The organism is Nonomuraea rubra (assembly GCF_014207985.1).
In the GTDB taxonomy this organism is placed as follows: Bacteria; Actinomycetota; Actinomycetes; order Streptosporangiales; family Streptosporangiaceae; genus Nonomuraea; species Nonomuraea rubra.
In genome coordinates this window covers 12,575,926-12,689,043 of sequence record NZ_JACHMI010000001.1, presented here as the reverse complement: position 1 = coordinate 12,689,043, position 113,118 = coordinate 12,575,926, and the positions used below count along the sequence as shown (strand labels likewise).

Annotated in this window: 107 protein-coding genes and 2 pseudogenes (2 of these 109 cut by a window edge); 47 read left to right on the top strand and 62 right to left on the bottom strand. The window is 70.5% G+C overall.

Annotated elements, in window-relative coordinates; translation table 11 throughout:
- Together mobF and HD593_RS59000 are read right to left on the bottom strand one after the other, a co-directional pair.
- Window positions 1-1,393: the start of a MobF family relaxase gene (mobF, locus tag HD593_RS59005; protein ID WP_185111505.1), read on the bottom strand. Its footprint begins 2,540 nt before the window's first position; 1,393 of the gene's 3,933 nt are visible here — the first part of the coding sequence; it begins with the start codon at window positions 1,391-1,393; the stop codon falls past the left edge of the window.
- Window positions 1,394-1,601: 208 nt separating this feature from the next.
- Window positions 1,602-2,066: a DNA adenine methylase gene (locus HD593_RS59000; RefSeq protein WP_185111504.1), complete on the bottom strand. Its 465-nt coding sequence runs from the start codon at window positions 2,064-2,066 to the stop codon at window positions 1,602-1,604.
- 80 nt (window positions 2,067-2,146) lie between these two features.
- Between HD593_RS59000 and HD593_RS58995 the strand changes: the two genes are divergently transcribed.
- The 3 genes from HD593_RS58995 (at window position 2,147) to HD593_RS58985 (ending at window position 9,245) form a co-directional block, all read left to right on the top strand.
- Window positions 2,147-2,293: a hypothetical protein gene (locus HD593_RS58995; RefSeq protein WP_185111503.1), complete on the top strand. Its 147-nt coding sequence runs from the start codon at window positions 2,147-2,149 to the stop codon at window positions 2,291-2,293.
- Window positions 2,294-2,625: 332 nt separating this feature from the next.
- A complete protein-coding gene (locus HD593_RS58990; protein ID WP_185111502.1) occupies window positions 2,626-8,847 on the top strand; it encodes a DNRLRE domain-containing protein in 6,222 nt (2,073 codons plus the stop codon).
- A gap of 173 nt (window positions 8,848-9,020) precedes the next feature.
- Complete coding sequence (locus HD593_RS58985; RefSeq protein ID WP_185111501.1) at window positions 9,021-9,245, top strand: hypothetical protein; 225 nt, start codon at window positions 9,021-9,023, stop codon at window positions 9,243-9,245.
- 66 nt (window positions 9,246-9,311) lie between these two features.
- Here the strand turns inward: HD593_RS58985 and HD593_RS58980 are convergent.
- From HD593_RS58980 to HD593_RS58895, 19 genes and pseudogenes are all read right to left on the bottom strand, one after another.
- A pseudogene (locus HD593_RS58980) lies at window positions 9,312-10,359 on the bottom strand (IS630 family transposase); the annotation flags it as partial.
- A 57-nt stretch (window positions 10,360-10,416) separates the two neighbouring features.
- Window positions 10,417-10,518, bottom strand: a pseudogene (locus HD593_RS63110) (hypothetical protein); the annotation flags it as partial.
- 116 nt (window positions 10,519-10,634) lie between these two features.
- Window positions 10,635-11,777: a hypothetical protein gene (locus HD593_RS63105; RefSeq protein ID WP_185111500.1), complete on the bottom strand. Its 1,143-nt coding sequence runs from the start codon at window positions 11,775-11,777 to the stop codon at window positions 10,635-10,637.
- Window positions 11,774-12,721 carry a thiopeptide-type bacteriocin biosynthesis protein gene (locus HD593_RS58970; RefSeq protein ID WP_221525482.1) on the bottom strand — a complete coding sequence of 316 codons (948 nt, stop codon included), beginning with the start codon at window positions 12,719-12,721 and terminating at the stop codon, window positions 11,774-11,776. The genes HD593_RS63105 and HD593_RS58970 overlap by 4 nt, the downstream gene beginning before the upstream one ends.
- A gap of 29 nt (window positions 12,722-12,750) precedes the next feature.
- Window positions 12,751-13,884 carry a lanthionine synthetase C family protein gene (locus tag HD593_RS58965; protein WP_312904417.1) on the bottom strand — a complete coding sequence of 378 codons (1,134 nt, stop codon included), beginning with the start codon at window positions 13,882-13,884 and terminating at the stop codon, window positions 12,751-12,753.
- Window positions 13,881-16,931: a lantibiotic dehydratase gene (locus tag HD593_RS58960; protein WP_185111498.1), complete on the bottom strand. Its 3,051-nt coding sequence runs from the start codon at window positions 16,929-16,931 to the stop codon at window positions 13,881-13,883. The genes HD593_RS58965 and HD593_RS58960 overlap by 4 nt, the downstream gene beginning before the upstream one ends.
- A gap of 82 nt (window positions 16,932-17,013) precedes the next feature.
- Window positions 17,014-17,193 (bottom strand): FxLD family lanthipeptide, encoded by a 180-nt coding sequence (locus HD593_RS58955; protein WP_185111497.1) that lies wholly within the window; start codon window positions 17,191-17,193, stop codon window positions 17,014-17,016.
- A gap of 58 nt (window positions 17,194-17,251) precedes the next feature.
- Window positions 17,252-18,484, bottom strand: a complete 1,233-nt coding sequence (gene fxlM / locus HD593_RS58950) for a methyltransferase, FxLD system (RefSeq protein ID WP_221525481.1) — start codon at window positions 18,482-18,484, stop codon at window positions 17,252-17,254.
- Window positions 18,485-18,554: 70 nt separating this feature from the next.
- Entirely contained in the window at window positions 18,555-18,761 is a 207-nt protein-coding gene (locus tag HD593_RS58945) for a hypothetical protein (protein WP_185111495.1), read from the bottom strand.
- A 402-nt stretch (window positions 18,762-19,163) separates the two neighbouring features.
- The gene (locus HD593_RS58940; RefSeq protein ID WP_185111494.1) at window positions 19,164-20,405 is read right to left on the bottom strand and encodes an IS256 family transposase; all 1,242 of its coding nucleotides are present in this window, start codon (window positions 20,403-20,405) and stop codon (window positions 19,164-19,166) included.
- Window positions 20,406-20,580: 175 nt separating this feature from the next.
- A complete protein-coding gene (locus tag HD593_RS58935; RefSeq protein WP_185111493.1) occupies window positions 20,581-20,868 on the bottom strand; it encodes a hypothetical protein in 288 nt (95 codons plus the stop codon).
- Window positions 20,869-20,929: 61 nt separating this feature from the next.
- Window positions 20,930-21,772, bottom strand: a complete 843-nt coding sequence (locus HD593_RS58930; RefSeq protein ID WP_185111492.1) for an SAM-dependent methyltransferase — start codon at window positions 21,770-21,772, stop codon at window positions 20,930-20,932.
- Window positions 21,773-21,809: 37 nt separating this feature from the next.
- The gene (gene tmk / locus HD593_RS58925; protein WP_185111491.1) at window positions 21,810-22,475 is read right to left on the bottom strand and encodes a dTMP kinase; all 666 of its coding nucleotides are present in this window, start codon (window positions 22,473-22,475) and stop codon (window positions 21,810-21,812) included.
- Window positions 22,450-23,055 (bottom strand): 3'-5' exonuclease, encoded by a 606-nt coding sequence (locus HD593_RS58920; protein WP_185111490.1) that lies wholly within the window; start codon window positions 23,053-23,055, stop codon window positions 22,450-22,452. Before HD593_RS58920 ends, tmk begins: the two co-directional genes overlap by 26 nt.
- The gene (locus HD593_RS58915) at window positions 23,048-24,175 is read right to left on the bottom strand and encodes a hypothetical protein (RefSeq protein ID WP_221525480.1); all 1,128 of its coding nucleotides are present in this window, start codon (window positions 24,173-24,175) and stop codon (window positions 23,048-23,050) included. The genes HD593_RS58920 and HD593_RS58915 overlap by 8 nt, the downstream gene beginning before the upstream one ends.
- Window positions 24,176-24,342: 167 nt before the next feature.
- A complete protein-coding gene (locus tag HD593_RS58910; protein ID WP_221525479.1) occupies window positions 24,343-25,215 on the bottom strand; it encodes a helix-turn-helix domain-containing protein in 873 nt (290 codons plus the stop codon).
- Window positions 25,216-25,225: 10 nt separating this feature from the next.
- Window positions 25,226-25,762, bottom strand: coding sequence for a DUF6879 family protein (locus tag HD593_RS58905; protein ID WP_185111487.1), 537 nt, complete (start codon window positions 25,760-25,762; stop codon window positions 25,226-25,228).
- Window positions 25,759-26,019, bottom strand: a complete 261-nt coding sequence (locus HD593_RS58900) for a hypothetical protein (protein ID WP_185111486.1) — start codon at window positions 26,017-26,019, stop codon at window positions 25,759-25,761. The genes HD593_RS58905 and HD593_RS58900 overlap by 4 nt, the downstream gene beginning before the upstream one ends.
- Before the next feature lie 283 nt (window positions 26,020-26,302).
- Window positions 26,303-26,878, bottom strand: coding sequence for an NYN domain-containing protein (locus HD593_RS58895; protein WP_185111485.1), 576 nt, complete (start codon window positions 26,876-26,878; stop codon window positions 26,303-26,305).
- Between the two features lie 189 nt (window positions 26,879-27,067).
- Between HD593_RS58895 and HD593_RS58890 the strand changes: the two genes are divergently transcribed.
- Window positions 27,068-27,514 (top strand): hypothetical protein, encoded by a 447-nt coding sequence (locus HD593_RS58890; RefSeq protein ID WP_185111484.1) that lies wholly within the window; start codon window positions 27,068-27,070, stop codon window positions 27,512-27,514.
- Between the two features lie 320 nt (window positions 27,515-27,834).
- On the opposite strand, the gene HD593_RS58885 is transcribed toward HD593_RS58890, so the two are convergent.
- From HD593_RS58885 to HD593_RS58875, 3 genes are all read right to left on the bottom strand, one after another.
- Window positions 27,835-29,214, bottom strand: coding sequence for an FtsK/SpoIIIE domain-containing protein (locus tag HD593_RS58885; protein ID WP_185111483.1), 1,380 nt, complete (start codon window positions 29,212-29,214; stop codon window positions 27,835-27,837).
- Entirely contained in the window at window positions 29,163-29,993 is an 831-nt protein-coding gene (locus tag HD593_RS58880; protein WP_185111482.1) for a hypothetical protein, read from the bottom strand. The genes HD593_RS58885 and HD593_RS58880 overlap by 52 nt, the downstream gene beginning before the upstream one ends.
- Before the next feature lie 168 nt (window positions 29,994-30,161).
- Window positions 30,162-31,031 carry a DUF2637 domain-containing protein gene (locus HD593_RS58875; RefSeq protein WP_185111481.1) on the bottom strand — a complete coding sequence of 290 codons (870 nt, stop codon included), beginning with the start codon at window positions 31,029-31,031 and terminating at the stop codon, window positions 30,162-30,164.
- Between the two features lie 388 nt (window positions 31,032-31,419).
- Here HD593_RS58875 and HD593_RS58870 point away from each other — a divergent pair, with 388 nt between their 5' ends.
- From HD593_RS58870 to HD593_RS58850, 5 genes are all read left to right on the top strand, one after another.
- Window positions 31,420-31,740, top strand: a complete 321-nt coding sequence (locus tag HD593_RS58870) for a hypothetical protein (protein ID WP_185111480.1) — start codon at window positions 31,420-31,422, stop codon at window positions 31,738-31,740.
- Between the two features lie 327 nt (window positions 31,741-32,067).
- The gene (locus HD593_RS58865) at window positions 32,068-32,256 is read left to right on the top strand and encodes a hypothetical protein (RefSeq protein WP_185111479.1); all 189 of its coding nucleotides are present in this window, start codon (window positions 32,068-32,070) and stop codon (window positions 32,254-32,256) included.
- A gap of 92 nt (window positions 32,257-32,348) precedes the next feature.
- Window positions 32,349-33,482, top strand: a complete 1,134-nt coding sequence (locus tag HD593_RS58860; protein WP_185111478.1) for a hypothetical protein — start codon at window positions 32,349-32,351, stop codon at window positions 33,480-33,482.
- A gap of 249 nt (window positions 33,483-33,731) precedes the next feature.
- Window positions 33,732-34,352, top strand: coding sequence for a hypothetical protein (locus tag HD593_RS58855; protein ID WP_185111477.1), 621 nt, complete (start codon window positions 33,732-33,734; stop codon window positions 34,350-34,352).
- A gap of 107 nt (window positions 34,353-34,459) precedes the next feature.
- Window positions 34,460-36,541, top strand: coding sequence for a bifunctional polysaccharide deacetylase/glycosyltransferase family 2 protein (locus HD593_RS58850; RefSeq protein ID WP_312904416.1), 2,082 nt, complete (start codon window positions 34,460-34,462; stop codon window positions 36,539-36,541).
- Window positions 36,542-36,553: 12 nt separating this feature from the next.
- Here HD593_RS58850 and HD593_RS58845 read toward each other — a convergent pair whose 3' ends face one another.
- From HD593_RS58845 to HD593_RS58825, 5 genes are all read right to left on the bottom strand, one after another.
- Entirely contained in the window at window positions 36,554-36,775 is a 222-nt protein-coding gene (locus tag HD593_RS58845) for a DoxX family protein (protein WP_185111476.1), read from the bottom strand.
- Between the two features lie 8 nt (window positions 36,776-36,783).
- Window positions 36,784-37,644, bottom strand: coding sequence for an SDR family oxidoreductase (locus HD593_RS58840; RefSeq protein ID WP_185111475.1), 861 nt, complete (start codon window positions 37,642-37,644; stop codon window positions 36,784-36,786).
- A gap of 71 nt (window positions 37,645-37,715) precedes the next feature.
- Window positions 37,716-38,663: a haloalkane dehalogenase gene (locus HD593_RS58835; protein WP_185111474.1), complete on the bottom strand. Its 948-nt coding sequence runs from the start codon at window positions 38,661-38,663 to the stop codon at window positions 37,716-37,718.
- A gap of 92 nt (window positions 38,664-38,755) precedes the next feature.
- Window positions 38,756-39,934 (bottom strand): RCC1 domain-containing protein, encoded by a 1,179-nt coding sequence (locus HD593_RS58830; protein ID WP_185111473.1) that lies wholly within the window; start codon window positions 39,932-39,934, stop codon window positions 38,756-38,758.
- 45 nt (window positions 39,935-39,979) lie between these two features.
- Window positions 39,980-41,347, bottom strand: a complete 1,368-nt coding sequence (locus HD593_RS58825; protein WP_185111472.1) for a PP2C family protein-serine/threonine phosphatase — start codon at window positions 41,345-41,347, stop codon at window positions 39,980-39,982.
- 141 nt (window positions 41,348-41,488) lie between these two features.
- On the opposite strand from HD593_RS58825, the gene HD593_RS58820 reads away from it, so the two are divergent.
- Window positions 41,489-42,655, top strand: a complete 1,167-nt coding sequence (locus tag HD593_RS58820) for an acyl-CoA dehydrogenase family protein (protein WP_185111471.1) — start codon at window positions 41,489-41,491, stop codon at window positions 42,653-42,655.
- Window positions 42,656-42,717: 62 nt separating this feature from the next.
- Window positions 42,718-43,503, top strand: a complete 786-nt coding sequence (locus tag HD593_RS58815; RefSeq protein ID WP_185111470.1) for an alpha/beta fold hydrolase — start codon at window positions 42,718-42,720, stop codon at window positions 43,501-43,503.
- A 3-nt stretch (window positions 43,504-43,506) separates the two neighbouring features.
- Here HD593_RS58815 and HD593_RS60875 read toward each other — a convergent pair whose 3' ends face one another.
- Entirely contained in the window at window positions 43,507-43,833 is a 327-nt protein-coding gene (locus tag HD593_RS60875; protein ID WP_221525478.1) for a hypothetical protein, read from the bottom strand.
- 5 nt (window positions 43,834-43,838) lie between these two features.
- On the bottom strand, window positions 43,839-44,066 hold the full coding sequence (locus HD593_RS60870) for a PadR family transcriptional regulator (RefSeq protein WP_221525477.1): 228 nt from the start codon (window positions 44,064-44,066) through the stop codon (window positions 43,839-43,841).
- Window positions 44,067-44,172: 106 nt separating this feature from the next.
- Between HD593_RS60870 and HD593_RS58805 the strand changes: the two genes are divergently transcribed.
- Together HD593_RS58805 and HD593_RS58800 are read left to right on the top strand one after the other, a co-directional pair.
- Window positions 44,173-44,346 (top strand): hypothetical protein, encoded by a 174-nt coding sequence (locus HD593_RS58805; RefSeq protein ID WP_185111469.1) that lies wholly within the window; start codon window positions 44,173-44,175, stop codon window positions 44,344-44,346.
- Window positions 44,343-46,505, top strand: a complete 2,163-nt coding sequence (locus tag HD593_RS58800; RefSeq protein WP_185111468.1) for a peptidase domain-containing ABC transporter — start codon at window positions 44,343-44,345, stop codon at window positions 46,503-46,505. Before HD593_RS58805 ends, HD593_RS58800 begins: the two co-directional genes overlap by 4 nt.
- Here the strand turns inward: HD593_RS58800 and HD593_RS58795 are convergent.
- The 4 genes from HD593_RS58795 to HD593_RS58780 form a co-directional block, all read right to left on the bottom strand.
- Window positions 46,484-47,707, bottom strand: a complete 1,224-nt coding sequence (locus tag HD593_RS58795; protein ID WP_185111467.1) for a serine hydrolase domain-containing protein — start codon at window positions 47,705-47,707, stop codon at window positions 46,484-46,486. The genes HD593_RS58800 and HD593_RS58795 overlap by 22 nt on opposite strands.
- A 131-nt stretch (window positions 47,708-47,838) precedes the next feature.
- On the bottom strand, window positions 47,839-50,052 hold the full coding sequence (locus HD593_RS58790; RefSeq protein WP_185111466.1) for a polysaccharide lyase 8 family protein: 2,214 nt from the start codon (window positions 50,050-50,052) through the stop codon (window positions 47,839-47,841).
- 80 nt (window positions 50,053-50,132) lie between these two features.
- Window positions 50,133-51,359, bottom strand: a complete 1,227-nt coding sequence (locus tag HD593_RS58785; RefSeq protein ID WP_185111465.1) for a hypothetical protein — start codon at window positions 51,357-51,359, stop codon at window positions 50,133-50,135.
- A gap of 78 nt (window positions 51,360-51,437) precedes the next feature.
- Window positions 51,438-52,418, bottom strand: a complete 981-nt coding sequence (locus HD593_RS58780) for an Lrp/AsnC family transcriptional regulator (protein ID WP_221525476.1) — start codon at window positions 52,416-52,418, stop codon at window positions 51,438-51,440.
- Between the two features lie 84 nt (window positions 52,419-52,502).
- Between HD593_RS58780 and HD593_RS58775 the strand changes: the two genes are divergently transcribed.
- On the top strand, window positions 52,503-53,879 hold the full coding sequence (locus HD593_RS58775) for a DHA2 family efflux MFS transporter permease subunit (RefSeq protein ID WP_185111463.1): 1,377 nt from the start codon (window positions 52,503-52,505) through the stop codon (window positions 53,877-53,879).
- Here HD593_RS58775 and HD593_RS58770 read toward each other — a convergent pair.
- The 3 genes from HD593_RS58770 to HD593_RS58760 form a co-directional block, all read right to left on the bottom strand.
- Window positions 53,845-54,357 (bottom strand): alpha/beta hydrolase, encoded by a 513-nt coding sequence (locus tag HD593_RS58770; RefSeq protein ID WP_185111462.1) that lies wholly within the window; start codon window positions 54,355-54,357, stop codon window positions 53,845-53,847. The genes HD593_RS58775 and HD593_RS58770 overlap by 35 nt on opposite strands.
- 37 nt (window positions 54,358-54,394) lie before the next feature.
- On the bottom strand, window positions 54,395-55,819 hold the full coding sequence (locus HD593_RS58765) for a WGR domain-containing protein (protein WP_185111461.1): 1,425 nt from the start codon (window positions 55,817-55,819) through the stop codon (window positions 54,395-54,397).
- Window positions 55,820-55,887: 68 nt separating this feature from the next.
- On the bottom strand, window positions 55,888-56,355 hold the full coding sequence (locus HD593_RS58760) for an ATP-binding protein (RefSeq protein ID WP_185111460.1): 468 nt from the start codon (window positions 56,353-56,355) through the stop codon (window positions 55,888-55,890).
- A 184-nt stretch (window positions 56,356-56,539) separates the two neighbouring features.
- Between HD593_RS58760 and HD593_RS58755 the strand changes: the two genes are divergently transcribed.
- Window positions 56,540-56,845: a DUF2795 domain-containing protein gene (locus HD593_RS58755; protein ID WP_185111459.1), complete on the top strand. Its 306-nt coding sequence runs from the start codon at window positions 56,540-56,542 to the stop codon at window positions 56,843-56,845.
- Window positions 56,846-56,919: 74 nt separating this feature from the next.
- Here the strand turns inward: HD593_RS58755 and HD593_RS58750 are convergent, their stop codons facing one another.
- A complete protein-coding gene (locus HD593_RS58750) occupies window positions 56,920-57,624 on the bottom strand; it encodes a DUF2267 domain-containing protein (RefSeq protein WP_185111458.1) in 705 nt (234 codons plus the stop codon).
- A 20-nt stretch (window positions 57,625-57,644) separates the two neighbouring features.
- On the bottom strand, window positions 57,645-59,954 hold the full coding sequence (locus tag HD593_RS58745; RefSeq protein WP_185111457.1) for a xanthine dehydrogenase family protein molybdopterin-binding subunit: 2,310 nt from the start codon (window positions 59,952-59,954) through the stop codon (window positions 57,645-57,647).
- Window positions 59,955-60,028: 74 nt separating this feature from the next.
- Here HD593_RS58745 and HD593_RS58740 point away from each other — a divergent pair, with 74 nt between their 5' ends.
- A complete protein-coding gene (locus HD593_RS58740; RefSeq protein WP_185111456.1) occupies window positions 60,029-60,499 on the top strand; it encodes an MSMEG_6728 family protein in 471 nt (156 codons plus the stop codon).
- An 8-nt stretch (window positions 60,500-60,507) separates the two neighbouring features.
- Here the strand turns inward: HD593_RS58740 and HD593_RS58735 are convergent, their stop codons facing one another.
- Together HD593_RS58735 and HD593_RS58730 are read right to left on the bottom strand one after the other, a co-directional pair.
- The gene (locus tag HD593_RS58735) at window positions 60,508-61,968 is read right to left on the bottom strand and encodes a multicopper oxidase family protein (RefSeq protein ID WP_185111455.1); all 1,461 of its coding nucleotides are present in this window, start codon (window positions 61,966-61,968) and stop codon (window positions 60,508-60,510) included.
- The gene (locus HD593_RS58730) at window positions 61,965-62,363 is read right to left on the bottom strand and encodes a hypothetical protein (protein WP_185111454.1); all 399 of its coding nucleotides are present in this window, start codon (window positions 62,361-62,363) and stop codon (window positions 61,965-61,967) included. Before HD593_RS58730 ends, HD593_RS58735 begins: the two co-directional genes overlap by 4 nt.
- Before the next feature lie 195 nt (window positions 62,364-62,558).
- Between HD593_RS58730 and HD593_RS58725 the strand changes: the two genes are divergently transcribed.
- The 6 genes from HD593_RS58725 to HD593_RS58700 all read left to right on the top strand — a co-directional run bounded on the left by HD593_RS58725 (window position 62,559) and on the right by HD593_RS58700 (window position 67,527).
- Window positions 62,559-63,713, top strand: a complete 1,155-nt coding sequence (locus HD593_RS58725; RefSeq protein ID WP_185111453.1) for a sensor histidine kinase — start codon at window positions 62,559-62,561, stop codon at window positions 63,711-63,713.
- Entirely contained in the window at window positions 63,710-64,372 is a 663-nt protein-coding gene (locus tag HD593_RS58720) for a response regulator (RefSeq protein ID WP_185111452.1), read from the top strand. Before HD593_RS58725 ends, HD593_RS58720 begins: the two co-directional genes overlap by 4 nt.
- A gap of 45 nt (window positions 64,373-64,417) precedes the next feature.
- Complete coding sequence (locus HD593_RS58715; RefSeq protein WP_185111451.1) at window positions 64,418-65,017, top strand: sulfite oxidase-like oxidoreductase; 600 nt, start codon at window positions 64,418-64,420, stop codon at window positions 65,015-65,017.
- A 1-nt stretch (window position 65,018) separates the two neighbouring features.
- Window positions 65,019-65,744, top strand: a complete 726-nt coding sequence (locus HD593_RS58710; protein WP_185111450.1) for a ferredoxin reductase — start codon at window positions 65,019-65,021, stop codon at window positions 65,742-65,744.
- Window position 65,745: 1 nt separating this feature from the next.
- Window positions 65,746-66,009, top strand: coding sequence for a DUF6510 family protein (locus tag HD593_RS58705; protein WP_185111449.1), 264 nt, complete (start codon window positions 65,746-65,748; stop codon window positions 66,007-66,009).
- Window positions 66,010-66,123: 114 nt separating this feature from the next.
- Entirely contained in the window at window positions 66,124-67,527 is a 1,404-nt protein-coding gene (locus tag HD593_RS58700) for an LCP family protein (RefSeq protein WP_185111448.1), read from the top strand.
- On the opposite strand, the gene HD593_RS58695 is transcribed toward HD593_RS58700, so the two are convergent.
- Together HD593_RS58695 and HD593_RS58690 are read right to left on the bottom strand one after the other, a co-directional pair.
- Window positions 67,528-68,094, bottom strand: coding sequence for an NADPH-dependent F420 reductase (locus HD593_RS58695; RefSeq protein ID WP_185111447.1), 567 nt, complete (start codon window positions 68,092-68,094; stop codon window positions 67,528-67,530).
- A 94-nt stretch (window positions 68,095-68,188) separates the two neighbouring features.
- Window positions 68,189-68,785, bottom strand: a complete 597-nt coding sequence (locus HD593_RS58690; protein ID WP_185111446.1) for a TetR/AcrR family transcriptional regulator — start codon at window positions 68,783-68,785, stop codon at window positions 68,189-68,191.
- A gap of 32 nt (window positions 68,786-68,817) precedes the next feature.
- Here HD593_RS58690 and HD593_RS58685 point away from each other — a divergent pair, with 32 nt between their 5' ends.
- Entirely contained in the window at window positions 68,818-70,134 is a 1,317-nt protein-coding gene (locus HD593_RS58685) for a cytochrome P450 (protein WP_312904415.1), read from the top strand.
- Here HD593_RS58685 and HD593_RS64930 read toward each other — a convergent pair.
- Window positions 70,097-70,267, bottom strand: a complete 171-nt coding sequence (locus HD593_RS64930; RefSeq protein ID WP_185111444.1) for a DUF3073 domain-containing protein — start codon at window positions 70,265-70,267, stop codon at window positions 70,097-70,099. The genes HD593_RS58685 and HD593_RS64930 overlap by 38 nt on opposite strands.
- 86 nt (window positions 70,268-70,353) lie before the next feature.
- Here HD593_RS64930 and HD593_RS58675 point away from each other — a divergent pair, with 86 nt between their 5' ends.
- Window positions 70,354-70,686 (top strand): ArsR/SmtB family transcription factor, encoded by a 333-nt coding sequence (locus HD593_RS58675; protein WP_043615149.1) that lies wholly within the window; start codon window positions 70,354-70,356, stop codon window positions 70,684-70,686.
- Window positions 70,687-70,702: 16 nt separating this feature from the next.
- Here HD593_RS58675 and HD593_RS58670 read toward each other — a convergent pair whose 3' ends face one another.
- Window positions 70,703-71,263 carry a hypothetical protein gene (locus HD593_RS58670; RefSeq protein ID WP_185111443.1) on the bottom strand — a complete coding sequence of 187 codons (561 nt, stop codon included), beginning with the start codon at window positions 71,261-71,263 and terminating at the stop codon, window positions 70,703-70,705.
- Between the two features lie 73 nt (window positions 71,264-71,336).
- Here HD593_RS58670 and HD593_RS58665 point away from each other — a divergent pair, with 73 nt between their 5' ends.
- Together HD593_RS58665 and HD593_RS58660 are read left to right on the top strand one after the other, a co-directional pair.
- A complete protein-coding gene (locus HD593_RS58665; RefSeq protein WP_185111442.1) occupies window positions 71,337-71,849 on the top strand; it encodes a PadR family transcriptional regulator in 513 nt (170 codons plus the stop codon).
- A gap of 10 nt (window positions 71,850-71,859) precedes the next feature.
- Window positions 71,860-72,738 (top strand): 1,4-dihydroxy-2-naphthoyl-CoA synthase, encoded by an 879-nt coding sequence (locus HD593_RS58660; RefSeq protein WP_185111441.1) that lies wholly within the window; start codon window positions 71,860-71,862, stop codon window positions 72,736-72,738.
- A 15-nt stretch (window positions 72,739-72,753) separates the two neighbouring features.
- Here the strand turns inward: HD593_RS58660 and HD593_RS58655 are convergent, their stop codons facing one another.
- A complete protein-coding gene (locus tag HD593_RS58655) occupies window positions 72,754-73,599 on the bottom strand; it encodes a hypothetical protein (protein ID WP_185111440.1) in 846 nt (281 codons plus the stop codon).
- Window positions 73,600-73,709: 110 nt separating this feature from the next.
- Here HD593_RS58655 and HD593_RS58650 point away from each other — a divergent pair, with 110 nt between their 5' ends.
- A complete protein-coding gene (locus HD593_RS58650) occupies window positions 73,710-74,624 on the top strand; it encodes an aminoglycoside phosphotransferase family protein (protein ID WP_185111439.1) in 915 nt (304 codons plus the stop codon).
- Here HD593_RS58650 and HD593_RS58645 read toward each other — a convergent pair.
- Window positions 74,614-75,525, bottom strand: a complete 912-nt coding sequence (locus HD593_RS58645; protein ID WP_185112749.1) for an NADP-dependent oxidoreductase — start codon at window positions 75,523-75,525, stop codon at window positions 74,614-74,616. The two genes, HD593_RS58650 and HD593_RS58645, sit on opposite strands and share 11 nt — an antisense overlap.
- 145 nt (window positions 75,526-75,670) lie before the next feature.
- Between HD593_RS58645 and HD593_RS58640 the strand changes: the two genes are divergently transcribed.
- From HD593_RS58640 to HD593_RS58630, 3 genes are read left to right on the top strand one after another with little or no spacing between them, the layout of a single operon-like run.
- Complete coding sequence (locus tag HD593_RS58640; RefSeq protein ID WP_185111438.1) at window positions 75,671-76,222, top strand: OB-fold-containig protein; 552 nt, start codon at window positions 75,671-75,673, stop codon at window positions 76,220-76,222.
- Window positions 76,222-78,315 carry a flotillin family protein gene (locus HD593_RS58635; protein WP_185111437.1) on the top strand — a complete coding sequence of 698 codons (2,094 nt, stop codon included), beginning with the start codon at window positions 76,222-76,224 and terminating at the stop codon, window positions 78,313-78,315. The genes HD593_RS58640 and HD593_RS58635 overlap by 1 nt, the downstream gene beginning before the upstream one ends.
- The gene (locus tag HD593_RS58630; protein WP_185111436.1) at window positions 78,312-83,117 is read left to right on the top strand and encodes a DNA repair ATPase; all 4,806 of its coding nucleotides are present in this window, start codon (window positions 78,312-78,314) and stop codon (window positions 83,115-83,117) included. Before HD593_RS58635 ends, HD593_RS58630 begins: the two co-directional genes overlap by 4 nt.
- A gap of 127 nt (window positions 83,118-83,244) precedes the next feature.
- Here the strand turns inward: HD593_RS58630 and abc-f are convergent, their stop codons facing one another.
- Complete coding sequence (gene abc-f / locus HD593_RS58625; protein WP_185111435.1) at window positions 83,245-85,047, bottom strand: ribosomal protection-like ABC-F family protein; 1,803 nt, start codon at window positions 85,045-85,047, stop codon at window positions 83,245-83,247.
- A 145-nt stretch (window positions 85,048-85,192) separates the two neighbouring features.
- Window positions 85,193-86,068 (bottom strand): dihydrodipicolinate synthase family protein, encoded by an 876-nt coding sequence (locus HD593_RS58620; RefSeq protein ID WP_185111434.1) that lies wholly within the window; start codon window positions 86,066-86,068, stop codon window positions 85,193-85,195.
- A 71-nt stretch (window positions 86,069-86,139) separates the two neighbouring features.
- Between HD593_RS58620 and HD593_RS58615 the strand changes: the two genes are divergently transcribed.
- The gene (locus tag HD593_RS58615) at window positions 86,140-87,009 is read left to right on the top strand and encodes a LysR family transcriptional regulator (RefSeq protein ID WP_185111433.1); all 870 of its coding nucleotides are present in this window, start codon (window positions 86,140-86,142) and stop codon (window positions 87,007-87,009) included.
- A 34-nt stretch (window positions 87,010-87,043) separates the two neighbouring features.
- Here the strand turns inward: HD593_RS58615 and HD593_RS58610 are convergent, their stop codons facing one another.
- A complete protein-coding gene (locus tag HD593_RS58610) occupies window positions 87,044-87,640 on the bottom strand; it encodes a TetR/AcrR family transcriptional regulator (protein ID WP_185111432.1) in 597 nt (198 codons plus the stop codon).
- Between the two features lie 81 nt (window positions 87,641-87,721).
- Here HD593_RS58610 and HD593_RS58605 point away from each other — a divergent pair, with 81 nt between their 5' ends.
- On the top strand, window positions 87,722-88,675 hold the full coding sequence (locus HD593_RS58605; protein WP_185111431.1) for a quinone oxidoreductase family protein: 954 nt from the start codon (window positions 87,722-87,724) through the stop codon (window positions 88,673-88,675).
- 41 nt (window positions 88,676-88,716) lie between these two features.
- On the opposite strand, the gene HD593_RS58600 is transcribed toward HD593_RS58605, so the two are convergent.
- On the bottom strand, window positions 88,717-89,649 hold the full coding sequence (locus tag HD593_RS58600; protein ID WP_246549815.1) for a serine hydrolase domain-containing protein: 933 nt from the start codon (window positions 89,647-89,649) through the stop codon (window positions 88,717-88,719).
- A 249-nt stretch (window positions 89,650-89,898) separates the two neighbouring features.
- On the opposite strand from HD593_RS58600, the gene HD593_RS60865 reads away from it, so the two are divergent.
- Window positions 89,899-90,219 carry a hypothetical protein gene (locus tag HD593_RS60865; protein ID WP_221525473.1) on the top strand — a complete coding sequence of 107 codons (321 nt, stop codon included), beginning with the start codon at window positions 89,899-89,901 and terminating at the stop codon, window positions 90,217-90,219.
- Here the strand turns inward: HD593_RS60865 and HD593_RS58590 are convergent.
- A complete protein-coding gene (locus tag HD593_RS58590; protein WP_185111429.1) occupies window positions 90,197-90,706 on the bottom strand; it encodes a flavoprotein in 510 nt (169 codons plus the stop codon). The genes HD593_RS60865 and HD593_RS58590 overlap by 23 nt on opposite strands.
- A 202-nt stretch (window positions 90,707-90,908) precedes the next feature.
- Between HD593_RS58590 and HD593_RS58585 the strand changes: the two genes are divergently transcribed.
- The 5 genes from HD593_RS58585 to HD593_RS58565 all read left to right on the top strand — a co-directional run bounded on the left by HD593_RS58585 (window position 90,909) and on the right by HD593_RS58565 (window position 94,165).
- A complete protein-coding gene (locus HD593_RS58585) occupies window positions 90,909-91,463 on the top strand; it encodes an RNA polymerase sigma factor (protein ID WP_185111428.1) in 555 nt (184 codons plus the stop codon).
- On the top strand, window positions 91,456-91,761 hold the full coding sequence (locus HD593_RS58580) for a hypothetical protein (protein WP_185111427.1): 306 nt from the start codon (window positions 91,456-91,458) through the stop codon (window positions 91,759-91,761). The genes HD593_RS58585 and HD593_RS58580 overlap by 8 nt, the downstream gene beginning before the upstream one ends.
- A gap of 57 nt (window positions 91,762-91,818) precedes the next feature.
- Window positions 91,819-92,799, top strand: a complete 981-nt coding sequence (locus HD593_RS58575) for a polyprenyl synthetase family protein (protein ID WP_185111426.1) — start codon at window positions 91,819-91,821, stop codon at window positions 92,797-92,799.
- A gap of 85 nt (window positions 92,800-92,884) precedes the next feature.
- The gene (locus HD593_RS58570) at window positions 92,885-93,556 is read left to right on the top strand and encodes a hypothetical protein (RefSeq protein WP_185111425.1); all 672 of its coding nucleotides are present in this window, start codon (window positions 92,885-92,887) and stop codon (window positions 93,554-93,556) included.
- A 51-nt stretch (window positions 93,557-93,607) separates the two neighbouring features.
- Window positions 93,608-94,165, top strand: coding sequence for a thymidylate synthase family protein (locus tag HD593_RS58565; protein ID WP_185111424.1), 558 nt, complete (start codon window positions 93,608-93,610; stop codon window positions 94,163-94,165).
- On the opposite strand, the gene HD593_RS58560 is transcribed toward HD593_RS58565, so the two are convergent.
- On the bottom strand, window positions 94,160-95,596 hold the full coding sequence (locus HD593_RS58560) for an MFS transporter (RefSeq protein WP_185111423.1): 1,437 nt from the start codon (window positions 95,594-95,596) through the stop codon (window positions 94,160-94,162). The genes HD593_RS58565 and HD593_RS58560 overlap by 6 nt on opposite strands.
- A gap of 48 nt (window positions 95,597-95,644) precedes the next feature.
- Window positions 95,645-96,352, bottom strand: coding sequence for a class I SAM-dependent methyltransferase (locus HD593_RS58555; RefSeq protein WP_185111422.1), 708 nt, complete (start codon window positions 96,350-96,352; stop codon window positions 95,645-95,647).
- A gap of 127 nt (window positions 96,353-96,479) precedes the next feature.
- Here HD593_RS58555 and HD593_RS58550 point away from each other — a divergent pair, with 127 nt between their 5' ends.
- The 3 genes from HD593_RS58550 (at window position 96,480) to HD593_RS58540 (ending at window position 99,383) form a co-directional block, all read left to right on the top strand.
- Window positions 96,480-97,856 carry an LCP family protein gene (locus tag HD593_RS58550; protein WP_185111421.1) on the top strand — a complete coding sequence of 459 codons (1,377 nt, stop codon included), beginning with the start codon at window positions 96,480-96,482 and terminating at the stop codon, window positions 97,854-97,856.
- Between the two features lie 111 nt (window positions 97,857-97,967).
- A complete protein-coding gene (locus tag HD593_RS58545) occupies window positions 97,968-98,897 on the top strand; it encodes an ATP-binding protein (protein WP_185111420.1) in 930 nt (309 codons plus the stop codon).
- Window positions 98,898-98,996: 99 nt separating this feature from the next.
- Complete coding sequence (locus tag HD593_RS58540; protein ID WP_185111419.1) at window positions 98,997-99,383, top strand: SCO5389 family protein; 387 nt, start codon at window positions 98,997-98,999, stop codon at window positions 99,381-99,383.
- Between the two features lie 48 nt (window positions 99,384-99,431).
- Here HD593_RS58540 and HD593_RS58535 read toward each other — a convergent pair whose 3' ends face one another.
- The 3 genes from HD593_RS58535 to HD593_RS58525 all read right to left on the bottom strand — a co-directional run bounded on the left by HD593_RS58535 (window position 99,432) and on the right by HD593_RS58525 (window position 102,193).
- The gene (locus HD593_RS58535; protein WP_185111418.1) at window positions 99,432-100,403 is read right to left on the bottom strand and encodes an LLM class flavin-dependent oxidoreductase; all 972 of its coding nucleotides are present in this window, start codon (window positions 100,401-100,403) and stop codon (window positions 99,432-99,434) included.
- A gap of 61 nt (window positions 100,404-100,464) precedes the next feature.
- Window positions 100,465-101,136: a ribonuclease HII gene (locus HD593_RS58530; RefSeq protein ID WP_185111417.1), complete on the bottom strand. Its 672-nt coding sequence runs from the start codon at window positions 101,134-101,136 to the stop codon at window positions 100,465-100,467.
- 34 nt (window positions 101,137-101,170) lie between these two features.
- The gene (locus tag HD593_RS58525; protein ID WP_246547322.1) at window positions 101,171-102,193 is read right to left on the bottom strand and encodes a LysR family transcriptional regulator; all 1,023 of its coding nucleotides are present in this window, start codon (window positions 102,191-102,193) and stop codon (window positions 101,171-101,173) included.
- Window positions 102,194-102,272: 79 nt separating this feature from the next.
- Between HD593_RS58525 and HD593_RS58520 the strand changes: the two genes are divergently transcribed.
- The 3 genes from HD593_RS58520 (at window position 102,273) to HD593_RS58510 (ending at window position 107,635) form a co-directional block, all read left to right on the top strand.
- Window positions 102,273-103,559 (top strand): pyridoxal phosphate-dependent aminotransferase, encoded by a 1,287-nt coding sequence (locus tag HD593_RS58520; RefSeq protein ID WP_185111416.1) that lies wholly within the window; start codon window positions 102,273-102,275, stop codon window positions 103,557-103,559.
- A gap of 164 nt (window positions 103,560-103,723) precedes the next feature.
- Window positions 103,724-104,368: a GNAT family N-acetyltransferase gene (locus HD593_RS58515; protein ID WP_185111415.1), complete on the top strand. Its 645-nt coding sequence runs from the start codon at window positions 103,724-103,726 to the stop codon at window positions 104,366-104,368.
- Window positions 104,369-104,626: 258 nt separating this feature from the next.
- On the top strand, window positions 104,627-107,635 hold the full coding sequence (locus tag HD593_RS58510) for an AfsR/SARP family transcriptional regulator (protein WP_185111414.1): 3,009 nt from the start codon (window positions 104,627-104,629) through the stop codon (window positions 107,633-107,635).
- Between the two features lie 257 nt (window positions 107,636-107,892).
- Here the strand turns inward: HD593_RS58510 and HD593_RS58505 are convergent, their stop codons facing one another.
- Window positions 107,893-109,296: a DUF7059 domain-containing protein gene (locus HD593_RS58505; protein WP_185111413.1), complete on the bottom strand. Its 1,404-nt coding sequence runs from the start codon at window positions 109,294-109,296 to the stop codon at window positions 107,893-107,895.
- A gap of 154 nt (window positions 109,297-109,450) precedes the next feature.
- Between HD593_RS58505 and HD593_RS58500 the strand changes: the two genes are divergently transcribed.
- Window positions 109,451-109,753, top strand: coding sequence for a hypothetical protein (locus tag HD593_RS58500; RefSeq protein WP_185111412.1), 303 nt, complete (start codon window positions 109,451-109,453; stop codon window positions 109,751-109,753).
- A gap of 4 nt (window positions 109,754-109,757) precedes the next feature.
- On the opposite strand, the gene HD593_RS58495 is transcribed toward HD593_RS58500, so the two are convergent.
- Genes HD593_RS58495 through HD593_RS58485 form a run of 3 tightly spaced genes read right to left on the bottom strand, consistent with a single transcriptional unit; the run spans window position 109,758 to window position 111,889 of the window.
- A complete protein-coding gene (locus tag HD593_RS58495) occupies window positions 109,758-110,726 on the bottom strand; it encodes an NAD(P)-dependent oxidoreductase (RefSeq protein WP_185111411.1) in 969 nt (322 codons plus the stop codon).
- 54 nt (window positions 110,727-110,780) lie between these two features.
- Complete coding sequence (locus HD593_RS58490; protein ID WP_185111410.1) at window positions 110,781-111,377, bottom strand: TetR/AcrR family transcriptional regulator; 597 nt, start codon at window positions 111,375-111,377, stop codon at window positions 110,781-110,783.
- A complete protein-coding gene (locus HD593_RS58485; RefSeq protein WP_185111409.1) occupies window positions 111,374-111,889 on the bottom strand; it encodes a GNAT family N-acetyltransferase in 516 nt (171 codons plus the stop codon). Before HD593_RS58485 ends, HD593_RS58490 begins: the two co-directional genes overlap by 4 nt.
- A gap of 58 nt (window positions 111,890-111,947) precedes the next feature.
- Between HD593_RS58485 and HD593_RS58480 the strand changes: the two genes are divergently transcribed.
- The gene (locus HD593_RS58480) at window positions 111,948-112,415 is read left to right on the top strand and encodes a winged helix-turn-helix transcriptional regulator (RefSeq protein ID WP_185111408.1); all 468 of its coding nucleotides are present in this window, start codon (window positions 111,948-111,950) and stop codon (window positions 112,413-112,415) included.
- 38 nt (window positions 112,416-112,453) lie between these two features.
- Window positions 112,454-113,118, top strand: the 5' portion of a protein-coding gene (locus HD593_RS58475) for an SURF1 family cytochrome oxidase biogenesis protein (protein WP_185111407.1). 136 nt of this gene lie beyond the right edge of the window; 665 of the gene's 801 nt are visible here — the first part of the coding sequence; its start codon is at window positions 112,454-112,456; the stop codon falls past the right edge of the window.

Here is a 113,118-nt window from a genome sequence, read left to right as displayed (position 1 = left end):
GGACCGCAGCCAGCACGTCAGCCCGGGTGACCTCCTTGCGACGCGCGGTCAGCCCGCCTTCCGGCCGCCAGATCCACGCCGCGATCTCCTCCGGAGAGGGTCTCACGGGCAACCGCGCGCCATCGAGGCACGCTGCCACCAGCGCAGAGCCGTCCAGGCCGGCTGCCGCGACCTGGCTGTGCCAGTCGGCGCGCAGCTCGGCCTCAGTGGCGTCGGTCTTGCGCTGGCGGCTCTGCGTCGAAGCCACCTTGCGCGTCGCGCGGGAGGCCTCACCGACCGAGATGCCGAGCTTGGCCAGCACCTGCTTGATCTGACCGTCACGCTTGGAGAACAGCGTCCGCGCCTCGGCCGGGATAGCCGCGATCTCCCACGCGCTCGTCTCCGGGTTTCGAGTGCAGGAGATTCCGTAGTCTTCGATCAGCGCCCGGCGCATGCGGGCCTTGAGATAAGCATCTGCGGCATGCGCATGGCGGTACAGGTCCCGTCCACCGGCCGCGACCGCCGACCATTTCCCATCCAGCCCGCGTACCAGGTTGGCGATGACGAAGTGCACGTGCAGATGCGGATCGGGCGACGCCGCGCCGACCGGGCGCGCGGTACGGTGCACCATCACCCAGCCGATCAGCCCTGACGTGGCCATCTGTTCGGCCAGACGGCCGTGGCCTTGGTGGCCCCGCTGGCCGTACCCGGCCCACTGCTCAACCGCGGCGACGGTCTCGAAGACCACCTTGGCGAAGATGGCCTCCAGCTCGGCCGCGAAGCGCGGGTCGGCCAGCCCGTGCAGCACCGAGACGCTCTTGGGCAGGTCCAGAGTCAGGTCATAGCCACGGTTGCCGATACGGACCCGTGCATCACGCCACTTGCGCGCGTACGCCAACTCCTCCGGCTCATACACGTCGGCCAGATCGATGCCTGCGGCGAAGGCCAGCCGGTCGAGATCGTCCATGCGCACGAGATGCGCCTCGCCCTCCCGGGCGATACCACGCGCCATCTGCGCAGCACGCTTGACCATCGCCGGACGGGCCGCCAGCAGATTCCCCACAGTGGTGCCACGTGCGGCGGCCGCTTCCTCCAACGCCGCCCCGAGTGGAGCTGCGGGCAGCTTGCCGCGCGGATCCACCACATGCTTGGCCGCCATCAGCTGCTTGCCGGTGTTCGGATCCTTGCCGTCCATCAACGCCCGCGCTTTGCCGTGCTGATCGGCTGTCAGCGGGGTACCCGGGACGATGCCGAACTCTCGCAGACCTTCACCGATCCACACCAAATTGCACTCGCCGTCCAGCCGGTAACCCAGCTGTCCATCCGGCCCGTCGTGGACTTCCCTGCCGCGCTCACCGGCATGAGGTACGCCGCAGCCGGCACCCTCCTGTAATCGGTATTCCACTTGCTCCATGCAGGGGCCTAACGCGCTGACCCAAGCCATGTGATCCCCAGTCTGGACACGGGGCAGCGATGACTACCTGGGAAAACATGGCGCCCGTGAGTCCCAGAAGTATCGAAGATACCTTCAGTCCACTGAGAAACTTGATCTTGTAAGAAATGGTTACATGACGTGTCAAGGTTAGTCTGTGGATGATTGTTGCAGGTGGTGATGACATTGTCTATGTCCTGATTGAGTCGACAATGTCATGGCATCTCGCATGAACCTCACCGAGGAGTGCATGGCGTTGCCATGCATCTCCTGGACTCGTCCGGCAGGCGAAGGCGGCCACGAGATGGTTGTGGTCGGGGCCATGCCAAAGCGCGATCCACCAGCGGCGTGTCCGGCACGGTGGAGTCGCCCAAACGCGCGGCTTGATGCTCGGCGCGGGCGTACAGGGTGAGTGGATCGCCCGGATCAGCGCGCGGAGCTGGTCGCGCAGCCTCCGCATGAACGCGATGAGGTCACCGTTGACGTCGTTAATCGTTCCGATTTGCGCGGGCTTCTTGGCGAAAAACACCGCCGCCGAGCCGGCGAACGGCTCGACATACACCTGCACCTCGTGCGGCGGCAGCAGCCCGGCGAGAAACGGGGCGAGGCGACCCTTGGCGCCGTAGTACTGGAATAGGGGACGCAGCGCCACCACGAGCCCTCCTCGCTATCGACACCGGTTAGCGTGGGCGCGCGGCGGAGAGCGCGGAGGATTCCCGGACCCTGGCCAAGGGGATGACCAATGCCGAGCTGTTCGAACCGCCGCAGCGCCGCCCGGTGGCCGGGCGGCATGGCAAACCGCCACCTGCGATGACGCTCGATGATCACGGTTCGCGTTCAATGAATGACGGATTGCTTGCCGACGGTGGCGTTTCAGCGTGAGCAGACGCAAGGCGGGCTGGCGGATCGCCATCACGGTGCTGGCCGTCCAGATTCTGTCTGAGTCTCGACTCTGCTGAGGCCGACAAGCTCGCGCATGAGCGCGGCAGGGGCAGACGTCGAAAGGTAGCCATCAGAAGGAATGGGACATGCTGCCCCCTGTAGGGCCTTGGTAACTAATCCGCCTCTATCGCGCCATTCGTCACTGGTCTACCATTCGAGTGCCTTTTCTGATCTTTACTCCTGGAGGTTGGGTGCACACCCCCCGTAAGGTTCGCCTTGCCATGCCCAAAAACGGGCGGGCAGGATATCGAACAGCCTTCACCACAGGTTTGGTGACAGCGCTGCTCGTGGCCATCCCTCCTGCGGCCGAAGCTGTCGCCCCGTTATCCGAGGCCCCGGCACCGAGTCCGACGACCAAGCCGCAACCCGTGGCCGAGCGTCCTGACCGTGTCTCCGCGGCTTTGACCGCGCGCCTGCAGAGCAGCCGCGTTCTGGTGACCGGCGAGACCACCGAGTCGACGCTTACCTACGCTAATCCGGACGGCACCACAACCGTGGAAACCAGCGGTGAGCCGGTACGCACCCAGCAGGCCGGGCGGTGGGTCCCGATCGACACCTCCGTAGTCGAACAGGACGGTGTGATCAGGCCGAAGGCGGTCACCGCGCAGATGGCGCTGGAGTTTTCCGCCGGAGGCGAGGGGCCGTTTGCGAAGTTGACCCGCTCGGATGGGAATTTCTTCGCCCTGTCCTGGCCGAGCCCGCTGCCCAAGCCCCGCATCGAGGGCAACAAGGTCATCTACGCTGACGTCGGGGGCGTGCGCGGAGCGGACCTGGTGGTCACCGCGTTGGCCACAGGTTTCCGGCACGATGTGGTGCTGCGCGAGCGTCCATCCGGCCCGGTGAAGTTCAAGCTTCCTATCCAGGCAAAAGGCTTGACCTTCGGTGAGGACGAGCACGGTGACCTGACGGTGAGCGATGCCAAGGGCAAGCTCATCGCCTCGGCACCCGAGCCTGTGATGTACGGGACCTCAGCTGCCTCGCAGGCCCGCCAAGCGGCAGGAAGTTCCACGGCCTCGGCGGCGACCGGCGCGATCGACACCGAGGTGGTCACTGAGGGCGACCGTCAGGTACTGGTGCTGCGGCCGGACGCGGGCTTCCTGGCTGACCCCAGCACGACGTTCCCGGTTACGGTGGACCCGACGATCGAGCTCACCTCCACCGCGAGGCGGACGATCCTGGGACCGTACTCTTCCACCAGTTCCCTGTCGGGTATCCGAGTTGGCACCTTTGACAATCCGACAAACAACAAGCGGGAATTCACCCGCGCGCTGTTGAAGTTCGACACCAGCACCCTGGTCGGCAAGACGGTGACTGACGCCAAACTGCAGCTGACCAGCTCTAATTCGTACGGCTGTGTGGCCGGGCAGAATATCAAGGCCCAGCGGATCACCGCCGCCTGGACTCCGTCGAGCACGTATTGGGCTAACCAGCCGGCCACCACCAACGCCGGTGAGCAACTGGCCCAGCAGCCCGGTCAGTGCACCAGCAGCCCTCCCGAGGGCGCTTGGACCTGGCCGATAACCGATATCGCCAAGGCCTGGGCCGATGGCGCCGCCGGGCACGGGGTGATGCTGCGCCTGGTCACCGAGCACCCGGTGATGTATGAGCAGCCGTACGAGCGCTCGTTCACCGCACCCACGCTGATCGTCACCTATGGCGCCACCCCGTCGTTGGAGAACCTGCGTGCCGCGCCGGTGGCCACCAGCGGCGACGGCATGGTCTACGCCAACACCACCACCCCAACCCTGCACGCCTTCACTAAGGACCCCGACGGCGGCCTCCTGCGCGCCGAGTTCGAGGTCGAGCACGACCCGGCCGCCGCTGGGCAGGGTACCGGCCAAGTGTGGACCGGCGCGGTCAACAACGTTTCAACCGGGACCGAAGCCAAACTCGCCGTCGCAGCTGACAAGCTGATCGACGGCGGCAAGTACCGCTGGCGAGCCCGCGCTTTCGACGGCAGCGACTACTCGGCCTGGTCGGCCTGGCAACTCCTGGCGGTAGACGCCACCGCACCGCAGCCGCCGACGATCGACTGCCCAATTCAGGAAGGCGGCTGGGCCTTCTTCGGCACTAGCGACTATGTGTGCACACTGTCCGGTGCAGGCGATGCGAAGGGCTTCTGGTGGGGGCTGGATGATCCTTCCGCGCCGACGTTTGCCGAGCTGACCGCCGGAAACACCAACTACCATCTCAAGCTGGGCAAGATGGCGCAGGGCTGGCACACGCTCTACGCCAAGAGCCGCGACAAGGCCCACAACAGCTCCACCGTCGTCACCTACAGCTTTGGTGTTGTCCCTGGCGGCATTGTCAGCCCGAAACCCGACGCGTCTATCCAGAAGTGGGTGACGTTGTCGGCGGCTGCCCCGGCCGAACGTACCAAGATCACTTACCAGTACTACGACCGTCTCCGCAGCGGTTTCATCGACATCCCGCCAAGTGACGTATTCGTGCCGGGCGGCCAGACCTCGATCTCGGCATGGCCACAAGTCCGAACGGACACTACCACCAACTTTGCCGAGCTTTCATGGAACATGTTGAAGACCATCCAGGAGAGTGGCACTCGGTATGTCGACGGTCGCTGGGAGATCCGCGCCTGCTATGAAGGCGGCAGCCAGACGCAAGAATGCACCAACCCGATCACCGTTGAACTCGCCCGATCCGGGTTCAATGGCGCTACTATCGACGTCGGTCCCGGGACCGTGTCGCTTCAGACTGGTGACTTCAATCTGACGGTTGCCGACGCAGAAGCCTTTGAAGTTGCGGTCAAGCGCACGACAACATCGCTCATCACCGATTCCACCGACGACGATGACTTCGACGGTGGCGTGGATCAGCGGATCTTCGGCCCCGACTGGCTCGCGGGTTTTCCCTCTGCGCCCTCATCCGTCGCTGACTTCCAACCGATTGGTGACGGCTCCACCGGGTCCATCGACCTTGTTGAGGCGGATGGTTCGAGGATGAGCTACGTCCGCGACGGAGATGCGTTTACCGGCATCGGTCCGGCTGCGGACGGATCCCGCATCCTGGTGAATCTGAACAACGAGCAGCTCACTGTCACCGAACGCAATGGCTCCAAAACCATCTATACGCGACTCCAAGATCGCTGGGTGGTGGCGCGCGTCGAAGGACCCTCTGCTGAATCGACGGTGTATTACTTCCGCGACTATCAGGGCCGGGTGGTCCGCCTTCTTACGCCAACAGCGGATGGAATTTCATGCGAGACGATGCAGCCGGGCTGTCGTGCGTTGGAACTGTCGTATGCCACGGAGACTACGGCGACGGGCATCGCGTCTGGCTGGGGTAGCTATAAAGACCAAGTCAAGAGCGTTTCCCTGGTGGCGTTCGATCCGGAAACCGGCGCGATGAAGACCACTGTGCTGGCCACATACCTGTACGACTCGACAGGGCATTTGCGCCAGACGACGGATCCCCGCACGAATCTGTCCACCGTGTACTACTACACCGGTGAAGGTCGTGTCTCACAGGTCACCCCGCCGGGTTTGGCTCCGTGGCGGTTCGAGTACGACACCGCGGGCCGACTGGCCCATGTGCAGCGTGAGAACGGTGAGATCGACCCCACCTGGTCGATGGCTTATGACATTCCCATCGGTGGGGCCAGCGCACCCAACGACCTGACGCTCGCCCAGACCTCGAAGTGGGGACAGGGGAACGACCTACCCGTCGTCGGGACCGCCGTCTTCCCGCCTTCCCACGTCCCCGCGCGGGGCGCGGACGGCGCCTACCATCCGCAGGCCGCCGACTGGCAGCACGGATCCCTCACCTACATGGACGACAACGGACGAGGCGTGAACACGGCTGCGTTCGGTGCTGGAGAGTGGCAGGTCGACGCAAGGCGCTACGACGACAAGGACAATGTCATCTGGCAGCTCACCCGTGCGAACCGAGCGCAGGCGCTGACGCCAACGGCTGAGACCGACCCCTATACAGCGAGCCGAGCTGATTCGGCGGAGCGAGCGAACCTGCTGGCGACGATCTCGCAGTACGACGCTGCAGGCAACCTCGTGGCGAGCGAGGGCCCCGCGCAAACCATCGCACTCGGGAATGACCAACTGGTCACCGCCAGACAGCGCACGACTCATGAGTACGACCAGGGCAAACCCTTCTCCGACCTCGACTACCATCTGGTGACCACGTCGAAGACCGAACCCGTAGTGCTCGACGGCACGGCGGCTCCAGCAGCCGGCGACGTCAGCACCAAGAAGTTCGAGTACGACCCGATCGTCTCCGGCGATGCGTCCGGATGGACCCTCCGCAAGCCCACAACCACGATCACCGTCAACCCGGATGGGGACGACATCGTGAACCGGATTCGCTACGACGCGGCAGGGCGCGAGACCGAACGGAGACAACCTGCCTCGTCCGGCCGTGACGCCGGCAGCACCGCCATATACAGCTACACCGCCGGACCGCATCCGGAATTGGCCGCGTGCGGAAACCGCCCCGCTTGGGCGGGCTGGACGTGCCAGGTCACACCAGTCGCCCAGCCGACGACGGGCAAGCCCCTCACCGTCGAGCACATCACCGGATACAACCTCTATGGCGCGGCCACAGTCAAGACCGAGACGGTACAGGACGTGACCCGCACGACGACGAGCGAATTCGACGCCGCCGGACGTTTGACCAAGGCGAAGATCGAAGTCATCCCTGAAACCGCAGGCGGCAAGGCTTTCCCAGAGATGAGCTACGTCTACGATCCGGCGACCGGCCTGCAGACCAGGAAGGAGGCCGGGGGCGAGGCGGTCGTCGTCACCTACGACAGCTTCGGCCGTCCGTGGAAGACCACGGACGCAACCGGGAACCTCGCCACCGTCACCTACGACCTGGACGGCCGCATCGCCACCAGCAATGACGGGAAAGGCACCACCACCTTCACATACAACGGCCCGGACGCGAACGGCAAGGCCGAACACCGCGGCCTGATCACGAAAGTGGATACCGGCGGCGCCGGCGTGTTCAGCGGGGCCTATAACGAGGCCGGAAACCTGACCAAACAGGTTTATCCGAATGACATAGTCGCGGCAAGCAACTACGCCAGCAGCGGGACACGGACCAATCTCGCCTACACCATGGACGACCAGGTCTGGCTTTCATTCTCCGCGGTGCCGGATTTTCAGGGCAGAACCGTTTCGCAGTGGGGACCTCAAAGCGCGCAGGACTTCCACTACGATTTCGCGGGACGCCTAGAGCAAGTCCAGGACACATTCCAAGGAGAATGCGTCACCCGTGTCTACGGGTTCGACCAGAACACAAACCGCACCAGCCTCGCCAGCCATCCTGCCGACAGTTCGGGGCAGTGCAGCACAAGCACCGATCCCACGACGGTGAATCACACCTACGACGAGGCCGACCGGATGGCCGATCCGGGATACGCCTACGACGATTTCGGACGGACCACGTCCGTGCCAGCCGCGAACGTGCTCGGAGACAGCCCGCTGTCCATCGAGTACTTCGTGCAGGACACCGTCGCCTCCGTCACTCAGAATGGCGCGACGACCGCGTACACCCGCGACCCGATCGGCAGGATCAAGAGCGCGATCACTAACGGTGACGGGAAGCAGGGCACGGTCACGAATCACTATTCCGGGCTGGAGGACTCTCCCGCCTGGATCGGCGAGGCCGACGGAACATGGAGCCGGAACATCGTGGGTTTGGAAGGGCTCGGTGCCATCCAGAACAGCAATGGCGCCGTCGTCCTCCAACTCGCGAACCTGCACGGGGACATCGTCTCGACCGTCAGCAACGCCACTACCTCCGTCGGCATCGATGGATACGTCGAGTCCACCGAGTACGGCGCTTCGCGGGACACCACTAGCGACTCGAACCCGCGATACGGCTGGCTCGGCAGCAAACAACGTGCTGGTGACGTGCCGGGCGGCCTCGTGCTGATGGGCCTACGGCTCTACAACCCTCTCACCGGGCGTTTTCTGCAAGAGGACCCGGTCTTCGGCGGCAGTGCCAACGCGTACGACTATTGCAACGCCGATCCGATAGGCCAGCTCGATCTAAACGGTACCTACCCGGAAGAACAGGTCGACTACGACGAGCACGTGGTTGAAAAGAAGTACCAGTCCCTGTGGCTTGAGAACCGCGACGACATCGCCATCAACCTCGCATGCATGGCCGCCGGAGCTCCTGGTGGTCTTGCTTGCCTTGCTGCTTTCAAGGGAACCGAAGTTCACCAATACGTGCGAGACCAGACTCGTGTCTCCACATTCGTCCAGACCAGGACGCAATTCTTCAACCCCTGCCTCGGCTCAGTGAAGAAATGCACCGCACGGGCCTATACGGTGGAGTATTCGAGAAACCGTGTAAGGACGGAGCGCAGCCACTGGGTCAGAGAGGTGGCATATTACGTCTTCCGCTGGGGAAGCAGGCTGGCCCGCGACACAGGATGGCAGTTGGAGAGCACCACCATCACCGTTTCGTATACGGCCTGGAGAGAGACCGCCAGATACTACGGACCGCCGAAATAAGAATCGGCTAGAACCTTACGAACGGCCTATGTGCACTGCCATGGGCTGACCCCGTATGATCCCCGGGGTCGAGAGGGAATGTCTTCTCGCCCCCGGGGGTAAGGTCAGTGAAATCATCCGTTTCAGGCCAGCCATCAGATGACGCCGTCCGGGCGCGGGAAGGAAGGGGGTCCATGGTGATCGGTCCCAAGGGCTGGAGCCGAGAGGCACGCGTGGCCTGGCTGGCCTGGACCTGCACTGTCGCGGGTTTCTTCCTGCTCAACCTGGCCATCGATTACTTCGTCGAAGGAGGGGGGCAGATTACGGCGGTCTACCTGACGATGCGCCCCCTGGCGTACGGCCTCTTCTGGCTGGTCGGTGTCATGGTGATCCGGCGGATCATGCGTTCCAAGCGATGAGATGTCGCTAGCGCTAGCGTCATCCACCTGAAATTCGTCGCCAATATTTTGGCGAGGGATTCGGGGGATCTCCTTGGCGGTCTTAGTCCAGACGCAGGGCTTGGGGTCGGTATTCCAGCGGTCCATCCAGGCGCGGATGTCTTCTTCCAGCGCCTGGACGCTCTTGTGCACCCCGCGGCGGATGAGCTGGTCGATCAGGTAGCGAACCAGCGCTCGACCTGGTTGATCCAGAGGAGCCGGTCGGTGTGAAGTGCATGTGGAAGCGGAGATGGCGAGCCAGCCATGCCCTGATCGCCGGTGTCTTGTGGGTGCCGTAGATGCCGCAGATCAGGTGGATGTCCAGCTCGGCCGACACGCTCTTGTCGATGGTGACGAGAAACTTCTTGTACTCGGCGGCGCGGTGCTGGCGGTGCAGTTCGCCGATCACCCTTCGGGCAGCGATGTTGAAGGCGGCGAACAGGCTGGTGATGCCATGGCGAACGTAGTCGTGGGTGGGCCGCTTGGGCATGCCCAGCATCATCGGCAGCACCGGCTGCGACCGATCCAGCGCCTGGATCTGCGACTTCTCATCCATACACAGCCCCACCTCGCGTTCCGGCGGGTCGTGATAGAGGCCCACGACGTCCACGATCTTCTCCACGAACAGCGGATCGGCCGACAGCTTGAACATTGTCGTTCGGTGCGGCTTGAGATCGAAGGTCCGCCAGATCCGGCCGATGGTCGACTCCGACTGCCCGCTGCGGCTCGCCATCGAAGCGCGGGTCCAGCGCGTGGCGCCTGCCGACGTCTCCTCCAGCGTGGCCACCACCACCCGCTCGACCTGGTCCAGGCTGATCGACGGCGGCCGTCCTGGGCGCGCCTCATCGAACAGCCCGTCCAGCTGCAGACGCAACAACCGCCGCAGCCACTTGGAAACCGTGTCCGGATGCACCCGCAACTGCTCAGCGATCTGCTTGTTCTCCTTACCGTCCGCATACCCCAGCACAATCTTCGCGCGCATCGCCAACACCTGAGCGGACTTGGCCCGCCGCGCCCATCGCTGCAGCACCGCCCGCTCAGCCTCCGACACCGTCGGCTCCACCTTGGGCCAGCCGGTGCGCACCTCATCGGCCAGCGCCTCCAGCCCACCCCGGGCGAAAGCCGCACGCCGCCTGCGCGCCGTGCTCTCCGCAAGGCCCAGATCCCGCGCCACCTGCGCCGTGCTGATCCCCAGCCCTGCACAGGCCAGCACAATCCACGCCCGGACCGCCACCCTCGACGACTCCGCTGACATGCCGATCAGCCGAGCCGCTTCCTGTCCGATAAGTGGATCTCCACTGCGGACGGTCCTGGATGCGCCACAACCAACACCATACGGAGCAGGACACGAGAGGCACGGCCAGGACGGTGTTACGCTGGCGCGTGCCCGTGTACGACGTAGGCTGGCATGTCCAAGGCGCGGGCCAGGGCCGTGGCGCTTTTGTTCACAGCAGCGATGAGGTCGGTCATGAGTGGATCTGAGATGGTGCCGAGCCCAAGCCCGGTCGCCTTCACCGCGGTGCTGAGCGTCTCCTCGTCGGTGCCGCTGAGGGTAGCTCTGCATCTGTCGTGCGCGAGCACTTCCCGCGCCGCGTAACCGTCCCCTGATGCGATGGCCTCTTCCACGAGTCGCATGTAAGCGGCGCCGGCCTGGTCGGGAGCGGCGCAGGTGGCGAGGTCAATGACAGCGAGACCCAAGCGGGCGCGGAAGATGGCGTGCCCATGCTCTGGCCTGCCGGCGAGGTATCGGTGGATCATCCAGGAGGTCACTCGCTTGGCGGGTTGATCTCCTGTGATGCAGCACATCACGTGGAGGCATGCTGCGACTTGGGTTTCCCACGGCATGGTGAGTGTGCTGGCGTCCAGTACGTTGCGAGCGGCGTCGGCGTTCCCATCGAGCAAGCAGTTCACGATCTTGACCTGACGGCCGTCCATCAAGTGCAGGCCGATTCCTTTGTTCTGGTCGACGTGGGCGAGGGCTTCTCGCCAGCGGCCGAGGCGTACCAGGGCTCGGGTGCCTTCGGCGAGGTAGGCGCGCCACGCCCATTCGCAGAGCTGTTGGTACTCCTCCTTGGTGCCGTCGAGGTCCCCGGTTGGCAGCAATTGGTCCTCGACGACGGCATCCTTGTTGGCTCTCAGAGCGTGGTGGAGGTTGCTGATCGAGGCCCATGCCGCCTCGGCGTCACCTGCTCGCATGCGCAGGCGGGCCAGGTTCACCACCGGTTCGAGCATGTGTTTGGCCTGCACGATAGTGAGGCGGCCGAGTTTGCGGTAGGGGGCGATCTGGCACCAGCACAGCTCGCGCGCGAGTTCGGGCATGCCGCAGTCGCTGGCGATCAGTGCGGCGCGGTTGAGCACGCGGGCGGCACCGAGGAGCACGTCGTCGGTGTGCTCTAGGTCGCGGGCGAGGGAGGTGACCTCAGCCACTCGTTCTTCGAGGGGCGGGTACGTGGGGCGGGGGCGATCGACCAGTGGGAACCAGTGGACGAGCTGGGCGAGCTCGTTCGCCGTCATGCCGGGTCCGGGGTGGGCAGGACGGCCTCACGTGCGGCGCGGCTGAGGACGGCTTGCGTGGAGGCGGGCAGGCCGAGACGGTTCCAGTTGAAGATCACCACATGGGTGAGGACGTGGCGGATGCCCCGGTCCAGGTGACCGGCCCCGGCGGCCTCGCCGAGCTGCTTGCCAGCTTTACGGTAGAAGGCCGCCCAGGGCGCGGCGAACGCGCATGCCCCGGCCGGGGTGGTGGAGGCGGTGTCGGAGGCGATCAGCGGGCGGATCCGTTCGGCCAGGGCTTCCAGCCGGCTGGGGGGCGTGTCGGTGGGGAGGAGGCGTAGTTCGGCGACGCTGTTCCACAGATTGCCGCGCTCGAACTGGTCCAGGCCGGCCGCGCTCAGCAGGGTGGTGGACAGCAGCAGCGTCACTTCCTTGCGGCCGACGCCTGGCGGGGGTTGCCTGAGGTACGCGAGGGTGTGGCTGCTGTCAGCGCAGAACAGGGTGTGGGCGATCTCGGTGCCGACTGGTCCACCGAACGAGGCGTCTTCGGGCTCGTAGACGACCGGCCACCATCGGGAGAGCACGCCGGATCTGGTCAGCTCGTTCAGTGCGGTGTTGATGGCCGGCTTCGCGTCGTCGGCGAGCCCGTCGAGCGGGCGTAGCCGGATCCGCCAGCACGGGTGCTTGCGGATGAACCACCATCCGCTGATCAGTTCGCGGTCCTGGAGGCGGTCCAAGCGCGGGCCGAGCTCCGTCACGGCGGCTTGCTCGGCACTCTCCCAGTCGGACCACTCGGCGCGGACGCTGTACCAACCCTGATCGGCGACGCCAGCCTCCAACGCCTGGTATCCGGCGGTCTTGTAAGTCTCGACCGCATCGTTGATGGTTTCGGGCCGGGCGCTGATGGCGGCTGCGGCGACCTCGACAGCGGTGCCGGCCAGGACCGCTTGCACGGCCTCGGCCATCTTGCGTGGTGAGAACGGGCGCGTGGGTGTCACGTGATGAGCAGGCATGAGTCCCATCCGGAGTGCGGGGGCGTTTGGTGGGCGGAGGTGTGCGAGGCCAGGGCGAGTCCAGCGGCGCCGTTGAGCAGGCTGCCGTCGTTCTTCGTGGTGACGGCGTGCCGGTCGAGCAGGCCGGCCAGGAAGGGCAGGCGTTCGCTGATCGAGCGGGTGCGGGCGTCACGGGCCGCCCGCCACGCGGTTTGGTAGACACCGGCGACGCCGTGGCAGAGCCCGGGACCGGTGAGGTGCCGCAGCTGGGCGGGGTCGGTGAGGCAAGCAGCCAGTGCGTGCTCCGCCTGCTGCTGGCGAGAGGTGTCGTCAAGGGCGAGGCCGGCCAGTTGGAGGGCGCGAGCGATTCCCGGCGTGCCGTAGCACCAGGACGGGCGTGGCGGGCCGGGCTGGCGGAGGCGGCCGTCGGCCAGCTCGGGAAGGGTGATCCACTGGGGCCACCACGGTCCGGTTCGGCCGTCTTGGCGCCATTGGTCGAACCACACGCAGAGGCGGTCGATCGCCTCGAACTGCCCGTCAACGGCCACCCCCTGGCGCGTCGCGATGGACAGCAGGGCGAGCAGGCCGGCGGCACCATGGGCCATGCCGAGATTGGCGTGCCCGCCAGGGGTGGGTTTGATGCGGTCGGGGTCATGGGCCACCCACCAGCCGGGCAACCCGTCACTGGTGGGATGGGTGAGCCGGATCAGGTGGCGCAGGATCGCGGGCAAGATGTCGGCGTCGGGCGGATGGCGCAGCAGCAGTGCGGCGATCCCGGTCAGCCCGTAGAACAGGTCGTACTCATGGAACGTCGCCGGATCGCCGTGGTCAGCTCGGGCGGTCGCCTGGATGAGGCGCCGTTCGGCGAGCCGGGTCACGTAGCTGTCGATTGTCTTGATCGGACGGCGGTAACGCTCACTGCCGTCGGCCTGGGCGGCGTGCAGAAGGAAGCTGACGGCGGGAGCCCCGTAGTAGAGGCCGGCGTGGTCGGCGGAAGTGATCTCTCCGCTGGTGGCCTGCTTGATCCAGGTGTGTGCGGAGTACCAGCTCTCCGTGCCGACATGGGCCCGCTCGATGTGCAGCAACGCCATTCCGGCCGTGCCGTTCGCCAGGGACTGCGCTCCAAGCCCAGTCACGACGTTGCCTCCTTGCTCACGATCAGGAGGCGTAGGGCGGCGGCGCGGGCCAACCGGTTGGTCACGGCCTCGGCGACGGGATCGACGCCGAGGGCACGGGCGTGGTGGTCGTGCAGCAGGGACCGCAGCACGGTGATCGGCAGGTAGTCGTGGCGGCCGAGTTGGGCGTGGTAGTCGTGCAGCGCAGCCCGCCGCAGAGCCCACGCGTCGGCTACGGCGGTGCCGCCCGGGTGGGCGCGTAGGGCATGGTCGTCGTTGACGGGGTCGGCCAGGTGCAACGTCGTGTCCTGCAGCGTCCGGTCGAGCTCGCCGTGCTGCCGGGGCAACTGGTTGACCAACCACCCGTACCCCTCATCCGACGTGGCCAGGCCGGCGGCGAGATCGGCCATCGACGCCGCGGCGATGGCCTGGCCGGGAAGCTTGGCGAAGGCGGCCATTCTGATCTGGGCCAGCGCCACGGCGGCGTCCGCGGCGGCTACTCGGTGCGCGGCGGCCATCGCCTTGCCGGGGCCGTATCGGCCGATCTGCGGCTGATAGGCGTGCAGAGACAAGGTGGCGAGCAGGTTCTGCGATTGCAGGTCGGACGCGAAGTCGGCTAGATGCGAGGCCGCCGTGCTGTACTGGTCGGCGTCGGTGAGCTGAAGGTAGAGCCACAGTTCCTGGATGCTGTCGGGCCGGAGGGTGTCGCGGTAGCGGCGGAACCACCATCGCATCGGGCCGAGGGAGTCCAGGAGATGGCCCAGGTGATGGGTGAGGATCTCGTTGTAGCGGTCGGGGTGGCCGAGCAGTCGGGCGTGGATGAGGTCGCCGGCACCCGGCATCACCGTCGCGGTGGGACGCTGCACGACTGCGGGTGCCCGCGGCGGCCGGCCGGCTGACGCGTTGGCGGTCAAGGTGACCAGGAACTCACAGGGGCGGCCTACCCATGCCTCGGGCGCGCGGGACGCCTCGTGCAGTTCCACCCGGTCCGCTCGGTTGAGGCTGCGGCGCAGCAGCACGCAGTCGAGGCGGCTGTCCAGGTTAAGGGGAAGCCGCTGCCCGTTCTGGTGCAGAACGACCGCGGACGGAACCCGCCAGCGATCCCGCCAGTCGCTCAGGCTCTTCTCCCACAACGGCAGCGGCTCGCGCGGTCCGGCCAGCGCGGAGGCAGGCAGGAGCCAGCGGGCCGCTGCCAGTACGGTGCGGCCGTAGCGGATCCTGGGCAGGTACGGCAGCATGCTCGCCACGCCGAAGTCGATGGGCCCGTAGATGGCGTGGCGGGCCGTCGCCAACCCGGTCAGGAACCGCGCCAGTGCGGGGGTGTGGGCGGACGCTTCCAGGGCATGCAGCGCCTGGGGTACGACGCGCTGGCCGGTGGAGAGCCGCACCAGGTACATCTGGGTGGAGTCGGCGGTCACGGCCAGGTCGTCGAAGGCGATCACCGGTGTGTCTGGCGTGGGATGTTCGGCCAGGGGGATCACGGCGGGCAGGAGTTGCGGTACGCGGACGACGTTCTCGGTGCTGCGCAGTCGCGGGGAGAACGACAGCTGCGCGGTCACGACCTCTTCGTCCGCGGGTTCGTAGGAGGCGATGAGCTGCTCCACAGCCGGTTGCGGAAGCAGGTGAGCGAACCGGCCGGCCATGCTGCTCTGCGGCCGGGGCGTGGCGTACACCCACAGCCGGAACCGGCCGCGCTCCAGCAGATGGGCGGTCTCGGCGTGCAGCTCGAACCCCAGCTCTACGCGGCGCGGGATGACCATCTCGGCCGGGTCGTCGGCGACCGTCAGCGACGAGATGTCCTGCTCACTCAGCACGATCTCGTCGCGGCCGTCCACGGTGGCTTCCTGCGCCAGGGCCAGGAGCTTGGCGTCACGGTCGGGCATGGCGCGGGCCGGCCGCCCGTGGGAGGCGCCGAGGAACCCCGCCGGCACGCCGAGGCCGGAGTCGGCGAGCAGCTCTCGTACCGGGACCGCCGCGCCTGGCCCGTAGTGGCGGCGGAAGCGCAGGTGGTAGTCGCGCCACACCTCGGCGCCGAACGGGCGGCTGGTCAGCCGCAGAAGCGCTGAGGCGGCCTTGGCGGCCTCGTCGAGTACGGTCCGGGGTAGGGCGATCGTGGCATCGGCTGCGGTGTCGGCGGCGAGCATGCGATCGCCGCCTGTGCTCAGAGCGCGCATGCGAGTGGTGAGGGGTGCGAGGTTGGCCAGGTCCACGATGGCGCGGTGTGCGGACAGGTCGCGGTGGAGGTCGGCGAGAGCCGTCAGCGTGGGTGCCAGATCGGGCGCGTCGCCGGCAGCGGCGCGGAGCTGGTCGAGGACGAAGGGCAGGCCGTCCTGGATGGTTGAGGGCGGGCGGAGGCTGGTCAGCAGGAAGCCTTGGTTGACCAAGGCGGTCAGGGTGGCGGTGACGGTGCCGGGTGGCGTGCATGGGAACTCGGCCGTGAGCTGGTCGGCCAACTCTCGGAACGGGATGGGCGTAGTGGCCGCGGCCAGTGCTGTCCGGATGGGGGGCAGGTGCCGGATGGACACCTCTCGGGAGGGGCCTGGGTCGGTGCCGTCACCGGGGCGGGCGGGGATCACGGCCCGTCTCCCGCGAACCATGATCATGCTGTTAGTGGTCACCTGCAGGCTCGGCAGCACGGCGGGGTGCGCCTCCAGGTGGTCGACGAGGGCGTTCAGCCACTGTGCGTCGGCGCGCAACACGACCTGATGCTGTGTCCCGATCACCGCCGTGGCCGGGCGGCCGATTTCCACCGGCGTGACGCCGGCGAACAGGCCGAAGGGGACGGCACGCCGCTGCCAGCGCAGCAGGTAGGACGCGACCGCCATGCTGATGCGCGCCTGGCGGGCGGGGTCGGCGCTGGTGATTGCCTGGCTGGTCTGCTCGGCCAGCGCAGGGGTGGCCACCGTGATGGCGGCGCGCACGTCGGGCCGGGCCCAGATGCGGGTCAACCAGGCGGAATCGGCCGGTTCTCCTGAGTCGAGCAGTTCGGGCAGTTCCAGGTCGCCGGGGTAGGTGGTCACCCGGGCCAGTGCCAGGCCAGTGGGCCGGAACAGCAGGGATGATCCCATCGGGCTCTCCGCCGTCAGATCGAGAGGGGAGTGTGGGTGCCGCCGGCGCCCACGTGTGTGGCGCCGGCAGCAGTTCACGCGGTCAGGACGGGTCGGCAACGTTGGTGGTGCAGGCGCTCGTCGAGCAGCTGGAGCCGCAGCCGTCGCCGGTGGAGCACAACATCTTGGGGATGGGGATGCTCGCCTCGACCACTCGCATGTCGAGGTCCCAGGGGTCCTCGACGACGGGCTTCGGGGTGGTCGCTGTGGCGGTGGGGGGCATGAGCCTCCTCCTTCATCTGTGTCGGGTTTGGTTAACCCACCTGGGCAGAGGCGCGGTGTTACGCTTCCGGCCAGGAGATCGCGACGTGCGTGTGCTGCTTGGGAATGACCAAGGTCGTGGGCGGCATCTCGGTGGGGTGGCCGTTCGGCCAGACCGAGAACTCCGGGCCGGGACGGCCGCGGTGGTCGCGGTTCCAGATGTGAACCTGCTCGACGATGGCCTGGGCGACTTCACCGCCGCGGGGTCCGTAGCCGTGCGCACCCAGCTCGACGTGGCTCTTGCCCGCCGGCCGCACGGACAGGTAGGCGAAGGAGTCGTCCTCGACCGTCGCGTAGGGGAACCATCGTCCGCCCGGCTCGACCGCGATGCCGGGCTCCTCGTCGCCGGATGCCGCCACGGTGAGGTTGCAGAAGCCGGGCAGCGTTGTGGCCAGCCACAGGGGCAGGTCGCCGAGCGGCTCGGACCGGGCCACGGTCACCCCGGACCAGTCCGCGGTGGGTTCGCCGGCCAGCACGCCGTCGAGCTTGGTCGGGTCGGACAGGTTGCCATCGTCGAACCTCAGGCCGACCTTCTCGCCGTTGAGCAGCCACAGGTGCTCGTCGTGCCGGCTGGCGCCCTGCATCGGGACGAAGCCGCAGATTCCCGCCGAGAGGGCGGCGAGGTGGTCGTTCGTGCGCTGGAGGGCCAGCGAGCGACTGATGCCCTTCATCCGCAGCGGGAGCACGATCCTGCCGCCGTCGGCGAGTTGGTCGCGCCACGCCGGTGGCACGTCCCACGCCCCCACCGTGATCATGATGCGGTCGTACGGGGCGTTGGCCTTCCAGCCGTGCTCGGCGTCGCCGGTGACGACCTGCACGCCCGGGTACCCGGCGGCGATCAGGTAGTTGCCGGCCCGGTTGGTCACCTCGGGATCGATGTCCATGGTCGTGACGTGGCCGGTGGGGCCCACCAGTTCCGCCAGCAGCGACGCGAAGTATCCCCCTGATCCGACCTCCAGCACGCGCATCCCCGGCTGGATGTCGGCCTGGACGAGCTGCATGGCCTGGATGTCCGGCGAAGACATGGTGGAGATGAGCACGCCGTGCTCGTCGCGCTTCACCTCCACGGGCTCCACCGCGTAGGCGGCCTCCAGCGACACCTCTGGGGCAAAGAGGTGGCGCGGAGCCGTACGGAGCGCGGCCTCGACCCGCACCGGGAGCGGGAAGCCCCATTCGGCGCATGTGGCGGCCACGGCGGTCGCCATGTCATTGCGCAACGCGGCAGCGTTCTGAGCGTCGTTGTCGGTGGTCACGGGTGGATCCCCTCTTCGTGGTCGTGATGGGCAACTGGTCGATCGTGGTGGTTGTGGGAACGCTGCGGGATTAGCCGCGCCGTCCCTCTCGGGCGAGGTAGGTGTCCGGCTCCGGGCGTTCCCCGCGTCCGCGATGGTCGGCATGATGCTGTTCGACCAGGGCGATGTAGGCGGCGAGGGCGATCGGGTAGCGGCCTCTGCCGGTCTCCTCGTAGCGGGCACCACCGACGTGGCGCAGTACGAAGAAGGTGCCACCCCCGGAGGCGAACTCGTACATGCCGCAACACGAGGTGTGCGTGACCCGAAGCACTCCGCTTGGCCTGTACGGCTCCCACGTGAACGCGGGGTCGTCTTCAACCAACTCCCGTTGGTGGGCATTCGCCATCGTCAACTCTCTCCGCCCTGGCCTGACTGTCTTGCACCGTGGGGGGAGCAGCAACGGGAGCTCTGCGAGCGACATCGCCGGCGGTTGGGAGTTGGGGCTCGCAGCCCCGGCGGCCAGGGGCTCCACCGTGGGACTGCGAGTTGTAGGCGGCGCGGGTTCCAACCATGCTGTATCGAAACCCGTACCGGAGCGCGCGGTCGGTCAGGCACGAGGAGCCCTGGACCGGCCGCGCCAAGGGTCACGTCCACGGACGTGGTGTATGAATCGATCTTCGCGTGATCCTGTTTCTGCAGGTTAAGCGGTAAGTGTCTGCGGGAGCGGGTTCTGAGCTGGTGCGTCGCCGGGAACGACTCGGATGCGGGCCTTGGCGAGGATGTCCAGGCCCATGTAGCGGCGGGCTTCGACCCACTCGTCGGTCTGCTCGGCCAGTACCGCGCCGACCAGGCGGATGATCGAGGGCCGGTCGGGGAAGATGCCGACCACGTCGGTGCGGCGGCGGATCTCTTTGTTCAGCCGTTCCTGCGGATTGTTCGACCAGATCTGCGGCCAGATCTCGCGGGGAAAGGCGGCGAAGGCGATCAGGTCTTCCCGAGCGGCGTCGAGATGCTCGGCGGCGGCCGGGTGCTTGGCCTCCAGTGTTTGCACGACCCAGGCGTGCTGCGCGCGCACCGAGGCGGCGTCGGGCTGGTCGAACAGGGTGCGGACCAGGGTGGCCACGAACGGCTGCGCGGACTTGTTCACGCAGGTCAGCAAGTTTCGCAGGTAGTGGCTGCGGCACCGCTGCCAGGACGCGCCGGCCAAAGTGGCGCCGATCGCCGCCACCAGCCCGGCGTGACAGTCGGAGATGACCAGCTGCACGCCGGACAGGCCGCGGGCGACCAGGCCGCGAAGGAAGGCCAGCCAGCCGGCGCCGTCCTCGGCCGAGGTGACGTCCAGGCCGAGGATCTCGCGCCTGCCGTCGGCGTTCACCCCGGTGGCGACCAGGACGTGCACGTTGACGATCCGCCCGCCCTCGCGCACCTTCTGCGTCAGCGCGTCCAGCCAGACGAAGGTGTACGGGCCGGCATCCAGCGCCCGGGTGCGGAACGCCTCGACCTGTTCATCGAGTGTCCTGGCCATCTGCGAGACCTGGCTTTTGGAGATGTGCTTGATGCCGAGCTGCTCGATCAGCTTGTCCACGCGGCGGGTCGAGACGCCGAGCAGGTAGCTGGTGGCAACGACGCTGATCAGCGCTTGCTCGGCCCGGCGCCGTCGTTCCAGCAGCCAGTCCGGGAAGTACGAGCCTGAGCGTAGCTTCGGAATGGCCAGCTCGATCGATCCTGCGCGGGTGTCCCACTCGCGGGTGCGGTAGCCGTTGCGCCGGTTGGTCCGCTCGTCGCTGCGCTGGCCGTAACCGGCGCCGCACAGGTTGTCGGCCTCGGCTGACATCAACGTCTCGGCCATGGTCTTCACCATGGATCGCAACAAGTCGGGGTCACCGGTCTGGATCTGCTGCGTCAGCCACTGCTCGGGCGTCACACTGTTGTCCGCGGCCATCACGTGCCTCCTTCGATCTTGGTTTGCGCCTTTGAAGGATCACGCGATGGCCGTCGCCATTTCACGACGCCACGCCTCTTGACCAGGTCAAACTCGTACACCACTCCCGTGGACGCAACCGCGCCAAGACGCGGCCTAGCACCCCCGACGGCCTGCCTGGCCACGTCTCGTCTCATCACCCGCGCCCCCTTTGAGGGCTGGGAAGCACGTTTCTCCTAGAAAGGCGCAGTAGCCCTTCTGCCTGCCAGCCAGGCGGCGCCACGCTGTTCATGAGGCGCCAGAGTTCGTCTGGACTGTTCGCTTGGAGGATGATGCCGTGATCGCATTCGCCCATGTAGATGGCGATGTGGCGGCGCCAGTAAGGGGAGTACATCAGGTAGAACCAGCCACGCGCACGGCGCTGCAGTTCCGCTCCCTGCCTCCTCGCCGCTTCGGTAGCGGCTTCGGCCTTGCCGGTCAACATGGAATCCTCCTGGAGTACAGGACTGTCTGATGGCGTACAGGGGCGGTGCCGCATACCGCCGTCATCTGTCCTTGCTTTCCGCCATCACCATGAGGAAGTGCGGGGCATCCCGCAGAGGAGCACGTCCGCCCTCCTCCGGCATGAAGTCGATCGTCCGGACCACGCCCGGGTCCCGAACGGAGAAGTCCCGCACGAGGCCCATGACCTGGGACTCGCTGCGAACGTAGATCGGGACGCCGCCATGCAGCTTCTCGTAGGCCGCTCGGCCTCGCTCGACGTTGGCCGGATCCATGCCGTCCCCGGTCACGTGCGTCAGGATGACCAAGCTTCCGGGCGCGAGACGGGCGCGCAAAGCGAACCTGAGGTCGGCGCACTCTTCGTCGGTCAGGAAGTGCAGCACCGCACCCAGGATGACCACGATGGGTTTGCTCAGCCAGAGATGCGAGCCCATGGCGTCGAGCACCTTGGCGCTCTGACGCAGGTCCTGCTGCACCACGCTGATACCGGGTCCGCGCAGTAGTGCCCGGCAGGTGGTGACAACCAGTTGGTCGGAGTCCAGTGCGAGCCAGCGCACGTCGGGGCTCACGCCGGCGGCGACGTCGTACAGGTCCGGCAAGCCAAGGACGTCCATGCCTTGAACGGGCTTGCCGCATCCCAAGTCGGCGAACTGGGCGTAGCCGCGGCCCGCGAGATGGTGGACAACGCGGACCAACGCGGCGGCGTTCTCCTGGGCCACCTCGTCGACCTTCTCGTGGATCGTCCTTCGGAGCTCGTCCACGGCTTCACGGTCGCGGGCGAACGCCTCCTTGCCCGCCCCGCGCAACGCGGCGTAGGTACGGGCGGGCACGGCCTCGGCCGGATTGAAGCTGTCACCGGGTGGCGGCGTGAGAGGGGTGTCGGTCATGAGGATCTCGCCTGATTTCCGGGGAAGGGGGAGATGGTCACCATGCGGCCGTCTTCGGCGGTTGATCGTCCGATACGGCGAAGAACTCTCTGAGCCTGTTCCTGATCGTGACCGCGATCTGGTGGGCATCCGTGCCGACATCGACGCGTAGGACGTCGTATCCGGCCTGGATGAGCCGGTCACACGCCTGCCGGTAGAAGTGCGCCTCAGCATGGCTGGACCGGGGAGTCAGTTGGAACCGGTTGTGCGCTCCTCGCTCCGCCAGCCGTGCGGCGATCAGTTCAGGCGGGCCCTCCAGGACCACCGCTAAGTCCGGGCGTTCGGCAAGGGAGTTCAGGCTCCACAGGAAGACCGGGTCCACTCCATCGAACCGCTGCATGACCAGGGCCGAAGGCACGTACCTATCGCAGAGGACGACCTCGCCGGCGTCCAGGTGGGGCTGGATCTCGGTCTCAAGGTGGTGGTAGCGGTCGGCGGCGTAGAGGCAGGCCAGCGCCGGGCCGGTGATGGTCTCGGTCATCTCGCGCGCGATCTTCCCGAGCACGCCGTTGGACGGTTCGGCGGTGGTGTGCACGTGCTCGCCATCGGCCACCAGAAGCTGCGAGAGGTGGGCGACGATGGTCGACTTCCCGGCGCCCGAGGGCCCGTCGATGCTCACGAACAAGCCGCGCCGATGGTCAGAAAAGGGTCGGAGCTGCGTCATCGGTCGATCCTTCGCAAGAGGTCGTCTTCGCGTCGGTCAGGAGGTCGGCCAGCTCCGCACCGTCAGCGATATGAGCGAGGAGGCGGGCACAGACGAGAGCGTCATAGGCCGCGCGGTGCGGCTTTGAGCCGGTGGGCATGTCCGCGGTGAGCTTGAGCTCCTCGGCGAGGAAGCCAAGCTTGTACGAGGGACGGCCGGGCAACCTGCGCCGGGCCAGCTTCAGCGTGTCGATGACGATGGCGGGCTGGAACCCGCGCAGTTCCCGCGTCAGCACGCCGAGGTCCACATGGGCGTTGTGCGCCACGAAGATGGTGTCCTCCAGGATGGCGCCGATCTCTGAGGCATATTCGGCGGCCAGCGGAGCGGATGCCACCTGCTCGTTGGAGATGCCGTGGATACGGCGGGCTAGCGGAGTGATGGGGCTGGGTGGCTTGACCAGCCACGTCAGTGGCTCTCCGATCTCGCCATCGTCGATCAGCACGATGGCCAGCTCCACCAGGTCGGGAGGGCGCTGCCCGTTACCTTCGACGTCCACGACCGCGTAGCGGAACTCCGTCCATGGGGCGTTCTGGTCAGCCATTCGCGCTCTCCCATCCGAGGTCGGCTCGGCCGTGCCGCCGTTGGCGATGTGGGTGCGCGGCGTCATGGATCTGGAAGGCGAGCCGGTGCTGGAGGTAGTACCGCGGCTGCTCGGACGGGAGGCCCTCCACCTGCGCCGCCCGTTCCGTGACTTCGGTGACGTGCATGTGGGCCGCTTCGGGCAGGCCGGCGGCGGCCTCGTGGAGCTGGGGCGCGGTGGGGACCTGGTGCGCTCGGGCACACATGTCCAGTTGAGCGGCCGGGCAGATGTCGCAGAGTTCGTTGATGCCGTAGTGGCCGTTGTAGTCCGGCAGGCCGTGGACGTACGAGACAGCGCACGAGGTCTTCCTGAACAACGGCGGCGCGCCGGACGGCCGGCGCGCGAAGCGCGCGAGGATGCGTCTCTCCAACGTCTCAGGGACGATCTTGCGGCGGGCGGTCTCCTGGTAGGGCTCGGGCAGGCCGTTGGCGCGGTAGTAGTCCGCGATCTCGTCCCGGTAGAACAGGCCGGTGAACACCGTGGCGTCGGCCCATCCGGACAGCACTGCGGCCCGCGCCAGATGAGCGGTGGTGTCGTTCAGTCCGGGCACCAAAGGCCGCCAGTAGAAAATCGTCCGGTACCGGCGCGCGGCGTGGGCCGTGGCGAGCCGCATGGAGTTCACGACGGTCTGCGCGGGGTGAGGCTCGATCCTCTTGTCACCGATCCCGGAGTACGTGAACAGCAGCGTCACCTTCAGATGCCGTAGCGCGTTCAGCCGCTCGCAATCGCTGACGTTCATGCGAGCACGGGTGATCACGAGCATGTGGTTGGTGAGTTCGCGGCTGTCGAGGTCTTCCAGGACGGCGAACAGGTGCTCGCGGACGCCCGGCAGGAACGGGTCGGTGGCCCGGTTGAAGACCTGCAGCGGGGTGTCGTGCGGCCGGAAGTACCGGTGGCTGACGAACTGTTCGACTGCCTCGGCGTCGCTCATCAGGGCCTGCGGCAGACGGGCGTCCCAGAGCCCGTAGGTGTGGCGGATGCAGTACGCGCAGCCGAGCGGGCAGCCCTGGATGTGATTGAGGGACAACCCGGACTTGCGGTATTCGACGACGTCACGGGCGCGCTCGGGCAGCGCCGCCACGGCCTCGGCAGGCAGCAGAGGGACGTAACGTGCGCTCATGAGCTGCCTCCCACGGGTACGGGCTGAGGTGTCGCCGTGAGCGTGGCATGAGGCCGATGAGAGGGCCTAGCAAGTTTCTCGGAGTTTCAGCAACTCCCTCCGAATCCGAGAAGCCGAGAAACTTGGCGCTACTCCTCGGGCTCGGTTTCGTCGGCCGGCAACAACCGCGACAGGTCCTCCATAACGTTCGTGATCAGGGCCCTGGCGGCTTGTCCGTAGGACGCCATCCCGGCCAGAGAGCGGAACACCCGGGCGTACTGCTCGATCTCCGGCGGCTGGGCGAGGTGGAGCTCGGCGGTGAACGTCTCGACCATGACGAGGGCGTTGTCGAAGATCCAGAACCCATGCTTGGGGGCGGTCACATAGGCGGTGCCGAAGCCGATGACGCCGAGCCGGACGTTGGGCAGGGTCGAAGCGGCCACCAGCCGATCGAGCTGCGGCACCATCACTTCAGGTGCACACAGCCGGTACCTCAGGGCGGCTTCGGTGACCACGAACTGGAAGCGTTTGCCCGGGTCGTAAATGATCTGCTGGCGCGTCATGCGCGCCTGCATGGCTTCCTCGATGTCGTTCGGCAGATTGTGCATGGCGATCGCTTCGGCCATGCGCGCACGGGCGTACTCCGCGGTCTGCAGCAGCCCGGGAATGTAGACCGGCTCGAAGACACGCAGCAGGCCGGCACGCCGTTCGGCATCGCCCCACTCGTTCTGGTGGTGGCTCATGCCTCCCCGCAGGACACGCTGCCACTCGGCGTGACGCGATTCGAGGGTATGGAGCGAGGCCAGTAAGGCGAGCCGCTCTTCCTCGGTAGCGCCCGTCGCCTGGGCCCACGAGCCGATGTCGGCGTCGCTGGGCGTCTGCTTGCCGGTCTCCAGCTTCGACACCTTCGAGTGCGGCCATGCGAGTAGCTCCGCGAGCTGACGGCCGGTCAAACCGGCGGCATTCCGCAGCTCGCGGAGCCTGGCCCCAAGTGCTTGTCGGGCCTGATGGACGCTGGTCACGCCCCGATTCTTACCTGATCTTGTAGTCATCCGGCAGTCGCGCCACGAACTCTTCGCGTGAGAGGGAACGGTGAACGGCATCGTCCAGCGCGGCTGCGCACTCCACGACCACTGCGGGATCGGTGATGATCTCCGCGCCGAGGAGCTGGTCGTCGTCCGTGAAGTGCAGCAGCGCGACCCGGGACGAGTCGAACACCCAGAAGTCCCGCTCCGGAAGGCCGGCCGCCTGACTGCGGTCGAGGTACCGGATGTCCTCGCCGGCCGCCACGGTGTGGCGCGAGAGGTCGAGCCCGAATCTGCTGTAGTCGCTGAGCGGGAGCGAAACGACCCGCACGCGCTGGAAGATCTTGCCTTCCTCGGTTGCCTTGCCGACGATGCCCAGCCAGTTCTGGAACCAGGCGAGATCTTCCGGCTCGCCCGCCAGGAAGCGGCGCAACGGTTCGCGTTCACTGGGCGAGTCGTACCGCTCTCGGCTCTCCAGCCTGCGGGCAGTGTGAGCGAACGTACGGAAGAGGTCCACGAACGCCGGCCCGCTGATCAGGGTCAAAGCGCCTCCTGACCTTCCGTGGAAGTGGCACGCTGACGGTTGTTCCGAGGGTCGGTGGTCAGCGGCTCGTCCGCGAACCGGAGGATGTCCTGCGTGATCTCTACCACCGTCTCGCCTTCTGGGATCTCACCGATGTCGGAGAGGGCCTGAGGGTCGGTGACGATGTAGCCCTGGACGAGGATGGTGCCCCGATCGGTGGCGAAGAGCGTCGGGGAACCGCCTTCCCCTGACCCTGATCCCAGATACTTGACCCTCATCGTGCCACTCCTTCGAGAAGCTTTCGGGAAGTTTCTCCATGAGAAGACACTGGTTGGGTGCGTCAGTCAACCCCCACACCAAGTCAATCCAACCGGTGCTGCTATTGCGTAGCGGCCTCACCGGCCCGGCTGAAGACTACGCACCCATAGGTGCGGGCAGAGGTGACGTCCAGGCGCTCCTACAGTGCGCCCGCGCCGATCGTGCAATCGCTCAGCGTGGACTGACTAGACGAAGGCTGCCCGCCAGCGTGATAGCAAAGCCGCCATCCCTAACAGCGTGCAGCTAAAGCTCGAGAGGTGGAGTTCCATCGGTGAGCAAATTGGTTTCGTTGAGAACCTTAACAATGAGCTCCGCTATTCGATCGTCGCGGCGTGTAATAAGGCGACCCAAAACCTCTGCACTCCAGGCAATCCTCTCATCCGCCAAGCTTGCAAGTTCCCCGGCCACTGGCGCGCCTTGCGGATATGCAAGAAGTACAGTTGCGCCCATATTTTGCACTTCTCGCACCGCCTCCGCAAGATCTCGATCTCCAGCAACGAGAATAATCTTCTTAGTCATGCCCTGTTGAACGAACCGAAGCATGTCTAGAACCATTAGCGTGTCTACGCCTTTTTGGGTATACCGGGTCTCAAGCCTGAAGTGCCTCATGAGCTGGCTATAGTCGACCCCGGCCGCGCGTGCAGCGGCTTTCAACTGCTCTTTGTGTTCAAAGGGCACGGCCTGCAAGTGGCCAAGTCTGAGCTGTATACCCGGGCACGCCTCAAGCCTATCCAGCTCGGTACGCTGACGGTGTCGCAGCGGCGCACCCTCGGGATAAACACCGTCGTACCAATAGCAGCGCAAGAAGCCGCTCCTCATGCGGGCAGCGGACGTCGAAAACCATGACACTAACTCTTCCCCCTCGATGCGCACTTCGCCCGCAGGGACCTTTAGGGCCGTGGAAGTCGATCTGACAAGGAATCCAGCATCGACCAAGCCGACTATTGGGGGTCTCATCTCAACCATCCTTTGCCGTATGCTCATACCTCTAGCGAGAGAGGAGATTGCATGACAGACCAGCCGGAAATGCCTCCATGGAGCAACGAAAGCCACGACTACCCCGCACCGAGAGGTAGGAGTGGGGGTGATTCTACCCTGATGAGCCTGGAAGTGCTAGTTAATGTCACAAAGGGATCGATAGGTGTTCTATTGGTGATTCCGGGCGGACTGCTTCGTGGCCTCCTCGTCAGCTCCACTCAGTGGCACAGTGAGTGGTTCGCCAGCATTGCAGAGGCCGGCGAGGCGGGCGCATCCGCACACGCGATCCTAAAGGGAATGTTCGGCGCTACGGGCCAGCTCACATCCGAAGGCGAGATGATCGATCATCTTGAACATTATCTGTATATAAAAGACGGATACTTCGCAACTGGCGCTGGCGAGCAGGGGCCCATGCCCTGGAAGGTTAAGCTGAGTTCAATAGTTGCTTGGAGTATTGGTAACAGACCACCCGCCTGAAATCGCGGCCTGGCTAGCTCCTCCGGCGATTACACTATTTCCCTGAGCATGTGATGAAGTGATGGATTTGCTGCCGCGACGATCACCACGCCGGTTCTTGCCAGGTGCACGTAGGCGCATGTTCCAGGGCGCCGGAACGCAGGGCGCCACAGTCGCTCTACCGAACGACGTCCTCGGAGGGAGCGTCCTCTCAGCGTATGCACCGCTAGGCCTAGCGGGTCCACTAGCGGAACATGCCCACGGTGACCTGGTACCTAGCGTTCTAGCCGCCTGGCTAACGCCCTCGGAAGTGACTCCCGAGGGCGTTAGCAGGATGAGGCTCAGGCTTGGCTAGATTTTCGCCTGCCTAGTGCCTCGACCACATCGGTGCGAGTAAAACCCTTGCGGTTGCGACCCTTATCGGCGGCGTCGCGCCCCCAGGTGTCCTCGGTCTTGACGCCGTACTCCTTGAGCCGGGCGGTGAGAGTGGCGGTCTTGACGTCGTCCTTCAGCTCCGCCCACTGGCCATAGGCGTCCGGCCGGAAGCCGGCCAGCCGGTCCACCACGGTGCTGTTCCAGACCTTCTCCTCCTTGGCCGTGGTGACGGCCAGGATGTCGGCCAGCAGGTCGTAGGAGACCCGCTGCGGCGGCTGCTGGCCGATCGCCTGCCCGGACAGCGTCCCGGCCGCTTGGCGGAGCTGGTAGGCGCGCTCGGCGATCAGCTCCGAGGTGGGGCCGTCCAGGTAGGCCGACCGGACGATGAGCGGGTCTTCGGCGATGCCGACGGCCCAAGAGATGCCCTTGTCGTTGAGGGTGAACATGGTGGCCTTGACCCCGGCCTGGTGCATTCCGGTGCCGAGGATCATGTCATTCTCCTGCCAGCCCATCACCCGCAGGCAGATCCGAATGCCCGCGTTCGCCGAGATGGCCTTAGGCAGGCTGTCCTTGTCCGGGCGCTGGGTCGCCAAGATCAAGATGATGCCCAGGGCGGGACCGCGTTTAATGATCGCGGTGGCGTACTTGGCGGCCTCCTCGCCGTACTCGTCGTCGGCGAACAGTTCCTGGCACTCGTCGATCGCGACCACCATCGGATGCAGGCCGAGGTCGCGCCGCGCGGCCAGCTCGGGCGTGACCTTGAACTCGGGCGCCTGGTGACGCGGCAGGCCGTCGATGACCTCCGCGCGGCGGTCCAGCTCGGCGTACACCTCGGCCAGCGAGGCGACACAGGCGGTCTTGGCGGAGTCGGTGGCGCCCTTGGCGTAGTGGTGGGCCACCTTCTCCAGCGCCGACAGGTCCCCGGTGCCCTTCAGCTCGAACAGCCGCAGCTCGGCCAGCGGGTCCAGCGCGCAGGCCAGCAGCAGCACCCGCAGCGCGAACGTCTTACCGTAGCGCGGCATCGAGCCGATGAGCACGTTGGCGAACATGAGCAGGATCGAGACCGGTCGGCCGCGCTGGTCGTTGCCGTACGGGACCGGCTCGAACAGGCTGACCTGCCCCGACGTGGCCAACGGCCAGGCAGGCTGCCGGGCCTTGCGCATCTCCTGATCGCCCACCCACAGCACCAGCCGACCGGGGTGCTCCTCCGAGACCGGCTCGGGCCACACGCACCCGAGGGCGCGGCGCAGGCCGGAGGCGAGCTTGTCGCGCTTGTCCAGCACCTCCGCCACCGTCACGCCGAGCGGGAGATCGACCTCGGCCCGCCAGCCCGGCCCATCGCGCATGATCGGGCCGGGAAGGTGATGCCGCGCCCCTTCTTGCCGAGCGCCTGGTTGATGGCCGAGATGCCGAGTGAGCCGAGCGCGTCCAGCACCTGGTCACTGGTGAGCTTGCGCACTCGTGTCGGAACGACTGCCCGGTCCAAGAGCGGCTTGTCGGCGGGAGACCCGATCGCACCGAGGACTGCGATGAGGATGCCAACGGTGGCCCAGTGGACCCAGGCCGGTGCTACCAACGTCACCACGGTGCTCGCGAGTAGCAACGCGATGGCGCTGGTGAGGAGCGTCCACAGCCGTGCCTTGACCCGGCTGTCGCGCTGCTTGGAGAGCGCCAGATACTCCGCGGCCTGCTCCTTCGCCACAGCCGCCCGGCGGACCGGGTGGCCTTCCAGATCGAACAACCAGCGCACCAGGCCGGCGAGCGCCCGCCAGGCGCCTGCCGGGGTCCGGGCCAGGAGTTTGGCAGCGTACTTCGGCGTGCGCAGCAGGTGATAGGTGAACACGTAGCCGGTGTGCTCGGCCTGCCACTTCAGCACCTGCAAGGCGTCCGCCCGTGACCGCAGCCACACCGGCACCAGCGGCGACCGCTCCTGTCGGCGCGCAGCCAGCTCGGCGAGCAGGTCGTCAGCGCCAGATCGATGTGGCTGATCAACCAGGACGACGGTGCCCTCAAGGACGTCGTTCTCGTCCGGGGTCTGCTTCGGTTCGGTGATGGAAGTGAGTGGCGAGGTCTCGTCCTGGAGGTCGGCGGTGATGCCGTCGTGCATGTCCTCCGTCACGGCCACGCCCTCACCGCCGTTCGGGTGACCGGCGACCCAAGGAGGGCGACCCAAGGAGTTCGGCCCGGCGGAAGGCAATCCACATCTGCGTGGCGCTTCGGGCGTCCGGCGTCGCCTCGCTGAGAGTGCAGAGGAGAGACAGGCTGGCGCATGTCGTGAGGATGAGAAGGTCCTTCACGCCGCGTCCGCCTCACGCGCGTCGCTCGGTGGCACCCCGTCCTCGGCGTCGGACACCTGCTGCCCTTTCTCCTCGGCAATCTGGGCGCGCTCCCGCTCCACCTCGGCGATGATCTCTTCCGCTTCGCGCTGCTCCAGTCCCCAGCGACTCATCAGCGGGCGTCGGCCGAGGCGCTGCTTGCCCTCGCTGAGGCTGTCGAGGTAGGCCAGTCGCGCCGCCTCGAACCGGTCGGCAGGCAGCACCGGTACCTGACGTTCCACCTCGACCACGGTCTCGGTGGGCTGGCACACGTGCGTGTCTGGGGAGGTCTCCTGAGAGGGGCGGCGGTTGTTGCGGACGATCCACATCAGCAGCTCGTACGCGGCCCCGAACGCGAGCGGTGCAAGGGCGCTGACCAGGCGAGATCCCAGTCCGCCTGACCAGCCGTGCGCCACGTTGGCCGCCAGCGTCACTGCGCCTCCCAGGGCGAGAGTGACCCATGCCAGGACTGGCACACGCATCCGGCGACGCGAGCAGTAGACCATCACGATTGAGGCCATGACGATCACGCCGTCGGACATCGCCGGGTAGAGGACGGCCATGTCGTGCCGCTCTCCCAGAGAGATGGCCAGGGCGTAGAAGTGGTGGTACGAGACGTAGGCAGCCGCGCCGGCGACCGCCAGCAGGACGGCCACCGCGAAGCCGAGGATGACCCGATCCCCGAGCTGGCCTGTGCCAGGGGTGGTGGGCGTCTCAATGTCCGGCACGCGACGCGTTCGGCGTGAGAGCAAGAGGTTGGAGAGGAAGCGTCGAATGAGGGTCGGCGGAACCTCGTCGTCGGGTTGCATTTCCGCCGTGACAGTGGGTGTGGAAGGGTTGGGCCTCATGGCCTGGCTCCTGCTGTAGTCAGGTTGCTGGGTCACAGGCCGGGGTCGGTGTTGCAGTCACCGATTCCCGGCCGCCTTTCTGGCACGGTTTGGGCCGGCGTCGTCGTGCTGGAGACGTGCCGGACAGCCACTCACTTGTCGGGGCGGCCCTCAACACGGGACAGCCGCGTGGCACTGGATCTTGTCCGGCGTGGGCACGACCTTGTGGCAACACTGCGATGGCCTGACCACGTACGCCTCTCACGGGCGGGATGCGGTTAACGGGTCGGCTCGGCATCACCTGATGGCGCCGCGCGGCACAGGCGGCCTGCTTGGAGGTGACAAGCTCGCGTACGTCCCGGACGACCTGAGGGCCCCAGTGATGCAGCGCCCACAGAGGCCAGTGGTTGTGGACGATCAGCAGGCCCGCCCCCCGTACGTCACACCTGAGCGCGGCGCGCGGCCGGTCGGAGGTCGCCACCTGTCGACCGAGCGCGGCGTGACGGAGTCGATCGGGCTCGCCGAGCGGCTCGCCCCGTACGGCATCCGGCTGGATTTCATAGGCTCCGAAGCCCGCGACGTGGGCTCGCCGCTGCGGCGCGCCCAGCGGGTCGGCCTGGCCGCCTGGTTCGGGTACGTTCTCGACCGGCACGCCGTGCTCATGGCCGAGGGCGCGATGGCCGGGCTGTCGTTGGCGGACGACATAATTGGGACGCCGCCCACGAAGTAGGTGAAGAGCTTGCGCACCGAACTGAATATCCACCCCGTCACGAGATGTCCAGCCACGGGGTGTCACAACTGCCCAAAAGATAGTCGACCGGTTCAAGACCGACCTCGGACACACACCGCACGCACATGTGGGGGCTCCGGTTCGATCCGGGCCTCCACATTCTGCTTTTCGGCGTAGATACGCGAGCTTCAGCCCCAGTTGGATGCAGAGCTCAGCCTTGTCGCCCGGATCTGCAGCCGTGGGATCGGCCAAGGCGCGAGCGTGATCGGATTCGATTGCGCGAGCATGCGCGGATGCGTCGCCGTGGCGGCTCACTACCATCCCGCCATGTCCTTCGATCTTGTCTATCCCGCCGTCTCCGTACTGATCGTCGCCTTGTTCGTGGGCCTTCCCCTGAGCACCGCGACGGCGGCCATTCCTGTCGCGCGGCTCTCCGCCCCGCCCAACCGCCACGAGCTCATGAGCCGGAGAGCCGTCGCCCTGGGGCTGTTCGCGTCGTTCGCGGCGTCTGTCTGATGGGACTTGGCGCATGGCTGGCCCGTGAGGATTCACGCTACGAAGCCATCGAGTCCCTCGGGGTGCTACTGATCATCCTGGTCGGCGCGGGCGTGCTCACCGCCGGTCTCGGCCCGCTGCCATCGTGGCTCATCGCGGTCGGCGAAACGGCACAGAGCAGGGCCGAATACCTTCCCCGCGGCAGGCCCGGCAGCTTAGTGGTCCATTCGGGCCCTGTGTCCCTGGGGCCTTTCTCGACGGCGGACGCGGCCACGGTACGAGCGGCGGTGGAGAGGGAACTACCGGGCGTGCCGATCGCCCAGCACGAGGCCGTTGTGGACACCTGGTTCTTCGACGCCAGAGCGGAGAACGTCGAGATACCGGAGGAGGTCGTCTACTGGAACCAGGTCATCGGGGACGAGAAGCTGCTGCGGTACCTCACGGGCGATCAGTCGACGCCGTACGACGAGAGCACGGTCGTCGTGATCACGTCGGCGGGCGTGAAGGTCGACGCGGTGGACCTGGTCTACGAGCTCGACAAGGACGACGAGACTCGGCAGACCAAGTCCGCCCGGGCGGTCGTCGCCAGAATCTCCGATCCGCACATGGAGACGATCTTCGTCCCATCGAAACTCGTCCGAGATCTCGGCTACCGGCTCCAGCCGAGCGAGCTGATCGTCGACCCGGCCGTCCACCGGGTCACGCCCCAGGAGCAGCAGCGCCTCGACGACCGGCTGGATGACGCGGTCGCGGAAGTTCACGTCGAGCGGGGCTTCCAGGCTTCGACCGGGTGGCTGCCCTTCGCCGCGGTGGCCTTCCTCGCCGCCCTCGGGTGCGCGCTGGCGTCCGGCTTCGGCAAGGCCGCCAACGCGCGCCAGGCCCGGGTCATGAAGCGAGCCGGCAACGGATCGGCTGCGGCGTTCCGGTGGTTCCGCGCCTCTCGCGCGGGTCTGAGCACCCTGTGCGGAACGGTGCTCGGCGCGATCGCCGGAGTTCCCGCCGGGATGTTGCTGCTGTGGCCCCTGACGATGCGCACCACGTGGGAGGCGCCGGCACGGGTGCCGTTCGAGACCCCCTGGCCGGCGATCGGAGCTGTCGTCGCCGGTCTTCCTCTGCTCGCCGCAGCTCTCGGCGCGCTCTTCGCCCTTCGATGTTCTTGCCCGGACTTCTTGTCGGCGAAGGCCCGTATGCTTCCAGCTCATCTCACCGGACGCGACAAACAGTCGTGGAGCCGCCCCGCTCGGTGAGAATGCCGCCGAAACGCGGGCCCAAGATGGTAACAACAAAGCCACGCGCGCATTTGATATGACCTATGGCTAGGGCGCAAATTTCCTCCGAAACCACGCGGGCCAGGGCGGCGCCGAAGACAGGGCGAGCCGATCGGTTAGGGCCGCCCGACCAGGCGAGATCCCCACTCCCTCCAATTTGATCACAATCTGCGAAAATATCCCGACAATGAAATGGGAAGGCTCCCACGTCATTTACGATCTTCACTCGTGAATAAGCGGAAGCGGGCGGCGGGATCCGCCGTGTTCGTCGACCACAGCGGCCGGCGGGCATGGATATTGACGATCAGCGGGATCCTCGCGGGCACCCTCCTGCTGGCCCTGACCGCAGTGCTGTTGGGAAGCGCTTTTCGGGGCATCAGGCTGGACTCCGTGCAGTGGCCGGCCGACGGGCGCGGCGGCGGCGGCGCTCCCGAGCAGTCCGAATCCGCCGACGTCACGTCCCCGTCCCCGGCCCCCTCCGCCTCGGTGAGGTCCCGGCGGCCCTCCGCCCCGCCGTCCGCGCCGGCCTCCCGCCGCCCCTCCGCACCCGTCGCCGAGGACACGCCGGACCGGCCCGCGCCGTCGCCGAGCCCCTCCAGGACGACGCGCCCCGCCGTTCCCGACCCGGAGGACGAGTCCGACGAGCCCGCCGGCTCCATCGGCGGTGAGCAGGACCCGGGGGGCGGCCCCTCCCCGTCACCGGAGGACCCGGCTCCGTCGCAGAGCGAGACCGCCGAGGCGTCCACCGCGCCGACCGGGGACCTCGGCCCCTCCCCGGGCGGGGGAACCGAATCTCCCGCTCAACTCCCCGACGAGCGGCCGGGCGCCGCGAGCGGCCGGAACACGTGAACCCGCTGGACCTCCGAGGGCCGGACGGACGTGTCACCCCGCGCCCCAGGCGCCGCGCCAGGCGGCCCGCACCGCGTGCGCACTGGTTCCTGGCTCTGGTCGCCACCGTGCTCACCGCATCCTCCCTGCTCCTGCACGGGTACGCCAACGGTGAGCTGGGCGAGCACGAACCCGTCCCCGAGTCCTACGGATACTCGCCCGAACTCGACCGGGTGCGCAGCGGCGGCCCGGTGGTGGACGCGGCGCCGCAGAAACCCACGGAGCAGGACGCGGCCGATCGGGGGCCGCGCAGCCTGAGCATGCCGGTCCGTACGGTGGCGCTCACCTTCGACGACGGTCCCGACCCCGAGTGGACACCGAAGCTGCTGGACGTGCTGGAGCGGCACGGCGCGAAGGCCACGTTCTTCGCCGTCGGCGCCCGCGTGGCCGAGTACCCCGACCTCGCCCGGCGCATCGTCGACGAGGGCCACGAGCTGGGCAATCACACGTACGCGCACGTCGACCTGTCCGCCGTGCCCGCCTGGCGGCGGCAGCTGGAGCTGTCGCTGACGCAGCACGCCATCGCGGGTGCCACCGGGATGCACACGCACCTGGTGCGGCCCCCGTACCACGCGACCCCGTCCGCCGTGTCGGCGCGGCAGTGGGAGACGATGCTGGCCCTGGACGGCGAGGGCTACCTGGTGACGCTTGCCGACCTGGACACGATGGACTGGAGCAGGCCGGGCGTGGCGGAGATCGTCCGCGCGGGCACGCCCTACAGGGGGCGCGGGGCCGTGGTCATGCTGCACGACTCCGGCGGCGACCGCAGCCAGACGGTCGAGGCCGTGGATCAGCTGCTGGCCAAGCTGGCCAGGCACGGCTACCGGGCCACGACCCTGGCCGAAGGGCTCGGCCTGGGCTCGGCGCACGTCCCGGCGGACGACTCCAGCCGCGTCCTCGGCCGGCTGCTCATCCTGGCGCAGCGCGGATCGTCCCTCGCGGTGGACACGCTGGCCTGGGTGATGGTCGCCGCGGGCGTGCTGACGCTGGCCCGGCTGCTGGTGTTCGTGGTGCTGGCGCGATCGCACGCACGGCGGGCGGCGGGTGCGCGGGACCGCCGCCGTCGACGGCAGGCGCCGGAGCGGCCCCCGTACCGGCCGCCGGTCAGCGTGATCGTCCCCGCCTACAACGAGGAGCTGGGCATCGAGGCGACCGTGTGGTCGCTCGTCGACACCGAGTACCCGGCCCCCGTGGAGGTGATCGTGGTGGACGACGGATCCTCCGACGACACGGCCGAGCGGGCCGCCGCGCTGAGGCTGCCGGGCGTGCGGGTGTTCAGGCGCCCCAACGGCGGCAAGGCGGCGGCGCTCAACACCGGCATCGCGCGCGCCTCCCACGAGATCGTGATCACGGTGGACGGCGACACCGTGTTCGAGCCCGCCACCATCGGCCACCTGGTGGCGCCGCTGGCGGACCCGGGCGTCGGCGCGGTCAGCGGCAACACCAAGGTCGGGAACCGGCGCGGGCTGCTCGGACGCTGGCAGCACCTGGAGTACGTGATCGGCTTCAACCTGGACCGGCGGGCCTACGACCTGCTGGGCTGCATACCGACCGTGCCCGGCGCGATCGGCGCCTTCCGCCGGGCGGCGCTGGAGTCGGTGGGCGGCCTCAGCGGCGACACCCTGGCGGAGGACACGGACCTGACGATGGCGATCAGCCGCGGGGGATGGCGGGTGGCGTACGAGGAGCGGGCGCTGGCCTGGACGGAGGCGCCCACGTCGCTGCGGCAGCTGTGGCGGCAGCGGTACCGCTGGTGCTACGGGACCATGCAGGCCATGTGGAAGCACCGGCGGGCGGTCGTCGAGCGAGGTCCCTTCGGCCGGCGCGCGCTCGGGTTCCTGGCGCTCTTCCACGTGCTGCTGCCGCTGTTCGGGCCCGCGGTGGACGTGATGGCGGTCTACGCCCTGCTGATGCGGGACCCGTTGCCGGCGGCCGCGGTGTGGGCGGGGCTCCTCGCCGTGCAGACGCTCACCGGGTGGTACGCGCTCCGGCTGGACGGGGAGCGGGCGGGGGTGCTGTGGGCGCTGCCGCTGCAGCAGTTCGTCTTCCGCCAGCTGATGTACCTGGTGGTCATCCAGTCCACGACCACCGCGCTCCTGGGCACCCGCCTACCCTGGCAGACCATCCGCCGCGAGGGGGCCTTCTCCTGAGGACGCGCGGCCTCATCTGAGCGGGACGCCCAGCAGGCCGACTGCGAGGCCGAGCGCGCCGAGAGCCTTGAGGGCGCCGATCGGCCAGACCAGCCAGGATTCGGGCACGCCGGCCCGGTGCGGCGCCGGGCCGAGGGTCCGCATGATGGGCTTGAGCCTGGTCATGGCCGCGAACCCGGAGAAGGTGTTCGCGGCGATCGTGACCAGCGCGGTGATGACGTACGCGGTGGGCATGGGGCGGCTCAGGCGGTCCGGAACGCGGCTAGGTGGTCGGCCACCCAGTCGGCGTAGGTCCGTGCGGGGCGGCCGAGTGCCCTGTCCACCTCGCCGGTGACGGGGGGCTGGTCGTGGTCGAGGTAGTGGGCGTAGCGGGCCATCAGGGCTTGGGCCCAGGGCTCGGGCAGGCCGTTCTGGACGAGGTGGGCGGCGACGGCCTGCGGTGGGAGTTCTTCGAAGCGCAGCGGCCTGCCGAGCGCGGCGGCGATGACGGCCACCATCTCCTCGTGAGACAGCGACTGCGCGCCCGTTAGCTCCAGTTTCCGTCCGGCCAGGTCGTCGGTGAGCAGCGCGCGGGCTGCCACCTCGGCCAGGTCGCGTTCGTCCAGCGGGGTCTCGCGGAAGCGGGCGTGCACGTAGCGGACGACGTCGCCGGCGCGGAGCTGGGCACCCCACGCCTGGGCGGTGTTGCCGGCGAAGCTGCTCGCGCGCAGGCTGGTCCAGGCGAGGCCGCTGGCCATGGCCGCCTGCTCCGCCTCCTTGTTGCGGTCGCCGCGCCGGCGGGAGGGTTGCAGCTCGTACGGGTCGTCGATGTTGATCGCCGACAGCGCCACCACCTTGCGGACACCCCGCTCGGCGGCGACCGCCAGCAGTTCACCGGCGGAGTCGCCGAAGGTGCGGGGGTGCAGGAAGACGGCCTCGGCGCCGTCGAAGCAGGCGGGCATCGTGGCGGGCTGGGACGGATCGCCGGTGACGAGTTCGGCCCCGTCCGGCAGGCCGGATCGTTGCGGGGTTCGGCTCACGGCGCGGACGCGGGCGCCTTCGGCGAGCAGCTGTGCGATGAGGAGACGCCCGACGGGGCCGGTCGCGCCGGTTACGACGATCATGGTTGTTCGCTTTCGTGTGGTGACTGCGGCGGTTCGATGACGGTGACCAGGAGCGGAAGAGGCAGTGCTCGTCAAGACGGTCGGGTGGCCGGGCTCGTCGAGCGGATGAACTGGTCGACGGCGGCCGCGAGCGCCGCCCCAGCGTCCTCCTGGAGGAAGTGGCCCGCACCGGTGATGGTGGGATGGGACAGGCCGCGGGCGCCGGGGATGCGCCCGCTGAGCGCGGTGTGGTCGCCGCGGGTGACGTGGTCCTGGTCGCTGAACGCGCACAGGAACGGCAGCTCCAGCGTCTCCAGCACGTCCCAGGCGGCCCGCAGCGCCGGCGTGTACGGGTCCTGCGGCGAGATCGGGATGAGCAGCGGGAACTGCCGCACCCCCGTCACGTACGACTCGTCCGGATAGGGCGCGTCGTAGGCGGCCAGCACCTCCGGCCCCAGCTCGGTGACGGTCATCGCCTGCACGATCGCCGACGGCAGGAACGGCAGGGTGCGCTGGCTGGACTGCAGCCAGGCGGCCATCATCGGCCAGCCAGGCCCGAGATCCTCGTCCCCGGTGCTCAGGCCGGTGTTGGCGGCCACCACGCGGCGGAAACGTTCCGGATGCGCGGCCAGCAGGGGCAGGCCCAGCGCGCCTCCCCAGTCGTGGCAGACCATGGTCACCTCGCGCAGGTCCAGCCGGTCCAGCACGGCCTCGCGCAGCCAGCTCAGGTGCCGGTCATAGGTGTAGGCGTGGCGGTCGGCGAGCTTGTCGGACTTGCCGAACCCGATCAGGTCGACGGCCACGCACCGGTGCCCGGCCTCGACGAGCGGCGGGATGACGTGCCGGTACAGGTAGCTCCACGAGGGGTTGCCGTGCAGCAGCAGAACGGTGTCCCCCGACGGGTGTTCCGGCCGCTCGTCGAGGTAGTGCATCCGGAGCCGCCCGCCCGCGACGGTGACGTGGTGCGGCTGGAACGGGTAGTCCGGCAGGTTCGCGAAGCGCGATTCGGGGGTGCGCAGCACCTGGAGTGTCGTGGTCATGCCTCATGAGAGGTGAGCACGGCGGCGAAGTGTGACGTCCCGGCGGCCCTGGTGTGACGCACGTCTCAGGGCCGCCGGCGACGTCACGCCGTTCAGCTCAGCTTCCGTACGGCCAGGCCGTGGTCACCCCCGGCGGCGATGAACGTCAGCTCGGAGCCCCACACGATCGGGAACACCGGCATCGGCACGGGCACGCCGGTGCCGGTCTGGCCGGAGGTGTACTGGCCCCAGCCGTACCCCGTGCCGGCCGAGGTGAGGGCCAGCCCGAAGGCGCAGCCCGCCGCCACGTCGTTGACGCCGGACAGGCCCGGGATGAGCTGGGGCTGCTTGACGACGGTGCCGGTGTGGGCCACCTGGGCATGGGTGTTGTCGCCCCAGCCCCACACCTGGCCGGAACCGTCCACCAGGTAGCTCTGCTGGCAGCCGGCCGCCAGGGCGCGCACCTGGCCGTACCGGCCGAGGACCTGCACCGGGCTGAGCGACGCGGTGACCGAGGTGGTGCCGTTGCCGAGCTGGCCGGAGTTGTTGGCGCCCCAGGAGAGCAGCGTGCCGTCGGCGCGTACGGCCAGCGAGTGGTAGAAGCCGGCGGCGATGTCGTAGACCGGCCCGCTCTCCCCGCCGAGGCCGGTCAGCTCGGTCGGGCTGGCCTTCTCGACCCCCGTGCCGTCGCCGAGCTGGCCGCGCGAGTTGCTGCCCCAGACCAGCACGGTGAAGTGGTTGCGCAGCGCCATGCTGTGGAACCAGCCCGCCTCGATGTGGGTGATGTTCCGCAGCTCGGGCAGTGGTTGCGGGGTGGCGTACGAGCCGCCGAACGTGCCCAGCCCGAGCTGTCCCGCGTAGTTCGTCCCCCACGCCCACACGTGCCCGTCGGCGCTCCTGGCCAGGCTGAACCCCCAGCCCGCCGCGACCTCCACGATGCCGGTGAGTCCCTGCACCTTGACCGGCACGTTCGTGTCGGTGTGGGTGCCGTCGCCGAGCTGCCCGTTGTTGTTCTGGCCCCAGGCCCAGACCGTGCCGTCGGCGGCGACGGCCAGCGAGTGGGTGAGGCTGCCCGCGACCTCGGTGAAGCCCGCCTCCTCCGCGCGCACCGCGACGGGTACGAGCCGGTTGTCGTAGGCGCCGTCGCCGAGCTGCCCGAACCCGCCCTTGCCCCAGGCGATGGCGTGGATGGCGGGCGCCGCCGCGCGGGCGGCGGGAGCGACGGCCAGCACGGCTGCGATGGCCACCAGGATGGCTGGTAATCGGCTGATGAGCCGCCGGGATGGTGGCATGGGAAACCCCCTTCTGTACGGGCGCCGTGCTCGGACGACGGCGCCTCAGATCAAGGGCGTTCCATTCCGTTCCATGGATCTCTGGACGGTCCCTGGCCGGCCGAGGCGCAGGGCGAGCAGGGCGACGTCGTCGGTGAAGTTCTCGCTGCGGCGGTACAGGAGCTGGTCGCACATCTCGTCGAGGGGGAGCCGGCACAGGCGGGAGGCCTCGCGGGCCAGGCCGTCCAGGCCCTCGTCGAGGCTGTGCCCGGGGCTCTCGACGAGCCCGTCGGTGTACATGAGCAGGGTCGATCCCGCGGCGATCAGCTCTTCGTGGTCGGGGCGGGGAAGGGTGGGGGTGACGCCCAGAGGGTGGCCGCTCTCGGTCAGGAGGTAGCGGGCGGGGCCGTCGGCGGGGACGAGGAGCGGTGGCGGGTGGCCGGCGCTGCTCCAGTACAGCCGCCATCCGGAGTCGGTGTGCTCCTCCAGGCGGGCCAGCAGGACGGTGGCCATCGGGCCGCCGTGCAGGTCGTGCAGCACCTCGTCCAGCCGCTGCAGGATGTGCGAGGGCGGCTCGCACTGCTCGTAGGTGAGCACCCGCAACATGTTGCTGATCTTGCTCATGATGGCGGCCGACTTCAGGTCGTGCCCCATCACGTCGCCGACCATGAGGCAGGGGACGCCGTCGGGCAGGATGATCACGTCGTACCAGTCTCCGCCGATCCTGGGCAGGGAGCTGGAGGGGCGGTAGCGGGCGCAGGCGCGCACACCGCCCACGTCGGGCAGGTCCGGGAGAACGGGGAGCAGGCTGCGCTGGAAGTCCTCGGTGCTGCGGCGGAGGCGTTCGTACAGGCGGGCGTTCTCGATGGCGACGCTGGCCGCGCTGGCCAGGGCCGCGATGATCCGCTCGTCGTCGCCGTTGAACGGCCCTCCCGAACGTTTGTCCGCGAAGTACATGTTGCCGTAGACGGTGCCGCGTACCAGGAGTGGCGTGCCCAGCAGGCTGTGCATCACCGGGTGGCCCGCGGGGTACTCGCGGAAGAGCGGATGGGACGTCACGTCGTCCACGCGCATCGGCCTGGGGTGGGCCACCAGCTCCCCCAGCAGGCCGTGGGTGGTCGGCATGCGGCCGATGGCGGCGTACACCTCTTCCGGGACTCCGCACGTGAACAGGTCGGCGAACTCGCCCTCCTCGTTCAGCACGCCGAGAGCGCCGTACCTGGCGTCCACCAGGTCGGCCGAGACCTCCACGATGGTCTGCAGCGCCGCGTTCAGCTCCAGCTCCGAGCTGATCGCCAGCACGGCCTCCAGCAGGCGCTTCATCCGGTCGTGCAGCTGGCGGATCTGCGCGAGGGTCTCCTGCAGTCGCTGCAGGTCCTCGGCCCCCAGCCCCAGAAAGCTGTCGAACGCGCCGTCTCCTGGATCTCCCCCCATCTGTCCCCCCGAGATCTCTCGCCTGCCTCATGCCCCACGGCCATCCGGCTGACACCTGCCGACCAGGGCACTGGACATCGGGCCCATGACGTGATCTGACGGAGGTAGAGCGCCGACGATCACGAACAGGAGCACCTGGACATGAGCGACACGCCGCGACTGCACCGAGCCGGCCCGACCCTGCTGGAGCGGGCCAGGGACCTGCGCACGTTGATCGAGAGGGAGGCGGGCCGGGCCGAGGCCGCGGGCAGGCTGACCACCCCCGTCGTGGACGCCCTGCACGCGGCGGGCCTCTTCGGCGGCTGGGTGCCGGTGCCGCTCGGGGGTGCCGAGCAGTCCCCCAGGGAGCTGCTCGACGTCTTCGAAGAGCTCACGTACGCCGACCCCTCGACGGGCTGGGTCGTCATGGCCACCACTCTGGAGAACGGCACGGCCGGCGCCTACCTGGGCGACGATGCCGTGGAACGCCTCTTCAAGGGCCCGCGGATGCCGCTGATCGCGGGCCAGGGCACCCGGCCGGGCGTCGCCGTCCCCGAGAACGGCGGGTTCCGCCTCACCGGGCAGTGGAGCTTCGCCTCGGGCATGTACCACGCGCAGTACGCCCACAGCGCCGCCGCCGTCGAGGGCACCGACGAGGTACGGATCTTCATCAGCCCGATGGAGGACGTCAAGATGCTCGGCAACTGGGACGTCCTGGGCCTGCGCGCCACGGGCAGCATCGACTACACCATCGACGGGGCCTTCGTGCCGTACTCGCAGTCGCACGACTTCGGCACGACGGAGCCGCTGCGCGGCGGCGCGATCTTCCGGCTCGGGCTGCTCGACCAGGCGCTGATCTGCCACTCGGGCTGGGCGCTCGGCATCGGCCGGCGGCTGCTGGACGAGCTGGCCGGGTACGCGGCCGCGCGGAGCGGGCGGCCCGGCCAGATCGCCGGCAGCGACGCCTTCCACGCCGACTTCGCCCGCGCCGAGGCCCGGTTCCGCGCGGCCGCGGCGCTCATCCGAGAGACCTGGGACGACGTGGAGCGCACGCTGGACGAGGGCGGGCGGCTCAGCGTGCGCCAGGAGACGATGGTGCGGCTCGCGCTCAACCACATCACCTCGACGATCGCCGGGGTGGCCGGGTTCGTCTACGCGTCCGGGGGCACCACGTCGCTGCGCGAGGGGCTGATCCAGCGGCTGTTCAGGGACGCCCAGGCGGGCGCCGCGCACATCCTCTCCGGGCCGCAGGCGCTCCAGGAGTGCGGCAGGGAGCTGGCGGGGCTGGCCCAGGGCCAGTCGTGGGTGGTGCTCGCCCTGGAGGGATGAGTTTTTCCCGTGCGGGAGGTCAGACCTTCGACAGGCGTAACCGGAGTAAGGAAGGTCTCACCATGACGATCGCCACCCACACCCTGCGGCGCCCGGGAGTGCGGCTGCGTTACGAGGTACGCGGCTCCGGGCCGCTGCTGGTGGTGACCGGCGCGCCGATGGCGGCGGCCGAGTTCGCGCCGCTGGCCGAGGCGCTGGCGGCCGACCGCACGGTCGTCACGCACGACCCGCGCGGCATGTCCGGCAGCGTGCTCGACGACCCGTCGGAGGACTCCACGCCGGAGCTGCGGGCCGACGACCTCGCGGCCATCCTCGACGACCTCGGGGCCGAGTCGGCCGACGTGTTCGGCAGCAGCGGCGGCGCGGTGACGGGGCTGGCGCTGGTCGCGCGGCACCCCGGGCGGGTGCGTACGCTCGTGGCGCACGAGCCGCCCTGCGTCGAGCTGCTGCCGGACGCCGCCGGGCAGCGCGCCGCGGTGGACGACATGATCGAGACCTTCCACCGTGACGGGCTGTGGGCGGCCTTCGCCAAGTTCATGGGGAACGCGGGGTTCGACGAGGGCGGGAACGCCGGGCCGCCCCCGTCGGAGCAGGTCGTCGCCGACGGCTCCCGGTTCTTCGCGCACGAGCTGCGCGGCACCACCCGCTACGTGCCCGACGTCGCCACGTTGCGGAACGGCCGGGTCGTCGTGGGGGTCGGGGCGGAGTCGGGGCAGCTCGTGACGTACCGGACCTCGGTGGTGCTGGCCGAGCGGATCGGCACGACGCCGGTGGAGTTCCCCGGGGACCACGGAGGGTTCATGGCGCACCCGGTGGAGTTCGCGGACGTGCTGCGCAAGGTCCTGTAGGGGTCATTCGAAGCGCACGGCGTCGTACCTGGTCGTCACGTTCATGAGGGGCAGCGCCGCCGTGGTGACGGCCATCGCCGCCAGTGCGCTTCCCGCCGGCAGCGCCACGAGTCCGAGGTCCGGTGGCGACCACGGCTCACCGCCCGCCGCCGAGGCCGCGTCCCGCCGCGCGGCGGTCAGCGCGCGCATCGTGGCCAGGTGCCGGGCCCGCTGGGCGTCGAGGAACTCCGCCGCCGGCCGGCCGGACATCAGCGCCAGCGTCACCTTGGTGAACAGCACCGCCCGGAGCTGGGGCTGCGGATCCTCGGGCTCGGCCAGCCAGCGGTCCAAGCCGGTCACTCCCTCCGGGGTGATGGCGTACCGCTTGCGGTCGGGGCCCGCGCCGGCTCCACGGCGGCGACCTCCACCCGGCCGTCACGGACGAGCTGGGCCAGCGTCCGGTAGACCTGCCCGAACCTGATCGGCTTGGCCGCGCCGAACCGGCGGTCGTAGGCCTGCTTCAGGTCGTAGCCGTGGCGGTCGCCCGCTTCCAGGAGGCCGAGCAGTGTGTACGAGACGGTCATGCCGCGGACTATCCACACCGGGTATACCCACCGTGTAGACCCTGCTCGGAATCTGTTTCCTCTGGGTCCCAAGTGACTTCCAAGCCTCCGCGCCTAGGTTTCCGGCATGAAGCTGAGCTACCGGGAGGAGGCGCTGCGCGAGCGGGCACGGGGCCGTGCCCCCGTGCGGATGCCGCTGGTCGTCAGCGGGCCCTCGTTCCTCGTGTTGTGGATCGCGGTGGCGATCGTCGTGACGGCCGGGATCGGCGTGACCGCGCTGGCCCTGGGAGCGGTGGGGTGAGGCGCAGGGTCCCCGTCGTCCTGCAGAACACCGAGACCGAGTGCGGCGCGGCCTGCCTGACCATGGTGCTGGCGCACCACGGCCACCGCACCACCCTGCACCAGGTCTCCGACCGGCTCCAGATCGGCCGGGACGGCCTGAGCGCGAAGGCGATCGTGGACGGCGCGCGCGAGCACGGGCTCCAGGCGCGGGCCTTCTCGCTGGCGCCGGAAGACCTGGCGCGGGTGCCGCTGCCGGCCGTGGCGCACTGGGAGTTCAGCCACTTCGTGGTGGTCGAGCGCTGGTCGCCCGACCGGGTGGACGTGGTGGACCCCGGGCAGGGGCGGCGCAGGCTGACCCCCGAGGAGTTCGGGGCCGGGTTCACCGGCGTGCTGCTGGTGTTCCAGCCGGGCGAGGGGTTCCGGCGGGGCTCGTCGTCGATGGCGGGGGCGTGGCGGCGGGAGTTCGCGCGCACGCTGTTCAGGCGGCGCAGGGGGCTGCTGGCGCAGATCGTGGCCGCCTCGCTGCTGCTGCAACTGCTCGGGCTGGCGTTGCCGTTCTTCTCCGAGCTGCTGGTGGACACGATCGTGCCGGCGCGGGCGGCGGAGGTGCTGTCGGTGCTCGGGCTGGCGATCGTGCTGGCCGGGGCCGCGCAGTTCGTGATCGGGTACCTGCGGGCGGCGCTGCTCGTCGCGGTGCGGGCCAGGGCCGACCAGGAGCTCACCGAGAGCGTGGTGGGGCATCTGGTGGCGCTGCCGTACGGGTACTTCACCCGGCGGGCCAAGGGTGACCTGGTGACGCGGGCGGCGGGCGTGTCCACGCTGGGGGACATCCTGACCGGGCAGGTCGTCGCGGCGCTGCTGGACGGGCCGCTGGCCGTGGGGTACCTGGTGCTCGTCTACTTCTGGGACCCGGTCTTCGGGCTGGCGCTGAGCGGCGTGGCCGTCCTGCAGACGGTGCTGCTGCTGGCCACCACGAGCCGGATCGCCACGCTCACCCACCAGGAGCTGGCCGCGCTGTCGGCGTCGCAGAACAGCCTGATCCAGACGATCACCGGGATCGAGACGCTGAAGGCGTCGGGCGCGGAGCGGCGGGCCGTGGAGCAGTGGGCGGGTCACTTCGCCAGGCAGCTCGACGCCGACGTGCGGGCCGGGCTGACCAGGGGGCTGCTGGAGGCGGCGCTGTCGGCGATCCGCGTGACGGCACCGCTCGGCCTGCTGTGGCTGGGCGCCTGGCGGGTGCTGGACGGGCAGCTCACGCTCGGCACGCTGATCGCGCTGAACGCCGTCGCGCTCGGCGCGCTGACCCCGCTCGGCTCGCTGATGACGGGCCTGCAGAGCCTGCAGCAGGCCGGCGCGCACTTCGACCGGCTGTCTGACATCCTCGCCTCCGAGCCGGAGCCGAGCGACGGCATCGAGGTGCTGCGGCTGCGCGGCGCGGTCGAGCTGCGCCGGGTGAGCTTCCGCCACGACCCCCGCGGCCCGTGGACGGTGCGGGACGTGTCCGTCGCCATCCGGCCCGGCCAGAAGATCGCGCTGGTGGGCGCGTCGGGGTCGGGCAAGAGCACGCTGGCCAGGCTGCTGCTCGCGCTGCACACGCCGGTCGAGGGCGAGATCAGGTACGACGGCGTCCCCGCCGCCGAGCTGAACCTGCGTACGCTGCGCCGGCAGTTCGGCGTGGTCATCCAGGACCCGTCGCTGTTCAGCGGCTCGATCAGGGAGAACATCGCGCTGAACGACCCGGGCGCCGCCCTGGACCGGGTGGTCGCCGCGGCCCGGCTGGCGGCGCTGCACGACGAGATCGCGGCCATGCCCATGGGGTACGAGACCATGCTGACCGACGGCGGCGGCCTGTCGGGCGGGCAGCGGCAGCGGCTGGCCCTGGCCCGCGCCGTGCTGTCACGCCCGAAGATCCTGCTGCTCGACGAGGCCACCAGCAACCTGGACAGCGCCACCGAGGCCGTCATCGAGGCCAACCTCGGCGCGCTCGCGCAGACCAGGATCGTGATCGCGCACCGGCTGAGCACGGTCAGGGACGCGGACCTGATCCTGGTCGTCGACGGCGGCCGGGTCGTGCAGCGCGGCACCCATGACGAACTGCTCGCCTCGGGCGGCAGGTACGCCGAACTGGTGGCCGCGCAGGGCCCCGGAACCTCCCGTCAGTCCTCGATGGCCTGGTAGACGGTGGTCCAGAAGTCGCTCATCAGGTGGGCCGGGCTGGGCACGGTGTAGCCGACCTGGCAGAGCAGGATGCCGGTGACCTGGTTGACCGGGTCGGCGTAGGAGGAGGTGCCGCTGCCGCCGTCCCAGCCGAACTGGCCGATCGGGGCGTAGTCGCCGCGGTAGGTGCGCACCGCCATGCCCATGCCCCAGCCGCCCTGCTGGCCCTGGCCGAAGGAGATGTGCACGTTGTTGGTGGCCAGCGTGGTGCGGGCGGCGTTCTGCTCCGGGGTGAGCCGGTTGGTGGTCATCAGCTCCACCGCCGCCCGGGACAGGATGCGGCGGCCCTCGTGCAGGCCGCCGTTGAGCAGCATCCGGAAGTAGGCGTGGTAGTCGTCGGCGGTGGAGACCAGCCCGCCCCCGCCGCCCTGGAACGCCGGCGGCTTGCTCCACCGGCCGCCCTCGGGCTCGTCCCACGCCTGGAACTCGCCCGTGGCCGGGTCGGGCGCGTACAGGATGGGCAGCCGGTCGAGCTGGTCGGCGGGCACGTGGAAGCCGGTGTCGCGCATGCCCAGGGGCTCGAAGATCCGCTCGCGCAGGACGTCCTCGAAGCTCTGGCCGGTGACCCGGGAGACCAGCACGCCGACCAGGTCGCTGCTGATCTGGTACTGCCACTGCTCGCCGGGGTGGTACATCAGGGGCAGCTCGCCCAGGCGGCGCATCCACTCGTCCTGCTCGGGCACCTCGGTGGGCAGGTTGGGGGTCAGGCCCGCGGCGAAGACGGCATTCATGATCGGCTTGCCGAGGGCGGTGAAGTCCATGCCGAGGCCGAAGGTGGAGGTGAGCACGTCGCGGACGGTGATCGGGCGGCGGGCCGGGACGGTGTCGTCCAGCTCGGCGTCCGGGTTGCGCAGCACCTGCCGGTTGGCCAGCTCGGGCAGCCACGGGTCGACCACGTCGTCCAGCCGCAGCCGGCACTCGTCCAGCAGCACCATCGCCGCGGCGATGGAGACCGGCTTGGAGGTGGAGGCCATCCGGAAGATCGTGTCGCGGCGCATCGGCGCGCCGCCGTCGTGCCGCATCGTGCCGAGCGTCTCGACGTGCGTCTGGCCGCCGCGGCTGATCAGAGCCACCAGGCCGGGGATCTTCCCGGAGTCGACGTGCCGGGCCAGCGCCTCACGCACCCGGCGCAGGCCCGTCGCGGTGAATCCGTTGACACTCATGGTGCATCTCCTTGTTCGAAGGTGGTGTTCGCGCCTTCCGGCGTGGTGACCACCTTCGACGGTCGCGCTGACACCGGACCGTCGCCGCTCTGACACCGCCGCTGACGGGCCTCCAGCCGTGCCGACGGGCCTCAGCCGTGCCGTACGGTGACCGTCACCGAGGCGCCCTCCAGGCCGGCCAGCGGCCCGAACGCGAGCCTGCCCCCGGTCAGGGAGGCGTCGCCGTCCAGCAGCTCCGCCACCGGCCTGGCCCAGGTCAGGGTCAGCTCGTCCAGCTCCCGCCGGGGGTCGGCGACGGTCACGGTCGCGGTGCCATCGGGCCGGGAGCGGACCAGGACCGCGCACGGGGCGGAGGCGGTGAGGCCGGCCACCGTCCCGGCGTTCCAGAAGCAGGCGGCCGTCAGCCGGAGCCCGGGCACCTGGACGGCCTGGAGGCGGGGCGTGTTGGACAGCACGCGCACGGCGGCCCCGGGCCCGCTGGTGCCCGGCAGGACCAGGGCGCGGGCCCGGGTGTCCGCCCTGCTCGCGCCCGGTAACAGGAGGTAGGCGTAGGAGGCGGAGCGCGGGTCTACGCCGTGGTCCAGCCAGAGCGTCACGTAGTCGCGGTCCACGCCGCCGCCGTTCCGGCGCTCCCGCAGCGTACGCAGGGGCTGCCCGGGCAGCACGTAACCCCCGTGGCCCTCCAGGTGCGCCCACCCCTCGCCCACCGTGAGCGGGGCGGCGGTCCTGCGGTTGTCCACGACGGTCTCGACGGCCACGCCGTCCGCGCCGGTGATCCCGGCCCCCAGGCAGACGATCGCGTCGTCGAGGAAGAACCACGACTTGAACGCCTCCATCGTGCTCTCCAGCCCGGACAGGTGCTGCCCCACGGCCGCGTACGTGCCGTCGCTGGCCCCGCCGACCCACCGCCACGGCGTCCGCGTGTCGCCCCAGCCCGCGCCCGCCCCGTCGGGCAGCCGCCGGGTGGACACGGTGGTGCCCGGCAGCCGGTACGGGTCCACGGTCGGCCAGAAGGAGTCGGAGTACTGGTCGCCGTGCCCCCCGGCCCACCAGTAGAGCATCCCTGAGCCGGTGTGCCAGCCGCGCAGGTTCTCGCCGTTGCCGTGCTCGTAGTGGCCGATCCGGTGGGAGGCCATGCTGAGCGCGGCGCACCAGCCGGGCCGCCGGTGCACGGCCCTGGCGCTCATCGGCAGCAGCCGGTGCCCGTCCGGCTCGGCCGCCGCCGGGACCGTGCCGTCCTCCATGATCGTCGCCAGGCGGGCGTGGAAGGCGGGCTCGGCCGCGTGCTCCAGCATCGGCCGGAACGTGCCGCGCACCGCCCATCCCTTGACCATGGCCTGCCAGCGCGCCCGGGTCCCGGCGGGGGCGCTCTCCCCCAGCAGCAGGACCGCCGCGGCGATCTCCCGCCCGCGCTCGTGGTCGCCGAACGGCCGCCTGCCGACGCCCCGCCCGCGTACGAGGTCCATGCAGGCCCCGTCACGCACGAACGGCGCGTACGTGCGCTCGACCGTGTCGAAGATCCGCTGGTCGGCCAGCTCCCAGGGCGAGCCGCGCAGCACCGCGTGGAGCGTGGCCAGCCCCGACAGCAGCGTCACCCCGTACGCGCCCTGATACGGCACGAAAGAGTGCTGGATGAACGACCCGTCCCGGTAGAACCCGTCACCTTCCGAGACCATCGCGAACACCGGCGTCAGCGCCGAGACGGCCAGCGCCGCCTTGCCGTGGTCGTCGTCGAGCATCGCGCGCAGCAGCGTCACCAGGCACAGGTCCACGCGGTTCGCGGCGGTGCTGTTGCCGGAGTAGCGGTGCAGGCGGCGCTCGGGCACGTAGTGGTCGACGGCCTCGGCCAGTGCCGGGCTCCACGTCCCGGCCAGCACGGACGCGTCCAGCAGCGACCTGGGCACGCCGATCTGCCAGTGCCACCAGTTGCCCGGCGCGTCGCCGCCGGCCGCGTACACGTGCCGCCGGTAGTGCTCCACCCCGGTGGAGACGGCCTCGGCGAGGCCGGGGTCGCCGAGGCCCAGCGCGTACGCCTGGGCCATGACCCGCAGCCGCCTCGGCGTGGCCACGAACGACGGGAACGCCTGGTCGGGCCAGAGCGAGGCGGGCCCGGGCGCCATCGTGGCGCGGTAACGCGCGGCCGCCCTGCCCAGCGCGGCCAGCCTGGCCCGGTAACCCTCCGAGCCGTGCCCCGGCCCGGCCGTCACCTCCCGCCAGCGGCGGCGCAGCAGGACGAACGTGTCGTCGGGCGTGTACGCCGCCCGCGCCGGCGCCACCGCCCCCAGCGTCCCGGCCGCGGCCACGCCGCCGAGCCGGAGGACTGATCGCCTGCTTGGCAGTGGCACCTCACGATTATCCCGCGCAGCGGCCGTCACGCGGGAGCGCGAGCATCACGCCCGGCGGCCGGCTCGCGGCGGGGCGGGCGTCAGGCGCGGCGGAGCGTGGTGAACCAGTCGAGCACCTCGGGCAGCGACCGGTAGGCCGACGTCATGTGATCGACGTCGCCCACGTCCGTCAGCGTCGCCTTGACCCGGCCCGCCCGCAGGTCGCGCAGGCAGTACCGGGAGTTGGCGTAGGCCACGTCCTTGTCGCCGCGCCCGGCGAACACCCGCACGGGCACCCCGGGACGCCAGCCCGCGCAGGTGGTGTCGTTGACCTGCATCGCCCGCAGCAGCGCCCCGGACGGCTTCGCGATCCGCTCCAGGTAGGCGGCGGTGACGAGGTCGCGCGGCGAGCCGGGCAGCCCGGCCGCGATCTGGTCGAAGCTGTGGTCCCCGTCGAACAGCTTCTCCACCGCCGGGTCGCGGAACACCTCCTCCGGCGAGCCGTAGAAGTGGTGCAGCCGGTTCATGGAGATCGTCCAGTACGCCAGGTAGAAGGTCGCGCTGTGCGGATCGAGCCGGTCCGCGAGCAGTGCCGGCAGCTCGGCCTCGCGCACGTGGTACGGCCCGGAGATCGGCGCGACCCCGCGCAGCCGGTACGTGCTGTCCCCGCGCAGCGACTTGCCCAGCGCCATGGCCGCGTGCCCGCCCTGGGAGAACCCGGTGACCAGCACGTCCCCGCTCAGCGACCGCCCCTGCCGCCCGGCCAGCTCCCCCGCGGCCCGCAGCAGGTCGGTGGAGGCGGAGGCCTCGGTCGCCGCGTCCATGTACGGGTGGAAGCCGGGCCCCTTCCCCAGCCCCAGGTAGTCGGGCGCCACCCCGGCGAAGCCCGCGGCGGCGAACATCAGCGGCGCCGCCCGCCCGTCGCCGTCGGCGACCGACCCGGCGTCGGCCCTGGTCGCCATGGTGCCGTGGGCGTAGCTGACCGTCCACAGCCCCTTCCTCGACCTGGACGGCAGCGCCACGACGCCGCTCGCGGTGGTGGGCGTCCCGGCCGCGCTGATCGTGCGGTAGACGACGGCGTACAGGTCGGCGCCCTGCGGCCGGGCCGGGACGGGGAACCTGGCCTCGGTGAGATAGGCGGCGACCTGCTCGGCCGGCATGCGCGCCAGCAGTTCGGCGGAGACGATCGAGCCCCTGTCGTCGATCGTCACGGCCTGGCCGGCGGGTGCGGTGGCGGTGGCGGCCAGCGCCGCCGGGGCGGTCGCGGTGGCCAGGACGAGCCCGGCGCAGGCCAGGGCGAGCAGCCGGTTCCTCATGGGCGTTCTCATGTCACAGAACGCTACGAATCCGGGCGATCTCTCCCCAGCCTGCGCTCCACCGAACCGGCGGTAGTGCCTGCCCCACCGTCAGAGGGGCATGACGGCCCCCGCCCGCTTGATGGTCCTGACGATGGGCGCGGTCTCGATGTGCCTGATCGCGGGCAGCGCGCCGAGGCTGTCGGTCAGGTAGCGGTAGAGGGCCTCGTCGTCGCGGCAGACGATGCTGGCCGTCAGGTTGGTGGGCCCGGTCGTCGCGCCCGCGAACGCCACCTCGTGGTGTCCGGCCAGCGCCCACCCCGTGGCGTCGAGCTCGGCGGGCGGCACCGACATCCACAGCTGCGCCTCGACCTGGTAGCCCATCAGCGCGGGCAGCACGTCCATGTCGAAGAAGAGCGCGCCGGCCGAGCAGAGCTGCTCCATCCGCCGCCTGACGGTGGACTCCGACCAGCCGGTCACCGCCGCCAGGTCGGCGTGGCCGGTGCGGCCGTCGCGGGACAGCTCGTCCAGCAGCGCCTGGTCGCCGGGGCCGAGCGTGATCGGCTCGCCCTCGCCCCGCCTGCGGTAGACGCGGCTCTCCGCCAGCCCGGCGACCTGCTCGGGCGAGAGCACGGCCAGCCCCTGCCAGCCGACGCGCCCGCCCACGAACGTGTAGAGGGTCCTGTGCGCGGTCACCGAGAGCACCCGGTTGGTCCGGGCGAGCTTGCTGAGCAGCAGCGACTCGCGTTCGCGCGCCGTGCGTTGCAGCGTGCCGGCGGAGATCTCGGTGCCGCCGGACAGCAGGTGCACCCAGAACGTGTCGGAGCGCCGCCCGAGCGCCTCGGCGATGGACACCGCCGCGTCCGGCGTGCAGCGCAGCCTGATCGCCCACGACTCGTAGCCGAGGCGCCGCCCGTCCACGACGCCGACCACGCGCAGCATGCCGGTGGAGCGCAGCCGCCGGTAGCGGCGCGCCACCCGCTGGTCCGACACCCCGAGCACCTCGCCGATGCGGCTGAACGAGGCTCGCCCGTCCACCTGCAGCGCGTGCAGCAGCCCGCGGTCCACCTCGTCCAGCTCGATGATTTCCACCACCACAAGCTAGCCGACACGGAAAACCGCCAGAAGCGCCGCTCCAGGTGGCGGTTCCCGCCGCCGCGCCGCACCGTGGTCGCCATGACCAGAACACACACCCGGGAGACCGTCTCCTGGGCCCCCTTGGTGGCCGCCAGTCTGGGCGCGTTCATGCTGCTCGTGGACGTGACCATCGTCATGGTCGCGCTGCCCGGCATCACGGCCGACCTGAGCATGTCCTTCACCGACGCGCAGTGGCTGCTGGACGGCTACGCGCTGGCCCTCGCCGCGCTGCTGCTGGCCGCCGGCTCGTACGCCGACCACACGGGGCGGCGCAAGGTCTACCTGGGGGCGCTGGCGGTGTTCGCGCTGGCCTCGCTCGCCTGCGGGCTGGCGCCGAGCGCCGAACTGCTGCTGGCCGCCCGTCTGGTGCAGGGCGTCGCCGCCGCGGCCATGATGGCCACGACCCTCGCCCTCGTCAGCGCCACCTACCACGGCAGGCAGCGCGGCCTCGCGTTCGGCGTGTGGGGCGGCGTGAACGGGGCCGCCGCGGCCATCGCGCCCGTGCTCGGCGGCCTGCTCACCGAGCACCTGCACTGGCGGGCCATCTTCCTGGTGAACCTGCCGATCAGCCTGGTCGCCGCCTGGCTGACCCTGCGCGGTGTCGAGGAGTCGCGGCTGCCCGGCGGGGCCCGGCTCGACTGGGCGGGCATGGTCACGTTCACGCTGGCGGCGGGGGCGCTGACGTACGGGCTGATCGAGGCGGGCGAGCACGGCTGGGCGGCGGCGCGCACGCTGGTGCCGCTGGCCGTGGCGGCGGCGGCGTTCGCGGCCTTCCTCGTGGCCGAGTCGCGCAGCGCGAACCCCATGCTGGACCTGCGGTTGTTCGCCGGGCGGTCGTTCAGCGGGATCATGGCGGGGGCCGGGCTGATCATGCCTGCCGCGTTCGCCTGCCTGGCCTTCACCTCGCTCTGGCTCCAGCAGGACCTGCGGCTCGGGCCGGTGATGGCGGGGCTGGCGCTGTCGCCGATGGCCGCCACGTCGCTGGTGGCCTCCGTGGCGGTCTCCCGGCTGTTCCCCGGGCTGTCGCCGCGGGTCGCGGTGGGCGGCGGGCTGCTGCTGGTCGGCGCGGGCGCCCTGTTGCAGGGCACGCTGGGCGAGCACTCGGGCTGGGCCGCGCTCGCGCCCGGCCTGGTGCTCACCGGCCTGGGCGTGGGCCTGGCCGTCCCGGCGTTCAGCTCCGCCGCCATGACGTACGCGCCGCCGCAGCGCGCCGGCATGGCCGCGGGCACGGTCAACACGGTCAGGCAGCTCGGGTACGCGCTCGGCATCGCCCTGCTCGGCCTCCTCTACCGTGACGGCGGAGGGTACGCCGCGCTCAACGACGTCTACCTGGCCAGCGCGGTCACCGGCGTCGTGGCGGGCCTGCTGGTGCTGGTGGCGGTCACGGGGGCGCGCCAGGCAGCGCCTCGCGGATGAGCCGGCTCAAGCCTTCGACGAGGTGCAGCCGCCACCAGTACGGATCATGACCGCCGACCCATTCCTCGTGCCGGTGCACGATGCCCGCCTCGCCCGGAACCGAGGCCAGGCCCTGCGCGCAGTCGCGGAACCCGCCCTCGAGCGTGCCCGCCGCCAGGTAACGCGGGATCCTGACGCCGAGGTCGAGCCGTGACGGCGGCAGGTTGGGGCTGAGCGCCACGGCGGCCGCGATCCGGTCCGGCCGCCGGTCGGCCGCCGCCAGGGCGAAACTGGCGCTGTTGGAGAATCCGGCGCTGATCACGTGCGTGGCCTCGGGGAAGCCCGGCAGGACCTCCTCCATGGCGAAGGCCAGGTGGGCCGCAAAGCGGGGCGGGCCGACGTCGGGCAGGTAGTCCCTGGTGCGCCCGAAGTCGCCGTACGCGAACTCCTCGCCGTCGATCATCATGGTGTGGACGGCCAGCGGATCATCTGTGGGCATACCCGTACCAAAACCCGCCCCGTACGCGGGTGCAACGTCAGAGAAGGCGGCGGATCTCCCCGTAGGCGCGGTAGAAGCCGCCGCGGCCGGCCGAGCGCACGCCGTCCACCAGGTAGCGGGCGCCCGCCTCGCGGATCTCCTTGGGGAACTGCACGTTCCACGTCTCGTAGCCGGGGCTGACCACGCGGACCCGCACCCGCTCGCCCTCCCGCACGCACTCCACCACCACGCCGTCGCCCGCCTCGCTCGCCGTCTCCAGGACGGTCTCCAGCACGGCCGACGGCTCGACGGCCTCCAGCGACGCGGCCGCCTTGACGTCCACCGGCTGGGGCACGCTGCCGGTGCGGGCCGCGGCGATGGCCGCCTCGCTCGCGTCGATGCAGGCCAGGGTGCCGTCCGTGGTGACGATGTAGAGCCGGTCGTCCAGGTACTGCATGGAGAAGGCGGAGCCGCAGCCGGTGGCGAGCTTCCACAGCCGCTCGCCGGAGGCGTCGAAGCAGTAGACGGAGGAGTGGTTGTCGCCGGCGAAGACGTGGCGGCCGCCCGGCGAGGTGGCGCAGGAGTAGACGGCGCCGTCGCACTGGTAGACGGCCTCCACCCGGCCGTCGCCCTTGGCCAGGCGGTGCACGGTGCGGCGGCCGGTGCCCGCGTAGACCGAGTGCTCCTCCTGCCAGCCGAACAGCACCTGGTCGGCGACCTTGGTCTCCCAGATCGGGGTGCCGTCGGAGACGTCGTAGCGGGCCACACCGCGCGAGTGGCCGAAGTAGACCGAATCCGCGTCGCACCGGACCATCCAGGCCGAGTCGCCGCCGCTGTTACGCGCCCACTGGAACTCGTCCTCGTAGTCGATCGCGGTGACCCGGCCCGCCCGGTCGGAGACGCCGAGCACGCCGTCGTGGATGTCGAGCCAGTAGATGTCCACGTCGGCGGCGATCTCGTACGCGGACCTGGGGACCTTGCCGCTCAGGTCGTACACGCGGCCGTCGTCGCACCCGGCGTAGATCCAGAAGTCGTCGGCCACGATGCACTTCACGCCGTCGGGCAGCCGGAAGCGGCCGGTCACGGTGCCGGAGTGGCTGACGGTGTAGACGTCGCCGCGCTGGTTGCCGACCCAGCAGCGCTCGCCGTCCACGAAGATGCCGAACGCCGACGCCCCGCTGTCGAAGCGCCACAACACCGGCGCCTGCTGGGCGGTCGAGCGGGTGCTGGTGATGGTCCTGCGGGTGATGGCCCGGCGCTGGCGCACGCCGCGCACGGCTGGCGCGTAACCCTTGCGGCTCTTCTCCGCGACCTTCTTGGCCGCCGCGGCCTGCGCCTTGGCCTCGGTGGGGAAGGAGGTGACCTTGGTCTGCCCGGACTCGCCGATCCGCCCGTACGTGATCGTGACCTGCGTGCCCGCCACGATGACCTCGTAGAACTTGTGCGATCCGCCGCCGTCCTCAGACAGCTCCAAATAGGTCATGTCCGCGCTTCTCCAGAATTGAGGCGTTGATCAATTGCTGGGGAGCGTAGAGGACAGCGGCGACAAAGTCAGACACCTGCCCGGATCGGCACCACGTTGCCGGCGGCGCCGGAGCGCGGGATCGCGAACCAGGTGGCCTTGCCGACCAATCCGGGCTGCGTGACGTAACGCTGGGGATGGCAGCCGTAGAAGCCGTCGGAGAGCCTGGCCACGATGCGCAGCCCGCGCCCGTGCTCGGCGGCCAGGTCGTGGGGCGCCGGGGCGGGCAGGACGGGGCTGCCGTCCACGACCACGAACATGATGTCCTTCTCGTCCACATGGAGAACGAGTTCGTAGGGGCCGTCGCCGTACATGAACGCATTGGTGATCAATTCGCTCACCATGAGAACGGCGTCGTCAACGAGATCGGAGGAAAGGGAGAGCTGCGACAATTCCGTGCGGACGAGGGCACGAACCTGACCGACCGTCCGCGCGTCCTCGCGGAGCGGCCACGCGTACTGCTTCCGGCTCCGGCGAGTCGATCGCAGCCTGGTCATGGCGTCTCTTTCCTGTGCTGAGGGGCAGCGAATGCGCCTATCGCTTAACAAGAGGACCTGCCTATGGGTTGACGTACAACGCAGTCGAAACGTGTACGTACGAGAGCGCCGTTCGGGTCGATTTTTCGGTGAAATATCACGAATTCTTTTAGGCCAGTGTCCGTAACTCGGGTAGTGGGGCAGCATGAAACTGCACGACACGCGGCCGGTGCGCGAGGCCCTCAACACCCTCGACTTCCCGGCCGACAAGGAGAGCATCGTGGCGCACGCCCACGCGCACGGCGCGGGCGAGGACGCCGAGCGTGCCCTGCGGTCGCTGCCGCTCGGTGAGTACGCGAGCATGGCCGAGGTGCTGCGGTCGGTGCCCGTCGATCCGGCGCCCGACCGGACCGAGCACGAGCGCGTGCAGCAGCACCGGCGGCGGGGCAGGAAGGCGGGGCTGGCCGAGAGCATGCGCCCGTCCAGCCCCAAGCCGATCGACCAGGACTGACCTGAGGTCGGCCGGAGGTGCGCCGAGACTGGCCGGACGTGCGCTGAGGCCGGCCGGAGATGCGCTGAGGCCGGTCAGGGGCGGCCGATGCCGGCGCCGATCTCCTCGATCAGCTCGTCCACCCTCCTGGCCAGCTCCACGTCCAGGGACGTCACCGCACCCACCGACACCGTCCGCACCAGCAGCACGAGCCCGTCGGCGGTGTCGTGGAGCTGCGGCTGGCGGCCGTACGTGATCTTGAGCCGGTCGAGGGCCCTGCGCACCGCGTGCAGGTTCTCCTGGGGCAGCGAGATGGTGCGGCGCAGCCCCGACCGGTCACCGCTCCACCGCGGCAGCGTACGCAGCGCCGAATCGATCTCGGCGTCCGTCAGCGGGGCACTGTGCCCCTTCGGGCCGGTGATGCCGCCGCCGCTGCCCGGCGGCTCGAACAGGCCGCGCACCTGCTCAGGGATGTGCAGCCTGGCCACCAGCGCCGGATCCTGCTCGGCCACCGCCGCCAGCACGGCCTGCGCCCTGATCCTGGCCTGCTCGGGAGGCCGGCGGCCGAGCAGGGCCGCCTGGCGGACGAAGCCCTCCTCGGTGCCGTCGTTGCCGGGGCGGTCCATCGGGAAGTCGTCGGTCAGCTCGGGCGGCAGCGCGTCGATCAGCTCGCGCCGGTCCGCCTCGTCGAGCGTGCGCGCCAGCGTGGTGAGCGTGGCCTCCGCCGCCGCCCTGGCCGGTCCGGCCGCCAGGCCCGTCATGCGGCCGATGGCGCGCAGCAGCTCCCGATATTCCACCATGGTGTCCCCCGATCCCCCGTTCAGCCTCCTCGTTCCCAGGCCGGGGGGCTCGACACCTGCAGCAGGGACCACACGGCGGCCGGGGTGAGAGGCACGTCGGTGATCCGGTCCGCGATCTCCGGGAGGGCGTCGGCGACCGCGTTGGCGATCGCCGCGGGCGGGCCGATCGTGCCCGACTCGCCGACGCCCTTCATGCCGCCCGGCGTGACCGGCGAGGGCGTCTGCACCATGACGACCTGGATGTCCGGCACCTCCCGCGTGGTCGGCGGCAGGTAGTCGGTGATCGGCTGGCCGTCGTCGGTGTAGACGATCTCCTCGGTCAGCGCCTGGCCGATCCCCTGCGCCACGCCGCCCATGAGCTGCCCCTCGACCACGGCCGGGTTGACCAGCACGCCCGAGTCGTTGACCAGCCAGTAGCCCTCCAGCTCGACCGCGCCGGTCTCCGGGTCCACCGCCACGGCCGCCGCGTGCGCGCCGTACGCGAAGGTGTAGCCGGCCGGGTCGTAACTGTCGCGCTCCTCCAGGCCGGGCGTGACCCCCTCGGGCAGGTCCCAGCCGCGCCACGCCGACGTGGCCAGCTCGCGCAGCGGCACCGACGCGTGCGGGTCGCCCTTCACCCGCACCACGCCGTCGGCCAGCTCCAGGTCCCCGGCCGCCGCCTCCAGCCGGTGCGCGGCGATGGCCAGCAGCTTGTCCCGCAGCTTGTCCGCGGCCCGCGTGAGGGCCCCGCCGCCGATCGGCAGCGAACGGCTCGCGATCGACCCGATCGACGAGTACGGGGTCGTCGCCGTGTCCCCCAGCACCACCCGGACCCGCTCGATCGGCACCCCGATCCGGTCGGCCGCGAGCTGGGCCAGCGCCGTCTCGATGCCCTGCCCGATCGAGACCACCCCCGCCGACACCACCACGGACCCGTCCTGCTCCATCCGCAGCACCACCGTCTCGTAGCCGCCCGACTCCGCGCCCATGGCCTTGAGGTCCATCGACGGGCCCAGCCCGGTGGTCTCGACGTGGCAGGAGTAGCCCACGCCGCGCCTGCGGCCGTCGTCCGCGCGGCCGGCCGGCCTGACGAGGTCCCGCAGCGTGAGCAGGGCGCGCGGGTAGTCGCCCGAGTCGTACACCTGGCCCACCGCCGTGGTGAACGGCAGCTCCTCGGGCCGCAACATGTTGCGCAGCCGCAGCTCGATCCGGTCGACGCCGAGCCGGCGCGCCGCCTCGTCGATCAGCCGCTCCCTGGTCAGGGTCGCCTCGGGCTGGCCGAAGCCCCGGTAGGAGCCGAACGGCGTCGTCGTGGTCACCACGCCCCGCACCCGCACCCCGAACCGGTCGAACCGGTACGGCCCCGGCAGCAGCGTGGCCGTGACCGCGAACGTCGAGGCCCCGGTGTTCCCCGGATGGGCGCCGAGGTCGCCGACGACGTCCACGTACATGGCCACGAACCGCCCGTCGCCGTCCAGCGCCAGCCGCGCCCGGTGCACGGCCTGCCGCGCCGACAGCGTGGCGGACAGCCGGTCGCCCGGCGCCTCCGTCCAGCTCACCGGGCGGCCCGCGCGCATCGCGGCCAGGCAGACGAGCGTCTCGTCGGGGTAGACGTGCTCCTTCGCGCCGAACCCGCCGCCCGTGTCGCGGCTGATCACGCGTACCCGGTCGTGGGACAGCCCGAACGCGTCGGCCAGGTGCTCGCGCACGTGGTGCGGCGCCTGCGAGGAGATGTGCACGGTCAGCTCGTCGTCGGCGTACGCGGCCACCACGCCGCGCGGCTCCAGCGGGTACGGCGAGACCCTGCCCATCCTGAACACCATCTCGACCACGTGCTCGGCCCCCTCGACGGCGGCCAGGCAGTCCTCGTCGCCCATCCCGAAGTCCGTGATCACGTTGCTGCCCAGCTCCGGGTAGAGCGGATCCGCGTCCATGGCCCGCTCGGCGCCGACCGTGGCGGGCAGCTCGTCGAGGTCCAGGTCGAGCAGGTCGGCGGCGTCCCTGGCGGCCTCCGGCGTGCGGGCGACGACGAGGGCGAGCGGCTGGCCCGCGTACCTGATGGCGTCCTCCAGCACCGGGTAGGAGGTGAGGCGCTGGCCCGGCAGCACGTTCACGCAGGGCAGGCGCATGCCGGCCGCGTCGGCCGGGGTGATGACGTCGACGACGCCCTCGACGGCCCAGACCGCCTTGGCGTCGCAGCCGAGCAGCCGGCCGTGGGCGATGGGGCTGCGTACGACGTGGGCGTGCAGCGTGCCGGGCAGGCGCACGTTCCCCACGTACCTGCTCTTGCCGGTCAGCAGCCTGGCGTCTTCCCTGCGCGGCGTCCGTGCGCCGACATACGGGTCTCCCATGCCCTGATTGTGAGCGTCGGGTGGCGGGCGGTCTATACGATCCGGCGAGAAGGAGCACGTCAGCGGGGGTACAGATGCAAACGTTCCTGCCATATCCCGACTTCACGGCGACGGCGGCGGTCCTCGACCCGCTGCGGCTGGGCAAGCAGCGCGTCGAAACCCTCCAGGTGCTGCGCGCCCTCACCGTCCCCGGGTACGGGTGGCGCCATCACCCCGCGGTCAAGATGTGGACCGGGTACGAGGAGGCGCTCGTACGGTACGGGCTGGAGGTGTGCCGGCACTGGTGCTCCCTGGGGCGTGCCGACACCTGCGCCGGCACGATGAGCACCGAGCTGGCCCTGCATCGGGGCAACCCGGACATCCGCGCGCAATCCGAGCTGGCGGCGGCCGGGGAGCTGCCGCCGTGGCTCGGCGACGAGCGCCTGCACCTCAGCCATCGCTCGGCCCTGCTGCGCAAGGATCCGGGCTTCTACCGGCCCATCTTCGGGGACGAGCCGGACGACCTCGACTACGTCTGGCCCCGGTCGGACCGCCTGCCTGGCTGAAGGCGGCGTCAGACGACCTCGAAGGCGGCCATCATGGCCATGTCCTCGTGTTCGAGGTTGTGACAGTGCAGGACGTACCGCCCCCGGTAGTCGGTGAAGCGGGTGACGATCTCGACGGTCTGGGCGTCACGCAGCTCGACGGTGTCCTTCCACTCCGGCGGCCCCTGCGGGCGTTCGCTGTTGACCGAGAGCACCTGGAACTGGTCGAGATGCACGTGCACGGGATGCGCGACGTCGCTGGTCAGCCGCCACACCTCGATGTCGCCCAGCTTCGGCCTGGCCTCCATGCGCCCGGCGTCGAACGGCCGGCCGTTGATCAACCACCCCGTCCCCCCGTGCATGCTCCCGCTGCTGAAGTCGAAGTCCCGGGTCACCGCGGCCCTGGCCGGATCGAGCGCCTCCACGGTCGACAGGCGGGCCGGCACGGCGGAGTCGTCGCTCTCGTCCCGGTCCACCGCGAAGCGCATGACCCGGGCCTGCGCCCCCTCCCCCGCCAGGTTCCGCAGCTCGACGTGCTGGCCCACCCGGTAGGCGGAGAAGTCCACGACCACGTCGGCCCGCTCCCCCGGCGACAGCCGGATCTGCTTCACCGTCCGGGGCGCCGCCAGCAGCCCGCCGTCGCTCCCGATCCGCACCATCGGCCCCCCGGTGGACAGCTCGTACGCCCGCGCGTTCGAGGCGTTGCACAACCTCAGCCGGTACCGCGCCCTGGCCACCCGCAGCTCCGGCCACGGCGCCCCGTTCACCAGGATCACGTCGCCGAGCACACCCCCCATGTACGCCTCACGCACCCCGGGCTTCCCCTCCAGCGCCGGGTACAGCAGGTGGCCGTCGGCCCCGAACGACCGGTCGCAGATCAGCAGCGGCAGGTCCCGCTCCCCCGACGGCAGCGGCAGCGCCTCCTCCTCCGCGTCCCCGACCAGGAACATCCCCGCCAGCCCGCGCCAGACCTGCGGCCCGGTGTAGTCCATGCGGTGGTCGTGGTACCAGAGCGTGGCGGCCCGCTGCTCCAGCGGGAACACGTACTCGCGCGACGCGCCGGGCGCCACCAGGTCCGTCGGGTAGCCGTCGGACTCCGGTGGCGTGTGCCCGCCGTGCAGGTGCAGGACGGTCGGCTCGCCGAGCTGGTTGACCAGCTTGACGACCGTGCGCCGCCCGCTGCGGGCCTTGATCGTGGGGCCGGGGAACGTGCCGCCGTACCCCCAGATGGGGGTGCGCAGCCCGGGCAGCAGCTCGGCCTCCGCCGCCCGTTCCGTCAGCTCGTAGAAGTCCACCTCGCCGGCGCTGCGGACGGGCCTGGCGACCTCGGGGACCGGCAGCGGCACCGCGTACGGCTTCGGCAGCGGTGCCGCGCTGGCCAGGAGCTGCGGCTGCGGGGTGCCGGCGAGCAGCGAGCACCCCTGCGCCCCGGCGGCCGCGACGGCCCCGAGCCCGAGCAGCCGCAGCACGTCGCGCCGGGTCGGGCTCATGCCCGTCCCGGCCGCGCCATGACGCGGAGGAGCTGGGCCACGCCGCCGCCGAACAGCAACACCCCGAGCGGCAGGTGAACGGTCTTCACGTGCATGACGCCGAGCACCGCGGCCACGATCGTGAACACCAGCAGCCCGGCGGCCGGCCCGATGAACCTCGCGCTGCCGCCGCCCGGCCACCGGACCAGGATCGCGGCGACCAGGTGCAGCAGCCCGATGACGGCCAGCGCCATGGCCGAGGCCCCGTGCAGCGCCCGCCCGCCGGGCGAGGACAGCAACATGCCCGCCGTCACGGCCTGGAACAGCAGCGCGACCACGTGCAGCACGGCCACGGCCTTGAGTGTCTGGATGGGCCAGGTCGCCGGGCGGGCGGCCACGGCCTGGGAAGCGGTCATGATCGGCTCCTGGAACGGGTTCTCTCCATGGCCGCCATCGTGGTCTCACGGCCCGCCTCCGGTCGTCGTGCAGCGGGCGAATCCTGCCGCTACGACGCGGGACGCAGGAACGGGAGGCGTACTACGCCGGGAGTAGTAGCGACGTGCGCCCCCGCGCCGACGACCACCGCCCGGACCACCCTCTAATCTGCAGGAATGAGCTCTGTGCACGGATGGCGCTCCTTCGCCCTCGACGGCGCCCTGGCCGCCGTGGTGGCCGCCATGCTCTCGCTCACCGTGCTCACAGCCCCGGGCACGGGAGCCCTGGACCTGGCCGCGGTCCTCATCGGCTCGGCCGCGCTGCTGGCCTGGCGCCGGGCGCCCCTGGTGGCGCTGGCGATCAGCACGGTCAGCATGCTCGTGTACGCCACGCACGCGGAACCTGGCCCGCCCGCCGCCTTCCCCGTGCTGGTGTCGGTGTACGGCGCGGTCAGGGCCGGGCATCGGCTGCTCCCGGTGCTGGCCGGGGTGGTGTTCCTGGGCTCCAGCCTGGCGGGCAGCCTGGCCGGCGCGACCGGCGACGCGCAGCAGCAGCAGGTGCTCCAGAACACGACGCTGCTGCTCGGCTGGTTCCTGGCCGCCGGGGTGACGGGGACGGTGAGCATGCACCGGCAGGCGTACGTGGAGCAGGCCGAGCAGCGGGCCGCCGAGGCGGAGCGCACCCGCGAGGAGGTGGCCCGCCGCCGGGCCGGCGAGGAGCGGCTGCGCATCGCCAGGGAGCTGCACGACTCGCTCACCCACAGCATCTCGGTCATCAAGGTGCAGGCCGGCGTGGCGGTGCACCTGGCGCGCAAGCGCGGCGAGGAGGTGCCGGCGGCGCTGCTCGCCATCCAGGAGGCCAGCGGCGACGCCATGCGGGAGCTGCGCACCACGCTGGAGCTGCTGCGCGACACGGACGGCGAGCCCGGCGAGGAGGACTGCCCGAGCGGCCTGGCCCGGCTCGGCGACCTGGTGGAGCGGGCCCGCTCGATGGGGCTGCCCGCCACGGTGACCGTCTCGGGCGAGCGCAGGGAGCTGCCCGCCGAGGTGGACAGGGCCGCGTACCGGATCGTGCAGGAGGCGCTCACCAACGTCTCCAGGCACGCGGGCGCCGCCGCCGCGGCCGTGCGCATCGACTACGGCGGGGCGGAGCTGGTCGTGCAGGTGGACGACGACGGCGAGGCCAGCCCGGACGCCCCGCCCGTGCCCGGCGTGGGCCTGCTCGGCATGCGCGAGCGCGTCACCGCGCTCGGGGGCCGCCTGCTCGCCGAGCCCCGCACGGAAGGCGGTTTCACCGTACGCGCCGAGCTCCCCGTGGGAGGGCCCTCATGATCCGAGTCCTGCTGGTGGACGACCAGGCGCTCATCCGCGGCGGCTTCCGCGCCCTGCTGGAGGCCGAGGACGACATCGAGGTCGTGGCCGAGGCCTCGAACGGCGAGCAGGCCCTCGCGCTCGCCCTCGAACACCTCCCCGACGTGGCCCTGGTCGATGTCCAGATGCCCGTGATGGACGGCATCGAGGCGACCCGCCGCATCGCCGCCGACGAGCGGCTGAGCGGCGTGCACGTGGTGATCCTGACCAACTTCGGCCTCGACGAGTACGTCTTCAACGCCCTCCGGGCGGGCGCCGGCGGCTTCCTGGTCAAGGACACCGAGCCGGCGGACCTGTTGCAGGGCGTCAGGGTGGCGGCCAGGGGCGACGCGCTGCTGTCGCCCGCGATCACCCGCCGCCTGATCGGCGAGTACGTGGCCCGCCGCCCCGAGCCGGAGCCCGCGGGGCTGGACGTGCTCACCAACCGGGAGCGCGAGGTGGCCGCCCTGGTGGCCCGCGGCCTGTCCAACGACGAGATCGCCGCGCACATGGTGATCAGCCCGATGACGGCGAAGACGCACGTCAGCAGGGCGATGACGAAGTTGCGTGCCCGCGACCGCGCCCAGCTCGTGGTCTTCGCCTACGAGTCGGGCCTGGTGGTCCCGCGGGCGGGTCGTTGACCGTGGCGAAACGGGCCCGTGGTGAAATGGCCTCAGGAGGGGTCCATGAGCATCATTTCCCGCGGTTTCCGAGGAAAGCGCAGAGACGACGGCGGCCGGGTGCCGCCGGGCCAGTACCTGGTCGACGACTTCCCGGTGCTGTCGGCGGGCCCGACGCCGCGGGTGCCGCTCGACCGGTGGGAGTTCGCCATCGACACCGAGGCGGAGCAGACCCACCGCTGGTCGTGGCAGGAGTTCATGGCGCTGCCGAGCGAGACTCCCACCGTCGACATCCACTGCGTCACCAAGTGGTCGAAGCTGGACACCTCGTGGGAGGGCGTCTCGCTCGACGTGCTCTTCGAGGACGTCGAGACCGCCGCCGAGTACGCGCTGGTCTACTCCTACGGCGGCTACACCACGAACCTGCCGCTGGAGGACCTGCTCGACGGCAAGGCGTGGATCGTGCACCGCTTCGACGGCGAGGAGCTGGAGCCGCGCCACGGCGGCCCGGCCCGGCTGATCGTGCCGCACCTGTACTTCTGGAAGTCGGCCAAGTGGGTGCGCGGCATCCGGCTGCTGAACGAGGACTGGCCCGGCTTCTGGGAGACCGCCGGCTACCACAACTACGGCGACCCGTGGCGCGAGCAGCGTTACGAGGGCGACTAGGGTGCGCCGCCTGACGTGGCGGCCGGCCGAGCTGGTGGAGGGCTCCGCCGAGACCGCGACCGCCCGTACGCTGCGGTTCCGGGTGCCGGGCTGGCCGGGGCACCTGGCGGGCCAGCACGTGGACGTGCGGCTGACGGCCGAGGACGGCTACACGGCGCAGCGCAGCTACTCGATGGCCGCGCCCGCCGACGGCGACCTGGTCGAGCTGACCGTGGAGACGGTGGCCGACGGCGAGGTGTCGCCGTACCTGACGGAGGAGCTGCGGGCCGGCGACCAGGTCGAGCTGCGCGGCCCGGTGGGCGGCTGGTTCGTGTGGCGGCCGGAGAGCAAGGCGCCGGTGCTGCTGGTGGGCGGCGGCTCGGGCATCGTGCCGCTGATGGCCATGATCAGGGAGCGCAGGAAGGCGGGCAGCCGGGTGCCGTTCCGCCTGCTGTACTCGGTGCGCGACCCGGAGCGGCGCTACTACGCCGAGGAGCTGCGCAGGCCCGATCCCGGGCTCGACATCACCTACCTCTACACGAGGTCGGCGCCGGACGGCGTGTCCAGGCCCGCGCGCCGCATCATGCTGGACGACCTGGCCGAGGGCGGCTGGCCGGCCACGTTCGAGCCCGACTGCTACGTGTGCGGGCCGACGGGGTTCGTGGAGGCGGCGGCCGACCTGCTGCTCGCGCTCGGGCACGCGCCCGAGCGCATCAGAACCGAACGTTTCGGTCCCACCGGAGGCTGACATGACCGAGCACCTGGACGGCAACGCCCTGGCGGGCCCGCTGGGCGAGATCTTCGCCGTGGACGTGACCTCCGCGACGGGCCGCTGCGCGAGCTGCGGCCTGACCGGCCCCGTCGCCGCGCTGCGCGTGTACGGCCCCGACCCGGGCCTGGTCGCCCGCTGCCCCGGCTGCGAGGAGGTCGTGCTCCGGCTGGTCCGCGGCCCCGGCACGGCCTGGCTCGACCTGCGCGGCACGGTGTCGCTGCGGGTGAACTTGCCCGACTGAGGACACAGCTCCCCGTCTGACTGAGTACACTCAGGCTCGATCAACGGCCGAGATCTGTACGGCGAGGCTCTTGGCCATGGGCGGCGGCCCGCGGCCCCGTCCTGTTGGAGTCACGTGAGCAGCGGGCTTGCCGACGCGCCGCCCACCGAGCCCGGCGCGCCGCCGCGGCGGCGACGCCGCTGGCTGCGCTGGGTGATCGCGGTCGCGGTGACCGTCGTCCTCCTCGTCACCGGCGTGGCCGTCGGCGTGTACGCGCGCCTGACCGGCAACATCGAGCACGAGGACGTCACCGCCGAGGACCTGGGCGCCACCCGCCCGCCCAAGGTGGCCGGCACCGCCATGAACGTCCTGATCGTCGGCTCCGACCAGCGCAACGGCAAGAACGCGAAGTACGGCAGGGTCGCGGGCGAGCGCACCGACACGATCATGCTGGCGCACGTGTCGTCCAAGCGCGACAACGCCATGGTGATCAGCTTCCCGCGCGACTCGGTCGTCCAGCTCCCCGCCTGCCGGGCCACCAAGGGCCTGCCCGGCCAGCAGGCGCACGTCGGCATGATCAACGAGTCGTTCAACTCCGGCGGCATCGCCTGCACCTGGAAGACGATCGAGTCGCTGACCGGCATCCACATCGACCACTTCGTGAAGGTGGACTTCACCGGCTTCAAGGGCATCGTGAACGCCATCGGCGGCGTCGAGGTCTGCCTGCCCGAGGCGATCGACGACAAGAAGGCCCTGCTGCATCTGCCCGCCGGCAAGCAGACGCTCAACGGCGAGCAGGCGCTCGGCTACGTGCGCGCCCGCTACAGCCTCGGCGACGGCTCCGACATCGGGCGCATCCAGCGGCAGCAGATGTTCATCGCCTCCATGGTGAAGAAGGTGATGAGCGGCGAGACGCTCACCGACCCGGCCAAGCTGCTGGGCACCCTCGACGCCGCCACCCAGGCGATCACCACCGACCAGGGCCTGACCACCGGCGTGATGCGGGATCTGGCGGGCAGCCTTCAGGGCCTCGACATCAGCAAGATCCGCTTCATCACCACCCCGTGGCACTACTCCCTCACCCAGCCGGGCCGGGTGGAGTGGGTGCCCGACCAGTCCAAGCGGCTGTTCCAGATCGTGGCCAGGGACCAGAGCGTGGAGGGCGTCAAGGGCGGCCAGGCCAAGGTGGGCCGCTCGAAGATCCAGATCGAGCTGCGCAACGGCACCTGGCGCGGCGGCCTCGCCACGGAGGCCGCGGCCTTCCTCGAACAGCGCGGCTACCACATCGCCAAGATCGGCGACACGGCGAAGAAGCCGCAGGCGAGGACCACGATCGTCTACGGCCCGAACGGTGAGACCCGGGTGCCCACCCTCCGCAACGACCTCCAGGGCTCCACCACGCGGGCCATGCCCGCCGCCAGGACGAACCGGCTGATCCTGGTGATCGGGGACGACTGGAAGGGCCTCAAGCCGCTGCGTACGGACGACACGGAGGCGATGAAGGGCTTCGACGCCACCCACGACACCTGCGCGACCTGATCACAGCGCTTCCGAGAGACCGCCCCCGTCGATGGCGGTGAACCCGGCGTCCTCGATGAGCGGCACCACGGCCTTCTTGGCCTCGTCGTCGTCGCCCCAGTAGGGCATGTCGGCCCGCGCCCCGCCGCGCTGGCCCGCGATGCCCAGTTCGAGCAGCTCGTTGGGATACTTCGTGTTGAACGTGCGCACCAGGCGCACCTGTTCGCCCAGCACGTGCTGCTGATACTGGGGGCTGGTCAGCCCGCCGGGGACGGCCACCACCACGGCCGCGCCGTCGCGCTCGCCGATCGGGTTGCTCGGATCCACGACGATCTTGCCGGCGAGCGTGCCGTCCAGCTCCGCCACCACCGCGGGGAACGCCTCCCACCCGACCGCCATGATCACGACCTCGCCGAACCGCGCCGCCTGGCCGGGCCGCCCGCCCCTGGCCTGGCCGTCGGCGGCCCGGGCGGCGGCGGCCGCGCGGGCGGGATCGGCGTCGCTGAAGAACACGTCGTGGCCCGCCACCGCGAGCAGTCGGCCGAGGGGCGAACCCAGCCTTCCGGAACCCACGATTCCTACGCGCATGTCTTGATCTCCTCGTTCCCGGGGGATGTGCCCACAGCGGCGGGCGACATGCCTGGGTTCGCAGACCTTTGCCAGTTGATCAGGTGCCAGTTGATCAGGCGATGAGGGCGCCCAGGGTGGCAATGGCCTCGACGACCTCGCGGGCGTCGGGGGTGGACTCGGGGTCGAGCAGCCACTGCAACATCAGCCCGTCGGAGATCGCCACCACGACCGACACCAGCGTCTCGGGCCGGATCGGCAGCTCGACCCCCAGCTCGCCGCTCGCCCGCCGCAACATGTCGGCCCCGGCCGTGCGTGTCCTGGCGTACGCCTCGGTGAGCTTCTCCCGCAGCACCGGCGCGCGCAACGCCGCCGGATAGCCCTCGACGCACAGGATGAGCACGGGCCGCAACTCGTCGAAGACGTCCACCAGCTCGGCCATGGCCCGCTCCAGCATCTCCCTCGGGGAGCCGAGCTCGGTGGCGAACAGCGCGCGCTCCACCCGCTCCGTCCACTGGTCGAAGACGGCCGCGATGGCCTCGTTGAGCAGGGCGTCCTTGCCGCCGAAGTGATAGCCGATGGAGGCCAGGTTGGTGCCCGAGGCGGCGACCAGGTCTCGTGCCGTCGTGTGGGCGTAGCCCTTCTCCTGCAGGCAGCTCACCGCTCCCGCCAGCAGCCGTTCGCGGTATCCACCGGCGTCTGTTCGTGCCACGGTATTCATGCTACAGATGTATACGAGCGTCTATGACGTACGTACATTTATCCGGAGGTTCGAGGATGTTCCCACCTGGTCCGAAAATGCCCGCGCTGGCGCAGACGGCGTGGTTCATGGCCGACGCGCCGCGCGCGTTCGAGAGCTACCACCGCAGGTACGGGCCGATCTTCACGGTCCGCTACGCCGGATTCCCGCCCGAGGTCTACGTGACCACCGCCGATCTGGCCGAGCAGGTCTACCGCACCGACCAGAGCGGCGACAGCCGGGCCGGTGAGGCGCGTCGCGACTTCCTGGAGCACATGGTGGGCGCGCACTCGGTGCTCACGCTCGACGGGGAGCCGTGGTGGCGGCACCGCAAGGCGCTCAACCCGCCGCTGCGCGCCAAGCAGGTCGCCGGCTACCACGACGACATCGCGGCGATCGCCGCCGAGAAGATCGCGACCTGGCCGCTGGGCCGGCCGTTCGGGCTGCGCGACCGCGTGCAGGAGATCACGCTGGAGATCATCATCCGGCTGATCTTCGGGATCACGGACGCCGGGCGTGTCCGCCGGCTGCACGCGCTGCTGCCCGAGCTGATCGAGACCGGCGGCTCCATGCAGGTGGCGATGCTGCCCGAACGGGTGCGCGGGCTCGCGGCGCGGGCGCCGTTCCTGGCGTACGGCCGGTTCCTGCGGCTGCGGGCCGAGGTGGACGCCATCCTGTTCGAGGAGATCCGCCGGCGCCGCGCCGCCCCCGGCGGGGACGACGTGCTCGGCCGGCTGCTGGAGTCGGAGCTGGGCGACCAGGAGCTGCGCGACGAGCTGATCACCATGCTCATCGCCGGCCACGAGACGACCGCGACCGGCCTGGCCTGGGCCTTCGAGCGGATCCTGCGCATGCCCGAGGTGCTGCGGCGGCTGCCGGACGACGAGCCCTACCTGGACGCGGTGGTCAGGGAGGTGCTGCGGGTGCGCCCCGTCGTCTATGAGGCGCCGAGGCTGCTCGACGCCCCGCTACGGCTGGGCGGGTACGAGATCCCGGCCGGATGGTACGCCGGGCCGTACATCCCGCTCGTGCACCGTGACCCCGCCGCCTTCCCCGCGCCCGGGGAGTTTCGTCCCGAGCGCTTCCTGGACGGGCACCAGGGCAAGGCCTGGATGCCGTTCGGCGGCGGGCGGCGCTTCTGCGTCGGAGCGCAACTGGCGCTCCTCGAGATGCGCGTCATCATCCGCGAGGTGCTGCACCGCCTGGAGCTCACGGCGCCCGATCAGGCGCCGGAGGCCAGGCGGCTGAAGAACGTGACGCTCGCCCCCGCGAAGCTGACCCGCGTCATCGCCCGCGCTCGGACTCCTGCTCGGACGGCGTAGGCGGGTACATCTCCTCGCGTCGCTCGTCTGCGCCCAGCTCCTCGCGCAGCCGGTCGTAGTCGATGTTGTGGTTGGTGTACTTCAGCTGGCGAGCGACCTTCGTCTGCTTCGCCTTGGCTCTTCCTCGGCCCATGGCTACTCCCTAGTCCCCGCTGTCATGCTATCCAACAACATAGCGACTTGAAGAATTATGCAACTGCACTGGATTAGTCTGGCAATATGCACGTGGAGGTCTACCAGGCCAAGGCCGACTTCTTCCGAACGCTCGGCCACCCCGCTCGCATCCGAGTGTTGGAGCTACTCCAGGAAGGGCCGCTGCCCGTCAGGGACCTACTGGCCCAGATCGACATCGAGGCCTCGAGCCTCTCCCAGCAGCTCGCCGTCCTGCGCAGGGCGGGGATCGTGAGTGCGATCCGCGAGGGCAGCACCGTGGTCTACACCCTCGCCACGCCCGAGCTGGCCGATTTGCTGGGCGCCGCCCGGCGCATCCTCACCGACATGCTGGCCGATCAGGGGGAGCTGCTCGCCGAGCTGCGCGCCGAGGTGACATAATTCACACGTTCGAAAGTCAGCGCTCGCCGGCGAGGGCTCGCCGCACCCGCTTCGGATACCAGGCGGTGAACACGGCGGGCAGGGCGAACGAGAGCGCCTTGATGACGATGACCAGCGTGGTCGCGTGGGGCGCGGCGGAGAGCACGAGCGCCAGGGAGACCGCCGCGACGGTGAAGGCCGCTGCCCAGACCGCGGTGATGACCGCGTTGACGCGGTAGAACCCCGGGGCCTCCCAGACCTCCCTGGGCGCCATCGTGCGCGCGATGCCGAGCGTGAACGGCCTGCGGATGGCCAGCGAGCCCCAGGCCGTGCCGGCCAGCCACGCGTTGACCAGCGCCGGCCCGTACGGCGTGAGCGGCGAGTCCGGCGCCACCAGCGAGAACACCGTGAGGCAGGCGAAGAAGACCGCGGCACTCGTCTCGATCACGATCTCGTCCCAGCCTCTGCCCGCCCTGCGGTCCACGGTCACGAGCACGGCGGCGATGGCGAGACCGGTGATGGCACCCCAGCGCCACTCGTCGCCGGTGGCGACGAACGCGTAGACGATCCAGGGCAGAAAACCGAGCAGGCCGCGCATGGAGTTCCTTCGATATTCCTATAGTGACATGTCGAAACTAGAACCTCCTGTTGAGATATGTCAACATAGGAACATGAGCCTTCGACACGCCGTGCTGGGACTGCTCTCCGAGGGGCCCGCGAGCGGATACGACCTGCTGAAGACGTTCGACGTCTCGCTCGCCAACGTCTGGCCGGCCACGCAGAGCCAGCTCTACTCCGAGCTCGGCAAGCTGGCCGGCGCGGGGCTCGTGGACGTGGTCTCGGAGGGCCCGCGGGGCCGCAAGGAGTACGCGATCACCGAGGAGGGCCTGGCCGAGCTGCGGCGCTGGGTCACCGAGGTGGAGCCGACCCAGGTCGTGCGCAGCGACATGCTGCTGCGGGTCTTCTTCCTCGCCCAGGTCTCGCCCGAGCAGGCCCGCGACTACCTGCGCCGGCGGGCCGAGGAGGCGGCCAAGGACCTGGAGCACATCGAGAGCATCCGCGAGTTCGTCGAGAGCGGAACCGACAACCTCTCCGTGTACGGCCGCCTGGCCCTGGAGTACGGCCTGCGCCTGGCCAAGAGCCAGAAGGAGTGGGCCGAATGGGCCGGAGGGCGCATCCACTAGGCTCTCGGCCATGGTCTCCGAGCTGTTCGATCCCAAGGCGTGGCAGCCGGTCGAGGGATTCGACTTCACCGACATCACCTACCACCGGGCGGTGGACCAGGGCACCGTACGCGTCGCCTTCAACCGCCCGGAGGTCCGCAACGCCTTCCGCCCGCAGACGGTGGACGAGCTCTACCGCGCGCTCGACCACGCCCGGCAGACCACCGACGTCGGCTGCGTGCTGCTGACCGGCAACGGGCCGTCGCCCAAGGACGGCGGCTGGGCGTTCTGCTCCGGCGGCGACCAGCGCATCAGGGGCAAGGACGGCTACCAGTACGCCGACGGCACGCCCGCCACCGGGCGGCTGCACATCCTGGAGGTGCAGCGGCTCATCCGGTTCATGCCCAAGGTGGTGATCTGCGTGGTCCCGGGCTGGGCCGCCGGCGGCGGGCACAGCCTGCACGTCGTGGCCGACCTGACGATCGCCAGCGCCGAGCACGCCCGGTTCAAGCAGACCGACGCCGACGTGGCCAGCTTCGACGGCGGGTTCGGGTCGGCGTACCTGGCGCGGCAGGTCGGGCAGAAGTTCGCCCGCGAGATCTTCTTCCTCGGCGACACCTACACGGCGGCCGACGCGCACCGGATGGGCATGGTCAACGCCGTGGTGCCGCACGAGGAGCTGGAGAGCACGGCGCTGGAGTGGGCCCGCAAGGTCAACGGCAAGTCGCCGACCGCGCAGCGGATGCTCAAGTTCGCCTTCAACGCCGTCGACGACGGGCTGGTGGGGCAGCAGGTGTTCGCCGGTGAGGCCACGCGGCTGGCGTACATGACGGAGGAGGCCGCGGAGGGGCGCGACTCGTTCCTGGAGAAGCGCGAGCCCGACTGGTCGCCGTTCCCCTGGCACTACTAGCCACTACCGGCGAGGTCAGGCGCAGGCGTTCCCGATGGGCCCTGCGACGGTGCGGTGGCGCAGGTAGCGGTCGATGGCGTGCGGGGTGTCGCGGTTCTCGACCTCGATCTGGCTCAGCGGCGTCCCCCACCCGCTCTCCAGCGGGTGGCCGAGCGCCACGATGTCGTTCACGTCGTACGTGGTCAGCCACCGCACGCCCGGATGCCGGGTGCCCTTGGCCAGCAGGTTGCGCTGGATCGTGGGCAGCCCGAGCGGCGAGCCGGCCGTCACCCAGAACACCACCCGCCGGCGGACGGTCTCGTCCACGAGCAGGTCCCTGGCCACCACCGTCCCCAGGCTGTGCGAGACGAGCACGAGGTCGCCGGAGGCCGGGAGCAGGCGGCGCACCTCGTCCAGCACCGGCTTGCGACCGTGGCTGAGGTAGACGGCGACGTCCTGGAGGAAGACCTTGATGATCTCCTTGTCCACGCTGGTGTTCTTGGAGACCCAGGTGAGCAGGCGCCGGGCCAGCGTCCAGGACAGCAGGTCGGAGATGCCGGCCAGCTCCGGCTGCACGCCGCCGGTGGTCGCGGCCAGGTCGGCGAGCAGCAGCCGCTCCAGCTCGCCGACGTCCTCGGGCAGGAAGGGGTGGAACGGCATCTCCTCGCCGCCGTCGGCGGGCAGCTCCACGAGCTCCGACTCCTTGGCCGCGTGGGCGGTGACCCGGTGCAAAACGTTGCCGTAGTACGGCAGCACGCAGGGCATGGCCAGCCTGGGCACGCCCAGCCCCGCGGCCAGCGCGGTGCACCATTCGCTCCGCAGGGCCTCCGGGTCCTTGCCTTCCTGACCCCGCCCGTGGATGAACACGATCGTCGCCGCCATGGCCGGCCTCCCTGCATCGGGCCGTCAGCGTAGGCACGGCCCTTCTCTCCGCGCCCCAGGGTTCGCATAGGGGGAAGCCCTAGACCTGCCGCCCTTGGCAGACTGGGGTCATGAGGATCAAGGTGCCCGAGGCCCTGACCGAGTCACACCTGAGGTACGAGCGGGACGCCGGGCGGGCCTGGAACGCCGGGCTGCCCGCCCTGGCCGAACGCTTTCTCGACGAGTGGAACCTGCGGCTGGACGGCGAGCCGAGCCACGGGATCGTCGCGCTGGTGCTGCCCGTGCTCCGCGCCGACGGCACCCCAGCCGCGCTCAAGCTGCAGCCCGTGACCAGCGAGACCGCGGACGAGGCCAAGGCCCTGCGCACCTGGGCGGGCGACGGCTCGGTGCTGCTGCTCGACGCCGACCCGGACACCGGCACCATGCTGCTCGAACGGCTGGCCCCCGGCCGGTCCCTGTCCGGCGTGCCCGACGTCCTGGAGTCCCTGGAAGTGCTGACCGGCCTGCTGCGCCGCCTGTCGGCCCACCCGGCCCCCGAGGGCCTGCGCCTGCTCGGCGACCTGGCGCGGGACATGCTGGACGGCGTGGACGACGCCGTCGCCAAGGTCTACACCGAGCGCGACCGCTACTGGCTGCGCTGGTGCGCGGGGGCGGTCGCCGAGCTGGTCTCCGAGCCCGGCGACCGCCTGCTGCACTGGGACCTGCACTACGACAACGTGCTGGCGGGCGAGCGCGAGCCGTGGCTGGCCATCGACCCCAAGCCGCTGGCGGGCGACCCGGGGTTCGAGCTGCTGCCCGCGCTGTGGAACCGGTGGGACGAGATGATCGCGAGCGGCGACGTGCCGCGCGCGGTGCTGCGGCGCTTCGACTTCATGGTGGACGCCCTCGGCCTCGACCCGCGGCGCGCGGCCGGCTGGACGCTCGGCCGGGTCCTGCAGAACTGCCTGTGGGACGTGGCCGGCGGCGACCGCCTGCTCTCCGAGGTCCTGATCCGGATCGCGGAGGCCGTACGCGCTAGATGGTGATGACGATCTTGCCCTGGCCGTGGCCGGTCTCGATCTCCCGGTGCGCGTCCGCGGCCTCCTCCAGCCGGTACGTCCTGCGCACCGGGAACGTGAAGGCGCCCTCGGCGTACAGGGCCGCGTAACGCCCGAGCCGCTCGGCCGAGCGGTCGCCCTGGACCAGGCGGACACCGAGTTCCGCGGCCCTGCCGTGCTCGACCAGCGTGACGATGCGGGCGCGGTCGGGTACCAGCTCCATCGAGACCTCCAGCGCGTGCCCGCCCGCCCCGTCCAGGGCCGCGTCCACGCCGCCGGGTGCGAGGGCGCGCACCCGGTCGGCCAGGCCCTCGCCGTAGACGACGGGGATGGCGCCCAGCGCGCGCAGGTAGTCGTGGTTCACCTCGCGGGCGGTGCCGATCACGGTGGCCCCGCGCCTCCTGGCGATCTGCACGGCGGCCGTGCCCACCGAGCCGGCCGCGCCGTGCACGAGCAGCGTCTCGCCCTCGGCCAGGCCCAGCCCGTCGATGGCCAGCTCGGCCGTCTGCACGCCCGCGGTCAGCCCGCCGGCCACCTCCCACGGCAGGCCCGCGGGCTTGGCCGTCACGTTGGCGGCGGGCACCACGACGTACTCGGCGTAGCCGGACAGCGCCGTGAACCCGAGCACCTCCGCCCCGACGGCCACCCCGGTCACGTCCTCCCCCACCTGGTCCACCACGCCCGCGAACTCGTTGCCCGGGATGCGCGGGTACGCCACCTCGCCCAGGTACGGCGGCAGCCACCCGGCCCGTACGGCGGCGTCGAACGGCTGCACCCCGGCCGCGCGCACGCGTACCCGCACCTGCCCGGGGCCCGCCTGGGGCGCGGGCAGCTCCATCACCTTCAGCACTTCGGGGCCGCCGGGTTCGGCGAACGCCGCCGCTCTCATCACTTCGCTCATGCCGGCCAGCCTGCTACCTCAACCACACTTGAGGTCAAGACACCTACCGTTTCGGGAACTTTCTTCTTTAGCAGGGCTTTATCTGTATATAGTCCGACAGGACACACAGGGGGACTTGTAGTACCGAGGCGGGATGACCGACTTCTTCACCATCGCACTGAGCTTTCCGACTGTCATTTTCAGCTTCCTTCTCGTGGTGGTCGCCGTCTATTGGCTGACCGTCATCACCGGCCTCTTCGAGGCGGATGACGACGCCACGTGGCTGGGCCTCGGGGGAGTCCCGGCGGGGGTCACGCTGTCGCTGCTCATCGCGCTGGCCTGGCTGCTCTGCCTGATCGGCAGCGTGCTCGCGCCGGCCGGCGCGCTCATCGCCGTGCCCTTCGCCGCGGTGGCCCTGGCCTGGCTGGCCGTACGCGGCCTGCTCACGCCGCTACGCAGGCTGTTCCCCGACGGGGACACGCGCTCGCGCGGCGACTTCGTCGGCCAGATGTGCGTGATCCGCACCGGCACGGCCACCCCGGACTTCGGCCAGGCCGAGGTCACCGCCGCCGACGGCTCGTCCGCGGTCGTGCAGGTCCGCACGACCGGCCAGGACCGCCTCGCACGCGGCGACAACGCACTCATCTTCGAATACGACAAAGACGGCGAATTCTTCTGGGTCATGCCGTACGAAAGTGGGCACTGATGGACGTCATCTCCACCGGCTTCGGAATTTTCCTGGCCGTCATCCTGGTCATCGTGATCGGTCTCGTCATCGTCATCGGCCGCCTTTTCCGCAAGGTCGAGCAGGGCAAGGCACTGATCGTGTCGAAGGTGAACAAGGTCGACGTGACGTTCACCGGCGCCGTGGTGCTGCCCGTGGTCCACAAGGCCGAGATCATGGACATCTCGGTCAAGACCATCGAGATCGAGCGGACCGGCCGCGAGGGGCTCATCTGCCGGGACAACATCAGGGCCGACATCAAGATCACGTTTTTCGTCCGCGTGAACAAGACCGCCGAGGATGTCATCAAGGTCGCCCAGGCCATCGGCACCGCCCGCGCCAGCGACGAGACCACGCTGCAGGAGCTGTTCAACGCGAAGTTCTCCGAGGCGCTCAAGACCGCCGGCAAGCACCTCGACTTCGTCGACCTCTACACCAAGCGCGACGAGTTCCGTGACGAGATCGTCCGCCTGATCGGCACCGACCTCAACGGCTACAGCCTCGAGGACGCCGCCATCGACTACCTGGAGCAGACCGCGCTGGCCCAGCTCGACAAGAGCAACATCCTCGACGCGCAGGGCATCCGCAAGATCACCGAGCTGACGGCGATCGAGCACGTGCGCACGAACGAGTTCCAGCGCAACGAGGAGAAGGAGATCACCCGCCAGAACGTGGACGCCCGCGAGGCCATCCTGGAGCTGGAGCGCCGCCAGGCCGACGCCGAGCTCAAGCAGCGCCGCGAGATCGAGACCGTCAAGGCGCGCGAGGAGGCCGAGATCGCCCGCGTCCAGGCCGAGGAGCGGCTGCGTGCCCAGGCCGCGCACATGAAGACCGACGAGCAGCTCGGCGTCCAGAACGAGAACCGGGCCCGCGAGATCGCCGTCGCCGAGAAGAACCGCGAGCGCGTGATCGCCATCGAGTCCGAGCGCATCGAGAAGGACCGGCTGCTGGAGGTCATCGCCCGCGAGCGGGAGACCGAGCTGTCGCGCATCGCCAAGGACAAGGAGGTCGAGACCGAGAAGCGGTCGATCGCCGAGGTCATCCGCGAGCGCATCGCGGTCGACAAGACCGTGGCCGAGCAGGAGGAGTCGATCAAGCGGCTGCGCGTGGTCGAGGAGGCCGAGCGCACCCGCCAGCAGGTGATCATCGCCGCCGAGGCCGAGGCCCAGGAGAACCTGGTCAAGGACATCAAGGCCGCCGAGGCTGCGGAGGCCGCCTCCAAGTTCAAGGCCCGCGAGGAGCTGGTGCTCGCCGAGGCGCGCCAGCAGGCCGCCGAGCTGGAGGCCAGGGCCAAGATGCGGCTGGCCGAGGGCGTCCAGGCCGAGTCCGCCGCCTCCGGCCTGGCGCAGGTGCAGGTCAAGGAGCGCGACGCCGAGGCCATCGAGAAGGTGGGCCGCGCCGAGGCGCTGGTGCTGAAGGAGAAGCTGGCCGCCGAGGCCGACGGGGCCAGGGCCATGGCGCTGGTCGAGGGCGACCGGCTCAAGGCGCAGGCCGAGGGCGAGCAGGCGATGGCCCTGGCCGGCGCCGCCGCCGTGGGCGAGAAGCTCAAGGCCGAGGCCGAGGGTCTGACCCAGAAGGCGGCCGCGATGGCCGCGCTGGACGAGGCCAGCAGGGCGCACGAGGAGTACCGCCTGCGCCTGGAGGCCGACAAGGAGATCAGGCTCAAGCACATCGACGTCAGCCGCCAGGTCGCCGAGTCGCAGGCCAGCGTGCTGGCGGCCGGGCTGGCCAAGGCCAACATCGACATCGTCGGCGGCGACACGATGTTCTTCGACAAGGTGGTCGGCTCGATCACCGCGGGCAAGGTGGTGGACGGCTTCGTGGACCACTCCCAGGTCGCCGGGGCGATCGTCTCGCCGTACGTCAACGGCCAGGCCAGCCTGGCGGCCGACCTCGCGAGCGTGGTCGGCGGCGTCAGCACCGAGGACCTGAAGAACCTGACCGTGTCCGCCCTGCTCATGCGGCTCATCCAGGACGGCGGCCCGCAGTCGGGGCCGCTCGGTGAGCTGCTGGAGACGGCCCGCAGGCTCGGCGTGGCCGACTCGCCGGTGGCGGCCCTGGCCGGCGCCAAGTGACCGTGGTTACGCCCGAGCTGGAGGCGGGGACGTACGAGGTCCTGCGCAACCGCCTCCAGGCCCAGGCCAAGGCCCTCGCGGCGGCGGCCGAGGCGGTCAACCAGGAGCGGCTGCGCGTCTTCGGCGGCGCGGAGCTGCGCCTGCTGGGCACCGAGCGGATCAGGACCGAGAACAACTGCGTCCCCAGGGACATCGTCTCCCTGGGCGACGTGATGCTCTTCGGCTACAACGTCTTCATCGGGCTCAAGCCGGAGACGACGGTGGCGGACGTGTTCGCCGTGCACCGCTTCTCCAGGGACGGCGACGCCTTCCGGTTCGACGCCGACAAGCTGGAGGCGCTGGACGACCAGGCGTTCAGGAAGGACTTCGCCGAGCTCTACCGCTACTACAAGGAGACCAGGCTCCAGCAGTTGCGGCGGGTCGAGGGCAAGCTGCTGGCCGTGTTCCAGACCGGGCCGGCGGACACGCGGGTGCTGCGCTGGACGGTCAGCAACGGTGGGGTCCCGAAATATCAGGACAATCGCGGGGAGCGGGACCACACGTTCCCCCCGTCCCACGACTTCGAGTGGACGCCCACCACCCGCGACGACCACGTGCTCGGCCGCCACCCGCACATCTCCATCGGTGGCGAGGTCTTCGTCGAGACCGTCGGCGGCGACCTCACCATCAAGATCGAGGACAACACGGAGACCGGCGCCGGCATCTACTCCGAGCCGGTCGCCGAGCCGCTGCAGAGCCTGGCGGACGCCGACGTCGAGTACGCCCGCGTGGGGCCGCTGATCCTCATGCGGATCCGGCCGTACAAGGAGAGCGACTGGCGGCACCTGGTCTTCAACATCCGCACCAGGGCGGTCGTCCGGCTCGACGGCATCGGGCAGGCCTGCCAGCGGCTGCCCGAGGACCAGGGGCTGATCTTCCCCGGCGGCTACTACCTGGCCACGGGGGTCAGCAAGACGTTCGACACGGACGTGACGGACCTGGAGTTCGAGCGGGTCGTGCGCTCCCCCAACGGCGAGGACGTCCTGTACGTCTTCCACGCCAGGGGCGACGGGCGGTCGCTGCTGCTGCCGTACAACGTGATCAGGAAGGAGGTGGCCACCCCCATCGTCTGCCACGGGTACTCGCTGTTCGACGACGGCACAATGGTGGTCTTCCGCGCCACCTCCGAGGAGCCGACCCGGGTGCACCCGATGCAGGTGTGGCAGACGCCGTACGTGTCGGACACCTACGCCGCCGCCCAGCCCACCGGCACGGGGCCGCTGGAGCGGATCGGCAACGCCGAGCTCGTCCGGGGCATCTCCGACTGCCTGTCCGTGGCGCGCATGGTCGAGGAGATGGCGCCGTCGGCCGGCACGTTCGAGGGCCTGATCGCCGCCTGCACGCGGGCGTTCGACTCCTACCACTGGCTCGGCGAGCACGGGCTGCGCGGGCCGCTCGCCGACGTGCGCGCCACCGCCGAGCAGGTGCTCGACGAGTACGAGAACGTCGAGCAGCTCACCCGCCAGGCCGCGCAGAGCCTGGCCACGGCCACGGAGGAGACCACCCAGCTCGTCCGCCGCGCCAGGGCCGACGACCCGGCCACCGCCGACGCCTGGGTCACCCTGCTGGCCACGCTCCGCCGCGCCCAGGGGCACCTGGTGACGCTGCGCGAGGTCCGCTACATCGACCTCTCCTCCCTGGACTCGCTGGCCGCGTCCGTGCGGGAGGAGCTGGATGCGGCGGGCAGGCGGGCGGTGACGTTCCTGTCGGGCCAGGACGCGTTCACCGCCTACCACGCGGCCGTCGAGGCGCTGGCCGCCGAGGCCGCCGCGATCGGCACCGTGGCCGAGGCCGAGCCCGTCGCCGACCGGCTGGCCGAGCAGGCCGAGGGGCTGGAGGTGGTCACCGAGGTCGTCGGGTCGCTGGACATCGCCGACGCCACCGTCCGCACCTCGATCCTGGGCCGCATCGCCGAGGTGCTGGGCGGCGTGAACCGGGCCAGGGCCGTGCTCGACGGGCGGCGGCGGGAGCTGCTCGGCTCGGAGGGGCGCGCCGCGTTCGCCGCCGAGTTCGCACTGCTGGGGCAGGCCGTCACGGGCGCGCTGGCGATGGCCGACACGCCGGAGAAGTGCGACGAGCAGCTCGGGCGGCTGATGCTGCAGGTCGAGAACCTGGAGTCCCGCTTCGGCGAGTTCGACGACTTCGCCGCGCAGCTCGCCGCCAAGCGGGACGACGTCTACGAGGCGTTCTCGGCCCGCAAGCAGACCCAGCTCGACGACCTCGCCCGCCGCGCCGACCGCGTCTTCGCCTCCGCCGAGCGCATCCTCGGCAGCATCACCAGGCGGCTGGGGACGCTGTCCTCGCTGGACGAGGTCAACACGTACTTCGCGACCGACCCGATGGTGGCCAAGGTCCGCTCCGCCGCCGCCGACCTGCGGGGGCTGGGCGACGCCGTACGGGCCGAGGAGCTCGACGGCAGGGTGAAGGCGGCCCAGCAGGAGGCCGGGCGGGCGCTGCGGGACCGCCTCGACCTCTTCTCCGACGGCGGCGAGACCCTGCGACTGGGCCACCACCGCTTCGCCGTCAACACCCAGCCGATCGATCTGACGCTGGTGCCGCACGACGGGCAGATGAACTTCGCGATCACCGGCACCGACTACCGGGCGCCCGTGCCCGCCTCCTTCGACGACACCCGGCCCTTCTGGGACCAGGTGCTGGTCTCCGAGACCGCGGACGTCTACCGGGGCGAGCACCTGGCCGTCTCGCTGCTCGACTCGGTGACGGCGGGGACGCCGCTGGAGGAGCTGGTCCGCCGGGCCGCCGAGGAGCGCTACGACGAGGGGTACGAGCGCGGCGTGCACGACCACGACGCCACGCTCCTCCTGGACACGCTGGTGCGGCTGCGGGAGGGGGCCGGGCTGCTGCGCTACCCCGCCGCGACCAGGGCCGCGGCCCAGCTCTTCTGGGCGTTCGGGACGGACGAGGTTTCACGTAAAACATTGGCCGCCCGGGCCGCGTCGCTGGTCAGAGCCCGCACGATCTTCGGTATCACGCCCGCCCTGGGCTCGCTCGCCGACGAGCTGGACAGGTCGATCGCCGCGTTCCTGCCGGGCCTGGGCCTGCCCGCGGTGGACCTCGCCGGGGAGTACCTCGTCGAGGAGCTGGGCACCACGCCCACCGGCTTCGTCACCGCCAAGGCGGCCCTCGACCTCCTCGACGGCTTCCGGCACGCCCTCGGCCCGGTCAAGCTGCGCGAGTTCGAGGACGATCTCAAGGCGCTGCCCCTGCCCGAGCGCGTCCAGCTCGCCCAGGCCTGGCTCACCGCCTACCACCAGGGGCCCGAGGTGGCGGAGGCGCTGGCCGTACAGCTCTGCGACCACCTGCCCCGCCACGACTCCAGCGCCACCACCGAGGAGACCGTGGACGGCCTCCTCGGCGCCCACCCCAGGATCAAGGACCGCAAGCTGGAGATCCGCCTCGACGAGATCCTGCCCAGGACCCGGCACTTCGCCAGGGAACGGCTCCCGGCCTACCGCGCCTACCAGCGCCGCAGGAACGAGCTGGTCGAGGCCGAGCGGCGCCGGCTGCGCCTGGACGAGTACCGGCCGAAGGTCATGAGCGCCTTCGTACGCAACCGGCTGCTCGACGAGGTGTACCTGCCGCTGATCGGCGACAACCTGGCCAAGCAGCTCGGCGCGGCGGGGGCGGGCAAGCGTACCGACCAGATGGGCCTGCTCCTGCTCATCTCGCCGCCCGGCTACGGCAAGACGACGCTGATGGAGTACGTCGCCAGCCGCCTCGGCCTGGTCTTCGTCAAGGTCAACGGCCCCGCGCTGGGCCACGAGGTCACCTCGCTGGACCCGGCCGACGCGCCCGACGCGACCGCCAGGCAGGAGGTGGAGAAGATCTCGTTCGCGCTGGAGACGGGCAACAACACCCTGCTCTACCTGGACGACATCCAGCACACCTCGCCGGAGCTGCTGCAGAAGTTCATCTCGCTGTGCGACGCCCAGCGCCGCATCGAGGGCGTGTGGAACGGCCGCACCAGGACGTACGACCTGCGCGGCAAGCGGTTCGCGGTGTGCATGGCGGGCAACCCGTACACGGAGTCGGGGCAGCGCTTCCGCATCCCCGACATGCTGGCCAACCGCGCCGACGTGTGGAACCTGGGCGACGTGCTGTCGGGCAAGGAGGAGCTGTTCGCGCTGAGCTACGTGGACAACGCGCTCACCTCCAACCCCGTGCTCGCGCCGCTCTCCGGCCGCGACCGGTCCGACGTGGAGCTGCTCGTCCGGCTGGCGAAGGGCGACCCGGCCGTCCGCCCCGACCAGCTCAAGCACCCCTACACCAAGCCCGAGCTGGACCAGGTGCTCAGCGTCCTGGCCAAGCTGGTACGGGTGCAGGAGGTGGTGCTGGCCAACAACCGGGCCTACATCGCCTCCGCCGCCCAGTCCGACGCGGCCCGTACGGAGCCCCCGTACCGGCTGCAGGGCTCCTACCGGAACATGAACAAGCTGGCCGAGCGCATCGTGCCCGCCATGAACGACGACGAGCTGGAAGCGGTGATCGACGACCACTACCTGGGCGAGGCGCAGACCCTGACCTCCGACGCGGAGGCGAACCTGCTCAAGCTCGCCGAGCTGCGCGGCCGCCTGACCCCCGCCCAGGCGGAGCGCTGGGCGGCGGTCAAGGCGGCCTATCTCAAGGCCAAGGCCCTGGGCGGGGCCGAGGACGACCCGATGGTGCGGGCGGTGGGCGCGATCGGGCTGCTGGCCGACCGGGTGAGCGAGGTCGGCACGGCCATCAGGGACTCGGACCGCTGACCCGCTGCCGGACGGCAGGCGCTCGCATGGCCGCGCGGGTGCTCCGGCAAGCGTTCGCGGGTGGCCGCGCCGGCCCCACTGGCAGGCGCTCGCGTGTGACCCCCGCCCACCGGTGTGGGAGCGGGGGTCACACGGCTGTGCCCGCGTGCAGCTCCAGGTGGGAGCCGGTGAAGGCGGCACGCATGCGCCGGTCGTGGGTGACGATCACCAGCGCGCCCTCGTACGAGGTCAGCGCCTCCTCCAGCTGCTCGACGAGCTGCGGCGACAGGTGGTTCGTCGGCTCGTCGAGCAGCAGCAGGTCCACGGGCTCGCTGACCAGGCGGGCCAGCTCGATCCTGCGGCGCTGCCCGTACGACAGCTCGCCCAGGCGCAGCCGCAGGTCCGAGGGCCGGAACAGGCCCAGGGCCAGCAGCGCGTCCGCGTGCTCGTCGGGCGAGCCCGGCCGGCCGGCGGCGTAGGCCGCCAGCACGGTCCGGTCCGGCGGCCCGGCGGGCTCGTCCTGCCTGAGGTGGCCGATCCGGCCCGCTCGCCTGACGGTACCCGCGTCCGGCTGGAGCTCTCCGGCCAGTACGCGTATGAGCGTGGTCTTGCCCGCGCCGTTCGGGCCCGTGACGAGCAGCCGCTCGCCAGAGCGCACGGTGAGGGCGTCCAGCCGCAGCCGACTCCCCACGCGCACCCCGTCAAGCACGGCCACCGCACCACTCACCGCGCTGCCCATCGTGCCGCCCACCGCGCCGTCCGCCTTGTTCGCGGCGAAGGCGGGCGTGAAGCGGAGCGGGTCGGGTGGCCGGGGTGCGGGGTTGTCCGTGAGCCACCGCATGCGCTGCTGCGACTGCCGGACACGCCCGGCCGCGCCGTGCGTGCGCGAGCGGGCCCGCCAGGCGCCGGTGCCCATGCCCGCCTTGGCCATCTTGCGCGGGATGGCGGCCATGCGTCCGGCGTTCGCGGCGACCAGCCCGGAGTGCCGGGCCAGCTCCTGCTTCCACTCCTCGTACGCCCGCAGCCGCGCCGCCCGTTCCGCGGCCTTGGCCACGAGGTAGCCGGAGTACCCGTCGCCGTAACGGCGTACGTGCCCCTCGGCGACCTCCAGGATCGTGGCGGTCACCCGTTCCAGGAACACCCGGTCGTGCGTGATCGCCACCACGGTGCCCCGGTGGGCGCGCAGCCGCTGTTCGAGCCAGGCCACGGCCCGGTCGTCCAGGTCGTTGGTCGGCTCGTCGAGCAGCAGCAGCTCGGGGTCGGCCGCCAGGGTGGCGGCCAGGGCGAGGCGGGAACGTTCGCCGCCGGACAGCGTGCCGACCGGGCGCGCCCGGTCCAGCCCCGGCAGCCCGAGCCCGTGCAGCGCGGCGTCCACCCGCACGTCGGCCTCGTAACCGCCGCGCGCCTCGAACTCCGCCACCAGCCGGGCGTAGACCGCCGCAGGCACGTCGGCCTGCCCTTCGCGCCCCACGCCCGCTCCGGGGTTCGGCCTGGCCGACCCGCGCTCGGCGGAGCCTGCCGACCCGTCCTCGGCGAGCCCTGCCAGCGCGTCCTCGGCGGACCTCGCCAACGCGTCCTCGGCGGGCTCTGCCAGCGCGTCCTCGGCGGGCTCTGCCAGCGCGTGCTCGGCGGCCCGCATCCGCGCCTCCAGCTCGCGCAGCTCGGCCAGCGCCAAATCGATGACGTCCGCCACCGTCGCGTGCCGCGGCAGCTCCAGGGACTGCGGCAGGTAACCCACCCCGCCGGGCGCGACGACCGTGACCTCGCCGTTGTCGGCCCGCTCGACGCCCGCCATGAGCCTGAGCAGCGTGGACTTGCCCGCCCCGTTGTCCCCGATCACCCCGATCCGCTCGCCGGGTCTGACGGTGAAGGACACGCGGTCCAGGACGACGCGGGTGTCGTAACGCTTGGTGATCTCGGCGAATGCCAGTTGGGCAGCAGCAGTACGCATAAAGGGCCCACCCCCTCTTCTCGGCTCGGAACATGACCGGTGCGAGGCGGCACGGCGGAGCGGTCAGCTCGACGCGGGTGCGGCCTCTGGCGCGAGAATCACAGGGAACCCATATCGGTCGCAGACGTTATCCCCTGATCCGGCTTCACGTCCACCCCATATTTCCGCCTAGGGCTCGCGACACCGCCTCGGCACTGGCGGGCACGAGCGGCAGGCGTACGTCCGGAGTGGGGATCAGGCCGCGGGCGTGCAGCACGCCCTTGAGCACGGTCGGGTTCGGCTCGGTGAACAACGACGCGGACAGCCGGGCCAGCCGGTGCCCGAGCGGCCTGGCCCGGGCGACGTCCCCCGCGTGCCAGGCCTCGGCCAGCTCCACGAAGCCACCGGTCTCGACGTGCGCCGAGGCCAGGATGCCGCCCGCTGCCCCCAGCGCGAGCATCGGCGAGACGAACACGTCGTCCCCGCACAACACCTCGAACCCCTCGGGCAGGTCCGCGAGCAGCTCGACCGTCTCCTGGGTGATGCCGCCGGCCGCGTACTTCACCCCCGCGATCATCGGGTGCGCGCCGAGCTCGCGCAGCGTGGCGGCGCCGACGGCCTGCCCGGTCCGGTACGGGATGTGGTAGATCACCAGCGGTACCGGCGTCTCCTCGGCCAGCGCCGCGAAGTGCGCGACGACCCCGCGCTCGCCGGGCCGCAGGAAGGACGGGACCGTCACCAGCGCCGCCCCCACCGTGGGCGGCAGCTCCCGCAGCGCCCTGGCCGTGGAGCGGGTGTCGCCGCCGGTCACCCCGACGGTCAGCAGCGCCTGCCGCTCGGCGCATAGCCGCGCGCACGCCTCGATCACCCGCGCCCGTTCCGCGGGGTCGAGCGCCGCCACCTCGCCGGTGGTGCCCAGGGCCACCAGGCCGGCGGCGCCCTGGTCCAGCACCTGCCGGCCGAGCTTCTCGATCGTGTCCACGGCCACCTCGCCCGACTCGTCGAACGGCGTGACCAGCGGTACGTGGATTCCTCTCAGCATGCTTCGAGCTTGGCCGACGGCAACCCGTTAGCACCAGCGCGGATCTCTACGTTCGAGCTTAAGCTGAGCTTATGCTCGACCCACGCAAGCTGCACCTCCTGCGCGAACTCGCCAGGCGCGGCACGATCGCCGCGGTCGCCGAGGCGGTCACGTTCACGCCGTCGGCCGTCTCCCAGCAGCTCAGCGCGCTGGAACGGGAGGCCGGCGTGCCGCTGCTCGAACGCACGGGGCGCACGGTCACGCTGACATCCGCCGGGCTGCTGCTCGTCGAGCACGCCCAAGCCGTGCTGGAGCAGCTCGAACGCGCCTCGGCGGCGCTCGCCGCCGCCCGGGGCGGGCCGTCGGGGCCGCTGCGGATCGGCGCGTTCCCCACGGCGGCCCGCGTGCTGCTGCCGCCCGCCCTCGCCGGGCTGACCGGCGCCCACCCCGGGCTGGAGCCGATGGTGGCCGAGATCGACCCGGCGCACGTCTCGGCGGCGCTGCGCGCGGGGGAGCTGGACGTGGCGCTGGTGCACGAGTACGACTTCGTCCCGCCGGTCACCGACGCGTCGATCGAGACGGAGCCGCTGTTCAGCGAGCCGATGTACCTCACGGACCGGCCCTCGATCGCCGCCGCCAGGAGCGACGCGTGGATCACCAACAAGCCCGGCACGCTCTGCCACACGATGGCGATCAGGGCCTGCCAGGCGGCGGGGTTCGAGCCGGTCGTACGGCACCATCTCGACGACTTCGACACCGTGCTCGCCTTCGCCGCGGCCGGCCAGGGCGTCGCGCTCGTCCCCCACCTGGCGGCCACCGACCCGCCGCACGGCGTCCGGCTCACCCGCCTGCCGCTGAGCCGCCGCACGCTGGCGGCGTTCAGGAGGGGGAACGGCGGCCACCCGGCGATCGCCGCGGCCGTGACGGCCTTCCGCACGGCCGTCACCCACCTCCCACTCTGAACAGCACCACCTCTGAACAGCACCACTGCGGCGGTCAGCGGCCTCCCGCGCTGAACAGCGCTCTGACCAGTTCGGCGAAGCTCGCCGCCAGCCGTTCGTGCTCCCCCGCCCGCAGCTGGCTCGCGATCGGCTCCATGTGCAGGGTGCCGAGCAGCATGTGGGCGATCTCCTCGGCGTCCACGCCGGGCCGCCCCTCGGCGATCAGCCCGGACACGTGCCGATGCCAGGACACGTAGATCGGGTTGCTCTCCCTGCGTTCCTCGGCGGCGCCCTTCCTGGTCGCCATGGCGTGCTCGTGCGCCGCCATGAGGTTCCCGTTGCGCGCCCCCAGCTCGGCAACCCGGGTCAGGAACGCGACCAGCCGCTCCACCGGCTCCGCGCCGGGCCCGAGCGGCGGCGGACCCTCAGCCACGGCCTGCTCCAGCTCGCGGGCCCGCTCGGCCATGAGCTCGCGCATGAGCCCGGTCCGGCTGCCGAACCGGTGGAAGACCGTCCCCTTGCCCACGCCGGCGGCCGCCGCGACGCGTTCGACGGAGACCTGCTCGGGCGGGTGGCGCCGCAACAGCTCCTCGGCCGCCCGCAGGATGGCCTGCCTGTTGCGGGCGGCGTCGGCCCGCTCTCGACGTTCCATCCGGCAATTCTTTCCCATGGACAACTTGACCACTGGTCCATATATTAAGTGGACCATTGGTCAAGTTAATCGGGAGCAACCATGCGCGCGATCGTCCTGACAGCCACGGGAGAGCCGGACAACCTGCAGCTCAGCGACCTCCCCCGCCCGCGACCCGGAGCCGGGCAGATCCTGGTCCGTGCCCGCGCCATCGGCGTCAGCTACGCCGAGACCCAGATCCGCGCGGGCGCGCTCCCGTTCCCGCTGCCGCTGCCCGCCGTGATCGGCGCGGAGGTGGCGGGCGAGGTCGTCGAGGTGGGCGAGGGCGTGCCCGGGCAGCTGATCGGCAACATGCTGGTGGGGGTGACGGGCGGGCTCGGCGCGTACGCCGAGTACGTGCTGCTCCCCGCCGCCATGGCCTGCCCGGTGCCGGACGGCCTGACCCCCGAACAGGCACTGGCGGGAGCCGCCCCCGGCGCGCTGGCACTCGCCCTGCTGCACAAGGCGGCCCTGTCCGGCGGGGGAACGGTGCTGGTCGAGGCCGGCGCCAGCTCGGTCGGGGCGTACCTGGTGCGCCACGCCAAGGAGTTCGGCGCCGGCCACGTGATCGCCACGGCGGGAACGCCCGCCAAGCGCGAACGGGCCGCCGAGCTGGGCGCGGACACCGTGCTCGACCACAACACCCCCGGCTGGCCCGCCGGCCTGCCGGACGTGGACGTGGCCTTCGAGGCGATCGGCGGCGCATCGGCCGGGCAGGTGCTCGGCCACCTCACCCCCGGCACCGGCCGCATGCTCTACTACGGCCTGCTGAGCGGCGAGCAGGCCGCCGTCACCGCCGCCGACCTGATGACCCGAGGCGTGACCGTGACCGGCTGCAGCGGCCCCGCCTGGGCCGCGCAGGTCTTCGGCACGCACTACCCCGAGATGCTGGCCAGGCTCGCCTCGGGCCGCAGCGAGGCACACGTCGCCCGCACGCTCCCCCTGGAGCGGGCCGCCGACGCCCACCGCCTCCTGGAGAGCCGAACGGTGACGGGCCGCGTCCTGCTCACCCCCTGAGCACGGCCCACGTGGCCCGCGTCCTGCTCACCCCCCAGCATTCAGCCCGCGAGTACGGCGTCCAGCACGGCCTGCGAGCTGCCGATCCCCTTGTCGTACTCGCCGGCCGTCACCGCCACGACCAGCCCCTCGTCCGGCACCACGACGAGCCGCTGCCCGCCGTTCCCGATCCCCTCGGCCCGCCGCCGCTCGCCGTTCCCGAGGTACCACTGGTAGCCGTAGCTGCCGCCACCCTCCATCACCACGCGGGGCCGCAACATCTCCTCGATCCAGTCGCCGGGCACGATGCCCCGGCCGCCGTCGAGCACGAGCTGCCCGACGGCGGCCAGATCGACCGGCCGCAGCCGCAGCCCGGACGCCGCCCTCGTGACCCCGTCGTCCCCCATGGACCACTCGTGGGCCGGGAAACCCAGCGGCTCGAACAGCCTGGCCGCCGCGTACTCCGCCAGCGTCCGCCCGGTGCCCCGCGTGATGAGCTCGCCGATCAGCGCCGTGGCGCCGCCGCAGTAGTGCCACCGCTTGCCCGCCTCCTCCACGACAGGCCGCTCCAGCACGTACCGGTGCCGGTCGGGCGCGAGCTCCATCGCGATCTCGCTGTTGGCGGGGTCGGTGTAGGGCAGCTGCTCGTCCCACTCCAGCCCGAGGGTCATGGTCAGGGCGTGCTCGATGGTGAGATGTTCCCGCCCCTGGATCCCGTACTCGGGGAACTGCCGCATCAGCGGCGCCCCCGGCTCCGGCACCAGCCCCTCGCCCAGCGCGATGCCGTACACGAGGGCCACCACGCTCTTGGACACGGACCTGAGGTCGTGCAGCGTGTCCCGGTCGAACTCCACGTGCCCGAGCGGCACGTTCAGCGCGTGATCGTCGCCGGCGCCGTACCGCTCCAGCACGACCTCCCCGCCGCGCACCACCACGAGCCCGTGCACGTGAGGCGCCTCGCCCCCGCGCAGGACCGCATCGACCCGCTCGGCCATTCCCACGATGTACCTCCTCCGAAGTCGGCACATCCTGGCATAGGGCCTCACACGGTGTCAGACGCAACCGGGCCAAGTAAGACTGGATCTAAGTAAGAAAGAGTCTTAGTAAGCGCCCCACTATGTTGAGCTGAGCGGCGCGTCGGAAAATCCCGCCTGGTCCAGGAGTTCTGCGATCGCTCGGGGCTTCCGTATGTTGTCTTCCAGGCCTCCCGTGGCCGTGCCCCCGCCGCCGAGCGCCATGATTTCGTGCAAGCCGTCGCCTGCGCCGCTCTCCCCGGCGCCGAGCTGGTTCGTGGCACCCGCCCGCAGGACTGGAACGAGGCGCTGCGAGCGCTTGCCAAGGGGCCGGTCGCCGGGCACATCTACTTCGTGGGATCGATCGAGTGGCTCGACAACCGCCCGTTCGACCGCCACGACTACGACGAACTCGTCCGCGACGCCCCCTTCGTACCGGGGGCCGCCCTCGACACGCCGAAAATCGCCGCATCGAGGGCGGGCGCGGAGCCCGGCCTTTCCCTGGACGGGCTCTGGCGCCCCGAGGACCTCATCGCCGCCTGGACGGCCTGACGCCCAGCTCCGCCAGCGCCCGCGCCCACGGGTCGTCCCCCGGGTCCAGCACCACCCGGACCCCGTCGGCACGCAGGTCCTCGATACTGCGGCGATACGGCGTCCGCGAGGCCAGCGCGTCGTTGACGAACGGCAGCACGACCACCGGGATGCCCAGCCCGGGCGCCTCCGCCAGCACTCCCAGGGCGTAGGTGTCGGTGATGCCCTGGGCGAACTTGTTGATCGTGTTGAACGTGGCGGGCGCCACGATCATGGCGTCGGCCCTGGGCGGTTTCGGCTCGTGCGGCTTGCGGTAGCGGGTGCGTACGGGCCGTCCCGTCTGGCGTTCCAGCTCGGCCGCGTCGATGAAGTCCAGCGCGGACGGGGTGGCCACGAGCTGCACGACCCACCCCTCGGCCTGGGCCAGGGTGACGAGCCGGCCGACCTCGGCCGCCGTTTCCGCGGCGCTGACGACGACGTAGAGGACCTGGCCGGATGATGCGGTCACGCGATGCACTCCTCAGGGATAGTTCACTGAAATCAAGGATCCCCTCAGGCGAATCCTCCGCGACGGTGGGCGCCTCTCATAAGTGCTGAATCGGAACACAGGGAGGTTGTCGTGTCAGTTACCGCCATCGTCGCCGCCGTCGCCGTCGCGGCCGTGCTCGTCTGCGCCTGCGTCGTGGCGCTGCGCAGGAGGGGGCGTTCGCGTGGGTGAGACCGCCTGGCCGGGCGAGCGGCTGATCGTCGCGGCGCAGCGGGGCGACGTCGAGTCGATCTCCGCGCTGGTGTCCGGCTCGCATCCGCACGTACGCCGCTTCGCCCGCACGTTGTGCGCCACGCCCGAGGACGCGGAGGACGCCGCGCAGGAGGCACTGATCATCCTGTACCGGAAGATCGGCACGTTGCGGGCCACGGGCGCGCTGGCGTCGTGGATGTTCCGCATCGTGCGCAACGAGTGCCTGCGCCGGGCCCGCCTGTCGCTGCGGCAGCCGTCCGCTCTGGCCGGCGAGACGCGGGAGCGGTCGGCCGAGGACGAGGTCATCCGGCGGCTGGAGGCCGACAGGGTGGCGGCGGCCGTCGCCGCGCTCCCCGCCGACCAGCGGAACGTGCTGATCATGCGCGACATCCAGGGGCTGAGCGGCCGGATGGTGGCCGGGGCGCTGGGCCTCAGCGTCGCGGCCATGAAGTCGCGGCTGCACCGCGCCCGCGCGGCGGTGCACCGCTCGCTGGAGAGCGCATCCCCGGGAGGCCAGGATGGCTGAGGGCCGGAGCTTCGCGAGCGCGTCCCTGCCGCGGCACCTGCTGCGCGGCGTGGCCGGGTTCGGCGCGCTGATCGGCTCGGTGGCGCTGATCCCGGTGTTCGGCCTGGTGAGCCTGGTGCTCGCCCCGCTCGGCCTGCTCGCCCTGCGCGGCTGCCCGACGTGCTGGGCGATCGGCCTGGTGCAGACCGTCTCGCTGGGCCGGTTACGACGGCAGTGCGCGGACGGCCGGTGCGAGCTCACCCGAGCACCGGGAGCCCGAACGGCGGTGAATGTCCGCACCCGCCGAAGGGCACGCTGAGAGACCCCTCAGCGTTTCTCAGGTGCGGCACAGCGGCCGGGACGCAGGCTGGACGGCATGGATCAACTACTGCGCAACCCGGCCATCGCCGCCGGGCTGGCCAAGGTGGAAGCCAGGATCCGGCGGCTGAGCGGCTCGTCCGCGCTGCCCGCCATCAACGCGGGCGCCGGACGCGTCGTCTCGGCGGGCGGCAAGCGCCTGCGTCCGGCCATGACGCTGGCCACCTCGCTCGCCCTCGGCAAGACCCCCGACCGCCGCGTGATCACGGCCGCCGCCTGCGTCGAGCTCGTCCACGCCGGCTCGCTGGTGCACGACGACCTGATGGACGGGGCCACGGAACGCCGGGGCGCCAGGACGCTCAACGCCGAGCTGGGCGACGGCAAGGCGCTGGTGATCGGGGACTTCATGCTGGCCAGGGCCGGGCTGGCGGCGATCACGCACGTGTCGAGGCCGGTGGCGGAGGTGCTGGCGGCGACGGTGGTGGAGCTGGCGGAGGGCCAGTTCCTGGAGACCGCCACCCTGTTCGACGCGGCGCGTACGCGGGAGAGCGCCCTGAGATCCATCACCGGCAAGACGGCCGCGCTCTTCCGGGCGGGTTGCCTGATGGCGGCGGTGTGCGCGCACGCGCCGGCCGAGGACAGGGCGCGGATGGCGACGTACGGGGAGAAGTTCGGCCTGATCTTCCAGGTGCTGGACGACCTGCTGGACCTGACCGCCACCAGCGAGCAGCTCGGCAAGCCGGCGGGGAACGACCTGCGGCAGGGCGTCTACAGCCTGCCCCTGCTCATGTCGGGCCTCGACCTGGGCGAGCTGCCCGGCAGAGGCATCACCGACGAGCAGGTGGCGGAGGTGCTGCGCAGGGTGCGGGCGAGCCGCATGACGGCCGAGACGATCGCGTACTGCCGGGGCCTGGCGGCCGACGCGGTGGCCGCCCTGCCGGTGATCCACGACCGCGAGATGGCCGGCCTGCTGTACGGTCTCCCGTCGGCGTACATCGACCATGCGGAGCGCTTGACTCACCTGACTTCGGTGAGTTGAGATTTGTTGGAACAATTGGTAGGAATCTCGGCCCATTCCCGAAAAATGCGCTCATACTGGAGCTACAGCAACCAGGAGCGCGCTCATGAGGAAGAGCCCCCAGCGCATGGTCCAGGAGGACGACCTGGCGCCGAGCCAGTTCCTCCAGCTTGCCGCGGTGGACTTCAACGGTGTCTACGCCGTCCACCTCGCCGCCAAGGAGGAGCGGCTGAAGATGACCAGGCTCTCCCTGAGCCTGCTGTCGGGGCCGTTCTTCGCCGCCATCGCGCTGGCCAGCGCCAAGGTGGTCGACCCGCAGAGCCTCACCAGGTGGCAGGCCGTGCCGTGGTACCTGTTCGCCCTGGTCGTCGCGTTCGGCGTGCTGAGCGTGCTGCCGTACCTGCGCCTCATCGAGGCCGTCAACGCGCACGCCCGCACCGCCCGCGCGATCAACAACTTCCGGCTGCTGTACTCCACGAAACTCAGGGACGACCTCGACTGGAGCCCTAACCTGCCGGTCGATCCGCGCTTCCCCGAGACCTACGCACCGCTCGCCTGGCCGGGTGTCAACGTCATGGTGCTCGCCACGGTCAACTCGACCTACCTGACCGTCGGCGTCACCGGCCTCAGCGGGCAGGAGCCGAACCTGCTCCTGCTCGTGACCGGCATCCTGCTCGTCGCGCTGGTGCACTACGGCGTCTACTACGTCCGCTGCAACGTCAGCAGACGGCGCCGGCTTCCTCGCAACCCGTACCGCATTTCCAATATGGAGGGATAAATGCCCGGCCCAGCAGAATGGGCGTCGTGTGGGGAGGCGTGGATCAGATTGATGCGCCATGTATGGTCGGCGGGCACTCTCGCCGACGACGATCGGGGTCCGGTCATCGAGGCGCCGTCCGTGTTGTTCGAGATCGCGCGGGTCAGCGGGGACGACCCGATCATCGCGCGGTACGGCGACACGGACCGGCTGGCGCTCTACCGCAGGAAGTTCAGCGAGCAGACGGTGGTGCCGCCGTTCAAGTACAGCTACGGGGCGAGGATCGGCGGCCAGCTCGGATGGGCGGCGGACCTGCTGCGGGTCAAGCCGTACAGCAAGAGCGCGTGGATCTCGCTGACCGCGCCCGGCGAGGGGTATGACGCGGTGCCGTGCCTGGTCGGGCTGGCGTTCCGGGTCAGGGAACGCGCGCTCGTCATGACGGCGACCTTCCGCTCCCAGAACGCCTACACCAGCTACCTCAACTACCTGCCGCTCGCCGACGTGCACGCGGCGATGGCCGCGAAACTGGAGGTGGAACGGGGACCGATGCGGGTGTTCGTGGACGTGCCACACCTGTACCTGTCCGACAGCCCGCGGGTGTTCCCCGTCATGTGGCGGCCCCTCTCATGAGGCACTGCTCGCGGTGGAGAGCGGGGCCGCGATGGCCTCCAGTCCCTTGCGCTCGGCCTTGACCCCGAGGATCAGCTCGACCAGCCCGGCCACGATCATGATGATCGCGCCGATGCTGAACGCGAGCGCCGTGTCCCCTGGCACCCCGCTCTCCACCAGCGAGGAGAACACCAGCGGCCCCGCGATGCCGCCTGCCGCCGTGCCGATCGCGAAGAAGAACGCGATGGCCATCGCCCGGGTCTCCATCGGGAAGATCTCGCTGACCGTCAGATAGGCCGAGCTGGCCCCGGCCGAGGCCACGAACAGCACGACCGACCAGCACGCGGTCAGCGTGACCGCGGTGAGCAGGCCCTGGTTGAACAGCCAGGCCGTGCCCAGCAGGAGCAGCCCGGACCCGATGTACGTGGCCGAGATCATGGGGATCCTGCCCACGGTGTCGAAGAGGTGGCCGAGCAGCAGGGGGCCGAGGAAGTTCCCGATCGCGATGACGGCGAAGTAGTAGCCCGTGTGCGTGTCGATCTGGAAGAACGTGGACAGGATCTGCGCGTACCCGAAGGTGATCGCGTTGTAGAGGAACGCCTGCCCGATGAAGAGCGAGAGCCCCAGCACCGTGCGCTTGGGGTAGAGGGCCACCATCGTGTGCGCGATCCGGACGAACCCGATCGACTTGCGCTGGTGAATGGTGATCGACTGCTCGGGCTCCGCCAGGCGGTCCCTGCCGACCTGGTCCTCGATGTCGTCCACCAGCCGCTCGGCCTCGCGGTCCCTGCCGTGGATGAACAGCCAGCGCGGGCTCTCCGGCACGTGCCGCCGTACGAGGAGGATGGCCAGGCCCAGCACCACGCCCAGGCCGAACGCGACCCGCCAGCCGATGTTGACCGGCAGATCGTTCAGCAGCGGCACGGTCAGCAGCGCGCCGCCCGCCGCGCCGAGCCAGTAGCTGCCGTTGATGATGATGTCGATGCGCCCCCGGTGCCGGCTCGGGATGAGCTCGTCGATGGCGGAGTTGATGGCGGCGTACTCGCCGCCGATCCCGAACCCGGTCATGAACCTGAACAGGAAGAACCACCACGCGCTGAACGAGAACGCGGTCAGCAGCGTCGCCACCAGGTACACGACCAGCGTGATGATGAACAGCTTCTTCCTGCCGAACCGGTCGGTCAGCCAGCCGAAGAACAGCGCCCCCGAGCAGGCTCCGGCCACGTAGAGCGCCGCGGCCACACCGGCGACCTGCGCCTGGGTGATGTCCAGGCCGCTGCCCGGCTTGGCGAGCTGCGCCGACAGGTTCCCGACGATGGTGACCTCGAGCCCGTCGAGGATCCAGACGGTGCCGAGCCCGATGACGATCATCCAGTGCCAGCGTGACCACGGGAGCCGGTCCAGCCGCGCGGGCACCTTGGTGGTGACGGTGCCGGTTTCCACGTCGCTCATAGGCTCCTTCGGATACCCGGCGAGCGGCGGGCAAACGCTTACAACCCGCTACCCGGCGGGCTTTCTGGCCTCCAGGATCCAGGTGGCGAACCAGGGGCCGCCGTACCAGAACCGCCAGCCCGCGTCCCGCCGCCGCACGTCCACCACGCCGAGCCGGCGCAGCGTCTCCTCGTAGGCGGGGGTGTGCCGGAAGTCGGCGATCAGCATCAGCCCGCCCGGCCGCAGCACCCGGTACGCCTCCCGCACGGCCTGCTCGCGCCCCTCGGCGGCGCGGAGATCGTGCAGGGCCTGGCTCGACACCACCACGTCGAACGCCTCGTCGCCGAACGGCAGGTCCCGCAGGTCACCGGTGACCAGCTCCACCCGGTCCGAGACCCCTTCCGCCTCGGCGTTCGCCCTGGTCACCGACTCGGTGCGGCCCAGGTCGACGCCGGTCGCCCGGCCCTTGCCCAGCAGCCCTGCCGCGAGCAGCAGCACCGCTCCCCTGCCGCAGCCCAGGTCGAGCAGCCGCTCGTCGCCGCGCAGCCGCTGGAGCTCCGCCGCCCAGACCGCGAACTTGCCGCGCCGCGTCGTGTAGAGGTAGCTCGCCGCGCTGGCCAGCGTGTAGAGCGCGCCGAACAGGAACGCGAGACCGGCGGCGAGGATGTCGAGCGCGAAGGAGACCGCCGCCAGGCCCGCCAGCACGATCGCGCCGAGGACCAGACCGGGCGGCGCCCAGGGCGCGTCGAACCCGTAGCTGCCGTGTCGCTTGCTCACATTCACGTCATATCTCAAGGTGGTCTTGACGGGCATTTGACCGAAGCATTCCCTTACGTACCGCCTATCACGCACATCACCTGACTAGGGTCACGTGGATGGGTACACAATGGGGGTTCGACCAGGCATGACGGGAGAAGATCGACGTTTCGGCCTGGGGGCGAGCATCGCGCTCACGCTGGCCTCGGCCCTGTTGTGGGGCGTCGCGCACCTGGCCGCGGAGCGCCGCAAGACCGGCCTGGCGCTCATGGCCGCCTACGTGGTGATGCTGGCCGCCGCGCTGACCGTCTTCACCGCCTTCAGCACCCACCTCCTGTCGCTGGCCGTCCAGCCCCGCTGGCTCATCTGGCTCACGGTGTCGCTGGTGGCGATTGCGCTGCTGTGGACCGGGGTGATCATCTGGTCGTTCCTGCTGGTGCGCCCCGCCCGCGCCGACACCGTCGGCCGCTTCCTGACCACCACCCTGGCCATCGCGCTGTGCGCGCTCGTCCTGGCGCCCACGGTGTACGCGACACGGCTGGCGTACCTGTCGCGGGACGTCGTCAACACCCTGTTCTCCCCCACCAACACCGCCACCCCCGTCCTGTCGCAGGACCCCTGGAACGGGGCCGAGCGGGTGAACTTCCTGCTCCTCGGCGGCGACTCGGCGCCGAGCCGGCCGGGCGTGCGCACCGACAGCATGACCGTGGCCAGCGTGGACGTGCAGACGGGCGACACCGTCCTGTTCGGCCTGCCGCGCAACCTCCAGCAGGTCCAGCTCCCCGAGGGCCCGGCCAGGGAGCTCTTCCCGTTCGGCTTCACCGGCGGCGGCCCCGACACCCCCGGCCTGCTCAACGAGGTCTTCCAGTACGCCGAGGACCACCCGGAGCTGGTGCCCGGCGCGGAGAAGGGCCGGCGCGGCCCCACCCTCATCAAGCAGACCGTCTCCGACATCCTCGGCATCCCCGTGAGCTACTACGCCATGGTCGACATGAAGGGCTTCGCGGAGATCATCGACGCGATGGGCGGCGTCCAGGTCACCATCAAGGAGCCCATCGTGTACGGCCGCCGCCGCGAGGGCCTCCTGCCCGCCGGCACCCGCAAGCTGTCCGGCGAGGAAGCCCTCTGGTACGGCCGCTCGCGCACCGACAGCGACGACTACGTGCGCATGGGACGCCAGAAATGCCTGCTCAACGCCGTGGCCAAGCAGGCGGACCCGATCACCGTGCTCAACAGCTTCGAACGCCTGGCCGCCGCCACCAAGCGCGCCATCTCCACCGACCTGCCGCAGGACCTGCTGCCCGCGGTCGTGGACCTGTCCCAGAAGGTGAAGAACGCCAAGCTGCGCAGCCTCAACTTCGTCCCGCCGCTGATCAACACCGCCGACCCGGACTGGTACCTCATCCGCCGCAAGGTCTCCGACTCCCTGGAGGAGCCCGCCTCCACCAAGACCGCCCCGGCCCACAGCCCGTCCACCACCCCTGGCGCCGACACTCCGGTCAACCTGGACGCCACCTGCGCCTGACCGCGCCTCTCCAACTCCCACGGATCGAAACAGCCCCGGCCGAACGCGGGCTGTGGCATGATGGTGACCGTCCCGAACGGAAACGATTTTCATCCTCACCAGGAGCAGACCGTGAGAGTGGCGTTCGTCGGAAAGGGCGGCAGCGGCAAGACGACGATGTCGGCCCTGTTCGCCAGGCACGTGGCAGCCCAGGGCGCCCCCGTGGTGGCCATGGACGCCGACATCAACCAGCACCTGGCCCTGGTGCTCGGCCTGGACAGGCAGCCGGAGCCCCTCGGCGCCCACCTGACCGAGATCAAGGACCGCCTGCGCGGCACCAACCCCCGCATCCCGTCGGCCGACGTCATGGTCAAGACCACCCCGCCCGGCAGCGGCTCCACGCTCCTGCGCTTCGAGGACCTGGCCACCGACCCGTACGGCCTGACCACCCCCGACGGCCTCCGCCTGCTCGCCACGGGCCCGTTCAGCGAGGACGACCTGGGCGTCGCCTGCTACCACTCGAAGGTCGGCGCGGTGGAGCTGCTGCTCAACCACCTGATCGACGGCCACGGCGAGTACGTCGTGGTCGACATGACCGCCGGAGCCGACTCCTTCGCTTCCGGCCTGTTCACCCGCTTCGACCTGACGTTCCTGGTGGCCGAGCCCACCCGGCAGGGCGTCAGCGTCTACCGGCAGTACCGCGAGTACGCCGCCAGATACGACGTGGCCCTGGCGGTGGTCGGCAACAAGGTGCACGGCCAGTCCGACGTCGACTTCCTGCGCGAGCACGTGGGCGACGACCTGCTCACCTGGATGGAGCACTCGGCGGCCGTCCGCGCCATGGAGCAGGGCCGCCACTTCACGCTCGACGACCTGGAGCCGGCCAACTCCGACGCGCTGGCGCTGCTCCGCAAGACCCTCGACGAGCAGGAGAAGGACTGGGCCCGCTTCGGCCGCCAGACCGTGGAGTTCCACCTGCGCAACGCCCGCGCGTGGGCCAACGAGCGCACCGGCGCCGACCTCGCCGAGCAGGTCGACCCCGGCTTCGTGTACGGGCCCTGACGAGGTTGTCAAGCACACACGACTGTTCCCGCAAGGATCCTGGAGCGCTTCACTCCGGTGACCTAGCGTCAAGGTGAACCCCCTTCGAGAGGAGACAGCATGTCGCTGACCGTTCCGAACGATCTGCTCGACCAGGCCAGAGCCGGTGAGGTGGACGACGCGGCGTTCCTCGCCTGCGTCCGCGACTCACTGCCCTACGCGTGGTCGCTGATCAGCGAGCTGGTCAAGCAGCGTGAGCACAGCGGGGCCGAGTTCGCCGACAACGAGGTGCCGCCGCCGTCCGAGGAGGCCCGCGGCCAGCTCCTGCGCTGCCTGGCGAGCGACTCCATGCGTGGCGCGCTGGAGCGCCACTACGGTGTGCGCCTGGCCTTCCAGAACTGCCACCGGGTGGCCGTCTTCGACCCGGCGGCGACGAAGGCGCTGGCCGACTTCGTCACCCCGCGCGCTCAGATCCTCAACCAGAAGCCGGAGCTCGTCGACTGCTGAGCCTCCGTCCGGTGAGCCGGGCGCGAGCCCGGCTCACCCTCGGCGCGATCAGCGCAGCAGGGGCAGCACCTCGGCGCCGAACCTCCTGATGTTCGCCAGCGTCCGCTCGTGCTCCCCCAGCCCCTCCACGAGCAGGACGAAGTGCTCGATCCCGGTGTTCTCCGCCGTACGCAGCAACGTCTCGGCACAGTGCGCGGCGGACCCCACCGGGTGGATCCTCGTCAGCAGGTCCACGTACTCATCGGCGTCCCGCACCTTGCGCGGCCGATCGTCCACCGGCACGTACCCGGCCAGCCCGGGCCCCAGCCAGGCGGGCATCGCCGCCTTCAGCTCGCGTACCGCCTCCTCCGTCGAGTCGGCCACGTACGCCAGCCCCGCCGCCACGTGCCCGGCCCCCGTCCCGCCGCCGTACCGCTTGACCAGGGCGGCCTTGTCGTCGTCCCCGATGTGCAGCCCCAGCAGCATGGGCAGCCCGCGCGCGGCGGCCAGCTCGACCGTCCCCTCGGAGGTGCACGCGACCACCGGCCGCATCCGCGCCGGCGGCACCATCGGCACCTCCCGGAAGCGGAAGAACTCCCCGTCGGCCGACACGGGCCCGCCCGACAGGGCCTCGACCAGCAGGTCGAGCGATTCGGCGAAGCCGTGCTCGTACCGCTCCAGCCCGGTCCCGAACACCTCCAGGTCCACCCACGGCCCGCCCCTGCCGACGCCGAGCGTGAACCGCCCGCCGGACAGGTGGTGCAACATGGCGGCCTGCTCGGCCAGCGCCACCGGGTGCTGCGTGGACAGCACGCTCACGGCCGTGCCGAGCCCGATGCGCGTGGTCCTGCCTATCGCGACCGCGGCCAGCGTCGCGGGCGACGGGCACACGCCGTACGGCATGAAGTGGTGCTCGGCGATCCACGCGTCGTCGAACCCGGCCTCCTCGGCCGCGACGATCCACTCGACCGCGTTCGTGAGCACCCGCCCAGGCTCCTGCCCGGGGAACAGCCCGGCGACGACAAAGATCCCGATCCGCATTCCCCGTATGATGACCGATCCCCGGCGGGCTCGCGGCCGTCACGCGCGGCCCTTGACCGGACTAGGCGAAAAGAGTTTCCTGCCCCTCGCACGCCAGCGGATCACGGTGATGCTTGAGATGCCGCCATTGGGGCAGATCGTCAAGGTATGACCATGAAAGCCGGTGATGTGGGGTCGGCCCCAGCCGGGCGAGCGCCTCCTGATGCACGGGCGACGGGTATCCGGCGTTCTCCGCGAAGCCGTACTCCTCGCAGCCGATCGTCGCCATGTACGCATCGCGCCGCACCTTGGCCAGCACGGAGGCGGCGGCCACCGAGATGCTCGCCGCGTCGCCCTTGACCTCCAGCCGCACCGGCCACGGCGCGCCGATGTAGTCGTGCTTGCCGTCGAGGATCACCGCGTCGGGCCGGACGGGGAGCGACTCCAGCGCCCTGCGCGCGGCCCTGCGCAGCGCCTCGGTCATGCCGAGCGTGTCGACCTCCTGGTGAGTGGCCTCGCCGAAGCCGATGCCGGCCGCCCACGTGGCCAGCTCGGCGGCCAGCGGCCCCCGCTTGGCCTCGGAGACCTGCTTGGAGTCGGTCAGCCCGGCCGGCGGCTCGCTCAGGTCGGTGACGACCGCGCAGACCGTGACGGGCCCGGCCCACGCGCCGCGGCCCACCTCGTCGACACCCGCGACCGTGCGGATGCTGGGCTGGGAGAGCAGGAGCTGCTCGATGTCGTACGTCGGCGCCATAGGCGCAGACGTTATCGCGTCGGGACCGGAGGTTTCACTCCCCGAAGGAGCGGCCCACCACGTCGCTCGCCGAGCGCACCGGATCGCGCAGCAGCTCCTCGCCGGCCGGCCCGCTGTCGCGGGTCCGCTCGGCGGGACGCACGGGGTCCAGATCGGCCGCCAGGTAACGCGCGGCCACGTGGATGGCCCGCAGCGTCACCGACACCGACGGCCGGTGCACGCTGGAGCCGCGTGCCACGGCGTGCACGTCGCGCCCGACGGGGTTGCCGGGGAACTGCCGCACGGCCAGGCCGCGCACCCCGGCGGCCAGCGCGAGCGCGGGCACGGCCGCGATGCCGATGCCCTTGGCGACCAGCGAGAGGATGGTTCCCAGTCCTTCGAACTCCCACGGCGTCGGGCGGGTGCCGCCCACGTCCACCAGCAGACGGTCCACCGCCAGCCGCGAGGGCTCGCCGTCGGGCGTGGCCATCCACGGCTCGTCGCGCAGCTCGCGCAGGTCGACCGGCACCTCCGGGTCGGCCAGGCGGTGCTTGCGCGGCACCACCAGCACGAGGGGGTCGCGCAGCAGCGGGAAGACGCGAAGGGTCTCGCTGTCGCGCACGCCGCCGTACCAGTCGTCCACGAGCGCGATGTCGACCTCGCCGGACTGCACCTCGCGCATGCCGCGCCCCGACCTGCTCTGGCCCAGCCGGAGCGTCAGCTCGGTGTGGCGGCGCAGCGAGCGGGCCAGCGCCGGCGCGAACGCCACCGCCGCCGTCGGGAAGGCGGTCACCACGACGCGCCCCGCGGGCGTGCCCGCGTGCGCGGACAGGTCGGACTCCGCCTCCTCCACCATCGAAAGGATGCGCTCGGCATGCAGGACCAGCCGCCGGCCCGCGTCGGTCAGCTCGGCGCTGCGCGCCGTCCTGTCGATCAGGGCCGTGCCGGTCTCGCGTTCGAGCGCGGCCAGTTGCTGGGAGACCGCCGACGGGCTGTAGCCGAGCGACTCGGCCGTCGCCGCGATACTTCCCTTCCTGGCGAACTCGCAGATCAGGACCAACCGCCGCAATTCGAGCATCAGACTTCCTTATGCCTACCCACAAAAAGGGTCGCTTGTGCTGATGCCTTCATCCAACCACCCTGGGAACGTGACAAACATGACCGTTACCTTGTCCGCCACTCTGGCGGCGAATGAGGACATCGAGCGAAGACGACGCGCCGGGGAACGCGTGCTGCACCTGGCCTTCGGTGAGGCCGGTCTGCCCGTCCACCCGGCGCTGCGCGACAGGCTGGCCGCCGCCTCGGAACGCAACGGCTACGGGCCGGTCGCGGGGGCGTCCGGGCTTCGGGCCGCGGCAGCGGGCTACTGGACACGACGGGGGCTCGTCACCGACCCCGAGCAGGTCGTCAGCGGACCGGGCAGCAAGTCGCTGCTGTACGGCCTGCTCCTGGCGATCGGCGGAGACATCGTCCTGCCCATGCCCAGCTGGGTCAGCTACGCCGCGCAGGCCGATCTGGTCGGCTCGCGTCCCCTCCTGGTGCCCGCACCACCAGGAGAGGGCGGGGTGCCGGATCCGGATCTGGTGACCGCCGAGGTCGTCAGGGCCAGGGCGCAGGGCAGGACGGTCAGCTCGATCCTGGTGACGCTGCCCGACAACCCGACGGGACGGCTGGCCTCGCCGGCCACCGTCGCCCGCCTGGTGCAGGTGGCCAGGGCGCTCGATCTGACGATCATCTCCGACGAGATCTACCGGGACCTCGTGCACGACCCGGCTCTGCCGTACACCTCGCCGGCCGATCTGGCGCCCGAGCGCACGATCATCACCACCGGGCTGAGCAAGAGCCTGGCGCTGGGCGGCTGGCGGATCGGCGTGGCCAGGCTGCCGGAGAGCGGCCACCTGCTGCGTACCCGCCTGCTCGCCGTGGCCAGCGAGATCTGGTCGGCGCCCGCGGCGCCCGTGCAGGAGGCCGCCGCCTACGCCTTCGGCGACCCGCCCGAGCTGACCGAGCGCGTCATCCGCAGCCGCCGGCTGCACGGCCTGGTCGCGCGGGCGGTGTACGAGAGGTTCGTCGAGGCCGGGGCCGACGTCCCCGAGCCCCAGGGCGGCTTCTACCTCTATCCCGACCTCGGTCACCTACGGCTCGGCGGCTCCGCCGAGATCACCAAGCTCCTGCTGGAGGAGCACGGCATCGGCGTCCTGCCGGGGCACGCCTTCGGCGACGACCCCTCGGCCGCCCGGGTGCGCGTCGCGGTGAGCCTGCTCTACGGCGACTCTCCGGACGAGCGCCTGACCGCCCTGAACAGCCCGGATCCGCTCCGGCTGCCGTGGATCGCGGACAATCTCGACTTCCTCTCGACGGGTCTGCGAGAGCTGTCGGCGAGCCACCGCGGCGTGGCACCTGGACCGCGTCGCGCGCTCGTTCCCGCGCCCTGCGCGGGCTAGGGTCCGGCCAGGGTCACGGTTAGGCGAATCTTTCCCCAAGAGCGGGTTTACCATCCCCCAAAAGGGGCCTCTGACCTGCGGAAACTCCGTGGGTGAAAAACCGGCGGAAAGTTGGCCCGCACGGCCTGGTTACGTGCACGTCGGGCAACCCTCATCATGTGCTCATGCCCGCTCTTGTCACCCTGTCCGGGCGCCTCGTGCGCCTGGAGCCTCTCAGCCTCGCGGCGGTCGATGACCTCGTCGCCGCGGCGAGTGAAGACCGCTCCACCTACACCTTCACTCGCGTCCCGAACGGCCGGGACGAGGTTGTCTCCTACGTGGAGGCCGCCATGGCTGAGCAGGCGGAGGGCCGCACGATGCCCTTCGCCATCCGGTGGCTGAACACCGACCGCGTGGTCGGTGCCACCCGTCTCATGCACCTGGAGTACTGGCAGGGCCCCATGCCCTGGCCTCCGGGTACACGCGGTGCGGTGGGCGACGTTCCGTCCGTGGCCGACATCGGTTACACCTGGCTGGGCGCGAGCGCCCAAGGTACGGGTGCCAACCGGGAGAGCAAGTTCCTCCTGCTCTCGCACGCCTTCGAGACCTGGAACGTCCACCGCATCACCTTGAAGGCAGACGTACGCAACACCAGATCCCGGGCCGCCATCGAGGCACTCGGCGCACACTTCGACGGGGTGCGGCGAGCGGATAGCCGAGGCGCCGACAACACGGTCCGAGATACCGCGTTCTACTCGATCCTGAACTCCGAATGGCCGCTCGTACGCGAGCGGCTGCTGATGAGGCTCGGACTGGTCGAGGCAGCCTGAAAACCGTTCACCGACGGCCCCGCCCGACATTGGAGGGCGGGGCCGGTATTTTTTCCGGTCCGCGCAGCCTCTACATGACACACGCCCCCGCGATGCGTATCACGTGTGGCTCCGACCCTCAGCATCCGGGGACGGGCTCAAAACCGGATTAACGACGGATCAACGCACAGATGAACGATCTGCCCGAACCTAGGTGACGAGCAGTGATGGATCTATCATTTGGTAACAAATCGTTCCATTGGCTTGGAGACAGACGGCATGGCTGGTCAGAGCGTTGAGAGCGGGCTGCGGTTCGCCGTGCTCGGTCCTGTCCGCGCGTGGCGTGATGGCCAGGAACTCGACCTGGGCACCCCGCTGCAGCGTTCCATCCTCGGCATGCTGCTCCTGCGGGAAGGCCACGCGGTCACCCCGAACGAGATGATCGACGCGGTGTGGGGCGAGGAGGCCCCGCCGCGGGCCCTGGGCGCGCTGCGCACGTACGTCTCCAGGCTGCGCACCGTGCTCGAACCCGACAGGCCCGCCCGCTCCCGCCCCGAGCTGCTCACCTCGATCGGCCGCGGCTACGCGCTGCGCCTGCCTGAGGACTCCCTCGACCTGACCCGCTTCGAGCGCGGCATCCAGCAGGCCGAGGCCGCCCGCAAGGCCGGCAAACCGGCCGAGTGCGCCCGCGCCCTGCGGGCCGCGCTGGCCCTGTTCGAGGGCGAGCCGCTGGCCGGCACCGTCGGCCCCTACTCCGAGCACCAGCGCGACCGCCTGGTCGAGCGGCGTATCAGCGTCGTCGAGACGCTCATGGACGTGGACCTGGAGCTCGGCAACCACGCCAAGATCGTCTCCGAGCTGATCGCGCTCACCGCCGACCACCCGCTGCGCGAGCGGCTGCGCGCCCAGCTCATGCTGGCCCTGTACCGCTGCGGCCGGCAGGGCGACGCGCTCAACGTCTTCACCGAGACGCGCGAGGCGCTCATCGACGAGCTGGGCATCGAGCCGGGCCCGGAACTGTCCGCGCTGCACCAGCGCATCCTGGCCGCCGACCCCACGCTCGCCGCGGCGGAGGTCCCCCAGGAGGAGGAGCCGGCGGGCGAGGAGGAGCAGCAGCAGCCGGCGCTGGAGCTGCCGCGCCCCGCCCAGCTCCCGGCCGCCGTCAGCGACTTCACCGGCCGCAAGGAGATCGCGGTTCGCCTGCGCACCCTCCTGTCGGCCCAGCCGGCGGCCGAGGGCGTGCCCATCGCGGCCATCTCCGGCATCGGCGGCGTCGGCAAGACCACGCTGGCCGTGCACGTGGCGCACCTGGTGGACGACGTCTTCCCCGACGGCCAGCTCTACGCCGACCTGCGCGGCTACACCGACCAGGCCCTCGCGCCCGAGTCGGCGCTCGGCGGCTTCCTGCGCGCGCTCGGCGTGCCGCCGGACGTCATCCCCGACGCCCCCGCGGAACGCTCCGCCCTCTACCGCTCCATCCTGGCCGAGCGCCGCATCCTGGTGCTGCTGGACAACGCCCGCGACGCCGCCCAGGTCAGCCCGCTGCTGCCGGGCACGCCCGGATGCGCCGCCATCGTCACCAGCCGGGGCAAGCTGGCCGACCTGCCGTCGGCCAAGCTCGTGGATCTCGACGTGATGGAGCCGGACGAGGCGCTGTCGCTGTTCTCCTCGGTCGCCGGCGCCGAGCGGGTCGCCGCCGAGCACGGCGCGGCCATGGACGTGGTGGCCGCGTGCGGCTTCCTGCCCCTGGCCGTACGCATCGTCGCCTCCCGGCTCGCCGCCCGGCCCTCGTGGACGGTCGCCTCGCTGGTGCCCAGGCTGGCCGACGAGCAGCGCCGCCTCGACGAGCTGCGAGTGGGCAACCTGGCCGTGGAGGCCACGTTCGCCCTCGGGTACGGCCAGCTCACCTCCGTCCAGGCCCGCGCCTTCCGGCTGCTGTCGCTGCCCAACGGGCCCGACATCTCCGTCGGGGCCGCCTCCGCCGTGCTGTCGATGAGCATGTTCGAGGCGGAGGAGGTGCTGGAGTCGCTGGTGGACGCCAGCCTGCTGGAGGCGCCCGCGCCGGGCCGCTACCGCTTCCACGACCTGCTCAAGCTGTTCGCCCGCCGGGCGCTGGACAGGGGCGAGCGGCCCCAGGCCCGTACGATGGCGCTGCGCCGCCTGCTCGGCTTCTACCTGGCCTCGGCCCAGTCGGCGCACACCCTGGCCTACGAGGGCAGCATGATCCCCGCCAACCTCGTGGTCGTCGGCAGCGGGCTCACCTTCACCAGCGTGGACGAGGCCGTGGCCTGGCTGATCTCCGAGGGCGACTCGCTGTTCGCGGCCATCGACCAGGCCGCCGCGACGGCCCGTACCGCCGAGCAGCTGCTGCCCGCCGCGGACCTGCTGGTGGCGATGGAGCCGCTGCTGGAGGCGGGCACGCACACGCGCGAGTTCGACCGCGGCACCAAGGCCGTGCTGGCCACCGCGCAGCGCAACGCCGACCAGGGCAGCGAGCTGCGCGCCCGCTACGTGCAGGGCCGGGTGCTGTTCGCGGACAACCGGCTCAAGGACGCCGAGCAGCACTTCAGGATCGTGCACGAGCTGTCGCGGGCCCGCCAGGAGAAGATCGTCACCGGCGAGGTGCTGAACGCCCTGGCCGTCGTCGTCGGCCGCCAGCGCCGCCACACCGAGGCGCTGTCGCTGTTCGAGGCCGCCACGCGGTGGTACCGCGAGAACGGCGTGCCGGCCGGCGAGGCGCTGGTCCTCAGCTACTCGGCCCGCGACCACCTGGGCCTGGGCCGTCCCGAGGACGCGATCGCGGCGGCGGAGAAGGGCCTGGCCATCTTCACCGAGATCGGCAGCGGCGCCGGCACCGCCCGTGCCCGCTACCACCTCGGCATCGTCCTGAGCAGGGTGGGCCGCCTCACCGAGGCCGTGCACCACCATGCCGAGTGCCTGGCCTTCTTCCGCGCCAGCAAGCAGCGCGTCTGGGAGCAACGGGTGTGCTCCCGGCTGGCCGAGACGTTCATCGCCGCCGAGCGGTATCCCGACGCCGTCCGCCACGCCGAGCAGGCGCTGGTGGTCTCCCGCGAGATCGGCCACCCGTACGGCGAGGCGCTCTCGCTCACCGTGCTGGGCAGGGCGCTGCGCGGTCTCGGCAGCACGACGAGAAGCCTGGACTGCCTACGGCAGGCCTTCGACATCTTCTCCAGGCTCGGCGCTCCCGAGGCCGGGGATCTCAAGGTCCTGCTCGACAGCATCGCCACTCCCGAACCCGCCGGCGATGGGCCCGTCGTCGAGTCCTGAGTACAGCTCGTCGTCCAGACGTGTCATCCACACATGGTTGATCAAGGCTGTCCCTAGGAAATCGGATGTGTTCAGCCCGGCCGGTCATCCTGACCGTCGCGCGTCGCTAGGGGGCCCGGTTATCCGGATGCTCCGCGCAACGGCTAGCCGCCTCACTCCGGACGACCGGCCGGACCTGACACGGCCCTCGAACCCCCCAGGTCCGTGTCCTGGCCCACAGCATCCAACGGTGAGGTTGACGTCGGATCAACACCCGATTAAAGGAGGAAGTAGCCCTCCGCGATCAGCGGCCTGACCGCGTCGGAGTCGGGGATCTCCCCGTCTCCGACCAGCTCGGCGATCACGTTCAGCAGCGGCCCGAGGGCCAGCTCGCCGTCGCACACCCCGGCCAGCGCGGCCTCCACCGTGCCGACCTCCCTGCTGCGCCGCAGCCCCTGCGTCTGGCGCAGGACGATGCGGATCGGGTCCTCGGCGCCCGGCAGGCCGACGCGCTCGTCGAGCAGCCCGTCGGCGGTGCGCAGCAGCGCGGCGTCCAGCCCTCGCGCCCGGTGCGCGGTGGCGATCGCGTCGATCACGGAGTCGACGTAGTCGCCGACCGGCAGCGAGACCTGGTGGGCCAGGTGCTCGACGCGTACGACGGGGTCGAGCGTGCCGGAGTTGCGCATCGTGATCCAGCCGAACCCGATGCCCTCGATCCGCCGCTCGTCGAACCAGGCCAGCCACCGGTCGTAGTGCTCGGTGTACGCGCTCGTGCCCTGCTCGGCCGCGTCCCTGAGCCACAGCTCGACGTACTCGGCCGGGTCCTGCACGTCGCGCTGCACCACCCAGGCGTCGCAGCCGGTCTCGCCCAGCCAGCCGCCCACGCGGTCGTGCCAGTCCTCCCCCTCGACGTGCAGCCAGTTGGCCAGGAAGTGGGCCTGGCCGCCGGGGTTGAGGTGGAGCGGCGCGCGGCGGACGAGGTCGCGGCAGAAGTCGTCGCCCTCGCGGCCCGACTCGCGGTAGGTCAGCTTGCCCGCGCGGGCCGGCGCGATGACGAACGGCGGGTTGCTCACGACCAGGTCGAACAGCTCCCCCTCGACCGGCTCGAACATCGAGCCCGCGCGCGCGTCCACGCCGCTCACCCCGGACAGCTCCCAGCTCAGCCTGGCCAGCTGCAGCGCGCGGGGGTTGAGATCGGTGGCCGTGATCCGCTCGGCCCGCCCTGCCAGGTGCAGCACCTGCACCCCGCACCCGGTGCCCAGGTCGAGCGCGCGTCCCACCGGGCGGCGGGTGACGAGCTGGGCCAGGTTGGCCGAGGCACCGCCCGCCCCCACCACGTGGTCGAGCCGCAGCGCGGGGTCGCCCGGCCGCACCTTCCTGTCGGAGACGAGGAAACCGCCGGTCTCCCAGGGCTGGAGGTGCACGGTGGCGGCGACCTGGTCGCCATCGGCCTCGACCAGCCCGGAGTCGAGCACCTCGGGCCCCACGGACTTGGCCGGGACGGGGACGCCGAGCCACCACAGCCTGATCAGGGTGCCCAGCGCATCGCCGTCGGCGGTGGCGCGCAGAGCCGGTACCAGTTCCTCGCGGGCCAGCGCCGAGGCCGCCATGCTGCCCAGGCGTTCGCGCACGCCGTCGATCGTGTATCCGGTGTCGAGCAGGTGATGGCGCAGTCGTTCCACAGGAGCATCCTTTCACCGCCGGCTCACGAGCATGATCTGATACCGACAGTGCTCATACTGTTACTTAAACACCCAAGCATTCTGCAAGCGGCGGACAAGTGACGCGCGGTATCTCTATGCGTACCGACACGTTCGTCCCCGAGGAGCGGACCCGATGCTGATCCCTTGCTTGGCCTGTGAGTCCCGATTCAGGCCCGACGAATACTTCAGCGCCTGCTCCGACTACAACCGCGGCCTGGACCTGGTCTCGTGGACGTGCCCGCGCTGCGGCAATCGTGATGATCTGCGGGTGCTGCCGGGTGAGCTGGGGTTCGGGTATCCGCATCGGGGCAGGTTCGACGTGCACGACAGGGTGCGGGTGCCCGGGTTGCGCAGGCAGCGTGGCGATCTGCGGCTGGACATCTCGCTCGACCGCGCGAGCTGGCACGTTCCGAGCCGGCTCCGGCAGGTGGCCTGATCCCTCACACCGGCACGTACGCGTGCGCGGGCCGCTCCCCGCGCAGCAGCCGCGCGATGTCCTCCACCAGCGTCTCCGCCAGCTCCTCCCGGCTCTCCCCCGTGGCCTCGCCCAGCCTGGGGGTGAGCACCACGTTCGGCAGCCGGGTCAGGGGATGGGCCCGGTCGAGCCACTCGCCCTCGAAGTGGTCGAGCCCGGCGCCGCCCACCTGTCCCTCGCGCAGCGCGTCGACCAGCGCCCGCAGGTCGTGCAGCGCTCCGCGGGAGGTGTTGAGGTAGATCGACCCCGGCCGCATCGCGCCGAACTCGGGGTAGCCGAAGAACCCCCGCGTCTCCTCGGTCAGCGGCACGTGCAGGGAGACCACGTCGGCCTCGGCGAGCAGCCCGGGCAGCGTGTGCGTGGCCTCGGCCACGAACGGGTCGCAGACGATCACCTTCATGCCCAGGCCCTCGCACCGCCAGCGCAGCGCCCTGCCGACCCGGCCCAGGCCGACGATGCCGAACGTGCGCCCGGTGAGCCTGCGGCCGCGGTGGCGCTGCGCCGGAGGCACCCTGCTCTGGTGGACGGGAGCGTGGTAGACCCGCCCCCTGCGCACCTCGCGGTCGGCACTGACGATGTTCCTGCTCACCGCGAACAGCAGCGCGAGCGTCAGCTCGGCCACCGCCTCCGAGTCGCGCTCGGGGGCGTGCAGGACGGTCACGCCGCGCTCGGCCGCCAGCGCCAGGTCCACGCTCGCCGGCGGCCCCATGCTGGCCACGACGTCCAGGTGCAGGCCGAGCACCGACGTGCGCACCTGGTCGCCGTCGGTGATGAGCACGGTCGCGCCCGTCTCGATGACCAGGTCGGCCAGTTGCTCGTCGGTGAAGCCGAGGCTCGGTCGTGCGGGAACCTCGGTCAGATCGGCGATCTCGCCCAGGCGGGCGAGCGCGCTCTCCGGCAAGGTGGGCAGCACCAGCGCCCGAGGTCGTCTCACATTTGGACAATAACACCACAGACGGTGCTCAGATCATCGCTCCCCGCGCAGGGCTCATTCCGCCCGCTGGCGCAGGCTCTGCCAGGCCGCCTCACCCAGCCCCTTGATCTCTTCCTCCGTCGGGGTGTGCGCTCCCGCGAACCACAGCCGGCACATCTCCTGCGCCGGCCCCAGCCACAACACGTAACACATGGTCGCGTGGACGGGCTGCAGCCGGCCGTTCTTCATGTGCGGCCGCCACCAGTCGGAGACCTGGCGGAAGAACGCGCGCCGCGCCTCCGCCACCTCGGCTCCGCCCGGCTCGTTCTTGCGCGGCGGGCGCTCGCTGATCAGCAGCCTGGCCCGCTCGGGGTGCTCGCCCGCCCACCGCATGTGGAAGGCCACGATGGCCTCGATGCCGTCGCGGGCCTCCTCGTGGCGGACCAGCTCGGCCAGGAAGGCCGCCTGGTAGGCGTCGAGGATCTCGCCGTACAGCACGCCGAAGACGTGCTCCTTGCTGGCGAAGTGGTGGTAGAAGCTGCCGACGCTGACGCCGCTTTCCTCACGGAGGCTGGCCAGGGTGGTGGCGGAGACGCCGTCCTGGCTGAAACGGCGGAGGGCGCCCTCGATGATGCGGGTGCGGCCGTCGCGTCCGTTCTTGACACTCTTCACACTGTCAATGGTGTGGCAACAGAACCTTGTTCCGCAAATAGGCCAGCCTGATCGATCATAGCGGTCACCTCGACCGTCCCGGAAGCCACCTTCATCGTGGCCTCCGGCCAGAGCCGGCGGACGAGCCTGAGCACCCGCCGGTTCTCGCCCAGGACGTCCATGCCGACGGTCCTGGCACCGCGCACGGAGGCCCGCAGGAGCAGCGTGTCCACCAGCCTCGGGCCCAGCCCGCGCCCCTGCCAGTCGTCCGTCACCACCACGGCGATCTCCACGTCGGCGCAGCCGCCCTTGAAGCTCATGGCGTGGCCGACGATCTCGCCGCACTCCGTGGTCGCGACGAGCGCGTCGCGCCGCTCGTCCACGCGGAGCAGCGTCCTGACGAGGCCGGGGGCCGGCTTGGAGACGCCGGTGAAGAACCGGAGCGTCTGCGTGTGCAGCGACAGGCCGGCCAGGAAGCGTCTGATCCGCTCCTCGTCGTCGGGACGGGCCGGGCGGATCTGGGTTCCCTGCATAGACCCAGCCTCCTCCTCGCGGCTGAGTCTGTCAACTGAACTCAGGTATAATGCAAAAATGAACGTTCCCTTCCGGGTGAACAACTGCTCGATCGAGCGCACCCTGGACATCGTCGGGGAGAAGTGGACCTTCCTGGTGCTGCGCGAGGCGTTCAGCGGCGTACGGAGGTTCGCCGACATGCAGGCGATCACCGGCGCCCCCCGCCAGGTGCTCAGCGCCCGCCTGGCCCGGCTGGTCGACGAGGGCCTGCTGCGCAAGGAGCCGTACCGCGAGCCGGGGCAGCGGCAGCGCGACGAGTACCGGCTCACCGAGAAGGGCCGCGACCTGTATCCCCTGCTGGTCGCGCTCATGCACTGGGGCGACAAGCACCTGTCGGGCGACGAGGGCCCGCCGGTGCTCCTCACCCACCGCGACTGCGGCGCCCCCATCGAGCTGCACTTCCGCTGCGCCGACGGCCACGAGGTGAGTGGGCCGCGCGAGGTCACGCCCGTTCCGGGGGAAGGCGCCGACGTCCGGAGCGCCTGAGTGCGGGACCACCTGTGGTGGTGCCTAACCTGGAAGGCGTGTACCGGTTCCTGCTGACGCCCAGATGGCTCGCGCTCCACGTCGTGGTGCTCCTGGTCATCCCCGCCTTCGTCTTCCTCGGGCGCTGGCAGTTCGGGCGGTTCGAGGAACGGTCGGCCAACAGCGAGCGGGTGACCGCCAACATCGAGGCCGCGCCCGTGCCGCTGGAGCGCCTCGCGAGCGCGGGGCAGCAGGTCAAGGAGGGCGACCGGTTCCGGCGCGTCACGGTCGCCGGCACGTACGACGCCGCCCACGAGCTCGTCGTACGCCGCCGCCCCCAGGAGGGCCGCAACGGCTACTACGTGCTGACCCCCCTGGTCACCGGCAGCGGCACGGCCGTGCTCGTCAACCGGGGCTGGGTGCCCGCCGGCGCCACCGCCGACGCCGCGCCCGCCGTGCCCGCGGCGCCCACCGGGCAGGTAACTGTAACGGGGCGGCTACGCCCCGGCGAGACCGAGGAGAACAGCGGGATCACCGACCGCCCCGGGCTGCCCCCCGGCCAGGTGCTCCTCATCGACCCCGGCAAGATCGGGCAGGGCCTGTCCTACCGCCTCGTGGGCGGCTACGTCGAGCTGACCGAGCAGCAGCCCACGCCCGCTTCCGCGCCCGCGCCGGTGCCCGAGCCCGACGTCGGCGCGGGGGGCGGGCTCAACCTGGCGTACGG

Coding starts and splice junctions, on each gene's coding strand:
- HD593_RS58955 (WP_185111497.1), bottom strand. CDS start 17,193: ATGCCCCCCACCGCCACAGCGACCACCCCGAAGCCCGTCGTCGAGGAC.
- HD593_RS58610 (WP_185111432.1), bottom strand. CDS start 87,640: ATGGAACGTCGAGAGCGGGCCGACGCCGCCCGCAACAGGCAGGCCATC.
- HD593_RS58960 (WP_185111498.1), bottom strand. CDS start 16,931: ATGGGATCATCCCTGCTGTTCCGGCCCACTGGCCTGGCACTGGCCCGG.
- HD593_RS58825 (WP_185111472.1), bottom strand. CDS start 41,347: ATGGGGGGAGATCCAGGAGACGGCGCGTTCGACAGCTTTCTGGGGCTG.
- HD593_RS58735 (WP_185111455.1), bottom strand. CDS start 61,968: ATGAGCCCGACCCGGCGCGACGTGCTGCGGCTGCTCGGGCTCGGGGCC.
- HD593_RS58765 (WP_185111461.1), bottom strand. CDS start 55,819: ATGACCTATTTGGAGCTGTCTGAGGACGGCGGCGGATCGCACAAGTTC.
- HD593_RS58945 (WP_185111495.1), bottom strand. CDS start 18,761: ATGTACGAGTTCGCCTCCGGGGGTGGCACCTTCTTCGTACTGCGCCAC.
- HD593_RS58865 (WP_185111479.1), top strand. CDS start 32,068: ATGTCCTTCGATCTTGTCTATCCCGCCGTCTCCGTACTGATCGTCGCC.
- HD593_RS58620 (WP_185111434.1), bottom strand. CDS start 86,068: ATGCTGAGAGGAATCCACGTACCGCTGGTCACGCCGTTCGACGAGTCG.
- HD593_RS58720 (WP_185111452.1), top strand. CDS start 63,710: ATGATCCGAGTCCTGCTGGTGGACGACCAGGCGCTCATCCGCGGCGGC.
- HD593_RS58795 (WP_185111467.1), bottom strand. CDS start 47,707: ATGAGTGTCAACGGATTCACCGCGACGGGCCTGCGCCGGGTGCGTGAG.
- HD593_RS58985 (WP_185111501.1), top strand. CDS start 9,021: ATGGTGATCGGTCCCAAGGGCTGGAGCCGAGAGGCACGCGTGGCCTGG.
- HD593_RS58600 (WP_246549815.1), bottom strand. CDS start 89,649: ATGGCCGAGCGGGTCGATGCGGTCCTGCGCGGGGGCGAGGCGCCTCAC.
- HD593_RS58900 (WP_185111486.1), bottom strand. CDS start 26,019: ATGAGGGTCAAGTATCTGGGATCAGGGTCAGGGGAAGGCGGTTCCCCG.
- HD593_RS58775 (WP_185111463.1), top strand. CDS start 52,503: ATGACCAGAACACACACCCGGGAGACCGTCTCCTGGGCCCCCTTGGTG.
- HD593_RS58695 (WP_185111447.1), bottom strand. CDS start 68,094: ATGCGCGTAGGAATCGTGGGTTCCGGAAGGCTGGGTTCGCCCCTCGGC.
- HD593_RS58515 (WP_185111415.1), top strand. CDS start 103,724: ATGCCCGCTCTTGTCACCCTGTCCGGGCGCCTCGTGCGCCTGGAGCCT.
- abc-f (WP_185111435.1), bottom strand. CDS start 85,047: ATGCGTACTGCTGCTGCCCAACTGGCATTCGCCGAGATCACCAAGCGT.
- HD593_RS58745 (WP_185111457.1), bottom strand. CDS start 59,954: ATGGGAGACCCGTATGTCGGCGCACGGACGCCGCGCAGGGAAGACGCC.
- HD593_RS58665 (WP_185111442.1), top strand. CDS start 71,337: ATGAGCCTTCGACACGCCGTGCTGGGACTGCTCTCCGAGGGGCCCGCG.
- HD593_RS58830 (WP_185111473.1), bottom strand. CDS start 39,934: ATGCCACCATCCCGGCGGCTCATCAGCCGATTACCAGCCATCCTGGTG.
- HD593_RS58500 (WP_185111412.1), top strand. CDS start 109,451: ATGCTGATCCCTTGCTTGGCCTGTGAGTCCCGATTCAGGCCCGACGAA.
- HD593_RS63105 (WP_185111500.1), bottom strand. CDS start 11,777: ATGACGGCGAACGAGCTCGCCCAGCTCGTCCACTGGTTCCCACTGGTC.
- HD593_RS58650 (WP_185111439.1), top strand. CDS start 73,710: ATGAGGATCAAGGTGCCCGAGGCCCTGACCGAGTCACACCTGAGGTAC.
- HD593_RS58550 (WP_185111421.1), top strand. CDS start 96,480: ATGACGGGAGAAGATCGACGTTTCGGCCTGGGGGCGAGCATCGCGCTC.
- HD593_RS58815 (WP_185111470.1), top strand. CDS start 42,718: ATGACGATCGCCACCCACACCCTGCGGCGCCCGGGAGTGCGGCTGCGT.
- HD593_RS58935 (WP_185111493.1), bottom strand. CDS start 20,868: ATGTTGACCGGCAAGGCCGAAGCCGCTACCGAAGCGGCGAGGAGGCAG.
- HD593_RS58755 (WP_185111459.1), top strand. CDS start 56,540: ATGAAACTGCACGACACGCGGCCGGTGCGCGAGGCCCTCAACACCCTC.
- HD593_RS58575 (WP_185111426.1), top strand. CDS start 91,819: ATGGATCAACTACTGCGCAACCCGGCCATCGCCGCCGGGCTGGCCAAG.
- HD593_RS58615 (WP_185111433.1), top strand. CDS start 86,140: ATGCTCGACCCACGCAAGCTGCACCTCCTGCGCGAACTCGCCAGGCGC.
- HD593_RS58520 (WP_185111416.1), top strand. CDS start 102,273: ATGACCGTTACCTTGTCCGCCACTCTGGCGGCGAATGAGGACATCGAG.
- HD593_RS58890 (WP_185111484.1), top strand. CDS start 27,068: ATGACAGACCAGCCGGAAATGCCTCCATGGAGCAACGAAAGCCACGAC.
- HD593_RS58750 (WP_185111458.1), bottom strand. CDS start 57,624: ATGGTGGAATATCGGGAGCTGCTGCGCGCCATCGGCCGCATGACGGGC.
- HD593_RS58875 (WP_185111481.1), bottom strand. CDS start 31,031: ATGAGGCCCAACCCTTCCACACCCACTGTCACGGCGGAAATGCAACCC.
- HD593_RS58540 (WP_185111419.1), top strand. CDS start 98,997: ATGTCGCTGACCGTTCCGAACGATCTGCTCGACCAGGCCAGAGCCGGT.
- HD593_RS58840 (WP_185111475.1), bottom strand. CDS start 37,644: ATGATCGTCGTAACCGGCGCGACCGGCCCCGTCGGGCGTCTCCTCATC.
- HD593_RS58535 (WP_185111418.1), bottom strand. CDS start 100,403: ATGCGGATCGGGATCTTTGTCGTCGCCGGGCTGTTCCCCGGGCAGGAG.
- HD593_RS64930 (WP_185111444.1), bottom strand. CDS start 70,267: ATGGGCCGAGGAAGAGCCAAGGCGAAGCAGACGAAGGTCGCTCGCCAG.
- HD593_RS58580 (WP_185111427.1), top strand. CDS start 91,456: ATGGCTGAGGGCCGGAGCTTCGCGAGCGCGTCCCTGCCGCGGCACCTG.
- HD593_RS58565 (WP_185111424.1), top strand. CDS start 93,608: ATGCGCCATGTATGGTCGGCGGGCACTCTCGCCGACGACGATCGGGGT.
- HD593_RS58670 (WP_185111443.1), bottom strand. CDS start 71,263: ATGCGCGGCCTGCTCGGTTTTCTGCCCTGGATCGTCTACGCGTTCGTC.
- HD593_RS58845 (WP_185111476.1), bottom strand. CDS start 36,775: ATGCCCACCGCGTACGTCATCACCGCGCTGGTCACGATCGCCGCGAAC.
- HD593_RS58635 (WP_185111437.1), top strand. CDS start 76,222: ATGGACGTCATCTCCACCGGCTTCGGAATTTTCCTGGCCGTCATCCTG.
- HD593_RS58930 (WP_185111492.1), bottom strand. CDS start 21,772: ATGACCGACACCCCTCTCACGCCGCCACCCGGTGACAGCTTCAATCCG.
- HD593_RS58730 (WP_185111454.1), bottom strand. CDS start 62,363: ATGACCGCTTCCCAGGCCGTGGCCGCCCGCCCGGCGACCTGGCCCATC.
- HD593_RS58570 (WP_185111425.1), top strand. CDS start 92,885: ATGAGGAAGAGCCCCCAGCGCATGGTCCAGGAGGACGACCTGGCGCCG.
- HD593_RS58835 (WP_185111474.1), bottom strand. CDS start 38,663: ATGACCACGACACTCCAGGTGCTGCGCACCCCCGAATCGCGCTTCGCG.
- HD593_RS58785 (WP_185111465.1), bottom strand. CDS start 51,359: ATGAGAACGCCCATGAGGAACCGGCTGCTCGCCCTGGCCTGCGCCGGG.
- HD593_RS58940 (WP_185111494.1), bottom strand. CDS start 20,405: ATGGCCGCGGACAACAGTGTGACGCCCGAGCAGTGGCTGACGCAGCAG.
- HD593_RS58645 (WP_185112749.1), bottom strand. CDS start 75,525: ATGAGAGCGGCGGCGTTCGCCGAACCCGGCGGCCCCGAAGTGCTGAAG.
- HD593_RS58530 (WP_185111417.1), bottom strand. CDS start 101,136: ATGGCGCCGACGTACGACATCGAGCAGCTCCTGCTCTCCCAGCCCAGC.
- HD593_RS58770 (WP_185111462.1), bottom strand. CDS start 54,357: ATGCCCACAGATGATCCGCTGGCCGTCCACACCATGATGATCGACGGC.
- HD593_RS58685 (WP_312904415.1), top strand. CDS start 68,818: ATGACGTACGTACATTTATCCGGAGGTTCGAGGATGTTCCCACCTGGT.
- HD593_RS58660 (WP_185111441.1), top strand. CDS start 71,860: ATGGTCTCCGAGCTGTTCGATCCCAAGGCGTGGCAGCCGGTCGAGGGA.
- HD593_RS58675 (WP_043615149.1), top strand. CDS start 70,354: ATGCACGTGGAGGTCTACCAGGCCAAGGCCGACTTCTTCCGAACGCTC.
- HD593_RS58560 (WP_185111423.1), bottom strand. CDS start 95,596: ATGAGCGACGTGGAAACCGGCACCGTCACCACCAAGGTGCCCGCGCGG.
- HD593_RS58485 (WP_185111409.1), bottom strand. CDS start 111,889: ATGCAGGGAACCCAGATCCGCCCGGCCCGTCCCGACGACGAGGAGCGG.
- HD593_RS58760 (WP_185111460.1), bottom strand. CDS start 56,355: ATGACCAGGCTGCGATCGACTCGCCGGAGCCGGAAGCAGTACGCGTGG.
- HD593_RS58885 (WP_185111483.1), bottom strand. CDS start 29,214: ATGCGCGATGGGCCGGGCTGGCGGGCCGAGGTCGATCTCCCGCTCGGC.
- HD593_RS58525 (WP_246547322.1), bottom strand. CDS start 102,193: ATGCTCGAATTGCGGCGGTTGGTCCTGATCTGCGAGTTCGCCAGGAAG.
- HD593_RS60870 (WP_221525477.1), bottom strand. CDS start 44,066: ATGACCGTCTCGTACACACTGCTCGGCCTCCTGGAAGCGGGCGACCGC.
- HD593_RS58705 (WP_185111449.1), top strand. CDS start 65,746: ATGACCGAGCACCTGGACGGCAACGCCCTGGCGGGCCCGCTGGGCGAG.
- HD593_RS58605 (WP_185111431.1), top strand. CDS start 87,722: ATGCGCGCGATCGTCCTGACAGCCACGGGAGAGCCGGACAACCTGCAG.
- HD593_RS58920 (WP_185111490.1), bottom strand. CDS start 23,055: ATGGCTGACCAGAACGCCCCATGGACGGAGTTCCGCTACGCGGTCGTG.
- HD593_RS58510 (WP_185111414.1), top strand. CDS start 104,627: ATGGCTGGTCAGAGCGTTGAGAGCGGGCTGCGGTTCGCCGTGCTCGGT.
- HD593_RS58805 (WP_185111469.1), top strand. CDS start 44,173: ATGAAGCTGAGCTACCGGGAGGAGGCGCTGCGCGAGCGGGCACGGGGC.
- HD593_RS58640 (WP_185111438.1), top strand. CDS start 75,671: ATGACCGACTTCTTCACCATCGCACTGAGCTTTCCGACTGTCATTTTC.
- HD593_RS58820 (WP_185111471.1), top strand. CDS start 41,489: ATGAGCGACACGCCGCGACTGCACCGAGCCGGCCCGACCCTGCTGGAG.
- HD593_RS58970 (WP_221525482.1), bottom strand. CDS start 12,721: ATGGCCGAGGCCGTGCAAGCGGTCCTGGCCGGCACCGCTGTCGAGGTC.
- HD593_RS58480 (WP_185111408.1), top strand. CDS start 111,948: ATGAACGTTCCCTTCCGGGTGAACAACTGCTCGATCGAGCGCACCCTG.
- HD593_RS58725 (WP_185111453.1), top strand. CDS start 62,559: ATGAGCTCTGTGCACGGATGGCGCTCCTTCGCCCTCGACGGCGCCCTG.
- HD593_RS58895 (WP_185111485.1), bottom strand. CDS start 26,878: ATGAGGAGCGGCTTCTTGCGCTGCTATTGGTACGACGGTGTTTATCCC.
- HD593_RS58740 (WP_185111456.1), top strand. CDS start 60,029: ATGCAAACGTTCCTGCCATATCCCGACTTCACGGCGACGGCGGCGGTC.
- tmk (WP_185111491.1), bottom strand. CDS start 22,475: ATGACGCAGCTCCGACCCTTTTCTGACCATCGGCGCGGCTTGTTCGTG.
- HD593_RS58715 (WP_185111451.1), top strand. CDS start 64,418: ATGAGCATCATTTCCCGCGGTTTCCGAGGAAAGCGCAGAGACGACGGC.
- HD593_RS58655 (WP_185111440.1), bottom strand. CDS start 73,599: ATGGCGGCGACGATCGTGTTCATCCACGGGCGGGGTCAGGAAGGCAAG.
- HD593_RS58995 (WP_185111503.1), top strand. CDS start 2,147: ATGACCAATGCCGAGCTGTTCGAACCGCCGCAGCGCCGCCCGGTGGCC.